The following is an 89,443-nucleotide window of genomic DNA, read 5'->3' on the forward strand; positions in this document are numbered from 1 at the left end:
CGCGCCTGCCTTGGCGACCTCCAGGGCGACGGCGGCGCCCGCCGGTGCGTCGCGGTCCGGGCGCGGCGGTGCGCTGCCGTCGAGCAGCCCGAAGCGGTCCATGACGGTGAGGATGCGGCGTACGGAACGGTCGACATGGCGCTCGGGCACGCTGCCGTTCTGCACGGCCGACTTGAGCGCCGTACCGAAGTGGGTGCCGTCGGGCATCTCCATGTCGAGGCCGGCGGTGATCGCCGCGACGGTGCTGTGCGCGGCGAACCAGTCGGTCATCACCCAGCCGTCGAAGCCCCACTGATCGCGCAGGATGTCCGTGAGCAGGGTCTTGTTCTCGCAGGAGAACGTGCCGTTGACCTTGTTGTAGGCGCCCATCACCGCGCCGACGCCGGCGCCGACGGCAGCCTCGAAGCCGCGGAGTTCGATCTCGTGCATGGTCTGCTCGTCGATCCGCACATCGATCGACATGCGGTCCTTCTCCTGGTTGTTCATCGCGTAGTGCTTGACGGTGGCGATGAGGCCCTCGCCCTGGATGCCCCCGATCTCGGCGGCGACCATGCCGGAGGCGAGCAGCGGGTCCTCGCTGAAGGTCTCGAAGTTGCGGCCCGCGTACGGGGTGCGGATGAGGTTGACCATCGGGGAGAGCAGGACGTCCTGGCCGAGGGCGCGGCCCTCGCGTCCGATGACCTGTCCGTAGCGGCGGGCCAGGTCCGGGTCGAAGGCGGAGGCCAGCAGGACGGGGGCGGGCAGGGCGGTGGCGTGCTTGGTGACGCGGACGCCGGCGGGGCCGTCGGCGAGGCGGAGCCGGGGGATGCCGAGGCGCTCGACGGCGGGGACATAGCCCGCCTGGCCGAGCGACTTCGCGTCGGTGGCGCCGTGCAGGAGGGAGATCTTCTCGTCGAGCATGAGCTTGCCGATGAGGCCTTCGACGCGGGAGCCGGCCCCCGCCTCGGGTCTGTCGAGTGCGTGTGCGGGGGGCGTGAGACCGCTGGTGGCCGCCGCGGCGACGGCGATCGCGCCGCCCAGCAGACGCAGTGCGGATCTCCGGGAGACAGTGTCGGTCATGGGCCGTCACTCCTTCGGTGTGCGGGCACGACGATGTGAACCGCAGTTGCGCCCGGCGGCCGGTCAGCGTTCGGTATCTGAACGCAGTGTGCTTCAGGACCGACCTGACGCCCCGTAGGGCACCGTGGGCGCGGCGAGAAACTATGACCGCCAGTGACTCGTGTCAATGAACCGAACAAGAAACGCTCGGATGCCGACAAGAACCGAAGGTGGGGCCACCCCGGCGGAGTGACCCCAGATGCCGCGTATATGCCTGTATGCGTATCCCTGTATGCGTATCCCTGTATGCGCCTCGATCAGCGCAGGGCGGACTCGAGCTTCGCGGCCCCGGCCGCCACGGAGTTGACCGTGCCCAGCACGTCGGCGGGGAGGGTGCGCACCTCGTCGACGGGTGCCGGCGGTCCGGAAGGCTCGGTTCGGTTGTCGACCTGGGCGAACCGCTCCTCGTACTGCCCGTCGTCCGGCCGGCTGTACGGCTCGCCCTCGGGGTGCCGCTCCGGGGCCCGGGCGCCGGGCGGCTTCGGCGCGCCGCTGGGCGGATCCTGGCCCGCGGGGCGACCGCTCTCCTGCGTTCCGCCCTGCTTCTCCGTGCGGCCCGTGCCGTCGAGGCCGACTTCGAGCGCCCACCGCTGCCCGGCGGAACCGTCCCGGGCGGTGACGACGACGTCCGCCCGCTTGCCCGGTGCGACGAGCAGTCCCTTGCCGCCGCGCAGCAGGAGCTCGCCGCGGACCGTGAGGTCGTAGCGCACCTCGCCCGCGTGCACCACGCAGTCGGCCAGGATCACCGAGTTGTTGCCGGCGTCGGAGTCGAGGCACAGGGTGGGGTCGGCGCCGCTGCGCAGCAGACCGTCGTCCTGGTACGACCACTGCTGCGACCCGGCGGCGGAGCAGACCGCCAGTTCGGCCGCGGCACCGGACCTGGCGCCGCCGCCCTCGATGTCGAGGCAGAGTCCGGTTTTGGGGTTGCGGAGCCTGCCGCGTCCGACCTCGACGGGCTGTCCCGCGGAGGCGGGCGAGGGGGAGCCGGCCGACGAGATGCCGTCCGCGGGGTGCGACGGGTGCAGGGTGCTGCTGCTGGGCGCTCCCCAGGTGGCGCCAGAGCCGGAGACAGCGTTGTCGTCGGACCAGCCCTTGCTGACGAGGACCGTGGCGAGCAGGGCGAGCGCCGTCAGACCGACACCCACGACGACGGCCTTGGTGTGCCGTCGCGGCGCGACGGGCCGGTGCCGCCCGCCGCCGGGACGCGCGCCGCGTCCGGGTGTGAACGCCCGGTCTCCGCCGCGGCCGGGGCGGGAGTCGAGATAGCGCCGGGCGCCCCAGCCGAGCACGGTCTCCGCGAGCAACACCTCCAGGCTGCCTTCGAAATGGCTGAGCTGTTCGGCGGCGTGACGGCAGTACCGGCACTCCATCAGGTGCTGCTGCACATCCGGGAGCAGGGCGCCGCCGCGGCGTATCGGAACGTCGAGGAGGCGGTTGTAGAAGCGGCATTCCTTGCCGGGCGCGAGTTCCCGGTGGGCGCGCACACAGCCCACCCGGAATTGCTCGCGTGCCTGCTCCAGCGCGGCCGAAGCGGTGGGTGTGTCCACCCCCAACAGACCAGCCGGTACGGTTATGGGTTCGGCCTCGACCTCCGAGTGCCACAGCAGGCATTGCGAGGCTCCCGGAAGGGCCTGGAATGCCCGCTCGGCGATTTGCCGCCTTTCGGGCGTCGCGGACCGTGCGGCACGCAGTCCGCGCCCGCCGGTCGGTTTGCGGAGTTCCGGCAGAAGAGCGGAAATACCGTCATCCGCGGCCCACTCCTTGACGGTGTCCCGTACGGCCGTGAGGAGTTGCGGTCGCAGGGCGCCGCCGGGCCGGCCGAGCACCCGGTGGAACGCGGCGGCCGCGGCCATGGATGCCGGGCTCTCCCCGGAGGCAAGGCAGATGACTGCGTAGTCGTACGTCGCGCGCCAGTGCCGGGCCAGCAGCAACGCGCCCGCACGGGCACCCGCGGCGCCCGGACCCAGCTGTGCGACAAGGTTGCGGTCGGATTCGGCGGGTCCCGATCCGGGACGCGGCGGGTACGGCGGGCGTGGGGGGTTGGGGGATTGCACTGAACCATTTCCTTCCAAGCCGCAGGACGGTAGGCGGATTCGCGTCCATCGGAAAGCAGGTGCCTGATTGGTGCATACCTATGCCGGGTCAGGTTCTGGGACCGCTATAGGGCCGTTCACTTTCGCACAATTGACGTACAGGAAACAAGGAGTTCGAGTGACTCAAGTTCAAAACGAGATAACTTCAGATAAGTTACCGCGGGTATCCGCACCGGCATTCGAAATAACTGTAGGGTGGTCGTCAAGTTGTGTGCACCGCAGGGCGGTTGGCACACGAAATCTCCACCCCGGGGGGACCCACAGCGGGCTCCGATGTTTCTCTTGGCGAGCTCTCATACCCGTGCGCCAGCATGGGCCGCATGATCGCCCCCCACTCTTCCCGCACCCCCGACCGCGCCGTCCGCAAGGCCGTCGTCCCGGCCGCCGGACTGGGCACGCGGTTCCTGCCCGCGACCAAGGCCACACCCAAGGAAATGCTGCCGGTCGTCGACAAGCCGGCCATCCAGTACGTCGTCGAGGAGGCCGCCGCGGCCGGACTCGACGACGTCCTCATGGTCACCGGACGCCACAAGCGCGCCATCGAGGACCACTTCGACAACGCCTACGAACTGGAACAGGCCCTCGCCGCCAAGGGCGACGCCGTGCGCCTGGACGCCGTGCGCGACCCCGCCCGCCTGGCCAACATCCACCACATCCGCCAGGGCGAGCCCCTCGGCCTCGGCCACGCGGTCCTGTGCGCCCGCCGCCACGTCGGCGACCAGCCCTTCGCCGTCCTGCTCGGCGACGACCTGATCGACCCCCGCGAAACCCTCCTCAGCCGCATGCTCGACGTCCGCGACCAGTACGCGGGCAGCGTCATCGCCCTCATGGAGGTCCCGCCGGAGCAGATCCACCTCTACGGCTGCGCCGCCGTGGAGGCGACCGGCGAGGACGACGTGGTCCGCGTCACCGGCCTGGTCGAGAAGCCGTCCCACCAGGACGCACCCAGCAACTACGCGGTCATCGGCCGCTACGTCCTCGACCCTGCCGTCTTCGACACCCTGGAGCGCACCCCACCCGGCCGCGGCGGCGAGATCCAGCTCACCGACGCCCTGCAGGAACTGGCCGCGGGCGGCACGGTGCACGGTGTCGTCTTCGACGGCCTGCGCTACGACACCGGCGACAAGGCCGACTATCTGCGCGCCGTGGTCCGCCTGGCCTGCGAGCGCGACGACCTCGGCCCCGAATTCACCGCCTGGCTCAAGGAGTTCGTGGCCGGACTCGACACCGGGACCAGCTCCGAGCGGCGGCGTCTCGCGGCCTGATACGGCACCATTCCGGGGGCAGTGACATCAGCGGCTTCGCCGCGGACCCCCGGCCCCCGGACCCCCAGCAGGAATGCAGGTCAGCAGGGGCCGCCGACGCGGACATCGCGAGGCGAAGCCGAGCAACACGCCGAGGGCCCGGGGACGACATACACCCCGGGCCCGGTACGCAAGCGGTGCTCAGCCGTTGGGACGCAGCGTCCACACAACGGTCATCTCGCCGGTGACGGCGCCGTCGCCGCGCCGGATCTCGATCGTCACCGGGAACTCGGGGCGCTCCCCGGCATCCAGTTCCGCGACGACGTCGGCGGCCGGGCGACCGAGCGTCGCCGTGGCGGTGACGGCCCCCATCGCGAGCTTCTTGTACGCGATCTCGGCACTCACGGCGAGCGGCACGGCCCGCGAGAGCTGATCTCCGAACGCGGCCAGCACGATCGTCCCGCTCGCAGTCTCCCCGAGGGTGAACATCGCGCCGGCGTGCGGCCCGCCGACGTGGTTGTGGAACTCGCCCTGGTCCGGGAGGGCCACCACGGCCTTCTCCGGCGTGGTCTCCAGGAACTCGAGGTTCAGGGTCCGGGCCATCGGCACGGTGGCGGCGAGCATCTCGCCGATGGACATCTGGTCTGCGCTCATGACGGGAATGTTACCCACGAGTAGTCGGGAGTGGCCAGATCTGTGCGGTGTACGCGGGATCACGTGCATGGCTCGGAAAGGGATTGGCGGGCAGCTGTCCCGCCAAGGACAGTCGGCTGGTGACCTCTCCTGCCGATGCCCAGCGCGCCGGACGGCTCAGCCGATGCCGAACGTCCCGTCGGGGGGCTCGGGTGACGGTACGGCGTCCTCGTCCCGTACCGGGCGCGCGCCGGCGATGAAGTCCCGGATTCCGGGCCCGTACTCGACGCGTGCGGGGAAGGCGTCGGCTGCCGTGAGCCGGGCCAGGGCGGCGGTGTCGACGGGGTGGTGGGCGGCGATGAGCACGGCGTTGCCGAAGCGGCGCCCGCGCAGGACGGCCGGTTCGGCGATCAGCGCCAGCTCCTCGAACTCCGTGGCGAAGGTGGCGAGTTGGGAGCGGAGGAAGGCGAAGGGCGCGGCGTCGGCGAGGTTGGCCAGATAGACGCCCCCGTCGCGCAGCACCCGGCCGGCCTCGCGGGCGTAGGCGACGGAGGTGAGGTGCGCCGGGACACGGGAGCCGCCGAAGACGTCGGCGACGAGCACGTCCGCCGAGTCGTCGGGCGCCGCCTCCAGCCAGGCGCGGGCATCTGCGGTGTGCAGGGTGATGGCGGCGCCGTGCGGGAGCGGCAGGTGCTCCACGACCAGTTCCAGCAGGGCGCGGTCCGCCTCGACGACGTCCTGTCGCGAGCCGGGCCGGGTCGCGGCCAGGTACCGGGGCAGGGTGAAGGCGCCCCCGCCGAGGTGCAGCACGTCCAGCGGGCTGCCCGGTTCGGCGACGGTGTCCAGGACGTGCCCGAGCCGCCGCGCGTACTCGAACTCCAGGTGCGCCGGCTCGTCCAGGTCCACGTACGACTGAGGCGCCCCGTCGACCGTCAGCAGCCAGGCCCGCTTCCGGTCGACGTCGGGCATCAGCTTGGCGGTGCCGTGATCGACGTCTCGGGTCACGGGTATCGGCTCGTCCACGGGTCCATTGTGCCGGGAGCAGGCGCGCGGGCGTGCGGTGCGGGCCCGTCGGTTCAGCCGCCCCAGACCTCCGCCACCTGCCCCGCGTGCTCCTTCGCCTGTTCGCGCCCCGCCCGTGCCGCAGCCGCCCGGACCGCAGGGTCCAATGCGTTGCGCCCGATCGCGTCCTTCGCGGTCGCCGAGGGTGACACGACGGCGACCCGGGCGCCCTGCTCGGCGAGCCGTCTGCCCTGGTCGGCGGCCGAGGCGAGGGGGCCGCCGCCCGAGGCGATGGGGGCCAGGACGACGACGCGTTCGTATCCGCTCGCCAGATGGGCGTTGGCCGGTGAGTACACACCGCCGTCCGTCCAGCGGCGGCCCCCGATGGGCCAGGTCGGCCACACGCCCGGCACCGCGCAGCTCGCGGCGACGGCGTCCGCCAGGGGCACGCCGCTGTCCTTGTCGAAGACACGGAGCGTTCCGGTGGCCGTGTCGACGGCGGTGATCCGGAGCGGACCGTCCGGCCACTGCGGGGAGACGAGCCGGCTTTCGATCGCCGCCCGCCGGGCCGCTTCGGAGGGTGTCCTGGCGGCGAGCGCCATCCGGCCGAGCTTGCGGCCGTACGCCTCAGGGGTGCGGGAGGTGAGTGCGGCCCAGACGAAGCGGGCGATCACGCCGGCGCCCAGGCGGGCGGGTATCTCGCCCTCGGGCTCGGCCAGTTGACGCTCGTACAGCTCCTGTGGTGCGCGCAACGCCAGAAGCTGGGCCGCCACCGCCGAACCCGCCGACGTACCGAACACCGCATCGGCGTCCCCGAGATCCACGCCCGCCTCGGACAGCCCGTACACCAGCCCGGCCAGCCATCCGATCCCGCCGACGCCCCCGCCGCCGAGTACCAACGCCCTGCCCGCCATCGTCTCCCCCGCCTCTCCACGACCCACGACTCCGTGCGCGATCAAGTCTTGCGCACGGCACTGACAATCGGGCCCGGACAGCGGGACGCGTGGCGCCCGCCACCGAAGAGGCGGGCGCCGCGCGTGTTCAGCCGACCGACGTCACCGTGCCCGCGCCGACCGTGCGGCCGCCCTCGCGGATCGCGAAGCCGAGCCCCGGCTCCAGGGGCACGTCGCGGCCGAGCTCGACCGTCATGGTCACGGTGTCGCCGGGCCCGGCGAGGGCCGTCTCGCCGAGGTCGACGTCGCCGACCACGTCCGCGGTGCGGATGTAGAACTGCGGCCGGTAGCCGGTCGACACCGGGGTCGTACGTCCGCCCTCGCGCGTCGACAGGACGTACACCCGCGCGGAGAAGCGGCGGCTCGGCGCCACGCTGCCGGGCGCCGCCACGACGTGTCCGCGCCGGACCGCGTCCCGCGGGACACCGCGCAGCAGCAGCGCCACGTTGTCGCCGGCCTGTGCCTCCTCCATGGGCTTGCCGAAGGTCTCCAGGCCGGTGACGACGGACTCGACACCGGCGCCGAGCACTTCGACCCGGTCGCCCACGCGGACGACACCGCGCTCGACCGCGCCCGTCACCACCGTCCCGCGGCCGGTGATGGTGAGGACGTTCTCGACGGGCATCAGGAACGGCGCGTCCAAGTACCGCTCGGGCATGGGCACATACGTGTCCACGGCGTCGAGCAGCGCCTCGATGGACGCCGTCCAGCGCGGGTCGCCCTCCAGGGCCTTCAGCCCCGAGACCCGCACGACGGGCACGGCGTCGCCGCCGTAGCCCTGCGCGGTGAGCAGTTCGCGGACCTCCAGCTCGACCAGGTCGGTGAGCTCCTCGTCGCCCGCGTCGGCCTTGTTGAGGGCGACGACGATGTGGTCGACGCCCACCTGCCGGGCGAGCAGGACGTGTTCGGCGGTCTGCGGCATGATCCCGTCGAGCGCGGAGACGACGAGGATCGCCCCGTCGAGCTGCGCGGCGCCGGTGACCATGTTCTTGACGTAGTCGGCGTGGCCCGGCATGTCCACGTGCGCGTAGTGGCGGGTGTCGGTCTCGTACTCGACGTGCGCGATGTTGATGGTGATGCCGCGGGCGGCCTCCTCCGGGGCGCGGTCGATGCGGTCGAACGGCACGAACGTGCCGGTGCCGCGCTCGGCCAGCACCTTGGTGATGGCGGCGGTCAGGGTGGTCTTGCCGTGGTCGACGTGGCCCATGGTGCCGATGTTCAGATGCGGTTTGGTGCGCACGTATGCCGTCTTGGGCATGGCGATACCTCGAAGCCTCTTCGTAGGAGAGATGGGGACCCCAAGGACTCGCCGACCCTCCCCCTGCGGGGTCCGCCGGACGATCCGGAGAGGGTCAGCTTCGGGCGCCGTCGACTGCGGCGACGAGAGTGGGAACGGCAGCCTTCGGGGCATCCGCGACCGCGGATGCTGCGAGGTGGAAGGCGTACCGGAACATGACGCCGATCATTGCCGACGCTTTGCCCGGCGTCGAATGGTTTTCCGCGCCACGCCCTTTTCGCGCTACGGCCCTCTCGCGCTACGGCGGTTCAGGCCCCGATGTTCTTCAGCGCCTCCCGGACCGACAGCGGCGCGAACCGCCCGCGCTCCCGTGCCAGGAACGTCCGTACGGCCTCCGGGTCGGTCTTGGCATACTCGCGCAGGCACCAGCCGATGGCCTTGCGGATGAAGAAGTCGGGGTGCCCGGACTGGCGCAGGCAGTAGGCGAAGAGGCGTTCGGTGTCGGTGCGTTCCTTGTAGCGCAGTTGGTGCAGCAGGGCGGTGCGGGCGATCCACAGGTCTTCGTCCGCGATCCAGAGGTCCATGTCCGCCGTCAGCTTCGGGTCGGCCGCGACCAGCGCACCCACGACATGCGCGGCGAGCGCGTCGACGGTGTCCCACCAGGAGACGGTGGCGACGAGGTGCCGGGCCACCGGCAGGAACCCGGAGGAGCACACGCGCGCGTGGCGGCGCAGATAGTCGCCGGCGAAGTACTGGTACTCGCGTTCTGGCAACTGCCAGCAGCGCAGGGCGATCGCCGTGCAGTCGTCCTCGTCGGGGCGGGGCAGCCCCTCGACGACGGTGCGGGACAGGGCCCGGCGCACGGGCGTGGTGAGGCCCAGGAAGGGGGCCACGTCCTTCATGTACGCGCGCATGGACACGGCGCGCTCCGGGTCGGCCGCGGCGGCGTACGTGGCGGTGAGCCGCTCCAGCACGGTGTCGGCGAGTGTGCTGAACGGCACATGCGTGGTGACCTCACCTGTGACGCTCATGGGACGAACCATACGGCGATCACACACATTTGTCGGTTAGTGTCACCGGATGCTCGATGCCACCACCCGCTCTGGGGGCACCGCCACGGCCTCTCCCCCGGCCGCCGCCACGGAGCTCGCCGTCGCCGTACCCGTACCGGCACAACCGGGCCTGGGCGCGCGCTTCGCGCGCGTGCTGCTCTCGCCGTGGTCACGGCTGTCCCTGCTCGTCGTCCTGCTCGCGGCCGCCGCGACTGCCGTGCTGCTCTTCCAGCCGCAGCGGCTGCTGGCGCACGGCTGGCCGCCGCAGCTCGGCGGGGCCGCGGCGGCCGTGGTGTTCGCGTCGGCGTACGGGCTGTGCTCCGTGGCGTTCGTGCCGCGGCCGCTGCTGAACCTGGCGGCGGGCGCGGTCTTCGGCTCCCAGCTCGGCACCGGCACGGCCCTGGCGGGCACGGTGCTCGGCGCCGGGATCGCCTTCGGACTGGGCCGGATGCTCGGTCAGGACGCGCTGCGCCCGCTGCTGCGGGGCCGGCTGCTGAAGGCGGCGGACGGGCAACTCAGCCGGCACGGGTTCCGTTCGATGATGGCGGCCCGGCTCTTCCCGGGCGTGCCGTTCTGGGTTGCGAACTACTGTGCCGCCGTCTCCCGCATGGGCTGGGTGCCCTTCGTGCTCGCGACGGCGCTCGGGTCGATCCCGAACACCGCCGCGTACGCCGTCGCCGGCGCCCGCGCCTCCGCGCCGACGTCCCCCGCCTTCCTGATCGCCATGGCCTGTATCGCCGTACCGGCTCTGGTGGCCGCGGTGGTGGCCTGGCGCAAGCGGCACCACCTGCGGGGGCATTGACCGCCGGCTAGACGCTTTCCAGGACCATCGCGTTGGCCAGTCCGCCCGCCTCGCACATCGTCTGCAGGGCGTAACGCGCTCCACGCGCGCGCATGGCATGCACGAGGGTGGTCGTCAGGCGGGTGCCGCTCGCGCCCAGCGGATGGCCAATGGCTATTGCGCCGCCGTGCACGTTGACCTTTGCGAGGTCGGTCCCGGTCTCCTGCTGCCAGGCCAGGACGACGCTGGAGAACGCCTCGTTGACCTCGAACAGGTCGATGTCGTCGAGGGTCAGGTGCGCGCTGCGCAGCACCTTCTCGGTCGCCGGTATGACGCCGGTGAGCATCAGGAGCGGGTCGGAGCCGGTGACGGCGAAGCTGTGCAGCCGGGCGAGCGGGCGCAGGCCGAGGCGGGCCGCGGTCTCGCTGGAGGTGATCAGCACGGCGGAGGCGCCGTCGTTGATGGGGCTCGCGTTGCCCGCGGTGACGTTCCACTCGATCTGCGGGAAGCGCTCGGCGAAGGCCGGGTCGTGGTAGGCGGGCCGGAGGCCGGCGAGGATCTCGGGGGTGCTTCCCGGCCGTATGCACTCGTCGCGCGTGACGCCGTCCAGGGGGGCGACCTCGGCGTCGAAGAGCCCTTTGTCCCAGGCGTCGGCGGCCTTGTGGTGCGAGGAGACCGCGAAGGCGTCCATCTGGTCGCGCGTGATCGACCACTTGGCGGCGATGAGTTCGGCGCTGATGCCCTGCGGGACCAGGCCCTCCGGGTAGCGCTCGGCGACGCCGGGGCCGAAGGGGTCCTTGCCGGGCGGCACGTTCGACCACATCGGCACCCGGCTCATCGACTCGACGCCGCAGGCGACGACGAGGTCGTAGGCGCCCGAGATGACGCCCTGGGCGGCGAAGTGCACGGCCTGCTGGGAGGAGCCGCACTGGCGGTCCACGGTCGTCGCCGGAACGGTCTCCGGGAAGCCGGCCGACAGGACGGCGTAGCGGGTGGTGTTCATGGCCTGCTCGCCGACCTGGTCGACGGTGCCGCCGATGACGTCGTCGATCAGCGCCGGGTCGACGCCGGAGCGGTCGACGAGGGTGCGCAGGGTGTGGGCGAGGAGCTCGACGGGGTGGATGTGCGCGAGGGAGCCGCCCGGCTTGCCCTTGCCGATCGGGGTGCGTACGGCTTCGACGATGACTGCGTCACGCATGTGCGGGCCTCCACGACGAATTGGCGGGGACTACCGGTGAGTAGGAAATCCAAACTCACCATAACTCGGAAGGTTGGAAAAACAAACCCTCCTCTAAACTGGGCGTCATGGCCGCCACCAAAGACCCGCGCCCCTGTTCCATCGCCGACGCCCTGACCCTCGTGGGCGAGAAGTACTCCCTGCTCGTCCTGCGGGAGGTATGCCTGGGCAACAGCCGCTTCGACCAGCTCGTGCGCAACATCGGCGCCCCGCGCGACGTCCTGGCCACCCGCCTGCGCCGCCTCGTGGACGCCGGGATCCTGACGAAGCGCGCCTACAGCGAGCGGCCGCAGCGCTTCGAGTACCGGCCCACCCAGGCGGGGCTCGAACTGGAGCCGGTCCTGATGACCCTCAAGGAGTGGGGCGACCGACATCTCCGCAATGGGGTCGACCTCCCCATGGTGGTCGAGCACATCTGCGGCAACGAACTGGTCCCGGTCGTCACCTGCCGGGCCTGCGGCGAGGAGGTGCGCCACGAGGACCTGACGGCCCACCCGCAGGCGGCAGGGTGGACGGTGGCGGGACCCACGGCGGCGTAGGCCCCACGGGCGACGTGCAGCTCAGGACGGGACGAGGGCCTCGTTCCACTCCTGGATGCGCCAGGACTTCACCACTCCGTGCAGCACGAACGGGTCGCCGGCGACAAAGTCCTCGGCCGCCGCGCGGGTGGTGAAGACGGCCATCGAACCCTCTTCCTGGGGGTTCGCGAACGGGCCGATCATCAGTAGCTCGCCGCGCTCGACGTACTCCTTGTAGCGGGCGGCGTGCGCGGCGAAGTGGGCGGGCGCCTTCGCGGCCAGGTCGTCGGCCGACTCGTAGAACACGACGTACTTCATCGGGCCTCCCGGTGCGCTGGGCCCAGCCGATGTCTCCAGGCTACCCGCCGTCGTGATCAGGGCGCCCCCGGTCAGGTCGCCCGGTAGACGTCCAGCCTGCCGCACATCCCGAACTTCCCGTATTCCGAAGGCAGTTCGGCCCGTACGGCGGCATCCGCGAGATGGCCGACGTCGCCCTTTTCGAGGCGGTCCAGCTGCTCCCCCGTCGCAGCTGCGGCCGCCTCCGCGCCCCGCCGCCAGCGCTCGCGCCAGTCGGCGAGCCGGGGGCGTACCAGTGCCGCGGCGGCGCGGTGGAAGGCGGCCAGCGGCTCGGGGCCGTCCGCGTCGCGCAGGGCCCGGTAGCCCTCCAGGGCGAGGTCCCGGCGGGTGCGGGCGAACCGCTCCTGCTCCTCCCGCGGCGCGTCCGTGGGGATCCTGGTCGCGGCGGCGTACGTCTCCGGGTCGGTCAGGTACTGCGGCGGCAGCGTCAGGACCGCGTCGCCCGCCTCCGGCAGGCCGCTGTTCTGCATCAGCACCGTGATGCGCAGGTCGTCCTCGTTGACCAGGCGGTGGATGGTGCCCGGTGTGAACCAGGCGACCGTGCCGGGTACGAGGGGCGTGACCTCGTACCCGGACGTCGTGAGGGTCTGCACCGCACCCCGGCCGCCGGTGACGACATACGCCTCCGAACAGGTCAGGTGCATATGGGGAGTTCCGCCGCAGACGCCGTCGGGGGCCGGCCAGTCGTAGACGGACAGGTGCGAGACGGCGACACCGCCCGGCAGTCCCGTGAACTCCCCTGTGCTCACCACGGATGCGCCTCCAGGTACTTCGCGATCTCCTCACGCTCCCACGACCCGTCGGCCACCACGATCCGGTAGCGGCGGGTGAGGGTGTCGCCGGGCGCGAGTTCCAGTTCGTCGTAGAACGCCCAGGAGGGGGCGACGGCGGCGAACGGCTCGTTGCGTACGAACCAGTGGGCGGGGTGGGTGCCCCGCGCGCCCAGGTGGTCGTTCTCGGGGGCGTGGGCGAAGACGAGCGTGGCGTGGCCGTCGGTGCCGTCGTGTTCGGCGGAGTAGGCGAGCCAGGGCGACTGCTCGCCCATCAGGCCGGGGCCCTCGGCGTCGGGGCCGATGATCCGGCCGTCGCGGAAGGCGCGCGGGCCGCGCCAGAACAGGCCGGTGTAGCCCGCCAGTTCGCGTCCCGCGGTGGTCGGGCTGCCGAAGGACAGCGGCTCGTCGCGGCGGTTGGTGACGGCACTGGACCAGGTCAGCGCCCAGGAGCCGGACTCCGGGTCGACGTCGTGGATCTCGATACGGCGCTCCTCGTCGGCCCACAGCTCCCCGCTGTACGGGTGCCAGGTCAGCCGTTCGGCGATGACCACGCGCTCGGCGTGTGCGGCGACCTCGTCGAAGGCGACGTGCGCCATCGAGCCGACGCGCTCCGGCAGTTCGAGGTAGCCCTCGCCGTGGACGTAGGAGTTGCCGCCCCACAGATTCGCACCCGACAGGTGCGAGGCCGTCAGCTGCAGGCCCTTGTGCCAGCGGTGGTCGTTGGGCCGGTAGTCGGTGACGACGTCGCCCGCCAGGGTGCGCAGGGGGTGGATGTACGGCTTGGGGGACTCCCAGGCCGCCTCCGGGGCGTAGACATAGCTCAACAGCTCGACGCCGGTGGCAGGTTCGGTGATGGTGATGCGGTCGCCGTGGGCGTGGACGAGGCGCAGGCCGGTCATGCGGACACCTCCACCGCAGCGGGTGCCCACCCGGGGGCTCCCCCGTGCATCGCCGTGTAGAAGGGGTCGCCGGGACCGATCTCGCCGGCCTTCACCGTGGTGTCCGTGAACGCCGCCTTGTAGATCGCGGCGATCAGCTCCAGGCTGGTGCGCCCGTCGGCGCCGCTGCTGCGCGGTCGCTCCCCCGCGCGCATGCTCGCGACCAGCTCCCGAAGCTGTTCCAGGTGCGAGCTGGGCACGTCCGCGCCGAAGTCCTGCCAGGTGGCGGCCTCGTCGCCGGACACATCGGGGGCCGGGGTGATGCGCCAGTTGGCGTTGCTGTGGCCGTAGAGGTGGGTGAGTTCGACGGTGGCGCGCTCGCAGTCGATGCGGATACGGCTGACCTCGTCGGGGCTCAGAACACTGTTGACGATGGTCGCCATGGCGCCGCTCTCGAAGCGCACCAGGGCGGTGGAGACGTCCTCGGTCTCCACGTCGTGCACCAGGCGCCCGGCCATGGCGCGCACCTCGCTCCACGGGCCGAGCAGGTCCAGCAGGAGGTCCATCTGGTGGATGCCGTGGCCCATGGCGGGGCCGCCGCCCTCGGTCGCCCAGCGGCCGCGCCAGGGCACGGCGTAGTAGGCGGTGTCGCGGTACCAAGTGGTCTGGCAGTGCGCGACCAGCGGCCGGCCCATGGCCTGCTCGGCGAGCAGCCGCCGTACGTGCCGGGAGCCGGAGCCGAAGCGGTGCTGGAAGACGATCGACGCGTACGGGCCGCCGTCCTTGCCCTCCTCGGCCTCCACCGCGTCGTAGTCGGCGAGCGTCGGCACCGGCGGCTTCTCGCACCACACCCACGCCCCGGCGCGCAGCGCGGCGATGGTCTGCTCGCGGTGCAGCGTCGGCGGGGTGCAGATGGTGACCAGGTCGGGCCGCTGCTCGCGGAGCATCCGGTCCAGATCGGTGTACGCGTGCGGGACCCCGCCCGCCCGGCAGAACTCCTCGACCGCCGTGGCATCGATGTCGACGGCGGCGACGACCTCCGTCTCGCCCTCCTCGGCGAGCCTGGCCAGCGCGGGCAGGTGCGAGCCCCGCCCGATGGCGCCGGTGCCGATGACAGCGGCCCTAATGCGCCGGCCGGCGAGCGGGGCGGCGGGGGGCCGGGACGTCCCGGGGTGGGTCTCGGGCGTGGACATGGACCTGATCAGCACTCCTCCGGGGTACGACGAGCCGACGAGGAGGAACACCGGCTCGAACACCAGCCTCTGCCGACCTCGGCCAGCAAGCGCTTTCTCCTCTGCTGAAACGTAAGCTCCGCCCCCGCACAAGGTCAACCATCGGGTTGCCATGCGGACGGCCGGATCCGCGGGCCGGCCTGCGAAACCCCCGAGGCGGGCCGGTCACCCCGGGGCGCTACGCTGCAACGCGATCACCACGTCCGGCGCAGTGCGCCCCGGCACGGTGTGTCCGGCGCCCCCTTCCGCGATCAGCACTTGGACTCCGTAACTTCATGTCTTGGTTTGAATCCCTCGTCCTCGGACTCGTCCAGGGGCTGACCGAGTTCCTCCCCGTCTCCTCCAGCGCGCACCTGCGGCTGACCGCCGCCTTCTCGGGCTGGAAGGACCCCGGCGCGGCCTTCACGGCGATCACGCAGATCGGCACGGAGGCCGCCGTGCTGATCTACTTCCGCAAGGACATCGGGCGGATCATCTCGGCCTGGGCGCGCTCGCTGGCGAACAAGGAGATGCGCCGGAACCACGACGCGCAGATGGGCTGGCTGGTGATCGTCGGCTCGATACCGATCGGCGTGCTCGGGCTGCTGTTCAAGGACCAGATCGAGGGGCCGTTCCGCGATCTGCGGATCACCGCGACGATGCTCATCGTCATCGGTGTGGTCATCGGCATCGCCGATCGGCTCGCGGCGCGCGACGAGACGGGCGGCCGGCACCGGGCGCCCAAGCAGCGCAAGACCCTCGAGAACCTGGGCGTGAAGGACGGCCTCGTCTACGGCCTGTGCCAGTCGGCAGCCCTCATCCCCGGCGTCTCGCGCTCCGGGGCCACCATCAGCGGCGGCCTGTTCATGGGCTACAAGCGCGAGGCCGCGGCCCGCTACTCCTTCCTCCTCGCCATCCCCGCCGTGCTGGCGTCCGGCCTGTTCGAGACCAAGGACGCGCTGGAGAGCGACCATGTCTCCTGGGGTCCGACGCTGTTCGCGACGGTGATCGCCTTCGCGTCCGGGTACGCCGTAATCGCGTGGTTCATGAAGTTCATTTCAACCAAGAGCTTCATGCCATTCGTCTGGTATCGCATCGCGCTGGGCATCGTCATCATCGCCCTGGTCACGGCGGGCACACTGAGCCCGCACGCAGCGGAGTCCGCGGGCTGACCAGCGCCTGACGCTCCGGCGGGACTACGCACCCTCAACACTCCGCCGCGATACGGAAGTTGCAGCTCCGTGCAGCCCGCGAAAATCCGTGACCAATCGCATATGGGATGGGTAGCCGTCCGGTAGCGCAGTGTCAGTGCTTGCCCCTAGGCTTGTGCGCATGTCCCCCGATTCCATGACCCCTGGTTCCGTGCGGTCTGCTGCCGAGGTGAACGAGCAGATCCGTGCGCTGTGGATGCGTGCGGGCGGTTCCCTGTCGGCGCAGGAGCGCGCGGAGTACGAGCTGTTGGTGGTCGAGTGGGCGGCCGCGATCCAGAGCAGCGTCATCGAGGCGGCCTGAAAGGCCTGTTGCTGCGCGCGCAGATGCAGACGCAGATGTCAGCCGACGTCATCCATGAAGTCCAGCATCCGGCGGTTGACCTCGTCCGCATGGTCGATCTGCGGGCCGTGACCGGTGCTTGAGACGATCTCGGCCCGGGCGCCCGGCACCAGGTCCGGAGGCGGCCGCCGAAGTCCTGCACCACCACCTGGACCGGATCTTCCAGGGCAGCACGGCTCGTTGACGACCGTGCGGCGGCAGTGTTCCTGCCTCACCCGGCCGCGGCTGCGTGCTGTTTGACGAGTTCGTACGACCGCAGGCGGTCGGCCAGCGCGTAGACGGGCGTCACCAGCATGAGTTCGTCCGCGCGGGTCATGTCCACCAGGGCCGCCAACTGCTTCGCGACGATGTCGGGCGAGCCGTGGGCCTGCGCGGCGCGGAAGCCGGTCAGAGCCCGCTCTTCGTCCGCGGTGAACGAGTGAGCGGCGGCCTGTTCGGGAGTGGGGAACGGGATGTCGCCCCGCCCCTTGAGGAGGCCGGCCTTGACCACGTCCATCGGGCCCGCGAGCCGGGCCGCCTCCTGCTGCGTCTCGGCACACACCGTTTCCACGCAGACCAGCACGCGGGGGCGCGCGCACCAGCGGGAGGGGGAGAAATGCTCGCGGTAGTGATCGAGTGCGGCGAGGGTGTTGTCCGGGCGAATGTGATGGGCGAAGGCGATCGGCAGTCCGAGTTCCGCGGCAAGCGCCGCACCGGCCGTACTCGACGCCAGCAGCCACGGCTCCGGGAGCGGGCCGAGCGCGACCTCATCCACCAGGAAGCGCAGGGTCGACGACACGTCGTCCCGGTACTCGTCGTCCGTCGTCGGCCCGGCCCCGCGCCGCAGGGCCCGGGCCGTCGGCTCGTCGAAGGTGCCCGGGCCACGGCCGATGCCCAGGTCGATCCGGCCCGAGTGCAGTGCGGCCAGCGTGCCGAACTGCTCCGCCAGCATGATCGGGGCGTGATTCGGGGCGAGAACGCCCCCGGACCCGAGGCGTATGGACGACGTCAGCGCGGCCGCGTGCGCCGTCAGGACAACGGGCGGGAACGCTCCGATGGCCGGGGAATGGTGGTGCTCGGCGTACCAGAGCCGCAGGTAACCGAGGTCTTCGATGCGACGGGCGAACTCGGTGGTGTCTCGCAACGTGTCTGCGGCGCGGGCGCCCGACTGGACCATGGCCACTTCGAGCGCGCTGACCGGAATCGTGATCATTTGGTCAGTATAGGAATTGCTCGACAGCGCCAACTACCGCTGGCTGCAAGGCAGATCGGCCGCTGTGCCAGCCATGGGGCGCTGCCCCGCTCCGGAGACCGGACCGGATCCGGACCGCATCTCAGCTGCCCTACAAGTACGTTCGGTTTCTCGCGACGGACGCCGCCTGCCTCCCCGTAGAGCAGTCGAAGACACTTCCGCACCGCCACGCACCACCGCCCTCCGTCCGATTCGCGAACACACGAGGTACCTGTGGCTCTCCTGTCTGCACTCCGCCTTCACCGCCACCCGCGATCGCAGGGACGTGTCGTCGTCGGGTTGCTGGCGCTCGTCGCCGGAACCCTGCCGAGTGCGCCGGCCGACGCCGCCACTCCGCCGTCCGGATCGGTCAGCGACACCGCGCCCACGACCACGTGGAGCGCCGGCCCCTTCGCCGTCCCGAACGTCTCCGGCACCACCGGGACGGTGAGCTGCACAAGTCCCCAGCTCTGCGACGACTACGCCCTGAAGGTGTCGGTGCCGGTCGGCTACGACGCCGGTCACAGCCTGCGCATAGCCGTCAAGTGGCCTGACTCCGCAGCCGACTTCGACCTGTACGTCCTCGGCCCGGACGGCCGTGAGGTGGCCGCCGCGGCCTCCACCAGCGACCCCGAGACCGTGCTGCTTCCGGCGGTGACGGCGTCGTACACCGTGCGCGTCGTGCCGTACGCCCCGCTCGGCGACAGCTTCACCGCGACCGCCAGCCTGGTCGACAACCCGGTGGATCCGCCGCCGAGTACCGCCGTGCCGCCGACGTACGCGAACTCCTCGGCACCCGACGGCATCCCGGACGCGCACAACGCCGGTGAGCCCTCCATAGGCGTCGACCGAGCGAGCGGCGCCGCGATGTTCCAGGCGTACACCTCGACGCTCAAGGTCACCTACGACAGCTCGGGGCTCGCCACCTGGCAGGACAGGAGCGCGAACGCAGCAAACGGCTGTCCCCAGGGCAGCACCACCAGCCTCGACCCGATCCTGTTCACCGACCCGGCCACGCACCGCACCTTCGAGTCACAGCTCGCCGGCAAGACCGCCCTGACCTGCTACACCGACGACGACGGCAAGACCTGGACGCCGACGGCCGGCTCCGGCATCAACTCCGGTGTCGACCATCAGACCATCGGCGGCGGCCCCTTCGCCGCAGGCGGGCCGGGAACCGTCACGTCGTACCCCGACGCCGTCTACTACTGCTCCCAGGACATCGCCGACGCCTCCTGCGCGGTCAGCCGGGACGGCGGCCTGACGTACGGGCCCGCGGTTCCGATGTACTCACTGCTGGACTGCGGCGGCCTGCACGGGCATGTGAAGGTCGCCCCGGACGGCACGGTGTACGTGCCCAACAAGGGTTGCGGCGGCCATCAGGCCGTGGCCGTCTCCGAGGACGACGGGCTGACGTGGACCGTCCGCGAGAACCCCTCCAGCACCCCCGGTGACTCCGACCCGAGCGTGGGGACCGGGGCCGGCGGAACCGTCTACATGGGCTACCAGAACAGCGACGGCGCGGCGCGTATCGCGGTCAGCCACGACAAGGGCAGGACGTGGCTGTACGACCAGAACGTCGGCTCGGCCCTCGGCATCAAGAACATCGTCTTCCCGGCCGTGACCGCGGGCGACGACAACCGCGCCGCCTTCGCCTTCCTGGGCACCACCACCGGCGGCAACTACCAGGACACGGACAGCTTCAAGGGCGTCTGGCACCTGTACGTGTCCACCACCTACGACGGCGGCCAGTCCTGGATCACCGTCGACGCCACCCCCACCGACCCGGTGCAGAAGGGATCGATCTGCACGGGCGGCACCACCTGCGGGAAGGACCGCAATCTCCTGGACTTCAACGACGTCACCATCGATTCCCGGGGCCGCGTGCTCGCCGCCTACGCCGACGGCTGCACCGGCAGCTGTGCCACCGGCGGGGCGCAGAACTACGACGCGCTCGCCTCCATCGCCCGCCAGTCCTCCGGCAACACGCTGTACGGCGCGTACGACGCCGTGGTCGGCGGCAAGCACAAGAAGTCCTGAGGAGGTCGGTTGATGAAACCCTTGTTCCGTCCAGCGATCCTGACCCTCGCCCTCCTGGGCCTTGCGGCCGGCACCGGATGTTCGGCGGCGGCGAAGCACGCCGGGCCCTCGGCCGCGGCCGCGGCACCGTCGGCGGTCGGCGTGTGTCCCACCGCCGCCTCAATGCCGCTCCCCAAGGACTTCCCCAAGACTCTTCCCGTCCCCGACGGCGCGGTCGTGACCTCGGTGGAGCACCGCACCGGCGGCCGGCTCGTCGTCGCCACGGTCGTGCGGGGCGGCTTCGAGACCGCCCTCGCGTTTCTGCAGAAGCAGCTCCCCGAAGCCGGATATGCCCTGGAGGAGGGCGAGGTGGAGGCGGACGACGCCGAGTCGAACTTCTCCTCCGGGACCGTCGAAGGCCGCTGGACCCTGCGGAAGATGCCCGCCTGCGAGGGAGGGGTGTACCTGACCTACCTGACGTCCGCCGTGTCCTGAACTCGGCGTCAGGCGGCGGGAGTTCGCAGGCGAGCCAGTGCATCCTCGTCCAGCGGATAGGCCCGCTCCTCGGGCAACCGCCGCGCCGCCCGCTCCAAGTCCCCCGCCCGCACCAGCGCATGGATCTCCGAGGCCAGTGGCGTCACGTCCTCGATGCCGACGATCCACTCGTCGGCATAGCGGGTCGCCGCCTCGCCCCCGAGCCCGAGCTGCAGGGAGCGGTGCGGCAGCGGGTTGAGGTGCAGGTCGCGCTCCGGGTCCCACTGGACGCGTGCGGGCGACTGCCTCAACTGCCGCTTCCAGGCTGCCTCGTCGGCGTGCAGGGCGGGGACGTAATGCGACAGGCAGGAGTTGCGCAGTGCCCAGTCGAAGCCCTCGCGGCTGATCTCCACGGCGAGGACGGTCTCCTGGCCCTCCTTGGTGCCCCAGCCGCAGCGGTACATCATCCACAGGAAGGACGGCTTGATCCATGTCAAGCCGTGCTCACAGACCTTTCCGACTGCTCCCGTCCTTGACGCCGCCGTACAACCCCCACTCGCTGAGGCCGGAGTAGAGCAACGCGGTGCGGCATTGGGGAGCCGACAGGCACTCGGCCTCGCCCGCGTACACGGCCACCATCGAGTCGCTTCCCCGCCACCAGGTGTCCGCCAGCCCTCTCACCTCTTTCACCGGCTCGAGCGTGTCCAGGGCGAGTGCGTCGAAGTCATCGCCGGTGACCCTGGTGATCTGCTTCGCCCACATCGATGCATGGTGAGCCAGCGCGAGGGACTCCACCCAACCTTCGACGGTCTGGTGCAGAGGCGTCCATCGATCGCCATGTATGCCGAACTCACCCCCGGGTCCGATCGTGAACGAGTAGGGAACCGCTGTCCGCTGGGGCCCGGCTTCGAACCACCACCCTTCAGTCGGTGAACCTTCCGGAACGTCGGTGTCCAGGTACTTGGGTCCTCCGTCGTAGTGGGGAGCGGGAGGCAGGACGAGACCGCCCCAAAGCTCCTGATACGCCGTCACCCGGTCGATCTCCGCGGTAGGAATCCCGAGCGCAAGCCATTGCTCCCTGAGCCGGCTCACCCGCGGGACGTCGACCTTGATGCCGTGAGCGAGGACAAAATATCGGGCCCGCTTTGTCAGCCCCTCGGGCGCATGATTGAGATGAAAGTCCACGCGAGCGACGCTACTTGGTGCCGATCAGCGCAGTCCCGCCGCGAAACGGCTCTCTCCGGCTGCTGCTGTACGTGCCCGTTCGGCCCACCGGACCGCATACGGCATCGTCAGTCCCGCCAGCACGAAGACGCCGCCCAGCGCCAGCCAGCCGGGAACACCCCAGGTGATGCAGAACAAGCCCAGAATTGACGGAGCCAGGGAGCTCGCCACGCCGGTTCCGGTGGCGTTCAGCCCGGAGTACTGGCCCTGGGCATGAGCGGGCGCCAGCCCGAAGCTGAGCTCGAATGAGGCCGCCGCGTGCCACAGCTCACCGATCGTGTGCACGACGACACCGGCGATGATCATTACGGTGGCGAGCCATCCTGGCACCCCCGCGGCGACCGATATTGCCGCCATGCCGAGCAGGAATGCCACCCCGGAACGGACCGCGACTCGCCCCGCCGAGGCGTTGTCGACGACCCCTCGGCTTGCCCGCACCTGGAACGCCACCACCATCAGCGTGTTGACCACCGCGCACGCCCCGACCAGCCAGTGGGGTGCTGCGCTGTGCCCGACGATCCACAGCGGCAGCGCGAATACCAGAACATGTCCCTGAAGCGACAGAATCGAGTCCAGCACAGTGACCACCAAGTAGGGGCGGTCCTTCAGCACATGCCAACGGCCCGGAGAGGACTCCCCCGAGGCGGAGTCGGAGGCGGAATCCCGCTCACGCACCGGTGGCAGATGCGGTAGCCGGGTCACCACGGCCGCGCAGAGCAGGAAGCTGAGGGCATTGGCCAGCACCAGAATCACGTACGCGCCTCGGGTGTCCATCTGCACCACCACGCCAGCCAAGACCCCGCCACACGCTCCGGCCAGATTGGCCACAGCCCGCAGATAGGACCGGTACTTCGTCGGATTCGTTCCCGCCAAGCCGCGCGTCAGCGGGCCCCGGGCTGCGGCACCGGCCGAGGACGCGAGCTGGGTGAAGGAAATGATCAGCACGAACATGCCGAACGAATGCACCAGCACCAGCGCCGCCATGGCCACGGCTTGCATGCACTGGACGGCCAGGTACGTCTCCCGCGGCCCCCGCAGGTCGGCCACCCGCCCCGCAGGTACACCTGCTGTCAGGCCCACCAGGGCCGCCACCCCCATGCCCAGACCGACCTGCGTCACCGACAGCCCGACCGAGCGGGTGAAGAACAATGCGGCGCCGATCATGAAGAGACCGCTGCCGATCATGTTGATGAACGTCGCCAGCGCCAGTGTCCGCCGCGGTCCGCGCTCGGGCAGTAGCCCACGCGTCACCAGCCCCGACTCCCGAGGTCGCCCCGGTGCTTGCGGCAAGTTGTCGTCCAGCGTGTGGTCGGACGTCCTGTCAGTTCTCAAGGTGCCGGATCCCCTTCCTGCGAGCCTCTTGACCGCCCGGGGACTATGCACCGGGTCCCGCCTGCCGCGAAAGGCCCGCTGACCTGGCGAAATGTCACATCTGAAAAGGGAACAAGCAGTCGCTCTCCGGACGTTGTGAAGAGTGTCGGATCACCGGTCCGCCCCGCTCACCCCGCCCCCGCGGGGCAATGGGGCCGAACGGGCGCGGCTGCCGGAGGGGCGGGTTTGTGCCTGCCACGTCAGGAAGCGGCCGACGGCGGCCACCTGTTGGCCTCGACGGAACGGGCCCCGGAAGGGGCTGTAAACGCTCCTTGATGACCCAGGTCATGCGGTCGCGCTTCCACGAGGACGGGAAACGGCCGGTACGGGCCGCGGGGCCGCCGATTCCGGGCCGGTAGGCCTGGTAGACGGTGACCGTCGACTCCGTATGGCGGGCGCGGACGCGGAACCTGGGTTCTTGCTGGACCGATTGATCGTTCACAGGGACAGGGTGGCGGGTGGCGGTGCCCACGGACCACCGAATATCACCGCACCCTCTTGGCCCGGCACGTCCCATGCCCAACACTGAGCCGATGACGCAGCGTGTGGAGCTCGCGACCGTGATGGACCGGCTGGCCGTCGACGAAGTGGTCACCGACTACGCGGCGGCCGTGGACGACGGTGACTGGAAGGCATACCGAGGGCTGTTCACGCCCGACGGGCGCGCGGACTACCGCTCGGCCGGCGGCATCGAAGGGGGTGCGGGGCAGGTCGCCGCCTGGCTTGCGGAGAGCATGCTGCTCTTTCCGATGCGGCAGCATCTGATCGTCAACCGCCGGGTGCGGTTCGGGATCCTGGAGCAGGACACCGGCGACACCGCACGCGTGCGGGCGGACTACGTCAATCCGATGCGTTTCGCGGCGGACGGCGGAGGATCAGCCGCTCCCGACTTCGTGTGCGGCGGCCGGTACGCCTTCGGGTTGCTGCGGACGCACGACGGCTGGCGGCTGCGCGAGGTCGTCGTGGAGGAGAAGTGGCGGCGCCTTCCCGAGCCGCAAGTGGCTCCCGCGGCCGAGTGATCCAGGGGCCCTCTGTCCACGATCTCCAAAACCACGCACACTGGAGGCACTCGCCGGGGAGGGAGGCGCCGGATGAAGACCTTCGGTCACTGGCTCGCCTCCCCGTGGCGGCGCTCGGTCATGGCCGCGCTGGCGGGCGCCCTGCCCGTGTTGGCGTTCCCCGCCCCGTCGCTGTGGTGGTTCGCCTACGTCGCCCTGGTCCCCTGGATCGTGTTGGTCCGCTCCGCGCCCACCGGTAAACGGGCGGCCTACGACGGCTGGTGCGGCGGGTTCGGCTACATGGTGGCCGTGCACCACTGGCTGCTGCCGAGCCTGCACGTGTTCATCTTCCTCATCGCCGCGCTGCTGGGCGCGCTGTGGGCACCGTGGGGCTGGCTGGTGCGGCGTTTCCTCGGCGGGGTGCCCGGGCCGGGGCGCGGCCTGGCCGCCCTCGTCGTGCTGCCGTCGGCCTGGCTGATGGTCGAGCTTGTCCGTTCCTGGCAGGGGCTGGGCGGCCCGTGGGGCATGCTCGGCTCCAGCCAGTGGCAGGTGGAGCCCGCGCTGCGGCTCGCCTCGGTCGGTGGGGTGTGGCTGCTCAGCTTCCTGGTGGTGGTCGTCAATGTCGCCGTCGCCGTGCTGGTGGTGCCTTGGGTCAGTGGTATGTCACATACCACTGCGGTCTGGGTTCCGGCCGTGGCGGGCCTGGTCGCGGCCGCCGCCGCGACCTCGGCGGCCTGGGTGTGGTCGCCGCGTCCCGACGTCGACGGCCGGGTGCGGATCGCCGTCGTGCAGCCGGGCGTCATCGACGGCGTCGGCAGCGCCGACAAGCGCTTCGACCGCGAGGAACAGCTCACCCGGCAGCTCGCCGGACAGCACCTGAACCTGATCGTGTGGGGCGAGAGCAGCGTCGGTTTCGACCTCGGCCAACGGCCCGACCTCGCGAAACGGATCGCGGCCCTCTCGCGCGAGACAGGGTCCGACATCCTGGTCAACGTGGATGCCCGACGCTCCGACAAGCCCGGCATCTACAAGAGCTCGGTGCTCGTCGGCCCCGCCGGGCTGACCGGCGACCGCTACGACAAGATGCGGCTCGTGCCCTTCGGCGAGTACGTCCCCTTCCGCTCGGTGCTGGGCTGGGCGACCTCCGTCGGCAAGGCGGCCGGCGAGGACCGCAGGCGCGGCTCGGAGCAGGTCGTGATGAACGTGGGGCACGGGCTGCGTGTCGGACCGATGGTCTGCTTCGAGTCGGCGTTCCCCGACATGAGCCGCCATCTCGTCCAGGACGGCGCCGAGGTGCTGATAGCGCAGTCGGCGACGTCGACGTTCCAGCAGAGCTGGGCGCCCGAGCAGCACGCCTCACTCGCCGCACTGCGCGCCGCGGAGACCGGACGGCCGATGGTGCACGCGACGCTGACGGGGGTGTCGGCCGTGTACGGGGCGAGCGGGCAGCGCCTGGGCTCCTGGCTCGGCACGGGCTCCAGCACCGCAGTGGTATATGACATACCACTGACCCACGGCACCACCCCGTACGTCCGCTACGGCGACTGGCCCGTACACGCCGCCCTGCTGATCCTCGCCGTGTGGTGCACCGCCGAGGGGATACGGGCGGTCCGGCTCAGGCGGCCCGGTCCTGAACCGCACGTACCACCCGCTCGCACAGTTCGTGAGTCGCCAGTGCGTCCCGGGCGCTGAGCACCTTGCCCGCGCGTACGGCGTCGAGGAAGGCGAGCACCGCCTGTTCGATGCCGCGCTGCCGGGCCACCGGCACCCAGTCGCCGCGCCGCCGCACGGTCGGCTGGCCCTTGTGGTCGATCACCTCGGCGAGGTTGAGCACCTGCCGCTTGGTGTCCTGCCCGGACACCTCGAGGATCTCCTCCGCAGAACCGCTGAGCCGGTTCATCACGCCCAGCGCGGTGAACCCGTCCCCGGCCAGCTGCAGCACGACATGGTGCAGCAAACCACCTTCCACGCGCGCGCGTACCGTCACGTCGTCGACGGGACCCGGCACCAGGAAGCGCAGCGTGTCCACGACATGGATGAAGTCGTCGAGGATCATCGAGCGGGGTTCCTCCGGCAGCCCGATGCGGTTCTTCTGCATGAGGATCAGCTCACGCGGGTGCTCGGCGCACTGCGTGTACCCGGGGGCGTAGCGCCGGTTGAAGCCGACCGCGAGCGAGACGTCGCGCTCCTCGGCGAGTGCCACCAGTCGCTCGGAGTCGGCGAGTTCGTAGGCGAGGGGCTTGTCGACGTAGGTCGGCACGTCCGCCTCCAGCAGCCGGGTCACGATCTCCGGGTGCGCGATGGTGGGTGCGTGCACGAAGGCGGCGTCGAGGTCCTGGGCGAGCAACGCGCCCAGGGTGGCGTGCCGGTGGTCCGCCGGGAGGTGGAGGCCGTCGCCGACCCGGTCGAGGGTCGCGGGCGTGCGCGTGTGCAGGTGCAGTTCGATCCCGGGGAGGCCACCGAGCACCGGAAGGTAGGCCTTCTGCGCGATGTCGCCGAGTCCGATGCAGCCGACCTTCACGGGGTGGTCTCCTCTAGCGGTTGCCTGCCGGGGTTCTGCCGGAAGCATACGGCTGCTGTGGCGGCCGCCGGCCGGATGCCGTCGGGGCCGGCGGAATCAAGGGACGGGGAAAACTCGTGGTCGGATCGGATCCGTTGGGAAAGGATGCGGCCATGACGACCGAGCGCCGTGAACCCGCGACCACCGCCGACGAACGCACGATGCTGGAGGGCTGGCTCGACTACCACCGGCAGACCCTGGCCTGGAAGTGCGAAGGCCTGACCGACGAGCAGCTCAGGACCGCCTCCGTGGAGCCGTCCGTGCTGTCCCTGATGGGGTTGGTGCGGCACATGGCCGAGGTGGAGCGGTCCTGGTACCGCCGGGTCCTCACGGACGAGGACGCGGGCCCGATCTACTACAGCGACGAGGACCCGGACGGCGAGTTCCATCTCACCGAGACGGACACCTGGGCGGAGGCGTACGCCACCTGGCAGGCCGAGATCGAGGCCGCGCGGCGCAACGCGGCCCGCTTCGCCCTGGACGACACCTCCGAGGGCAAGCACCGGCGCACCGGCGAGCACTTCAACCTGCGCTGGATCCACACCCACATGATCGAGGAGTACGCCCGCCACAACGGCCACGCCGACCTGATCCGCGAGCGTATCGACGGCGCCAGGGGCGACTGACGTCACCCGCAGCGCGCACGCGGCCTCCGTACGGGGCGGGAGATCACCCGTGCGGGGCATCCTTCGCTCATACGCTGCCCCCGGGGCCGCCGGACCCGACATCGTTGCGCGGGTGCATCGAACGACGACCACCGCAACGCTCCTGGTCACCGTGGCCGTCTCGGCCCTCTCCGGCTGTGTGACGGTCCAGCGCCCGCCCGCGTCCGGCCCGCCGCCGGCACCGTCCCGGCCGTCGGTGCCGCACGCGGACGACGAGGCGGATCCGCAGATCGTGCAGGCGCCGGCCCGTGAGGCGCTGCAGAGGGTCGGACCGTCCCGGCGGCCGGAGCCCAAGTCATCCGAGCGGCACGGTCCATCGGCTCAGGCGCCGGCCACGGCGCCGGCCGAGCAGCCGGCGGCGCATCCGGAGTCCGGGCACCATGGGCAGCCGCGCGCCAAGGTCCCGGACGTGCCCAAGCCGGTCCCGAAGAACACGAAGAACACAAAGACCGCGAAGACCGCGAAGAACACGGACATGTGCGCGCTCGGCAGAAAGTACGGTCGCTGGAGGGCGGACAGTCCGGAGGCGGTCATCTGCAAGCAGACGTACGGGAGTTGAGGCGCAGACAGCCGCTCCGGCTAGGGCCGCTGCCGCGGCGGCCCCCACCGTCCGTCGCCGTCCGGACTCCCCTCCCCCAGCCGTAGTTCCAGCCGCCCGATGGCTGCCCGCACGCCGTCGCCGTAGCTGTCGTCCGCCAGTGCCTCGGCCGCGCGACGGGCATGGCGCAGATGGGTGCGGGCGGCGCCGCTGCGGCGGAGTTTCAGATAGTCGGCCGCCAGGTTCAGATGCAGCGAGGGGTAGAGGGCGCGTACCGCGAGCGTTCCCTCGTGTTCGGCGAGGCGGTCGCCCGTGAGTTCCTCGGCTGCGGTCAACGCCCGCAGGTCCCATGCCAGTTCATCGGCGGGGTCGTCCTGGGCGTCGGCCATGTAGTGGGCCAGGGTGCAGCGGTGCAGCGGGTCGCCGTCCTCGCCGATCTCCGTCCACAGCTGGAGGAAGCGGTTGCGGGCCTCCTCGCGGTCGCCCGCGTGATGCAGCATGACGACCTGCCCGATCCGCGTCATCACGGCGTCCGGCGCCGTCTGCTCCTGTCCGCCTGCCACCGCGTCCTCCGCACACTCGCCGACCGGTCGGCTGTCCTGACCGACGCTAACCGGCGCCTGCGGCAATCCCGGTCAGGCGGCACCGGGCCGATTCGGTGCGGAACCGGCCGGCGGCGGTCAGCCCAGGTTCGGGAGGGTCCAGTCGATCGGCTGGTGGCCCTGGAGTGCGACCGCCTCGTTGATCTGCGTGAACGGGCGGGAGCCGAAGAACTTCTTCGCGGACAGCGGGGAGGGGTGGGCACCCTTGACGACCACGTGCCGGGTCTCGTCGATCAGCGGGAGCTTCTTCTGCGCGTAGTTGCCCCACAGGACGAAGACCGCCGGGTCGGGCCGGTCGGCCACCGCGCGGATCACCGCGTCGGTGAACTTCTCCCAGCCCCGGCCCTTGTGCGAGTTGGCCTCGCCGCCACGCACCGTGAGCACCGCGTTGAGCAGCAGCACGCCCTGCTGGGCCCACGGCATCAGATAGCCGTTGTCCGGGACCGGCAGGCCGAGCTCCTCCTTCATCTCCTTGTAGATGTTGCGGAGCGACGGCGGGGTCTTGACGCCCGGACGGACCGAGAAGCACAGGCCGTGTCCCTGTCCCTCGCCGTGGTACGGGTCCTGGCCGAGGACCAGGACCTTCACCTGGTCGTACGGTGTCGCGTCCAGCGCGGCGAAGACCTCCTCGCGCGGGGGGTACACGGGACCCTTCGCCCGCTCCTCCTCGACGAACTCCGTGAGCTCCTTGAAGTAGGGCTGCTGCAGTTCGTCGCCCAGGACCCCGCGCCAGGACTCGGGCAGCATGGCGGTGTCGGTCACGTCAACTTCCTTACGATGTGCGGTAAACCGGGTGCGGTCACTTCCAGGTCTCAGAACCTACAGGCGACCACTGACAACGGCCCTCCGCTCACCGAAGTGCACGGCCTACCAGCTGGTCTTGCGGGACAGCTCCCCCATCACCATGATCGTCGACGGGTCGAGCGCCTGCTCCGCCCCGGAGATGTCGTCGCTCGCGGCCACGTACTGCTTGCCCTGCCACAGCGGCAGCAGCCGTGCGTCGTTCACCAGGATCTGCTGGGCCTGCTCGAAGTCCGAGACCACGTTGGCGCGGTCGCTCTCGCTGCGGGAGCGGGGCAGCAGCTTCCCGGTGATCTCGGGCGCGGGATACGGCGTGCCGAGCGCGTTCTGGTTGCCGACGAACGGCGCGATGAAGTTGTCGGGGTCCGGGAAGTCGGGGAACCAGCCGCGTCCGAACACCGGGTACTCGCCGTCCTGGTAGCCCTTCACATACGTCTTCCAGGGGCGGCTCTTGAGGGTGATCGTGAACAGCCCGGAGTCCTCCAGCTGGCGCTTGATCTCCGCGAACTCCAGCTTGGTGGAGGAGCCGTAGCGGTCGGTGGTGTACCAGAGGGTGAGCGGGACGCGCTGGGTGATGCCGGCGTCGGTGAGGATCTTGCGGGCCTTGGAGGTGCTGGGGCTGCCGAAGTCGTCGAAGAAGTCGGTGGTGTGCCCGGTCAGGCCCTTGGGGACCATGGAGTACAGCGGCTCGACGGTGTCCTTGTAGACCTTGTGCGCGATCGCGCCGCGGTCGACGAGCTGGGCGATCGCCTTGCGGACGGCGGGCTTGGCGGCCCAGGAGTCCTTCGGGTTGAACACCAGGTAGTTGATCTCGATGCCGGAGCCCTCGATGAGCTGGAGGTTCCCGCTCGCGTTGTGCCGCTGGAGGTCGACGATGTCGTTCGCGTTGAGGCCGCGGAATGCGACGTCGACCTGCTTGTCCTTCAGCGCGGTGACCATGGTGGACGAGTCCTGGAAGTAGCGGATGGTCACCGCGTCGTTCTTGCGCTGGGCGTAGCCCTGGTAGTTGTCGTTCTTGACGAGTTCGGCCTTCTTGCCGTCCTCGTACGCCTGGAGTGTGTACGGTCCGGAGCCGTCGACCTTGTCGTCCTTGCGCAGGGATCTCGCCGGGTACTCCGCGGGGTCGACGATCGACATGGCGGGCGTCGCGAGTACGAACGGGAAGGTGGCGTCGGGCTTGTTGAGGTGGAAGACGATCTCCCGGTCGCCCAGCGCCTGCACCCGGTCGAGGCTGCCGAGCAGGCCGGCGGGCCCGCCGTTGACGTTGATCTTCCTGATCCGGTCGATGGAGTACTTGACGGCCTTGGCGTCGAGCGGGTGCCCGTCGGAGAACTTCAGGCCCTCGCGCAGCTCACACGTGTAGGTCGTGTTCGAACTGTCCGAGAAGCGGCAGCTGTCCGCCGCGTCCGGCTGCGGTGTGGTCGCTCCGGTGGGGTAGCCGAGCAGCGTCTGGTAAATGTTGCGAAACAGTTCCCAGGACTGGTCCCAGGAGGCGGCGGGATCCAGCGTGCTGGGGGCGCTGGTCGTCCCGACGACGATGGGTCCCTTGTCGTCGGAGGAGCCCGACGAGAGGACTCCGCACCCGGCCACCAGCGACGATATGGACGCGATGGCCGCCGCTTGCCGCAGGCCTCGGTTCCGGTTGAACACGCGCTCGCTCCTCGATCTGCCATGCCAAGGGTCGGCAGACCATACCGCAGTGCCACGAGGGTTGAACCCGGTTGGCACAGGGGTCTTGATCAGCTTGTTCATGACGACGTTGTCATTCCCCTGTGCCCGTCCTGTGCGACGACAAGGGCGCCGTTTCCGTCAAGGAAACGGCGCCCTTGTGCACCCGATCGTTACGGTCGCAACGGATCGCGTCAGGCCACGCCGGCGTTGAGGAAGATGCCGCCGTCGACGACGAGCGTCTGGCCGGTGACCCAGGCGGACTGCTCGGAGGTGAGGAACGCGGCGGCGCCGCCGATGTCGGAGGGCACCCCGAGTCGGGCCAGCGGGTAGGCGGCGGCCGCCTCCGCCTCCCGGCCCTCGTACAGGGCCTTGGCGAACTGGGTCTTGACGACGGCCGGGGCGATCGCGTTGACCCGCACCTTGGGCGCGAACTCGTGCGCCAGCTGCTGGGTCAGGTTGATCAGCGCGGCCTTGCTGACGCCGTACGCGGCGATGAAGGGCGAGGGCGCGAGGCCCGCGACGGAGGCGATGTTGACGATCGCGCCGCCGTTGTCCTTCTGCCAGGCGTGCCAGGTCTTCTGGGCGAAGCCGAGCGCGGAGATCACGTTGGTCTCGAAGACCTTGCGGGCGACGTTCAGGTCGAGGTCGGCGATGGGGCCGAACACCGGGTTGGTACCGGCGTTGTTGACCAGGTAGTCGACGCGGCCGAAGGCCTCCATGGTGCGCTCGACGGCCTCGGCCTGGTGCTCCAGGTCGTGCGCCTTGCCGGCGATGCCGATGACGCGCTCGGCGCCGAGCTTGTCGACGGCCTCCTTGAGCGCGTCCTCGTTGCGGCCGGTGATGGCGACGCGGTCGCCGCGGGCGACGAGCGCCTCGGCGACGCCGTAGCCGATGCCGCGGCTGGCGCCCGTGACGAGGGCGACCTTGCCGGAGAGTGCGGGCAGTTCAGTCATGAGTGGGTGATCTCCTAGTCGAGCGGTCCGCCGGCGACGTACAGCACCTGGCCGGAGACGAACCCGGCCGCCTCGCCCGTGAAGAAGGCGATGGCGTTGGCGATGTCGTCCGGCTCGCCGACGCGGGCGACGGGGATCTGGGTGGCGGCCGCGGCCTTGAAGTCCTCGAAGCCCATGCCCACGCGCGCGGCGGTGGCGGCGGTCATGTCGGTGGCGATGAAGCCGGGGGCGACGGCGTTGGCGGTGATGCCGAACTTGCCGAGCTCGATCGCGAGGGTCTTGGTGAAGCCCTGCAGACCGGCCTTGGCGGCCGAGTAGTTGGCCTGGCCGCGGTTGCCGAGCGCGGAGGACGAGGACAGGTTGACCACGCGGCCGAAGCCGGCGTCGACCATGTGCTTCTGGACGGCCTTCGTCATCAGGAAGGAGCCGCGCAGGTGCACGTTCAGGACGGTGTCCCAGTCCGAGACGCTCATCTTGAACAGCAGGTTGTCGCGGAGCACGCCTGCGTTGTTGACGAGGATCGTCGGCGCGCCGAGCTCGGCGACCACGCGCGCGACGGCCGCCTCGACCTGGGCCTCGTCGGAGACGTCCGCGCCGACCGCGATCGCCCGGCCGCCCGCCGCGGTGATCTTCTCCACGGTGTCCTTGCAGGCGGCCTCGTCGAGGTCGATCACGGCGACCGCGCGGCCCTCGGCGGCCAGTCGTACGGCGGTGGCGGCGCCGATGCCCCGCGCACCGCCCGTGACCACGGCGACCCGCTGCTCAGTGGTGGACATTGCTCGTTCTCCTCGCCCTTGAGAAACTGCGCCCGCTTAGGTGAGCGACCGCTTAGTACCTTCGGCAGACGTGACGCTAGAAGGCCTGGCACTCGGTGTCAACGGCACGCGGCGCGGGTGTGATCCATTACCTCACCAGCAGGTCGAGCAGGCGCTCCGTCTCGGCCGCCGGATCGGCGGTGAGCCCAGTGTGCACCGGCCCGGGCTGGACGACCGTGGAACGCGGCGCAATCAGCCACCTGAAGCGCCGTCCGGCGTCGTCGCCCGCGGCCTGCCCCGCCGCGTCCCCGCCGCCGCACACGCTCTCGACGGCCCCGAGAGCGGCCCGGATGCCGGCCACGTCCGCGTCCGGGTCGAGGGCCAGCAGCCGCGCCTCGTCGAGGTGGGTGAGGGCGCCGACGTAGCCCTTGGCGCGGCAGTAGACGAGGACGCCGGCGTTGATGCACTCGCCGCGCTCCACACGCGGTACGACGCGCAGCAGGGCGTACTCGAAGACGTCGCGGTCGCCGCCCTGTCCGCCGCGGATGATGTGCCGCTCGACCACGGAGCCGGCCATGTGGATGTGGCGCTCGCTCACTTGCCCTCCTCGATTCCGGTGACGCGCTCGTGGACGACGGCGGCCCGGGCCAGCAGCGGCCGCGCATAGGCCCGCCGCAGGTCGTCCGGGGTGTCGAAGCCGGGTTCGTCGGCCAGCCAGGCGTCCGGGATCTCGGCGGTGACCTCGGCGAGGAGCTCCTCGGTGACGCGGGGCGCCAACTCGGCGGCGGCGCCCGCGAGTTCGGGGCCGAAGCGGGCGAGGGCGTGGTCCGAGGCGTCGTAGGAACGGTTCGCCGAGGCTGCGGCGCCGGGCCAGTTGTGGTGCCAGATCATGGTGGCGCCGTGGTCGATGAGCCACAGCTCGCCGCGGTGCATCAGCAGGTTGGGGTTGCGCCAGGAGCGGTCGACGTTGTTGACCAGCGCGTCGAACCAGACGATCCGCCCGGCCTCCTCGGGGCTCACCGCGAAGGCGAGCGGTTCGAAGCCGAGGGCGCCGGAGAGGAAGTCCATGCCGAGGTTGGTGCCGCCGCTGGACCTCAGCAGGTCCTGCACCTGCTGCTCGGGTTCGCCGAGCCCCAGCACCGGGTCCAGGTCGATCGTCACGAGCCGGGGCACCCGCAAGCCCAGCCGGCGGGCGAGTTCACCGCAGACGACCTCGGCGACCAGTGTCTTGCGGCCCTGTCCCGCGCCGGTGAACTTCATGACGTACGTCCCGAAGTCGTCGGCCTCGACCAGTCCCGGCAGCGATCCGCCCTCCCGCAGGGGCGTGATGTAGCGGGTCGCAATGACTTCCTTGAGCATCGCCCCAGGTTACTGGCCGACAGCGAAACGACAGCTCTGGCTTACCTCCCCCTGATCCCGAACCCGTCAAGCTCTCGACGTCGTCTGAACAACGCATGCTCGGCGACCGTACCCCTGGACAGATCTTCGAAGCTTGCATGGAAGGGAACGTCAGCATGACCAGCGAACCGCTTCATCCCGTTCCGGCACCCGGCCGCCGTACTGTCGTGGCGGCGGTGGGCGCGACGGGGCTCGCCGTCGCGCTGACCGCGTGCGGATCGGACAACGGGTCCTCCGACTCCTCGTCCTCGAACACACAGGCCGGCGACAACGCGAGCGGCGGCTCCAGCGCGAGCAGCAGCACCTCGTCCGGTTCCGGCGGCACCGTCCTCGCCAAGACCTCCGACATCCCGGTGGGCGGCGGGAAGATCTTCAAGGACCATGGCGTGGTGGTCACCCAGCCGACGGCGGGCACCTACAAGGCGTTCTCGTCCAAGTGCACGCACCAGGGCTGCGCGGTGTCCGAGATCGCCAACGGCGCCATCATCTGTCCGTGCCACAAGAGCGAGTTCTCCGTGACCGACGGCAGCGTCAAGAAGAGTCCCGCGACCCAGCCCCTGCCCGCCGAGAAGATCACCGTCAGCGGGGACTCGATCACCCTGGCGTGACCCGTGTGCGCCGGGGCCGTTTGAAGCAGCCCAGCACCTCGTCCGTGGTCGCGACCGTGGCGACCAATGCGAGGGTGTGGCGGATCATCGCGGGGGTGTAGTCGGAAGGCACTCCCGCGATGGCGTCGGACGGCACTACGGCGGTGTAGCCGCGGTTCACGGCGTCGAAGACGGCGTTCGGGATCGCCACGTTCGCCGAGACCCCGGTCACGACCAGCGTGCGGCAGCCCAGGTTGCGCAGCAGCGCGTCGACGTCGGTGCCCTGGATCGGGGACAGTCCATGCAGTCGTCGTACGACGAAGTCCTCTTCGGTGACCTCGATCGGGGCGGCGACGCGCACCGCCGTCGTACCGGACAGCTGCTGCACGGGGAGGCGTTCGGCCGCGCGGAAGAGGCGGGCGTTGCGGTTGGCGCCGCGGCCGTCGGGGCGGCGCTCGGCGATCGCGTGGACGACCTGGATCCCGCTCTCGTGCGCGGCTGCCACCAGCCGGGCGACGTTGGCGAGGGCCCCCGAGGAGCGTGCCTCGCGGGCGAGTTCGGGCAGTGCGGAGTCCGGGCCTACGACCCCCTGCTGGCACTCGACGGTCAGCAGCACGGTGGTCGCCGGGTCGAGGAGCTCGCTGAGCTGTTCGTACGACGGCACGGTTCCCCCTTGTGGGCGGCGGTCCGGAGCGGGCGAGCGTAACGGCCATTGCATGTGGACGGAAGACGTCCCATCCTTTTCTGACGTGATGTCAGAGGATCACTGGAGCTCCTCTGACACGACGTGAGAGAAAGAGGGGGCCGCATGACCGTCACTCAGCGCAGAGGCCGGAAGATCATGATGACGCCGGGCGAGCTGGACGAGTTCCTCGCCACCCAGCGCACCTGTCGCGTCGCCACCGTCTCGGCAGGCGGTGCTCCGCATGTGAGCACCTTGTGGTTCGCCTGGGACGGCACCTCGATGTGGCTGTACTCCGTCGTGCGCAGCAAGCGCTGGACCGATCTGCGGCGCGATCCGCGGGTCGCGATCGTGGTCGACACCGGCGAGGAGTACGACGAACTGCGCGGCGTCGAGCTGTCCGGGTCGGTGGAGTTCGTGGGCGAGTTCCCCCGCACCGGGGAACTGTGCGCCGAACTCGACATCCCGGAGACCCTGTTCGCGCGGAAGAACTTCAACCTGGAGGAGATGCCGCACGACGGCCGGCACGCCTGGGTGCGGCTGACGCCGGAGAAGATCGTGTCCTGGGACTTCCGCAAGCTGGGCCCCGCGTAGCTCAGTTCACCTTGAGTGCCGCGTCCTGCAGCGCCTCCACCGCCGCCCGGATCGACGGGCGGCGGTCGGCGTCCGCGCGCCAGACGGCGTAGATCTGGCGCCGTACCGACTGCCGCACGGGCACGGCCCGCACCCCCTCCGGGAGCGGTCCGCGCCCCAGCCGCGGCGCCACGCACACCCCCAACCCCGCGCCGACCAGGGCGAGTTGGGTGGGGTGCTCCTCGGCGCGGTGGGCGACGCGCGGCTCGATGCCCTTGGACCGCAGCGTATGGATCAGCCACTCGTGGCAGAACTCGCTCTCGCCCCAGGTGATCCAGTCGTCCTCGGCGAAGTCCTCCAGGTCCACCTCGGCCCGCTCCGCGTACCGGTGCCCGGCGGGCATCGCCACATCCGCCGTGTCGTCGAGAATGACGGCCTTGACCAGCCCGTCGGGCATGGGCAGCGGCCTGTTGTACCAGTCCAGGACGACGGCGAGGTCGAAGTCGCCGCGTATCACGGCGAGGACGGCGGGCTCGGGCTCCGTCTCCCGCGAGGTGACGCGCAGACCCGGATGGAGCGAACGCAGCCGGGAGAGCGCGACCGGGAACAGACCCCGTGCAGCGGTCGGGAACGCTGCCAGCCGCAGCTCCCCCACCACCTCCCCGCGGTGCGCCTCCAGGTCGGACTGGGCGAGCTCGACCTGCGACAGGATGCGGGCCGCGTGCTCGGCGAGCAGCCGGCCCGCGTCCGTGAGCCGCACGCCCCGCCCGTTCTTGGCGAGCAGCTGCTGGCCGACCTCCCGCTCCAGCTTGGCCATCTGCTGGGAGACGGCCGACGTCGTGACGTGCAGTCCCTCGGCGGCGCCGCTGACGGAGCCGTGCCGGGCGAGGGCGTCGAGGGTGCGCAGACGCTCCAGATTCAACATGTAAGCAATACTACGAGATACCTGGCGTGAAATCTCGATTGTGCTACGAGGTTGTCGGCGTCCATTGTTGTGGCCATGAGCACCGTCACCACGACCCGGCCCGCCACCCGGACCCCCTTCCGCCGCCCCGCACTCGACTGGCGCCTCCGCTTCGGCGCCCTCTCCCTGATCTGGGGCTTCAGCTTTCTGCTCATCAAGGTGGGCACCGAGGGGTATGCGCCTTTCCAAGTCACGCTCGGGCGGCTGGTGTTCGGTACGGCGGTGCTGGCGGCGGCGATGGTGGTGAAGCGGGAACGGCTGCCTCGCGGGGCGCGGACGTGGGGGCATCTGGCGGTCGCCGCGTTTCTGCTGAACGCGCTGCCGTTCTCGCTGTTCGCCTACTCGGAGCTGACGATCCCGTCGACACTGGCGGGTATCTGCAACGCGACGTCGCCGCTGTGGGGCATGGCGCTGTCCGTGGTCGCACTGTCCGAGGACCGGCCGACGCGGGTTCGGGTCGCGGGTCTTGGGATCGGCTTCCTCGGGGTTCTGACGGTCCTGGGCGCGTGGCAGGGCTTCAGTGGGCTGGATGCCACGGGGACGGTGATGGCTCTGCTGGCGTCGCTGAGTTATCCCGTCGGGTGGATCTATGTCCGGCGGACCCTGGGCGGGTCCGGTAACTCTCATCTGTCCATGACAGGGGCGCAGTTGTTGCTGGCGACGGTGCAACTGGGGGTTGTGACGCCGCTGTTCACCTCGTTTCCTGCCCGGTTTTCCGCTGTGCCGTTGTTGGCGATCGCCGCGTTGGGGGCGCTCGGTACGGGGCTGGCTGTTCTTGTCCAGTACGGGGTGGTTGCCGAAGTCGGGCCGACCACGGCGCAGATGGTGACGTACTTCATTCCGGTTGTTGCCACGGCTGCGGGGGTTGCGATTCTTGGGGAATCGCTGACGTGGTCTACGCCGGTCGGGGCGGTTGTGGTGCTGGCGGGGGCGGCACTTACTCAGGTGCGGCGGGGCGCCTAATGGGGTGGGGGCGTGGGTTCATGGGCGTGTGCGGGTTCGTTGTGGCTTGTCGCGCAGTTCCCCGCGCCCCTAAGAGACCTGCCCTTGCCCCTTACACATAGGTCCTGTTCGGTGCCGGGCCCAATGCCTGAGCCACCGCCTCCGCCAAGGGGGCGACCTCTTCTGGCTTGAGGGTTGCGACCGTGATGCGGATGCCCGGTGGGGCGCTCATGCGGAACCGTGCCCCGGGGGCCACCGCCCATCCCGCGTGGAGGAGGCGGGAGACGGCGGCGGTTTCGTCGGGGACCGGGATCCAGACGTTCAGGCCGGTGCGGCCGTGGGCCTCGACGTCGCGTTGTGCGAGTGCGTCGATCAGGAGGTCGCGGCGGGTGCGGTAGGCCGCCGCGACGGCGCGTGTGTCCAGGGCGTCGTCGGCCCACAGCCGTACCACCGCGCGCTGGGTGAGACGGCTGACCCAGCCGGGGCCCAGGCGGTGCCGGCCGCTCACCCGGTCGACGGTGGTGGTGTCCCCGGTGAGGACGGCCAGGCGCAGGTCGGGGCCGTACGCCTTGGCGACCGAGCGCACGAAGGCCCAGTGCCGGGTGGTGCCGGCCAGGGGGTGCAGCGGGAGGTCGACGATGCCGTGGCCGTGGTCGTCCTCGATGAGGAGGATCTCCGGGTGCTCCCGCAGCACGGCGCGCAGGGCACGCGCGCGCGTGGCGGTCACGGCGGCGCCGGTCGGGTTCTGGGCCCGGTCCGTGACGACCAGGGCGCGGGCGCCGGCCGTCAGGGCCTGCTGTACGTCGTCGGGGAGCGGGCCCTCGTCGTCGACGCCCACCGGGGCCGTGCGCAGGCCGAGTGCAGGGACGAGGTCGAGCAGGCTGCCCCATCCGGGGTCCTCCACGGCGACGGTGTCTCCCGGCTTGAGGTGCGCCGCGAGCACGCGCTCGATGGCGTCCAGCGAGCCGGACGCGACCGTCAGCGGTCCGTGCGGCACTCCGTCGGCGTCGAGTTCCGCGCGCGCGATCCGCTCCAGCTCCGGTTCCACAAGGGCGTCTCCGTACAGCACGGGCTCCCGGTCGGCCTGCTCGCCCGCCGCCGCGAACGCCTTCGCCAGCGACGGCAGCAGCGCCGGGTCGGGGTTGCCGTTCGCCACGTCCCGCACCCCCGCCGGCACATCCATCCGGACGTAGTCGCGCCCCGTGGTGGCCGGCTTGGACCGCACCCGGCTGCCCCGGCGCCCGGATGTCTCGATGACTCCGCGCTCCCGCAGGATCCGGTACGCGGACGCGACCGTGTTCGGATTCACTCCCAGCTCGACCGCCAACTCCCTCATCGGCGGCAGCAGTTGACCGGGTTCCAGCCCTCCGGAACCCACCGCGCTCTCGACGCTCGCCGCAATCTCTGCTGCGCGTCGCCCTTCGATCCGATATCCTTCTAGCACAAAGAAGATTATGCACTAGCGCAATGGAGATCGCAATGCAGGGGACCCAGCAGCAGCCGACGTCGCAGCCCGCCGCGTACACGCCGACCGACCGCACCGTCCCCACCCGCTCCGCGGACCGGGCGTCGTACGACAAGGACCTGGTGCACGCGATACTCGACGAGGGTTATGTCTGTCATCTGGGCTTCGTACGGGACGGGGCGCCGGTGGTGCTGCCGACGTTGTACGGGCGGGTCGGCGACCGGCTGTACGTGCACGGTTCGACCGGCTCACGCCCTCTGCGGATGACCGGCCAGGCCGACCCCGGGCTGGCCGTGTGCCTGACCGTCACGCACGTCGACGCGCTGATCCTGGCCCGCTCTGCCTTCCACCACTCGATCAACTACCGGTCCGTGGTGGTGCACGGCATCGCCCACGACGTGACGGACCCCGAGGAGAAGCGGGCGGCCCTGGACGCGCTGGTCGACCACGTCGTAGCGGGCCGGGCGGCCGACTCCCGGCCCGCGAACAAGAAGGAGCTGGCCGCCACCGCCGTGATCCGCCTCGACCTGAACGAGGTCTCCGCCAAGCTCCGCACGGGCGGCGTGAACGACGAGCCCGAGGACCTGGCCCTGCCGCACTGGGCCGGCGTGGTCCCGCTGCGGAAGGGGTACGAAGTCCCGCTGCCCGACGCCGACCTGGCACCCGGCATCGCGCTTCCCGACTACCTGGCGGCGCCGTGATGCTGATCCACCCCTGGGACGCGCCCCGCGACGACGCCGAGTGGCAGCAGTGGCTCGGCAGGCACGACTTCGGGCAGCTCGCCGTCAACGGCCTGCCGGGCGAGCCGCCCCACGTCCAGCCGCTCCACTTCGCCTACGACCCCGGGCACGCCGAGGTCGTCACACACCTCGCCCGCCCCAACCCCCTGTGGCCCGCGCTGGAGGCGAACCCGGACGTACTGCTGAGCGTGGTCGACGACTACGTGTTCGTCCCCGGCCCCTGGCAGGCCCCGCCCACCGGCCCGTCCGAGCACGGCACTCCGACGAGTTTCTACGCGGCGGTCCAACTCCGCTGTACGGCCCATGTGGTGGACGATCCGGCCGAGAAGGCCGGCCTCCTCAATCGCCAGGTCGGCCACTTCCAGCCCGAGGGCGGTTCCGCGTCGGTGTCGGTGGGCGAGGCGCCGTACGGCAGGCTGCTCTCGGGCATCCGCGGGCTGCGGCTCGAAGTGGTCGACGTACGGGCGAAGTTCAAGTACGCCAGTCACAGGCCGGAGGAGGTCCAGGACCGGATCGTGGCGGGACTCGAGGCACGTGGCGGTGCCCGGGACGCGGCGGCCCGGGAGCACCAGCTGCGCCGGCGCGGGGTGTGGTCGGCGGTTCGGTGAGCCGTGGGACGGGTGCGGGGTCCGGTGGGCGGGCCCAGACCCCGGGCTCACACCGGCACCGGGTCCTCCGCCGCCGCGCCGCGCGCCTCCGACAGCGCCAGGCCCGCCACCGAGCCCAGCATCAGCAGCGTGCCCACCAGGGTGGCCGGAGTGAGCCGTTCGCCGAGCAGGGCGACTGCCAGGACCGTCGCGCCGACCGGTTCAAGGAGCATGATCACGGAAACGGTGGCCGACCGGACGACGGCAGCGCCCGCGAAGTAGAGGCCGTAGGCGAGGGCGGTGGGGACGGTGGCGAGGTAGGCCAGCAGCCACAGGGTCTGGGCGGGACGGGCCGTGTGCGGGACGATCCCCTCGGCCAGGGCGAACGGCAGCAGGCAGAGGCTGGTGACCGCGAACGCGCCCACCGACGTACTCGACGCGTCCACCGCACCGTTCAGGCCCCACCAGCGCGTCAGCAGGGTCATCACGCTGTACCCGGCCGCGGACAGCAGGGCGCACAGCACACCCGACGGGCGTACGGTCGCTCCGTCGTCACCGAGGACCAGCACTCCCAGGCCCGCCAGGGCCCCGGCGACAGCGGCCAGGCCGCCGCGGCCGAGCCGCTCCCCCATGGTCCGACGGGCGCCCAGCGCGATGAGCACGGGACCGGCGCCGAGCGTGACGACGGTGGCGACGGCAAGGCCGGTGGCGGACACGGCCGCGAAGTAGGCCGTCTGGAACACGGCGAGCCCGACGCCGGTGACACCGACCCGCAGCGCCCTGCGTCGGAGCGGCTCGCGTACGGCGGTCCGCACGCGCGGACGCAGCAGGCGGGCGGCGAGCAGCAGGACGAGGCCGGCCGCGCAGCGCCAGAAGGAGAGGGCCGCGCAGCCCATGTCACTGGACCGGTGGATCAGGGAGGCGGCCGCGCCCGCGGTGCCCCAGGCGGCACCGGCGACGATCAGACAGAACAGGCCTCGCCCGACGGGCAGGCCGATAGCAGCATTCGACACGTGTGGTCTCCGCAGAGTGCAGAAGCTCGGAGGGGCCCGGGGTCACCGGGGCCGTGGACCTCTTCTGCGGGCAGCACCGCGCCGCCCGGCACCAGGCCGGGCGTGGATTCCGGAGGGCCCGCCTCAGGCGGCCGGAGGCGGAAGAACGAGGGCGTTCGAATGCATGATCAGCAGCCTAGGCGGCGCTTTCGCGGGACGACAACTCCCTTTCCGGGCCGCCGCTCGCCACCGGCTCCGGGGAACCCTTTGCGGGTGCCGACGACTGGGCGATGAACGCTCCCACCAGGACGACGGCACCGCCGACGATCTGCGGCGCCGACAGGTGCTCGCCCAGCAGCACCCAGGCCAGCACCGTCGCCACGACCGCTTCGAGACAGGCCACGACGCCCGCGACCTGCGGCGAGAGCCGGCGCACCGACAGCACGCCGGTGACGTAGGCGAGGACGGTGGCGACGAGCACGATCCAGGCCAGCAGGGCGAAGGCGGCGACCGGGGTGCCGTTCATCCGGGCCGTGCCGGTCAGGACCGACCAGTCCAGGTTCCAGGGGCGGGCCACCGCGGTCAGGACGAGGGCGCCGATCAGCAGGCCGTAGGCGATGACGCCGAGCGGGTCGGGGGCGTCGTCGCCGGCGTCGCTGCCCTGGTCGGACAGGACGAAGTAGCCGACCTGGCAGCAGGCGGCGCCGAGTGCGAGCAGCAGGCCGACGGCGTCGAAGCTCAGCCCCGACCAGACCTCGACGACGCAGGCGAGCCCGCCGGCCGCAAGGACCACGCCGAGCGCTGCGGCGCGGGTCACCGGCCGCCGCTGCACGAACCGCACCCAGCCCAGGACCAGGGCGGGCGCGAGGTACTCGACGAGCAGCGCGACCCCGACGGGTATGCGGGAGATCGCGGCGAAGTAGCAGGCCTGCACACCGGCCACGGCGAGCAGGCCGAAGCCGACGAGCAGCGCCGGGCGGCGGCGCAGCAGCGCGCGGTGGCGCACGGCGACCGGCAGCATCACCAGGGCGGCGCCCGCGACGCGCAGCCACACCACGTGGAGCGGGTCGAGTCCCGCCTCGATCAGCGGCTTCGCCGCGACTCCGGATCCTCCGAAGGCGACCGCGGACCCGAGGGCGAGGCCGAGCCCGACGCTCTTGCCGCGGCCGCCCTGGCTGCTCTCAGACGTGTGCACGGGCACATGATGACAGGCGAGGACATGAGCGTCACCCCCGATGACACCTGTCTCAGCGGCTGGACCACCTCGAGCGCGCGAGCCGGTGCTCGATGCGCGTGAGCACGGCGCCCGTTTCGATGCCGGCCCGGTCCAGCACCTCGACGGCCCGGGCCTGCGGGTCGACGACGATCGCCGCGAGGAGGTCGATGCCGTGGGCCGGTTCGGTGCCGCGGGCGGCGGCGAGCCGGCAGGCGTGGCCCATCGCACCCGCGGCCAGCGGGGAGAAGCCCTCGGCCTGCGCCACCACGGGTACGGCGCCGGAGTCCTCGACGGAGCCCTGCCAGCGCAGGCCGTAGCCGATGCTGCGCTGCACCAGGTAGCCGAGCAGCCGGGCGATCTCGGGCCCGTCGTCGAAGACGGCCCGTACCTCGGGGTCGTGCTCCAGGAGCGAGTGCAGCAGATGGGCCGTGTCGATCTGCCGGTCCCCGTCGCGCACCGCCCGGCGGCGGGCAGCCGAGACCACCGCTGTCAGCTCGGCACTGAGCCTGGCATCGTTGTCCAAGCGGGGGCCGAGGGCCTGCTCGCCGGCCGACTGCCGGGGGATACGGGGTTGCACATCCCCTAGCCCATCAACCTCTTCGCCTCCGGTCATCCCCGAGGGGGAGCATCTTGGCGTCCCACGGGGAGTGGACTCGGCGGGCCGCAATCTCCTCCTTACGGATGAGATCTGGCCGTTCTGCCTGCAGGGGCGCGCGCCGTGTTGCCGTGCGCCTCGCGTGCAACCACAGCGCCCCGTGGCACGTCCAACACTTGCGTGGAAAGCAGGTGCTGGCTGGTGTCCCTGCCGGCAGTCGACGGCAGGCAGTACGTGTACCGGGTGTACGCCCCGGAGGACGCACTGCCCGCCGACCTGTTCTGGGACGCCTGGCACTGCCACGACGAGAGCGCCTTCCCGCGCGCATGGGATCTCTTCGACGCCGCGGTGATTCGCCGGGTCGGCTGAGCCGCCTCCACAATTCCTGACGGTTCATCAGTATTGAATGTTGCGACCCCTGAGGTTACTTTCCGCGACACCACAGCCCGATACGAAGAGGTGGTCGCATGCCCGAAATCAACGCGGAAGCACGGATCGAGGCGCCGGCCGAGAAGGTGTGGGCACAGCTCACGGACTGGCCCGCGTACGGCGAGTGGAACGCCACCCACACCAGCTTTCCGCAGGGCGGCCCGGCGGCGCTCGAAGTGGGCGGGACCTTCCAGGAGAACATGAAGCTGATGGGCTTCCCGGCCGAGGTCGAGTGGACGATCGCGGAACTGGAACCGGCCAGGCTCTTCGTCATCAAGGGCAAGGGCCCGATGGCCGTGAGCCTGGCCACGCGCTACACCCTGACCCCTGACGGCGATGCCACGAAGGTCCGCATCGACGGCGAGTTCACGGGCGCCGCGGTCACTCTGATGGCGGGCAAGCTGAAGGACTCGGGAACGGCCGCCCTGAACGAATCACTGCGAAAGCTCGCCGGGCTGGTGTCCTGAACGCCGGAAACAGGAAGGCGCCCCGCGGACCACTCCGCGGGGCGCCTTCGTCGCCGTAGGGCCGTCAGCCCTCGTCGGCGAGGATCAGGTACAGCTTCTTGCGGGCTTCGTTGATGACTGTCAGCGCCTTCTCGCGCTGCTCCTTGCTGCCGGTCTTCCAGACCTGGCCGAAGGCCTCCATCAGACCGAAGCCGGCCTGGCGGATCTCACCGAGCGCCTCGAAGTCGATGCCGCGGGAGGCTTCCTCCCAGGGCGCGTCCGGGCCCTCGTCGGCCGCGGTACGGCCGGACTCGGTGAGCGAGAAGAGCTTCTTGCCGCCCTCGCTCGCGCTGGTGATCAGGCCCTCGTCCTCCAGCAGCTGGAGGGTGGGGTACACCGAACCGGGGCTGGGCTTCCACGCCCCGCCACTGCGCTCGGCGATCTCCTGGATCATCTCGTAACCGTGCATGGGCCGGTCCTTCAGCAGGGCCAGGATCGACGCCCTTACGTCGCCTCGCCGTGCCCTGCCCCTCGGTCCGCCGCGCCCTCGCGGGCCCCAGGGGCCCGGGCCGAAGCCGGGTCCGCCGAAACCGAAGCCGGGGCCGGGACCGCCGCCGGGTCCACCCGGCCCGAAGGGGCCGAAGGCGCCGCGGCGACCCTCGAAACCACCCCGACCGCGGGGGCCGGGTCCACCGTGTCCACGTTCGAATCCATGGGAACGCATCGCAATCACTCCATTCCATCGTTGATCTGTCGCGATGCGTCAACGATATATCGGAACTGTTCGGGTGGCAAGGCCCGGCGGAAATTCGGGCAGGGACAGGTGTCCTGTGCCACCGAACCTTGAGCGATTGTCACCGAACTCTGGCCACTGGGCAGTTCGTGTCAGCGAAGTTTGACCGCCTGGGAAAAGCGCAGGTCGGGGCCCCATCCTCGGGGCTCGTGAAGGCGTGGACGCTCCCCGGCCAAGGTTCGGTGACACAGCTGTGCCGGTGCTCTCCGCACGCGACTGCATCCTTTGGCCTACTGCGTTTTCGGCCCTGTGGAGGACGATCTTGCGGCACCGCTGCGAGAAGGTTGATCCGTGCGAACAACCATCGGATACACCGCCGAAAGCATCGGTTACGTCGTAGGAGCCCAGGGGCTTGTCAGCTTCGTTTCGCAGACCTTCTTCGGTACAGAGTGGGGCTGGATGCACAAGGTCGTCGACCTTCCGTCCACCGCTTACCTCGGCATGGTCGCCGTGGGGCTGGCGCTCATCGTCGGCGGGGTGAAGGCACGGAAGACGCCCCAGCGCCAGAAGGTCGCCTGACCGGCGGGCCTTTCAGTCCGTGAGCTGTGTCACCGAACCTCGACCGATGTCATCGAAGTTTGACTGACCACGAAATCCCTGGTCAGAGGCGGTGCACTCCAGCCTGTCCAGAGGGAGACCCGCCGGACTCAGCTTCCCCGCGCTGCAGTACCAGGGAGCGTTCACGCCTTCATGAGCCCCGAGGATGGGGCCCTGACCTGTGCTTTCCCAGGCGGTCAAACTTCGGTGACATTCGCTCAAGGTTCGATGGCACAGGACAACAGGGCCCGGCCCCAGGTCAGAGCCGGGCCCGTGCGGGCTCAGTGGCCGCGGAAGGCCTCCTCCAGCCACCAGGAACCGTGCTCGCGGGTCACCTTGGCGTCGATGAGCAGGGGTGCCGAGCGCGGCCCGGCGACCCAGTCCTGCACCGCCTTGAGGTCGGCGGGCGTACGGACGGTCACCGCCTCGAAGCCGTAGCCGCGGGCCACGGCGGCGATGTCCGTCTCCGGGAAGGTGACAGTGTCGAGCGGGAAGCCGTCGGGGCCGAAGTGGTGCACCTCGGCCCCGTAGGCCTCGTCGTTGTAGACGACGACCACCATCGGCAGGCCGAGCCGGCGCACGGTGTCGAGTTCCACGGCGCTCATCAGCGCGCCGCCGTCGCCGAGGGCGGCCACCGGAAGCCGGTCGGGCCGGGCGAGGGCGGCGCCGATCGTGGTGGCGAGGCCCAGGCCGATCGACTGGAAGGCCTGGGTGAAGCAGAACCCGTTGTGGTCCGGTACGGAGAGATACGCGCTCGGGTAGCCCATGAAGTTGCCCGAGTCGACGCCGACGACCCGCTCGGCGGGGAGGATGTCGTCCAGCGCGATGCTCAGCGTCCGCGGGTCGATCCGCTCGCGGGTGCCCTCGTCCTCGTACGGCACGTCCCGCCACCGCGCCCGCGCGGCGAGGGCGGCGCCGACGTCGGACGTCCGGTAGCCCTCGCGGCCTTCGCCGGCAGCCTCCAGGGCCCTTCGTGCCGTGAGTTCCACGTCTCCGGTGACGCCGAGGTCGATCCGCCTGTGCGCGCCGAGCGCCTCGCGGTCGTCGTCGACCTGGACGACGCTCGCGTCCGCGCCGATCAGGCTGCCGTGCCGCATGGTCCACATGTTCAGTGCGCAGCCCCAGCCGACGATCAGGTCCGCGCCCTGGATCAGTTCGGCCGCCAGTGGGGAGGCGAAGCCGCCGGACACGTCGAGCGACCAGGGGTTTCCGTGGAACAGCCCGCGGGCGACGGCGGAGGTCGCGAGCAGGGCGCCATGGCGGTCGGCGAGCGCGGACAGGGCGTCGCGGGCGGCGGGGGTGCGGGCGCCGCGGCCGGCCACGAAGACCGGGCGCTCCGCGCGTTCCAGCACTCGTACCAGATCCGCCACCGCGGTCCGCGACGGCTCGGCCCGCTCCGGTTCGGGCAGCGGTACGGCTTTCAGGGACACACCGGCGGGCACGTCGAGGGCCTGCACCTCCAGGGGGAGGTTGAGGAGCACGGTGCGCCGTTCGTGCCGGGCCCGGCGCAGCGCGGCGAGGGCCTGTTCGACGGCGTCGTGCGCGGTGGTGACACGTGCGCTGACGGCGCCGACGGAGTGCGCCAACACCGCTTGGTCGATACGGAAGTTGGACCGCTGTGCGGTCGCCTCGGCGGCCAGTACGAGCAGCGGTGTACGGCTCTTGGCGGCCTCGGTGATGCCGGTCAGGGCGTTGGTCAGGCCGGGCCCCTGGTGGACGCTGAGTGCGGCCACCGCCCCGCTCGTGCGGGCGTACGCGTCGGCCATGGTCGCCGCGCCGCCCTCGTGCCGGGCGGCCACGAACCGTGCGCCCGCCGCCACCATGGCGTTGGTCAGATGGAAGTTGCCCGAGCCGACCACGCCGAAGACATGGTCGACCTCCGACGCGGCCAGTGCCCGCCCGACGGCTTCGGCGACCTTCACGACCGCTCCACCAGGGCGAGTACGCGTGCGGGGGCGCCGGAGCCCGAGACGATGGGCAGCGGTCCCGCGACGACGACGGCGCCGGTCGAGGGCAAAGACCCGAGGTTCTGCAGCTGGGTCAGCCCGTACTTGTCGGCGCCCAGGAGGTAGGAGTGGCAGGGGAAGGCCGGGTCGAAGGAGTGCGCCCGCCCCGCGTCCGTGCCCACCGTCTCCGTGCCCAGGCCGATCACCGGGGACTCCTCGGCCACCCAGCGGGCGCACTCCGCTGACAGGCCGGGCGTGTGCGGGCCGTTCTCGTCGGCGTTGAGGAACGCCTCCTGCGACTGCGAGCGGGCGTCCCAGCCGGTGCGCAGCAGCAGCCAACCCCCTTCGGGCAGGGGCCCGTTGTCGGCCTCCCAGGCCTTGATGTGCTCCACCTCCACCAGGAAGTCGGGATCCTTGGCGGCATGGTCGGAGAAGTCCAGTACGACCGCCGGGGCGATCAGACGCCCCGCCGGTACCGAGGCGACATCGGCGAGGTCCCTTCCGGTGACCCAGTGGACCGGGGCGTCGAAGTGGGTGCCGGTGTGCTCACCGCTGCGGAAGTTGTTCCAGTACCAGGCCGGCCCCCGGTCGTCGTACCGGCTGATCTCCTCCAGTTCGAAGACCTGGGTCTGGCCGAACTCGGGCGGCAGCTGGATCACCGGTGTGGTCGACGACAGCGGCGACGTGAGGTCGACGACTTCGATCGATCCACTCCGCAGCCCGGCGAGCAGGGCGGCGAGCACGGACGGCTGGGACATGACGGCCTCCTGGGCAAAGGCTGAACGGTCAACAACAGCGTGTCAGCCGAGGGCCGCTTCGCTAAGGCGCGCGGCCCGGAAATCGGTCCACCGTCCCCGAATTGGACTTGGTGGGAGGCTCCACCCCGCCCTAGCGTCGAAGCCATGCGAATCCGAATCGTCGACGCCTTCACCGACCGCCCCTTCGCCGGCAACCCCGCCGGTGTCCTGCTTCTCGACGCCTTCCCCGATGACGAGCGGCTGCAGAAGATCGCCCTGGAGGTCAACCACGCCGAGACGGCGTTCGCGCACCGGCTGCCCGAGGGCGCGGAGGCCGACTGGGCGCTGCGCTGGTTCACACCCGCGACCGAGGTCAACATGTGCGGGCACGCGACCCTTGCCACGGCCCACGTCCTGCACACGACCGGCGCCCACCAGGGCGCGGTGCGCTTCGCCACCCGCAGCGGCGTCCTGGTCGCCACACCCCAGGAGGACGGCTCGATCACCCTGGACTTCCCGACGGCGCCGCTCACCGAGGTCGAGGTCCCGGCCGGGGTCGCCGAGGCACTGGGCGCCGAGCCGCGCGCCGCCTTCGACACCGGGCCGAACGTGGGCGACCTGGTCCTCGAACTCGCCGACGAGAAGACGATCCACGCCCTCACCCCGGACCACAAGGCGCTCGCCGCCTACTCCGAGCGCGGGATCATCGCCACCGCCCGCGCCGAGGACCCGACGCGGGGCTACGACTTCGTCTCCCGCTGCTTCTTCCCGAACGTCGGCATCGACGAGGACCCGGTCACCGGCAGCGCCCACACGGCGCTCGCCCCCTTCTGGTCCGAGCGCCTCGGCCGCCCCGACCTCACCGGCCTGCAGGCCTCGCCCCGCTCCGGCCGCGTCCGCACGCAGCTGCGCGGCGACCGCACCCTGCTGAGCGGGCGCGCGGTCACGGTCATCGAGGGCGAGCTGCTCACCTAGAGAGCCAGGCTGCCGGCGGGCTACGCCGTCGGCAGCCAGCCCACCTTCCCGGCCAGCAGTGCGTACCCCACGAACGCCCCGATGTCGAGCAGGGAATGCGCCACCACCAGGGGCCCCACCCGACCCCAGCGCCGGTACAGGTACACGAACACCACACCCATCACCATGTTGCCGACGAAGCCGCCGATGCCCTGGTAGAGGTGGTACGAGCCGCGCAGTACGGAACTGGCCACCAGGGCGGTGCCCGGCGTCCAGCCCAACTGGCCCAGCCGGCGCAGCAGATAGCCGACGACGACGACCTCCTCGAGGATCGCGTTCTGCAGCGCCGAGAGGATCAGCACGGGGTACTTCCACCACACGTCGGGCAGCGCCTCCGGCACCACCGTGAGGTTGAAGCCCAGCCCGCGTGCGGCCAGGTAGAAGGCGATTCCGGTGCTGCCGATCACCGCCGCGATCCCGGCGCCACGGCCCAGGTCGAACCAGGGCCGGGTGCGGTCGAAGCCGATCGTGCGCAGGCTCCGCCCCTCCCGCAGCAGCAGGTGCGCGACCAGTGCGACGGGCACCAGCGCCGTCGCGATCCCGAACAGCTGCCAGGCGAGATCCAGCCAGGGGCGGCCCGGCGCGGCCGAGGCGTTGAGGGTGGCCGCCTGCTCCTTGAGCCCCCCTGGTTTCGTGACCGATCCGACAAAGCTGATCAGGGCGGACAGACCACTCGCACCGAGCGAAAGCCCCAGAACGAGCAGCGTCTCGTCACGGAGAATCCGTCGCGAGAGCCGCTCCGGCGGAAAAGAATCGGCCACCGGGCCCGCCTCTGCCTGCACACCTGCCTCCAGTTGAGTAATCCAGCCTCATCCCCACCGCCGCCCCGCTAGGGTCTCGAAAGCAATTACGAAAATCGTGCGCTTGGCCGTCAGGGGGGACGGACGCCGTACGGGGCGTACCTCCCCTTTGCATGCCATACGGCCGTCGTCCGGCACGAGGTTCAACAGGGAGGGGCACCACCGTCATGGGACGTCACAGCTTGCCCGATCAGTATGGGGCGGGCGGCAGCGACCCCCGTCCACGGGCGCGGCGCCGCACGGTGGCCGTTGCGACGGTGCTCGTCCTCACCGTCGCGGGCGGCACGGCGGGCGCGGTCAAGAGCGGGCTGCTGTCGTTCGGCTCCTCGTGCCAGGACGACCCGGTGCGCCTCGAACTCGCCGCCTCGCCGGATATCGCCCCGGCCCTCACGGACGCTGCAAAACAGGCCCGGCGCAGCAACATCACTTCCGACGGACGCTGTGTCGCGGTCACGGTGACCGCACGCGACTCGTACAAGGTCGCGGACGCTCTCGCCGCGGGCAAGAAGCCCGGCGTGCAGCTGTGGGTGCCGGACTCGGACCTGTGGATCGACCGGATCACGGCGGACAACGGCCCGATCGACGTGACTCCGGTGGGCGCGGTCGCCTCGACACCGATCGGCGTGGCCATGGTGCCCGCGGCCGCGAAGTCGCTGGGGTGGCCGAAGAAGACGTACAGCTGGATCGACCTGGTCGGCGCCACCATGCAGGACAAATCGGTCAGGCTCGGCGCGGCCGACCCCGCGCGCAGCGCCACCGGGCTGCTCGCCCTCACCCAACTCGGCGCCGCCGCCGCCACTCTCAGGGGCGGCGACACCCAGGCCGCGGCCATGATGAAGACGCTGTCGCAGCGCACCTCGGACACGGACAGCCAGGTCGTGGACACACTGCCCCGTGACTCCTCGGGCACCGAGCTGGGCAACCCGAAGCGGAACCAGGCGCTGGTCCTGTCCGAGCAGGCGGCGTACGCGTACAACTCCTCGGCCGACAGCGGCGCCGGCGTGGACATGTTCTACCCGAAGGACGGCTCGCCCCGGCTCGACTACCCGTTCGCGACGGTCGACGAGCTGACGACCGACGAGAGCCGGGCCGCGCTGCGGTTCATCAACTACCTGCGGCAGCCGGCGCAGCTCCGGCTGCTGCAGAAGTACGGCTTCCGCACCTCCGACGAAGAGGCGCCGCAGGCCTTGGTCGCCGAGGCGGGCGGCAGCAGCCCGCAGCCGTACGCCGAGCCCGCACCCCAGCCGGCCTCGGACGCCGCGCTCCAGGAGACCCTCGGCACCTGGACGATCACCGTGCAGAGCGCCCGCCTCACCACGATCGTGGACGCCTCGTCGTCCATGTCCCAGCCGGTGCCGGGGACCGGCCAGTCGCGCATGGACGTCACCAAGGGGTCCCTGCTGCAGGCCCTCGCCACCTTCACGCCCGAGGACGAGATCGGCCTGTGGGAGTTCTCCACGAAGCTGGACGGCGCCAAGGACTACCGCATCCTGGTGCCGACCGAGCGGCTCGGCGACCAGAAGGGCAGCGGCACCCAGCGCGACCGGCTCTCGGCGGCGTTCAGCGCCCTCGAGCCCGTCTCAGGCGGGGCCACCGGGCTGTACGACACCACACTCGCCGCATACAAGGCGGCGACCTCGTCGTACGTCAAGGGGAAGTTCAACGCGCTGGTCATCCTGACCGACGGCGTCAACCAGGACCCGGGCAGCATCTCCCGCTCCGAGCTCATCACCCAGCTGCAGAAACTCACCGACCCCGCGCGCCCGGTGCCGCTCATCATGATCGCCGTGGGCCCCGACGCCGACCGCCAGGAGGCCGACGAGATCGCCGAGGCAACCGGCGGTTCGGGCCAGTCGGTCAGCAACCCTTCACAGATCCAGTCGGTGATGTTGAAGGCAATAGTGGCGGCGGGGTCGAGGGGCGACGACTGAGCGGGGCGCGAAATCCCCCAGGGTTCGGCAGCGCCCCGCAAGGGGCGCGGGGCTGCATCGATATGCGGCTCCGCCGCGCGGGCGCGACCAGCCACGACGGCGCCGCAGACAAACGACGCCCCATCGCGGCCCATCCCGCGGAGCGCGTCTCACACCACCGGTACCGGCTCCGGCAGCCCCACCGGCCACGTGTGCACCGGCTCACCCAGGTGCATCAGCTCGCCGTACCTCCGGGTCGTGGCCGCCAGTGCGGCATCCCGTGAGAGCCCCGTCTCCAGGGCCCGGTGGAAGGTCGCCGCCTGCCAGGTCGCGCCGTTGACCCGGCGCCGGCAGCGCTCGTCGATGACGCCCAGGTAGAGGTCCCGGTCGGCGGGTTCGACGCCCCAAGCGTCCAGGCCCGCCTCGGCGAGCGGCAACAGTTCGTCGCGTACGAGGCTGACCGCGTCGACCTGCGTGGTGCCGCCGTAGCGTCCCCGCCGCGGCCACTCGAGGCGGGCGTCGATGCCGTGCTTGCAGGCGGCGTCGAAGTTGGCGGTGGCCGCTTCGAAGGACAGCCGGGTCCACACGGGCCGCGACTCCTCGGCGAGGGCGCGGACGAGGCCGTAGTAGAAGGCCGCGTTGGCGATGACGTCGGTGACGGTGGGCCCGGCGGGCAGGACGCGGTTCTCGACGCGCAGGTGCGGGACGCCGTCGGCGATGCCGTAGACCGGGCGGTTCCAGCGGTACACCGTGCCGTTGTGCAGGACGAGTTCGGCGAGTTTGGGGATGCCGCCCGCGTCGAGGACGTCGAGGGGGTCCTCCGCGTCGCAGATCGGAAGCAGGGCCGGGTAGTAGCGCAGGTTCTCCGCGAAGAGGTCGTGGGCGGAGGAGATCCAGCGCTCTCCGAACCAGGTGCGCGGGCGCACCCCCTGGGCCTGCAGCTCCGGCGGGCGGGTGTCGGTGGACTGCTGGAACAGCGGGGGCCTGGACTCGCGCCACAGCTCGCGGCCGAACAGGAAGGGCGAGTTGGCGCCCACGGCGATCTGGGCGGCGGCGACGGCCTGCGCGGCGTTCCAGACGTCGGCGAAGCGGCCCGGGGTGACCTGGAGGTGCAGTTGTACGGAGGTACAGGCGGCTTCCGGCGCTATGGACTTCGAGGTGCAGGTGAGGTGCTCCACTCCGTCGATGTCGAGGGCGAAGTCCTCGCCGCGGGCGGCCACGATCTGCTCGTTGAGCAGGGCGTAGCGGTCGACGTCGGAGAGGTTGGAGGAGACCAGGTCGTCCCGGTCGAGGGTCGGCAGAATGCCGATCATCACGATTCCCGCGTCGAGCTCCCCCGCTTTTCGGTGGGCATATGCCAGCGAGGTCCTCAGTTCCTCCGCGAGCCGGTCGAATACCCGCCCACCCAATCGATGTGGGGCTATGTTGACTTCCAGATTGAACATGGCGAGTTCTGTTTGGAAATCACGGCTAGCGATCCGCTCGAGGACCTGCGCATTGAGCATTTTCGGCATGCCGTCGCCACCGGCCAGATTCAGTTCGATCTCCAACCCCATGAGGTTCTTCGGGCGATCGAACCGCTTCTCGTCCAGGAGCCGCTCCAGTCCCGTCAGACACCTGCGGAGCTTGTCGCGGTAGTGCTGCCGATCGGACAGGTCGAACCGCCCTGCCACGACCTTCTCCCCCATCGAAGCGTCCCTCCTCGAATGAGCGGCCCGAAGATCCGGCCGCCCGGTGTCGGGGTCACGTGGGATGATGCCCAGCCGCGGCGATCGATAACGTCCCCGCGCGGGGACGTCGCCCGCTACTCTGGTGCACGTGACCGGTGGCACATTCACCGGGCATGGAGCACGGCGCAGTTTCGGGCCGTCGACGAACTCGTGAAAAACGCCGACGAGAATTGGCCGACCGCTTCCCGGATATTTTCCGAGGTCATCGGCGTAAGGCCGGACCGGAACCGGGATGATTCCCACGTATCGCCGACCGGATACGCCCTTGTCGAGTACACCGGAAACGACTAGACGAAACACCGTCTGAACACATGTCGTATAAACTCCGCGAACAAGACAGAGGGTTGGCGCCCGCGGTCATGGAACCTGCCGTCGAGGTGACGTGCGGCAGGCCTCACCCACACTCCTCGTTCCCAGGCCCCGGCCCCCGCCCCTCTGGCCCCGTGAGCAGACAGCGCCGTCCGCCCCCGCCCTCGCGCCACCGTGCCTGTCGAATGAGAGGCGACCCACCATGCCGCTGCATGTCCCCCCGGCTCCCGCGCCCGCCCTTCGCACCGTCCTGACCGCACTCGGTTCCCCCACCGCGGTCCGCGAGGCCCGAACTCCCTCCCTGCTGCGCTCCCAGGGCCCCGCCACACCCGAACTCCCGCTGCCCGTACACGTACTGGACCGGCTGACCCCCGCGGGCGCGTCCGCCACCCGGCTGGCCGGGTGGCGCTTCCTGATCCGCTGCGGCGAGCGCTCGGTGGCCGCCGCCGACACCATGCTGACCCCTGACGGCTGGGCCTTCTCGCACTTCTTCGAAGGCCCCTACATCGCCTCCACCGAGCGCGCCCTGCGCCAGGCCGAGACGATGAACCAGCCCTACCAGCCGCGCCTGCTCTCGGTGCCGAGCCTGTACATGCTCACGCTGTGGCTGCACGGCGACTGCACCGCGGACGGTGCCACCGGCCAGCCCGCCGCCACGGACCTGCTCGTCCCGCTGGCGCCGGCGCCGCCCGGTATCGCGGCCCACCGCCCGCACCGCGTCGCCGAGCTGCTCCCGGTCCTGACCCATCGGGTGACTCCCGTCCCACTGCTGGGCTCGCCCGCCTGATCACCGCCCGTCGCCACACCTTTCGTACCCCGCCCCGGAATTCCGGGTAGCGGGGTACGAGGCTTTTCCGCTCGACAATACGCTCGTACGAGCAGCCAATTGCTCGTACGAGCCGAAATAGGCGCCCGACCGGTAAGGACTAGCCCCATCCGGCCACCGAGAACCACCCGAAGTGACAGTACGGTTGGACTGAACCGTCCGTGCGGGGGATGCGTCCTCAACCTGTGAGAAGCGGTGCTGCGAAATCCCTGCGGATTGACGCCCGTGGGGCAACACTGGGACTGGACCGATTTATCACTACGGGGGGCGGCCATGAACGGAGCTTCAAGCCGCGGGACAGACAAGACAGCCATCTCACACATCACGACAGAGCGAAAGATCCCATCAATGTGCCAGCACCAGCCACCGTGTCCGACAGCCCACTCAGCCGACCGGGAATCCGCCCGACTTGTGGCGCACCACCCGGAGCAGGGATGGAGCCTGCTGTGCAACGGCGTTCTGCTCTTCGAGGACACCGGTGAGCTCCTGCCCGACGGCCAGATCATCGCGCCGCACCGCCCGCTGGGCGCCGGCCAGGTGATGACGGCCGCCTGAGCAGTGCCGGGCGGTGCGCCACACCGCCCGGAGACTTGAGGGGCCGGTCGCAAAGACACGCTGCGAACCGGCCCCGACGCATGTCCGGAGGCGATCACTGCGCGTAGTTCCGTGTGCGTAATGCGGTCATCGCTTTTCATCGGCCTTCATCGAATTTGATCTTCTTCCACAGACTTCCATCGACTTTCATCGACCTCCGTCGACGCGATCTCCGTTCCCATGGGCGCCCGCTTTCCGGAAGACTTCTGGAAGTTTCGAGGTACGCCTCGACGGAGGTGGGGGAATTGCCGGCAGACGACCTCGACAGCTCCTGGGCGGTGGAGATCATCCGCGGCGTCGAGGAGGTCGCGATGCGGTGGGGGGGCGGCACCCCCGGCGCCCTGACCGGGGGTACCGGACCCCGGCGGTGCTCCCCACTGCACCGCCGGGGCGTTCTCTACTTGCCGCCCAGCGCCTGCCTGATCGCGAAGTAGGCCGGCTTGGGCTGCAGTTGCTCGTCCCACGGGAGCGCGGCGCCCTCGCCCGGGAAGAACGCCGGGATCCATGAGTACTTGTCGGTGTAGTCCCACACCGTGATGCCGACACACCGCCGCACCGCGAGACATGCCTCGGTCAGGTCCCGGTACCACTGCGCCTGCGTCGCCGGCTTCTCCCCGTCCGCGGGAAGCAGCATCCGTACGTCGACCTCGGTGAGCGCGGTGTCGAGGCCGAGCCCGGAGAAGCGGCGCAGGTTGTCCTCCAGAGTGGTCGGATAGCCGTACTGGAGGGCCAGATGGGCCTGGAGGCCGATGCCGTCGAGCGGGACGTGCTGTGCCTTGAGGTCCTTGGCCAGCTGGTAGTAGGCGTCGCTCTTCGGGCCGACCGCCTCGATGTTGTAGTCGTTGAGATAGAGCTTGGCGTGCGGGTCTGCCTGGTGGGCCCAGCGCAGGGCGTCGGCGATGTAGCCCGGGCCGAGCGTCTTGTACCAGAGGGTCTCGCGGTAGGTGCCGTCCTCGTTGAACGCCTCGTTGACGACGTCCCAGGAGTAGACCTTGCCGCGATAGTGCCGTACCTCCGTCTGGATGTGATTCTTCAGTACGGCCCGCAGCTCGTCGGCCGTCCACGCGCGGCTGGTGAGCCAGCTCGGCAGTTGGCTGTGCCAGACGAGGGTGTGGGCGCGGACCCGCTGGTGGTTCTTGCGGGCCAGGTTCACGATCGCGTCGCCGTTCGTCCAGTCGAAGACGCCCTGTTGGGGCTCGGTGGCGTACCACTTCATGCCGTTGCCGGGCGTGATCATGTCGAACTCGCTGCCGAGCAGGGCCGTGTAGGCGGTGTCGGTGAGTTCGGGGTTGTCGGTGGCACTGCCGAAGTAGCGGCCGTGGCGCTGGGCGAGTTCCGCGAGCGTCGGCTGCTTCTGGTTCGCCTGGGCCGCGGGGCCGGTGGCGATGCCGGCGGCCACGAGGACCGCGGCGAGGGCGCCGGCGAGTCTGAGGCGGGTGCTGGTCCTGGGCATGGTGCGACTCCTCACTGTCGGACGCGTCGGATGCGTCGGATGCCGGGTGGGGTCGTACGTCCGCGGAGCGCGCGTCATCCCTTCGTCGCGCCGGCGGTGAGGCCGCCCACGAGCTGCCGCTCGGCGACCGAGTAGAAGGCGAGGGCGGGAACCATCGCGAGGACGAGATAGGCGAAGACGCGGGCGTAGTCCGCCGAGTACTGGCCCTGGAACTGCTGGACGCCGATCGGCAGGGTCCACCACGTGTTGTCGGTGAACACCAGCAGCGGCAGGAAGAAGTTGTTCCAGCTGGTGACCACGGCGAGTACCGAGACCGTGCCCAGCGCGGGCCGCGCCATCGGCAGCAGCACCCGCCAGAAGAACCCGAAGGAGCTGCAGCCGTCGAGGGTGGCCGCCTCCTCCAGCTCGCCGGGGATCTGCCGGAAGAAGCCGCGCAGGATGATGATCGTCATCGGCAGTCCGTAGGCGGCCTGCGGGAGGATCACGCCCAGCGGGTTGTCGAGCAGGTCGAGGTAGCGCAGCAGCAGGAACAGCGGCAGCGCGGCCACCGCGAAGGGGAACATCAGCCCTATCGTGAAGAAGGTGAACAGCAACTCCCGCCCGCGGAAGGCGAACCGGGCGAAGGAGAAGGCCGCGAGCGCGGACACGGCGACCACGAGCACGGTCGTCGCCACGGCGATCAGCGTGCTGTTGCCGACCAGCCGCCAGAAGTCCCCGGAGCCGAGGATGCCGGTGTAGTTGCCGGTCAGCCAGTGCTCGGGCAGCCCGAAGGGGTTTCGGGACAGCTCGTCGGTGGACTTGAAGCCGGAGAGTGCGGCGTACACCACGGGCACGACCATCACCGCGCCGACGGCCACGAGGACCACGTGCAGCGGCAGAGTGCGTACGGTCTTGCGGCTCACTTGCCGTCCCCCCTCATCGTCGTGGTGGCCCCTTCGAGGTCGCGGCGGAGCACGAACCGCTGGTAGGCGAGGGCGAAGACGAGGCAGATGCCGAACATGACCACGCTGATCGCGCTGGCGTAGCCGACCTGGTAGCGCTTGAAGCCGTACTGGAACATGGTCACGGCCATCGTCTCGGAGTGATGGTCGGGCCCGCCCTGGGTGACCACCCACACCAGGTCGAAGAGCTGGATCGACCCGATGACCGACAGGAAGATGCTGATGCGCAGGGTGGGCGCGAGCAGCGGCAGGGTGACATTGCGGAACCGCTGCCAGGGCCCGGCGCCGTCGATCAGCGCCGCCTCGGTCAACTCGGCCGGGATGGACTGGAGTCCGGCCAGGTAGAGCATCATGTGGAAGCCGAAGTACTTCCACATCATGACCAGGAACAGGGTCGCCATGACGTAGGACGGATCAGCGAACCACTCCCCGCCCAGGCCGTCGAGGCCAACGGCGCCCAGGATGTGGTCTGCGAGTCCGTCGTCCGGGGCGAAGACCATGCTGAACAGGACGCCGGTGATCGCCTCGGACAGGACGTACGGTGCGAAGAACAGCATCCGGTACACGGCCCGGCCGCGCAGCCGCTGGTTGAGCGCCACGGCCATGGCCAGGGCGAACGGCAGCTGCAGCGCGAGCGACAGCACGACCAGGAGCAGGCAGCGCCACAGGTCGCCCAGGAAGACGGGGTCCTGGAAGAGCCGGGTGAAGTTGTCGGTGCCGGCGTAGTCGGAGGGCATGCCGAAGCCGCCCCAGCGGAAGAAGGCCGCGTACAGCGCGAACAGCATGGGCAGCAGGACCAGCCCGATGAACAGCACCAGGGCGGGCACCTGGAAGCCGACCGCGGTGAGCCAGTTCAGCAGGCGCCGCCGGGCCCGCCCCCGCGCGAAGTCCGCGGCGGGAGGCGGGAGTTCGACGCCCGGGCCGCTCCGCTTGTCCGGAAGGAACGTGGAGGACGTGGAGGACGTGGAGGTCATCGCCGGTTACTGCTCTTCCTTCGCGATCTTCGTGATCGACTGCGTGACCTGCTCGGGGGACTTGGAGCCGGCGATGAGCGCGGCGACGCTGTCGTTGACCTCCTGGCCGACGGCGGGGGCGTACGCCTGGTCGAGGAAGAGCTGGAAGCCGGTGGCAGCCTTCAACTGGGCTTGTACGGCCTTGATGTTGGGGTCGGAGAGGGCGCTGTCCGCAGCCGGGACGACCGGGATGGTGCCGGTCTTCTTCACCAGTTCGACGTCGGTGGACTCGGAAGCGAAGAACTTCAGGAAGTCGACGGCCGCCTGCGGAGCACCCTTGCGCAGGGCGTGTCCGCCGCCACCGCCGAACACCTCGGTGATCGCGCCCTTCCCGCCCTCGACGGCGGGGAACGGGAAGAAGCCGAGGTTCTTGCCGAGTCCCTTGCCGGCGTCGGCCTCCACGCTCGGGGCCCACTGGCCCATCAGCTCCATGGCTGCCTTGCCGTTGCCGACGGTCGCGGCCTGTCCGGTGGGCGTGGAGTAGGCGGCGCCGAGGAACCCCTTCTGGAAGGGCTGGAGTTGGACCAGGTCCTTGAGGTGCTGTCCCGCCTGGACGAGCCCGGGGGCGGTGAAGTCCTTGTCGTCACTGGCCTTCTGGAGCGCGTCGATGCCGGCGGTGCGCATCGCGAGGTAGGCCCAGTAGTACATCCCGGGCCACTTCTCCTTGCCGGCCAGGGCGAGCGGGGTGATGCCCTTGGCCTTCAGCTTCTGCACGGCGTCGAGGAAGCCGCTCCAGGTGGTCGGAGGCGCGCTGATACCGGCCTGCTTGAAGAGCGCCTTGTTGTACCAGAAGCCGATCATGCCGATGTCGAACGGGATGGCGTACGTCTTGTCGTCGAGGATGTACGGCTTCTTCGCGACCGGCAGCAGGCCGTCGGCCCACGGCTTGGTCTTGTCGGTGAGGTCCTCGACGAGCCCGGCGTCGACCTGCTGCTTGAGGACGCCGCCGCCCCAGGTGTGGAAGATGTCGGGGAGCTTCCCGGAGGCGGTCAGCGCCGTCATCTTCGACTTGTAGGCGTCGTTCTCGAGCTGGACGATCTTTACCTTGACCTTGGGGTTCTGGGCCTCGAACTTCTTGGCCAGACCGGCCCAGACGGTCTTCGCAGGCTCGGTGGTGGAGATGTTCCACCACTCGATGGTGGTCGTCCCGTCCGACGACCCTCCGCCCGAGTCTCCGCCGCACCCGCTCAGTGCCGTCATGCCCAGACCGGCCGCGGCGGAGGCCGCCAGGAAGCCGCGGCGGGACAGTGCCCGGTCGCCCATTTTGCGCTCCTTGGGTAGGGACGGCGCGTCCACGACCGTCCGCTGGGACCGAAAGTTTCGGAGATGATCCTGAAAGCTGCGTTGTTGCCGCACCCTAGAGACAGCTCCCAAACGGTGGCAACCCCTTGTACGCAGTGAATCTGCGGGCAACTTCCACGGCACCCCCGGGCATTGACGCCCGCGCCACCCTCTGCCGAGGAGGCGATCGTGTCGGGGCCGAGGTCGCCCATTGCACACCGACAGGCTGCAGCACAGGTCACTCCCGCCTGCACAAGCGAAACATTCGGGCCTGCTGGCGAACATTACGGAGCTCGCGGAGCGCCGCGTTCACCCGCTGAACGGCTTGGTGATGTAGTCGTCGGCGCCCGCGTCGAGCGCGGCGACCTTCTCGTCCGAGGCCTGGCGTGCGGAGAGCACCAGCACCGGGACCCGGCTCCCGCCGCGCAGGGCCTTGAGGACGTCGACGCCGTCCATGTCGGGCAGCCCGAGGTCGAGTCCGATGTCCGGGCCGCCGAGCCTCCCTTGCGTGTTCTTCGTGTCGAATCCGGCCTCTTTGACCCGTCCTTGACGGGGGTGCGACCCGGGCAACGGACGGCTCTCGCTGCGGCGCCGTCAAGAAGGAACGCGGAGCCGTATGGGTCCCGTCAAGGTCCATTCCTCCCGCGACGTACGGTCTCTACCGTCTGGCGTATGGGACACCGCGACGACGCGCGCCGACACGGATCCAGGACCTCCGAATCCAGCACGTCCGCACCGGAATCCGGCCCCGTGGTCCACGATCGCCGCTGGGCGGGGGATCTGATCAGCGCGATGCGCTGCGCGGCCGTACTCCTGGGCCTGCTGTTCCTGATCGACTGGGGTGCGGACACCCTGTCCCCGCGGCGCGGTGCGCTGTGGTCCACGCTCGCCGTCCTGCTCTTCCTCCTGCTCTGCCCCGACCGGGTCCGCGCCGGCCAGGGCTGGCTGACCTCGCGCCGACTGCTGCGCACCCGGAGGATCCGCACCGACCTGCTGGTCTCGGTGCGCTGCCTCGACGGGATCACCCAGCGCCTGGTGCTCCGGGACGCCTTCGGCGAGCGCGTCGAACTCGACCCCCGGGTGCTCGTCCACAATCCCGACCTCTGGCACCGGTTGCACGAGGACGCCCGGAAGTCCCTGGCCCTGGGCACCCTGCTGTGCGGGACCACCGCGCTGGACCGGGTCTCGGAGCGGGTCGAGCGCGAGACGGCCGAGACGGTGTTCAGGGTCTCCGACCTGAAGTGACGCTCCCCGAGCCGCAGTTGGAGCCCTTTGTTCGCAGGCTGTCACTGCCGCCGGTCCGCCGGATGCGGCTGCACGCCCGTCATCAGGATGTCCAGGCCGCGCCGCGTCGTCGCGAGGACGACTCGGTCGCCCGCCCCCAGAACCCGGCCCTGCTCCGGACGCCAGTCGAAGCCCGTGCGGTCGGGGCGCGGTCCGGGGAGGCCGTCCGCGGCCGCCGACACGGGCAGCGGCCCGGTGGCGGTCCCTACGGCCAGCACCCGCCATTCGTTCTCCCGGAACGCCTCGTGCACGGAGCGCCCCTCCAGCTCGGGATGCCCGGCCACGTCCACGCAGGTGAACAGCAGCGAGCCCCGCTCCACCGGCATCACCCCCAGCACATGGCGGCCCATCATCGCGGCGGCGAACGAGGGCGCGGCCAGCGCGGAAACGCTTCTGCTCCGGGTCAGGGCGTCCGGGTAGGAGGCGCGCAGGGTGCGCTGGACGGTGGCCGCGAAGGCGTCGTCGTACAGCCGCGTCACCACCCGCAGGGCGGGGTTCGTCTCCCGGACCGCCATGACGATGTCGAGGTTCTGGCCGTCGTCGCGGGTCAGGACGAGCAGCGAGCCGCTCTGCCGGATGCGGGCCAGTTCGAGTACGCCCGGGGCCGTGGCGTCCTCCAGTATCAGCGGTACGCCGAGCTGGCGGGCGAGGGCGACGCCGCGGGCGTGCGGATCGCGCTCGATGGCCACCACCTGGTGGTCGGTGGCGCGCAGCCGGGCCAGCACCCGGGTGCCGACCATGCCCAGGCCGACCAGGACGATGTGGCCGCTGACGTCGTCCTCGGGCGGATGGCTCGCCGAGGCGGTGCGGAAGGCCTCCGTGGCGTTCATGGTCGCGGCGACGACGAGCGGGAGTACGGCCAACCCCACGAAACCGGCGAGGAGTTGGAGCACTCGGCGGGCCACCGACTCCTCGGTGGCCGGGTCGCCCATGGTGAAGATGTCCAGCATCGGCAGATAGAAGTTCTTCCACCACGGGTGCTCGTCCGCGAAGAGCGCGGTGGCGGTCGCGAGCGCGAGGACGACTGCCGTCAACGCACCGTAGACGGCGGCGAGTTGATGGGAGAGGAAGACCTTCCACGGCAGGTGGGCGAGGCGCGCCCGCAGCCACCGGCGAGGGTGGAAGCGACGGGCGCGGGCGGCTGTTTCGGAGGCGAGGTGGGTGACCTCCTCCAGCATCAGCCGGCCATGCGTGAACTGCCGGTGGCGGGCGGTCCGGTTGTCGGGCAGCAGCTGGGTGCCGTCCTCACCGGGCGTCTCGGCGCTGTCCTGGCTGGCCGGGTCGTCCTGGTGGGCACCGGACAGGACCGCCAGGGTGGCCAGGTCGGTGCCGTTCGACGGGGACCCCGCGGGCCTTACGGCGCCGCGGAACACCTTGCCCTCGACCTGGAGGGTGTGCCCGTGGCCCACGGCGGCCGCCGCGACGAGCTCCGGTACGGCGGTGTCGGCGTCGGAGAGCACCGTGGTGGAGGTGTCCTGGGCGAGGTCGTCGCACAGTCCCGCCGCCCGGTCCAGCAGCCGCTCCAGATGACGGCCGCGCTCGCGGTTGAACATCCGGACGACCAGCCGCACCGAGGGGTTGACGGTCCGGGCGAGCAGCGCCGCGGTCATGTTGACCTGGTCGTCCCGGTAGGTCAGGGCGAGCGCGGCGGCCCGCTCGACGCCCGCCGCCCGCAGGGCCCGCTCGTCGGGACGTGCGGAGATGTGCAGTTCGACCGGCGAGTCCGGGTCGTCGTGCAGCGCGGCGATCTCCGCGCCGCGCTCGTCGCTCGCGGACGGCAGCACGACTGTGACGATCTCGCCGCACACGGCGTCCAGTTCGACGGCGAGCCGGTGCGCGAGTGCGTCGTCGCCGCAGATCACCATGTGCTGCGATCTCTGGCCGGGCTCGGGGCAGGTGGGGAGAGTTGACGTCACAAGAGGCTGAACGGTGCGAGTGACAAGGGCTGTTCCGGCCGGGAGCCGTACATGATCCAAGAATTCGTCAAGAACATGCCAATAACGGTCACCACCTGTACCGCATCGGCCGGCGTCAGCCGTTCTGCCCGGCCCGCGTCAGTGCCTGTTCACAGGCTCCCAGCCCTTCCGCACCGGCCCCGCCCGAGGTAGTGGCCGTTGCCGTAGGCGCGCAGCTCGATCTCGCCCTCGGGCCGGCCGCTCGGGTCCACGTCCCAGGGCCGGGAGCCCACGGTCAGGCCACCGTCCGGCCGGAGGCGGGGCGGGCGGCCCAGGAGCGCCTCGGTCCTCGGCCGCCCGTGGCACTCGGCGAACGCCACCACCACATCGGCACCGCGTCCGGCCCGGCGGCGCCCCTCGTCGAGCATGCGGTACGTCTTGCCCGCCCCCGGGGCGGCCCCGAGGCAGACCTTCAGCCGTCCGCGCCGTACGTCATTCATCGCCCTCGAGCGAAGCGCTCCGCAGGCCCGTGGGCAGGCATCTTGACGCGTCCCTGGCGTCGCTCACGAGGACGTCGACACTGTCTTGACCGGCCATGGCCGGGATAGGCTGCAAATGGTGTGCCGGGAAGTCTGGTCGGCAGGGAGCCACAGTGGCTCCTTTCGAAGTCCAGGGGGACGGCATGCGCAGCGTCGGAACGGTTCTCGCACTCGTGGTACTGGCCACGGTGGTCGCGACGTTCGCACGCCGGTGGCGCATTCCCGCCCCCTCCCTCCTCGTCGTCGCCGGCCTCGCGGTGAGCCTGCTGCCCGGCACCCCGGAGATCGAGATCAGCCCCGAGATTATCGGCCTCGTCGTGCTTCCGCCGCTGCTGTACGCCAGCGCCGAGGAACTGTCCTGGCGTGAGCTGCGGATGGTGTGGCGGCCCGTCGGGGTGCTCGCGGTGGGCCTGGTGCTGGCCTCCGCGGCGGCCGTGGGCCTTGTGGCATCGCTGGTGACGCCGCTGTCGTGGCAGATGGCCCTCGTCCTGGGCGCGGTCCTGGCCAGCACCGACCCGGTGGCGGTCACCGCGCTCGGCAGACGGCTTGCGCTGCCGCCCAAGGTGCAGGTCCTGGTGCAGGCGGAGAGCCTGTTCAACGACGCGACCTCGCTGGTCCTCTTCCGGGTCGCGGTCGGCGTCGCGGTGGCCTCGGCGGCGGCCGACTGGGGAGCTGCGGGCGGCGAGTTCCTGCTGCTCGCGGGCGGCGGCACGCTCATCGGCGCGGCGGTCGCAGGCGTGGTCGCGCTGATCCGCCGGCGCACCGAGGACCCAGTCCTGGAGACGGTGATAGCCCTGGTCACACCGTATGCGGCCTATGTCCTGGCGGAGGCGGCCCACACCTCCGGCGTCACCTCCGTGGTGGTGGCCGGCGTGGTGCTGGGCGGCCGCGGCGACCGGCTCACCAACGCCCGTATCCGCCTCCAACTGCATGCGGTGTACGGCACGGTGGTGTTCCTGCTGGAGAGCGTGGTGTTCTCCCTCATCGGGCTGGCGCTGCCCGCGCAGGTACGGGCGCTGTCCGACGGCGACCAGGAATGGCCGCTGTACGCGCTGGCGGTGGCGGCCACTCTGATAGCCGTACGACTGCTGTGGCTGGCGCCGCTGTCTGCTGTGGTGCAGCGCAAGGGCGGTATCCAGCGGATGAACTGGCGGGTGCCCGTGGTGCTGACCTGGGCCGGCACCCGGGGCGTGGTGCCGCTGGCTGCCGCGCTGTCCATCCCGGTGGCCACCAAGAGCGGCGCCGCCCTCTCGGAGCGGCCCCTGGTGCTGGTGCTGACCACCTCGGTCGTGGTCGTCACCCTCGTCGTCCAGGGCTTCACCCTCGCGCCGGTCGTGCGCCGTTCCGGTATCGCCCTGGAGCCCGATCACACCGAGCGCGAGGAGGCCGCCGCCCGCTGCAGCCTGGCCGGTGCGGGCATCAAGCGGCTGGAGGAGCTGTCGGAGCTGGAGGCGGTACCGGACGTGGTCCTGGACCGGCTGCGCCGGGGCCTCAACGCCCGCCTCGACGCCGCCCGCGACCGGCTCGCCGACAGCAACGGCACCCATGCGCCGACCGAGTCCGCCGACCTGGTCTACCGCCACCTGCGCCGCGACCTGATAGCAGTGGAGGCGGCCGAACTGCAGCGCCTCTACGACGACCACGCCATCAGCGACACGACCCGCCGCCGCCTGCAGCGGTCCCTCGACCTGGAGGAGGCGCGGCTCGCGGACGCGTAGCGCTCCGCGGGCAGGCGGTTGCTCGTCTGCGGGTCAGCGGAACTCCGCCAATCGCGGCCGCAGCCCCAGTGCGGTGAGCGCCATCGCGGCGAGCAGCAGACCGACCGTCCACGGCAGCAGACCGCTCACCACCGAGCGACCGTCCCGCACCGAGGATGCGAAGTGGGCGCGGTTGATGTCGGTCACCCGGTCCAGGGCGCTCATCCAGGCCCCGAAGTGCTCGTTGGACATCCCCGGCTCCCAGCTGATGCAGAACGCGACGGCCTCGCGCTCCCGGCCGGACGCGATCAGCGTGCGGATCTTCCGGTCGTCGTTCTGGTAGACGGCGTACGCGTCGACCGTCTTCTCCGCGGCCGCCCGCTCCCCGGGGAAGGTGATGTTGTCCAGCTCCCGCCGGAACTCGCCGGTGAACCGCAGGTCGTGGCGGTCGGCCCGGTACGCCTGCCAGGTGGTGGCGAGTCGGGAGTCGTACGACGTCAGGGTCGCGCCCTCGATCCCGTACAGCTCCTGGGACTTGGCGAGGTACGACCGCGCGTACTGCTCGCGGCGCCGGGGGTCCAGGAGGTAGCGGCTCTCGTCGGCGTTTGCGTCGTAGGCGATGGCGCGGGCGCGGGAGAGGGCGACGACGGAGTCGAAGGCGTCGCGGCGGGCGCCGCGCAGGTGCCCGGACGTGGCGGAGAGCAGCTGCGAGCCGAGGATCACCGTGAGCAGCGTACAGACGGTGGCGGCGAGCACGCCGGGGTTGAGGATCCGCCGGAAGGTGCGCGCCAGGTACCACTGCAGAACGCCGAGCACGGCGAGCAGCAGCAGCCCGAGCGCGAGGACGGCGGCGAGCCGACCGGAGAGCATGGAGCGGGCAGCGCGGTACTCGCCGTTGAACGCTTCGTCGTTGGAGTCCACCAACTTCCGTGAATCCGGCAGGAGTTGACTCTTCAGCAGATCCGTCGCCCGGCGGTAGTCGGCAAGCGCGGCCGGCTTGCCGCCGACCCGGCCGTCGTTCTCCAGGGCGCGGCCGATGAGTTCCTGGTACTCCGCGAAGTTGTCGGTGAGGGACTCCACGGTCTTCTCGTCGGTGCGGTTCCCCTGGGCGGCGACGGAGAGGGTGCGCAGGTCGTGTCCGATCTCGCGCCGTGCGTCGCCGTAGAAGCCGGCCGCCTTCTCATACGGGGTCTGCAGGCGCCCTTTGCCCGCGTTTCCGCTGGACAGCAGGGTGTTGGCGGCCTGGGCGTCCATGTCGTTGAGGGCGAGGTCGAGGTCGGCGGCGCTGGTGGTGCGGGGCGCGTCGCGTCCGGCCACGCTGTCCCAGGTGCCGGTGGCGGCGAGGCCTGCGGCGAACAGCAGCGCGGCCAGGGCGGTGGCGAGCAGGACCGTGGCCGCGCGCAGGAGGCGCAGTCGCGCGGGCACGGTGGCCCAGTAGCGACGGCGCAGAGCAGCCCGCGCGGCCACGGCCCGTTTCCGGAGGCCCTGCCCCGGGGCACCCGTCCGCGACCCCCCTCGCGGCCGCGGACCGGGGCTGCCCCCGGGCGGGACGGCCGCCTGTTGCCGTGGCCGCGTTGCAGCCTCCGACTGAGGTCTCCGCGAAGTTCCGGCCGTGATCGCCACGGTCCCTCCCCTGCCACGCCACGGACGGTCACCCGTCCCCCGTGCCGCTCAGTCTGCGACCGGATCCGGCCACCCATGAGTGGCGTTGACGTTCTCCTGACGCCTTCTCGGGCGGGTTTGACGGGACCTTGACGGCGGTCGTGATGGGTCCGTATGAGAACCGCAAATTCCGCGCTGAGCAAGGCGGTTGGGACTCAGTTCACGTTGGATTTTCTGTCGGCCGCCGAAGCCGCCGGGGATGTCCGTGATCCGAGGGCACCGGAACACCCGTCCACCCGTTCCGGTCGGCGGCCTGGTTCCGGTCCGCCGACCGCAACCGGCGCACGGCGTCCCGTCCTCCCTGTCCCCGGCGCCTGTGCGCCACCGTGCGGTGCCCCCCGGCACCGCACGGCTCCCGGGGCCGACGCCCCGTCGTCTCGCAGAGGCCGCCCTGCGGCTGCTCGACCGGCGCGGGGCACCGACCTGCGCAGCGCCCGCACCGAGGCTGTCCCCGCCACTGCCCTGAAGCCACGCGAACGCGGCCCGATCGACGGCCGTCCTGGTCGCCCTGCTCGTCACCCTCAGAAGGCCCGCCGCAAGAAGAACGCCAACCACGACAGCAAGGCCGGCCGGCGCCAGACGCAGCGTTGTCACCGTCCGCATGCGCAGGGGGGCGGGCGACGGGGAACAACAAGTCTCCCGCTCGCCCACCCATCTGCCCTCCGCGAAGCATTGACGACCGAGGCCCTCATCCACAGGTGTGCCGACCGCAGGCCCGCCACGATCCCGCCCGTCCCCACCTCCCCACGGTGCGCACGGCCACGTCAGCGAGGTGACCGGCAGACGTCGTACGGCATGACGCCGGGTATCCGCCCCTGGCCACCGGCGTCCTCCCCCATACAGCGCAATCGACGTCAATCGGGAGCCGGCGCCCGATTGTCGATGTGCGGCCAACACCGACACGGCGCGTCTTAACGGAAGCTTGACGCGCACAGCCCCTTGATCCGTAGGCCCGCACGTCACTCTCCGCTTACGCTGGTGCCGCCGTCCGCGTGATGGCCGGAACCCACACGCTGAGCCGCACATCAGGAGCACGCCGATGGCCACGACCGAACACCCCCCACCCAGCCGACTGCGGTCCTGGATGCTGGAGGGCCTGTCCGACATGGGCAAGGGCGTCCAGAAGGCGCCGCAGGCCGAGCCGGAGCCCGCACACAAGGGGCAGCGCTGGTACCGCGTCATGTGCCTGACCGGCGTGGACTACTTCTCCACCCTCGGCTACCAGCCGGGCATCGCGGCCCTGGCCGCCGGCCTCCTGTCACCGGTGGCGACCGTCGTCCTCGTGATCGTGACGCTCGCGGGCGCGCTGCCGGTCTACCGGCGGGTGGCCGAGGAGAGCCCGCACGGCGAGGGCTCGATCGCGATGCTGGAGCGACTGCTGTCCTTCTGGAAGGGCAAGCTGTTCGTCCTGACCCTGCTGGGCTTCGCGGCCACCGACTTCCTGATCACCATCACCCTCTCGGCGGCCGACGCCTCGACCCACCTGGTCGAGAACCCGCACCTGAACAGCACCCTGCACGGCCAGCAGATGCTGATCACGCTCATCCTCGTCGCCCTGCTGGGCGCGGTGTTCCTCAAGGGCTTCCTGGAGGCGATCGGCGTCGCGGTCGCCCTGGTGGTGGTCTACCTCGGCCTCAACGTCGTCGTCGTTGTCGTGGGTATGTACCACGTGATCACCGCGGGCCACGTGGTCACCGACTGGACCAGCGCCCTGACCGCCGAGCACGGCAACGTGTTCGCCATGATCGGCGTCTCCCTCCTGGTCTTCCCCAAGCTCGCGCTCGGCCTCTCCGGCTTCGAGACCGGCGTCGCGGTCATGCCGCACGTCCAGGGCGACACGGACGACACGGAGGAGAGCCCGAAGGGCCGCATCCGCGACACGAAGAAGCTCCTCACGGCCGCCGCCCTGATCATGAGCGTGTTCCTGATCGCGACGAGCTTCATCACCACCGTGCTGATCCCAGCGAAGGAGTTCAAGTCCGGCGGCCAGGCCAACGGACGCGCCCTCGCCTATCTCTCGCACGAGTACCTGGGCAACGCCTTCGGCACGGTCTACGACATCTCGACCATCGCCATCCTGTGGTTCGCCGGCGCCTCCGCCATGGCAGGCCTGCTCAACCTGATGCCCCGCTATCTGCCCCGCTACGGCATGGCCCCGCACTGGGCCCGCGCCGTGCGCCCCATGGTGATCGTGTTCACCCTGGTCGGCTTCCTGGTCACCTGGATCTTCGACGCCGACGTCGACGCCCAGGGCGGCGCCTACGCCACCGGCGTCCTGGTCCTGATGTCCTCCGCGGCCATCGCGGTGACCATCGCAGCCCGTCGCGCCCAGCAGCGGAACTGGACCATCGGCTTCGCCGCCGTCTCGGCCGTCCTCCTCTACGTCACCGTCGCCAACGTCATCGAGCGCCCCGACGGCGTCAAGATCGGCGCCTGCTTCATCGCCGGCATCATCCTGGTCTCCCTGCTGTCCCGGCTGGCCCGCGCCTTCGAGCTGCGCGTCACACACGTCGAGCTGGACGACATGGCGGAACGTTTCATCCGGGACATGTCCAGCCGCAAGATCCGCTTCATCGCCAACGAGCCGGACCAGCGGGACAAGGCCGAGTACCGCGACAAGATCGAGCAGATCCGGAACGACAACGACATCCCCGGCGAGGACTTCGTCTTCGTCGAGGTCACGGTCGTCGACCCCTCCGAGTTCGAGGCGGGCCTGACGGTCCGCGGCGAGGTCCTCCACAACCGCTACCGGGTCCTCACCCTGGAGTCCTCCTCCATCCCGAACGCCCTGGCCGCCCTCCTCCTCCACGTCCGCGACTCCACCAAGTGCACCCCGCACATCTACTTCGAGTGGACCGAGGGCAACCCCTTCGCCAACTTCCTGCGCTTCTTCCTCTTCGGCCAGGGCGAGGTCGCCCCCGTCACCCGAGAGGTCCTACGCGAGGCAGAACCGGACCGGGCCCGCAGACCACGCGTCCACACGGGCTGAGCTTCGGCCGCGCCCTGGAGGGGGCGGAACTGTGTCGCTATGCGGCTGAGGCTCTTCGAGGGGAGCGGGACCGTATCGCCATCCGGCTCGGCAGCGCCCTGAAGGGGCGCGGGGCAGCATCGATCTGCGGCTCCGCCGCGTGGGCACGACCAGCCACGACGACGCCGCCGCAGGCGATCGTCGGCAGACACAGCCCCGCGTAAGGATCCCGTCAAGATCCGGCCCCCCGGCGTCAGAGCACCGTCAGCGACCGCGCCCGACCAGCCGCGGCGACCTACCTTCGCCTCATGCGACGGAGCAGACCGCCGAACCCGGCCGGAGACCGCCACTGGCGTGGCAGTGCCCGCCTGGCCGCGTGCTGCGCCCTCGTCTTCTCCGCCATGACGATGCTGGTCGACTGGGACGCGGAGACCCTGACCCCGCTGCGTGCCCTGCTGTGGATCACGCTGTCGGCGGCCGTCTTCGCCGTCCTGCTCCCGCCCCGGGTCACGGCGGGCCCGGGCTGGCTTGCGGTACGTGGTCCGACCCGCCGGCGCATGGTCCGTACGGACGCCCTGGTCGCCGTGGCCCAGTTCAGCGGCGCCTCCTCGCACCTCGTCCTGCGCGATGCCGACGGCCACCGCCTGGAACTCGACCCCCGCGTCCTGGTCGCCGACCCGCTGGTGTGGCACGAACTGGACACCGGCATGCGCCGCTCGCTGGAGCGCGGCACGCTGCGCCAGGGCACTGACCTACTGCGAGCGCTCGGCCACCGCATCGACGACGAGACCGCGCAGGCGGTGCTCAGGGCCTCGGGTCTTTCCTGACGAGCCCGCGCCGTTGCGGTCGTACGACCACCCGGCCGAAGCTCTTGCATCCGTCGAGCACCACACGCAGCATCACGGGCATGTCCTGGCCACCGGCCGGACGTGCCTTGATCTTGGCGTAGTTGGTCACCAGCGAGTCGGTGTCGACCACGACGCCCGGCCGCGTCACCAGCCGTAGCACTCCGCCGCGCATGTCGAGGTCGATGTGCAGGGTGTCGTGTGTGATCACCGCGTCGGTGAAGTCGAGCGTCACGTCGCCCCACTCGGACGCAACCTCCAGCCGCCGCGGCACCACCCACTGGTCACCGCGCCGGGCCGAACCGCCCCTCTGATCGATGCGGTCGACGTCCTTCACCTCGGCCGTGACCCCGTCGGCCACCGCCGGCAGGTCCGTCGTCAGTACGGCGAGCTCCCCCATCGTGCGGGCGGACAGGGCCGCCTCGAGGCGCTCGTCCAGCTCCTCCGCGGTCAGCCGGCCGTCCCCGGCCGCGATGCGCAGCACATCCACGACCCGGTCCCGGTCCGCATGTGAGGCCCTCAGGTCGAGCGACGCCCCGCCACTACGTGAAAGATCGGCCGACATACCCACACCCCGAATCCCCGTCACCCGACTAACGCTATATCGCGTTATACCCAACGCTCAACCCCACGTCCACCAGGGCCCGTTCCCGGCCCTATCGTGACCGCATGCAGAGCTACACAATCGGCCAGGCAGCGCGGCTGCTCGGCGTGAGCCCCGACACCGCACGCCGCTGGGCGGACGCCGGCCGGGTGGCGACCCATCGCGACGAGGGCGGACGGCGGCTCATCGAGGGCCGGGACCTGGCCGCCTTCTCCGTCGAACTCGCCAAGGCGGGCAGCGCCGAGGAGGAGACCTCCTACACGTCGGTCCGCAACGCCTTCCCCGGCATCGTCACCGCGATCAAACTCGGCGACGTGGCGGCCCAGGTCGAGATCCAGGCCGGCCCGCACCGCCTGGTCTCACTGCTGACCCGCGAGGCCGTCGAGGAGCTCGGCCTCGAGGTCGGCATGGAGGCCACCGCCCGCGTGAAGTCGACCAACGTACACATCGACCGCACCTGACCCACGCCGCCCCTCCCGTACGAACGCACATGCGGCCCCAGTCGCCCTTCACCCCAGCTCATGCGATGCGACAGGAGACTTACACCTCGCATATGCGCCAGTATGATCTGCGCATCGGAAGAGACCTGCGGCCTCTTCCCCGTAGAAGTCAGTCAGAGGGAGTGCACCGTGATGACCCGTTCCGCGCGCCGGACCCGCCGGACCCTGCAGGTGGCCGGTGCAGGAGCCGCAGCGCTGCTGGCCCTGAGCGCCTGTTCCTCCTCCGACGACTCCTCGTCCGCCAAGGCGGGCACTTCCGCGTCGGCGTCCTCGTCGCCGAAGCTGTCCGGCACCGTGACCGTGTTCGCCGCCGCCTCGCTCCAGGAGAGCTTCACGACCCTGGGCAAGGAGTTCGAGAAGGCCCACCCCGGCACGAAGGTCACCTTCAGCTTCGGCGGCAGTGACAGCCTCGCCGCCGGCATCACCGGCGGCGCCCCCGCCGACGTCTTCGCATCCGCCAGCCCGAAGACGATGAAGATCGTGACGGACAAGAAGGACAACGCCTCCGAACCGGCCACCTTCGTCCGCAACCAGCTGGAGATCGCGACCCTGCCGGGCAACCCCGACAAGGTCTCCTCCCTGAAGGACCTCACCAAGTCCTCGCTGAAGGTCGTCCTGTGCGACAAGACGGTGCCGTGCGGCGCCGCCGCCCAGAAGGCGCTGGACGCCAGCAAGCTGAAGCTCACCCCGGTCTCCTACGAGGAGGACGTCAAGTCCGCCCTGAACAAGGTGGTGCTGAAGGAGGCGGACGCCGCGGTCGTCTACAAGACGGATGTGAAGGCGGCGGGCAGCAAGGTGCAGGGCGTGGAGTTCCCCGAGTCCACCAGCGCCATCAACGCCTACCCGATCACCCTGCTCAAGAACGCGAAGAACCCCGAGGCCGCCAAGGCGTTCATCGCGCTCGTGCAGTCCGCCGAGGGCCAGAAGGTCCTGTCCGAGGCCGGGTTCCTCAAGCCGTGACCTCGACCGACACGTCCGACGCCGCGGCCGACACCCTCCAGGGCGGCCCGCGGCGCGGGCGTGTCCGCACGGGCGGCCGCGGAGTCCCGCTGCCCCTGCTGCTGCCCGCGCTGATCGGCCTGGCGTTCCTGCTGCTGCCGCTGATCGCCCTTCTCCTGCGGGCCCCCTGGAGCACCCTGCCCGACCAGCTGACCAGCGCCGAGGTGTGGCAGGCCCTCCGGCTGTCGTTGGTGTGCGCCACAGCGGCGACCGCGGTGAGCCTGGTGATCGGCGTCCCGCTGGCCTGGCTGCTGGCCCGCGCGGACTTCCCCGGACGCGGCTTCGTACGCGCCCTGGTGACCCTGCCGCTCGTGCTGCCCCCCGTGGTCGGCGGCGTGGCCCTGCTGCTCGCCCTCGGTCGCAACGGCGTGGTCGGCCAGTGGCTGGACTCCTGGTTCGGCATCACGCTCCCCTTCACCACCACCGGGGTCGTCGTCGCGGAGACCTTCGTCGCCATGCCGTTCCTCGTCATCAGCGTGGAGGGCACCCTGCGTGCCGCCGACCCACGCTACGAGGAGGCGGCCGCAACCCTGGGGGCCTCGCGCTTCACCGCGTTCCGCCGGGTCACCCTGCCCCTGATCGCACCGGGCGTCGCGGCCGGCGCCGTACTGGCCTGGGCACGGGCGCTCGGCGAGTTCGGCGCGACGATCACGTTCGCCGGCAACTTCCCGGGCCGCACCCAGACGATGCCGCTGGCCGTGTACCTGGCCCTGCAGAACAACCCGGAGGCGGCCATCGCCCTCAGCCTGGTCCTGCTGGCGGTGTCGATCGCGGTGCTGGCGGGGCTGCGGGACCGCTGGATGACGACGTCATGACGAGCCCGCGGCGGAGGCCGATCCGATGACGAACACACACCGCACAGCCGCCGACGGCGCCCAGCCCCCACAGGGGCCACTCGCACCCAACCACGAAAGTGGTACGGGCGGTGCGGGTGGGAACACAAACCCGGCCGAAGGCCGGGCGCCCACCACGCACCCGCACCGGAACGAATCCCGCACCGAAGGCCTCGACACCCGCCTGGTCGTGGAGCGCGGTACCTTCCGCCTGGACATCACCCTCACCGCCGCCCCCGGCGACGTAGTAGCCCTCCTGGGCCCCAACGGCGCCGGCAAGACAACCGCCCTGCGCGCCCTCGCCGGCCTCGTCCGACTCACCGCCGGCCACCTCCGCCTGGACGGCGCCGAGTTGGACCGTACGCCCCCCGAGTCCCGCCCCGTCGGCGTCGTCTTCCAGGACTACCTGCTCTTCCCCCACCTCACCGCCCTGGACAACGTGGCCTTCGGCCCCCGCTGCCAGGGCGCCACCAAGGCCGAGTCCCGAGCCGTGGCCGCCGAGTGGCTGCACCGCATGGGCCTCACCGAACACGCCACCGCCAAACCCCGCCGCCTCTCCGGCGGCCAGTCCCAGCGCGTCGCCCTGGCCCGCGCCCTGGCGACCAACCCCCGCCTCCTGCTCCTCGACGAACCGCTCGCCGCCCTCGACGCCCGTACCCGCCTCGACGTACGGGCCCAACTCAGCCGCCACCTGGCCGAGTTCGAGGCTGTCGCGGTCCTCGTCACGCACGACCCGCTGGACGCCATGGTGCTGGCCGACCGCCTGGTGGTCATCGAGGACGGCCGCGTCGTCCAGGACGGCACCCCCTCCGACATCGCCCGCCACCCCCGTACGGACTACATCGCCCAGCTGGTCGGCCTCAACCTCTACAAGGGCCGGGCCGACGGCCACACCGTCCGCCTCGACGCAGGCCCCGCCATCACCACCACGGAGATCCTCTCCGGCCCGGCCTTCGTGGCGTTCCCGCCGAGCGCGGTCACCCTCTTCCGCGACCCGCCCACCGGCTCCAGCGCCCGCAACCACTGGCGCTGCGAGGTGGCCGGCCTGGAGACCCACGGCGACCAGATCCGCGCCGACCTCACGGGCGAACTCCCCCTGGCCGCCGACCTCACCACGGTCGCCGCGGCCGAACTCGACCTGCACCCGGGCGCCACGGTCTGGGCAACGGTCAAGGCGACGCAGACGCACGCATACCCGGCATGAGACTCAAACAGCCGTAAGTTGATGCCCATGACGCTGAGCATTCGCAACCAGATCCCCGGCACGGTCACCGCCGTCACCCCCGGCGAGGTGATGGCCACCGTCAAGGTCCGCCTGACCGGCGGCCAGGACATCACCGCGGCGATCACCCTGGAGTCGGTCGAGGACCTCGGCCTCGCCTCGGGCACCGCCGTTCGCGCCCTGGTGAAGTCGACGGAGGTGTCCCTGGCCACCGCCCCGATCGAGGGCCTGTCCATCCGCAACCAGCTGCCCGGCACGGTCACCGACGTGGCCACCGGCGGCGCAATGGCCTCCGTGAAGGTCGCCGTCGACGGAGGCGAACTGACCTCCGCGATCACCAAGGACGCCGTCACGGACCTCGCCCTGACCGCCGGCACACCCGTCGTAGCCCTGATCAAATCGACGGAGATCTCACTCGCGACGGCGTAACGGGAAAGGGCCCCGCCGAAGCGGGGCCCTCATCCACAACTGCTGCCTCAGTCCCCTCAGTCCTCGTATGCGTCCATCGGCGGGCACGAGCAGACCAGGTTGCGGTCGCCGAAGGCCTGGTCGATCCGCCGCACCGGCGGCCAGTACTTGTCGGCGGCCGACACCCCGGCCGGGAACACGGCCTCCTCGCGCGAGTAAGCGTGCTCCCACTCAGCGCCCAGCGCGGCGGCGGTGTGCGGCGCCCCCCGCAGCGGATTGTCCTCCGCAGGCCACTCGCCCGCGCCGACCTTCTCGATCTCCGCACGGATGGCGATCATCGCCTCGCAGAAACGGTCCAGCTCGATCAGGTCCTCGGACTCGGTCGGCTCGATCATCAGCGTGCCGGCCACCGGGAACGACATCGTCGGCGCGTGGAAGCCGTAGTCGATCAGCCGCTTGGCGACGTCGTCGACGCTCACGCCGGTCGCCTTGGTCAGCGGCCGAAGATCGATGATGCACTCGTGCGCGACCAGCCCGCCCGGACCGGTGTAGAGCACGGGGTAGTGCGGCTCCAGCCGCTTGGCGATGTAGTTGGCGCTCAGCACAGCCACCTGCGTGGCCCGCTTCAGCCCCTCGCCACCCATGAGCCGGACGTACGCCCACGAGATCGGCAGGATGCCCGCGGAACCCCAGGGCGCGGCCGAGATCGGCCCGACACCGGTCTCCGGACCAGCGGCCGGCTGCATCGGGTGGTTCGGCAGATACGGCGCCAGGTGCGCGCGCACGCCGACCGGACCGACGCCCGGGCCACCGCCGCCGTGCGGGATGCAGAAGGTCTTGTGCAGGTTGAGGTGCGAGACGTCGCCGCCGAAGTGGCCCGGCTTGGCAAGCCCCACAAGGGCGTTGAGGTTGGCGCCGTCGAGGTACACCTGCCCGCCGGCCTCATGCACCTGCGCGCAGATGTCGGCGACATGCTCCTCGAACACACCGTGCGTCGAGGGGTACGTGATCATCAGCACCGCCAGCTCGTCGCGGTACTGCTCGATCTTCGCCCGCAGGTCCTCGACGTCGATCTCGCCGTCCTCGGCGGTCTTCACGACGACGACCTTCATCCCGGCCATCACGGCGCTCGCGGCGTTCGTACCGTGCGCGGACGACGGAATCAGACACACGGTCCGCTGCTCGTCCCCGTTCGCCCGGTGATATCCGCGTACGGCGAGCAGCCCGGCCAGCTCCCCCTGCGATCCGGCGTTGGGCTGCAGGGACACCTTGTCGTACCCGGTGACCTCGGCGAGCCGCTCCTCCAGCTCACGGATGAGCGTCAGATAGCCCTGCGCCTGCTCGGCGGGCGCGAAGGGGTGCAGCTGCCCGAACTCGGGCCAGGTGACCGGCTCCATCTCCGTGGTCGCGTTGAGCTTCATGGTGCAGGAGCCCAGCGGGATCATGCCCCGGTCGAGCGCGTAGTCGCGGTCGGCGAGCCTGCGCAGGTAGCGCAGCATCGCCGTCTCGGAGCGGTGCTGCCGGAAGACCGGGTGGGTCAGGTAGTCGTCGGAGCGCAGCAGACCGGCGGGAAGGGAGTCCTCGGTCGCCGCGTCCAGCGCCTCGATGTCGCCCTCGACCCCGAACGCGGTCCACACGGCGCCCAGTTGGGCCCGCGCGGTGGTCTCGTCGCAGGCGATCGACACATGGTCGGCGTCGACGAGGTGAAGGTTGACGCCGTTCTCACGCGCGGCGGCCACCACCTCGGCGGCGCGGCCCGGCACCCGCACGGTGACCGTGTCGAAGTAGGAGCCGTGCACGACCTCGACACCACCGGCCTCGAGCCCCGCGGCAAGGACGGTGGCATACCGGTGGGTGCGCTGCGCGATGCCCTTCAAGCCCTCCGGCCCGTGGTACACCGCGTACATCCCGGCCATGACGGCAAGCAGCACCTGCGCGGTGCAGATATTGCTGGTGGCCTTCTCCCGCCGGATGTGCTGCTCGCGCGTCTGCAGGGCGAGCCGGTACGCCTTGTGCCCGTCCGCATCCACGGACACACCCACGAGCCGCCCGGGCAGGCTGCGCGCGAACTTCTCCTGTACGGCCATGTAGCCCGCGTGCGGTCCGCCGAAGCCCATGGGCACACCGAACCGCTGGGTGGTCCCGACCGCGATGTCCGCACCGAGCTCCCCCGGCGACTTCAGCAGCGTCAGCGCGAGAAGGTCGGCGGCGACGGTGACGAGCGCACCGAGCTCGTGCGCCTGGTCGATGACCGGCTTGAGGTCGCGTACGACACCGGAGGCGCCGGGGTACTGGACGAGCACGCCGTTGATCTCACGCCCGGCGACGTCGGCCGGAATGCCGTCGCTCAGGTCGGCGACCACGACCTCCACACCCGTCGGCTCGGCACGGGTCTCTATCACGGCGATGGTCTGCGGCAGCACGTCCGCGTCGACCAGGAACAGGCCCTTCTTGTTCTTGCCCATGCGCCGGGACAGCGCCATCGCCTCGGCGGCGGCGGTGCCCTCGTCGAGCAGCGAGGCACCCGAGGTGGGCAGCCCGGTCAGGTCGGCGACCATGGTCTGGAAATTGAGCAGGGCCTCGAGCCGCCCCTGCGAGATCTCGGGCTGGTACGGCGTGTAGGCCGTGTACCAGGCGGGATTCTCCATCACATTGCGGAGGATGACGGGCGGAGTGAAGGTCCCGTAGTACCCGAGCCCGATCATGGAATCGAGCACCTGGTTGCGGTCGGCGAGCGACCGCAGCTCGGCCAGCACCTCGGCCTCCGTGCGCGCGCCCGGAAGCTCCAGCGCAGCTGCGTTCTTGATCACATCCGGCACCGCAGCGGCGGTGAGCTCGTCCAGCGAGCCGTATCCGACATGGGCGAGCATCTTGGCCCGCGCCTCGTGATCAGGCCCGATATGGCGCTGCTCGAACGGGATTCCCTGTTCGAGCTCGGAGAGCGGAATGCGATGGGCGGTCATTGCGGAGGCCTCCTGGTCTGACACGACCTTCGAGGGGCACCACGGCGCGGGTGCCCGGACGGCCTCCCCCTCTGTCATCTCAACCTGAGAGCTTCACCGGGTCACCCGAGGGTGCCCGGCTTTCACCGTCGGTGAGAGCGGAAGCCGTCGACACCCGCCCTGCTTTCCAGAGTGACCTCGTCCGCGCGGTACGTGGGCCTGAGAGATTCCGGGGAGGATTTGCTCCTTCGGCGCCTCCGATGATGTCTGGAGGACTCTCCCGCACGGGGTCAGCAGCCGCTGTCAGCCTACCAGCGAGCGCAACATCCGATCCTTCGAGTGGCCGCCATCTCCAATGTGCTCTTTTGTAGTGCTTACGGATGAGTTGCGACCAAGTGGAGGGCCCGTGCTGACCGACATCGATCCGCGCAACCTGATCGGCCGCAAGGCGTTCGACCGCAACGGCACCAAGCTCGGCACCATCGACGAGGTCTACCTCGACGACGCGACCGGCGTGCCCGAGTGGGCGGCCATACGCACCGGCCTGTTCTCCCGGGACGCCTTCGTCCCCCTGGAGCCCAGCGAACTGATCGAGGGCACCCTCCACGTCCCCTTCGACCGGTCCCTCATCAAGGACGCCCCCGACTTCGGCGTCGGCCGCCACCTCTCCCCCGAACAGGAGCTCCAGCTCTACCACCACTACGGCCTCGACATCGCCGCCCCTCCCCCCTTCCCGGATCGCGACTTCGGCAAGCTCGCGGGAACGGAGGACGCGGACGCCTAGCCCACCCATCACACCGCACCCAGCCCCCGTGCGGATCGGCGCCGTCCCCGGTCAGGCACCGATCCCGTCCACGGAAACCTCGGGTCTGCCCTCCACCAACGGCAACGGATCCGCCGGCTCGAGCTGAGGATCGTCAGTCCGAAACGTCCGCACCCGCCCCGGCTCCGACCCCGGCGTCTCGAACCGCACGGTCACCCGCCCGAGCCCACTCCCCTGCACCCACCCGTGCCCGAACTCGGCATGCCGCACATCGTGCCCCGCGGGCCACCGCCGCTCGATCACGACCTGCTGCTCCTCGACGGGCTCCTCGTCCGCCTCGTCCGCCGAATGTTCCGCCCCTTCCCCCGCAGCCTGCGCGAACAGATCCTCCTGCGTGTAGTCGGCCAGCCCGCTCACCCCGACCCCCAGCAGCCGCACACCCCCCGTCGTGTCCACCGAATCCAGCAGCCGGGCGGCAGCCTCCCGCACCACCGCCGGATCGTCCGTGGGCCCCCGCAGCGTCTCGGATCGAGTCAGCGTCGAGAAGTCGTAGCGCCGCACCTTCAGCACGATGGTCCGCCCCGACAGCCCCGCACCCCGCAGCCGCCGTACACACCGGTCGGCCAGCCGCTGCACTTCCAGGCCCACTCTCACCCGGTCATGAATGTCCACGTCGTACGTGTCCTCGACCGACACCGACTTGGCCTCCCGCTCGGCCACCACGGGCCGGTCGTCGTGCGCCAGCGCCATGGCGTACAACGCGTGCCCATGGGCCTTGCCCAGCAGCCGGACGAGCTCGTCCTCACCGGCCTCGGCGATCTCGTCGACCGTGGTGATCCCGGCCCGCCGCAGATGGTCCCCCGTCGCCGGTCCCACCCCCGGCAGCGTCCGCACCGACATCGGCCCGAGCAGCGCGCGCTCGGTCCCGGGCTCGATCAGCACCAGCCCGTCCGGCTTGGCCTCCTCCGAGGCGATCTTCGCGACCATCTTGGACGCGGCGAGACCCACGGACCCGGTGAGCCCCGTGCCGGCCCGTATGTCGGCGCGCAGTTTCTCTCCCACCAGCCGCGCCGATGCGGCGTCCCAGGCCGTGTCCGCGGCCTCCAGGTCCACGAAGGCTTCATCCAGGCTCAGCGGCTCCACCAGCGGCGACAGCGAGTGCAGCAGCTCCATGACCTGCTCGCTGATCGCCCGGTAGAACCCGAAGCGCGGCACCAGATACGCGGCGTTCGGTGCCAGCCGTCGCGCCTGCGCCATCGGCATCGCCGACCGCACCCCGAAGACCCGCGCCTCGTACGAAGCGGTGGCGACCACCCCGCGCGGCCCGAGCCCGCCCACGATCACGGCCTTCCCGCGCAGACTCGGCTTGGATGCCTGCTCCGCCGAGGCGTAGAAGGCATCCATGTCGAGATGCAGGATCGTGGGCGCGTTTCTCACATCTCCGATGCTGCCCTACGCCACTGACAATGCCCCCGTACGACCACCGACGACGGCGCGGGAGAAGCGATCAGACCGCCCGGTTCCGCCGCCGCGCCAGCTCGTCCGCCGGGTTGTGCCCGACCAGGGTCTCCCCGGTGTCGATCCGCTCGCCGTGCAGCTGCGAGAGGGCGCTGTCGACGTCCCGCCACACCACACCGACGGCGATCCCGAAGATCCCCTGGCCGCCCTGGAGCAGCGCGTGGACCTCGTCGGGCGACGTGCACTCGTAGACCGTGGCGCCGTCGCTCATCAGCGTCATGCGCTCCAGGTCCCGGAAGCCACGCTCACGCAGGTGCACCACCGCAGTGCGGATGTTCTGCAGCGACACACCGGTGTCCAGGAACCGCTTGACGATCTTCAGGACGACGACGTCCCGGAAGCTGTACAGACGCTGAGTGCCCGACCCATAGGCGGGCCGCACGCTCGGCTCCACGAGCCCGGTGCGGGCCCAGTAGTCCAGTTGCCGATAGGTGATGCCTGCGGCCGCGCAGGCCGTCGGGCCGCGGTAGCCGATCTGCTCGGACGCCATGGACGTCGCCCCTCCGCTGCTCGGCACGGCCGCCGGTCGCTGCGGAGCGTGATCGGCCGCGCTGCCGTGAAGCGGGTACGGACCGCTCTCCCCGAGACTGCGTCCGGGGGCACCCCCAGCCGTACCGTCGCCGCTGTTTCTCACGCCGACCTCCGTCCTTGACCTGCCTTCTCGACGGTAGGCAGTCACCAGGGGTGCGTCAACGATCGCCACACTCGGCACGCCGAGTGATAATCACCCTAAGAGTGGTTTCCCGCACCCAACCGCGGGGAAAGGCTAGCCGAATGCGCTCGGAGGGGGCCGCAGGACGCTCTCACTCGCCGTTGGCAATTGCCGGCATTTGAGCCGTGACCGGCCGCGTTCCGGCCCGCCGCGGAGCCTGACTCCACCGGGCCGGTCACGCCTCACTGACTGCTTGTCCCGAAGTCCTCCGGCGAGATCTGGTCGAGGAACTCGCGGAACTTCTCCACCTCGTCCTCCTGCTCATCCGGAATCGCGATGCCTGCGTCGTCGAGCACGCCGTCGCTGCCGTAGATCGGCGTTCCGGTGCGCAGGGCCAGCGCTATGGCGTCGGACGGACGGGCACTGACTTCGACTCCACTGGCGAAGACCAGCTCCGCGTAGAAGACGCCCTCACGCAGATCCGTGATGCGCACTTCGGTGAGCTCCTGACCGACGGCCTCCAGCACGTCCTTGAACAGGTCGTGGGTCAGCGGTCGTGCGGGGGCCATGCCCTGCTGGGCGAAGGCAATGGCAGTCGCCTCCCCCGGCCCGATCCAGATGGGGAGGTAACGGTCGCCTCCCACTTCACGCAGGAGCACGATCGGTTGGTTGGAGGGCATTTCGACCCGGACACCTACGACATCGAGCTCGTTCACACAGCAACCCTAGGACCTGCCCGGGACGTTTGGGTAGTCGAGCAGAGAACGGGAGGCCGATCCGGCCTCCGCGGACGCGCCGGACTCAGGGCAGCCGCACGCCGAGCGCGGTCTGCACGAGGGCGGCGTGCAGCTTCACCGTGAGCGCCGCCAGCTCCTTCGTACGCGCCTGGGCATGCGCCCTGGTCTGCGGATTGCGGTGGCGCTTCAACGGGGCCACCACCTGGTCCACGAGCCCGGCCTCACGGTCGGCGGCGGCCTTCATGGCCCTCAGGTGCCGCGGTTCGATCCCGAACCGCCCGAGCTCCACGACGAGCGACGCCACGGTCACCGTCTCCGCGTCGTACGCCCCGTCCGGCAGCGGCGCGACCAGGCCGTACGACTCCCACTCCTCGAGCTCCTGCTCACCGATCCCGGCGGCCGCAAGCAGCTCGGCCCGCCCGATCCGGGCCGCGGTGGGCCCCTCGGGCGCTTCCAGAAGTGCCTCGCCGTCCCGCTGACGCCCCACGACGGGCAGCGGGACTGCCTCACCGCGCTCCATGGCGTCCAGATGCTCGCGGATCACCTTGAGGGGCAGATAGTGGTCCCGCTGCATTCTCAGCACGTGGCCGAGGCGCTCGACGTCGTCCGCGCTGAACTTGCGATACCCCGAGGGGGTGCGCTGCGGCTCGATGAGCCCTTCCGACTCCAGGAAACGGATCTTGGAGATGGTGACTTCGGGGAACTCATCACGCAGCACGTTCAGCACCGTGCCGATGCTCATCAGACCGCTGTCCGTGGCGGCGGTGCCGTGCCCGGCACCGCCGCTCGGTGTTCGAAGCATGGACATTCCCTTGGCGTCCCCCCGGACGGGGTCTGGGGGAAGGGTCAGTAGCCCCGCTGGCTCGCGTAGAAGACCAGCCGGTACTTTCCGATCTGCACCTCGTCACCGTTGTTCAGAGCGACCTGGTCGATCCGCTCGCGGTTGACGTACGTGCCGTTCAGACTGCCCACGTCGGCCACCGTGAACGAGCCGTCCGCACCACGGCGGAACTCCACATGCCGGCGCGAGACCGTCACGTCGTCCAGGAAGATGTCACTCTGCGGATGACGTCCGGCCGTGGTCAGGTCGCCGTCCAGCAGGAAGCGGCTGCCCGAGTTCGGCCCGCGGCGCACGACCAGGAGCGCGGAGCCCAGCGGCAGCGCGTCGACGGCCGCCTGCGCCTCGGGAGAGAGCGCCGGCATCTGCGTCTGACCGGTGACCTCGGCGTCGTAGGCCTCGATGCCGGAAATCGAGATCGTGGACGTCGTCTCGGAAGGCCGCTCGGCCGCGCCGCCGGCCCGCAGCGGCGCGCCGCAGTTGGAGCAGAAGCGGCTGTTCTCCGCGTTGCGGTTACCGCACCTCGTACACACCAGGGCCGACATAGGGGAAAACCCTCCACCCGTACTTGAGGTTGACGGTTGCCCGAAACCTATGCCGCCGGACTGCGCAGGGTCAACAGACGGCGCGCCCTGACCTCCGGGAATGTCACCACCCGGACCAGGGACCTGGTCCCGGAACAGCGGGCGCTGGCCCTCTGCATCGGGCTGTGCGCGATGACGAGCGGTCGCGTTGTCGCTACCCTCTCGCGCGCTCTTGCCGAACAACTTCGCAAACAACTTCACGGGCGATTCCCCTTGACCGAAACAGACCCGCCCGTGGGGCAGGACGAACCCTGATTGCATACACCGGCCGACCCGGACATCCTCACAACGTCCGTATCCACCAGACAGTTTCCACCACGCACCACCCATTCGGTGCGCCGACCCCCCGCAACCTCATGCCCCCGCCGGACGTCCCCCATGCACCCCCGGTTCACTGGGAGGACGACCGAGCGTAGTCAGGCCGCTTCGCCGCTCGCAAGGCGTCCACGACGATCTTGTTCGACCGCTCGACGGTAACCGTGGCCTGCTCCTTCTCCAGAGTCTGCACCACGCCTCCAGGGATGTTGAGCGCCGGTTCGAGGTCCGCCGGCTTGCCGATGACCTTGAAACGAAAGGGAGCGTTGATCTTGTTCCCGTCGACGCTCACGCTCTTGCCGGAGTCGGTGAGGTAGGTGTTGGCAACGACGCGCACGTCGTTCACCTGGATCGCCTCCGCCCCGGCCGCACGCAGCTCCTGGATCGCGTCGAGCAGCATGTCCGCCTGGACCGTTCCCTTCGTGTCCTCGATCGTCATCGTGATGCCGGGCCCCTGCGCGGCCACCGTGCCCGCCAGAATGCCGAGTTGCTTCTCCTTCTCGACCGTCTGCTTGCGGGCCTCCTCGGCCTGGTCGGAGCTGTTCTCCAGCTCGTCGCGCTGCTTTTCCAGTCCCTGCTTCTCGTCCTCAAGACGCTGCGTACGGTCGTCGAGTTCATCCAGGATGCGAACGAGATCTTCCTGACGGGCGCCGCGCAGGGCGCTGTCGCTGTTGCTGTTCGAGGCGACCTGGACGGCCAGCCCGAAGCCGAGGCCGAACAGCAGGACGGCGACGATGAGTTGGGCGCGGGTGACACGAGGCGGCCAGAGGCCCTTCACCAGGCGCTGCCGCCCGGTCAGAGTGGGCTGCTTCTCCTCGGGAGCCTCCGTCACGTCGGGCTCCGTCGCGGGAACCTCCTCCGGAAGTTCCTTGCGCAGCCTGTTCTCCGGCGTCTCTTCCTTGTCGCTCATCGGCCTCACGCCCGGAACACATGCCGGCGAATGGCCGCGGCGTTGGAGAAGATACGGATTCCGAGCACCACGACCACACCGGTGGACAGCTGGGCACCCACACCCAACTTGTCGCCCAGGAACACGATCAGCGCCGCCACGACCACATTGGACAGGAACGACACCACGAAGACCTTGTCGTCGAAGATCCCGTCGAGCATGGCCCGCAGACCACCGAAGACGGCGTCGAGCGCCGCGACGACGGCGATCGGCAGATAAGGCTCGACGACCGCCGGAACCTCGGGTCGGACCAACAGGCCGGCCACGACTCCCACGACGAGGCCCAGTACGGCGATCACGATGTGCCCTTTCCAGTCTTCTCGGTCTTCGGCTGTGCTGTACGTACGATCACACTCGGTGCGGCCGGCAGCCGGAGGCCGCCTTCCACGGAGATGCTGGTGCGGATGCCGTAGGTCTGCTGCAGGGCGTGCAGATACAGCCCGTCGGCGCTGTTCTGGAACCTGGTGCTCAGCTGCTTGCCGTTCCCCACGGCCAGCACCGTATAGGGGGGAACCAGTGGCTTATTGTCGACCAGTATCGCGTCACCCGCGGCCCTGATCGCCGAAAGCGCCGTCAGCCGCTGGCCATTGATCGAAACAGCCTCGGCCCCCGACTCCCACAGCCCGTTGATCACGCGCTGCATGTCGCGGTCCCGCACTCGACCGGTGTCGGAGAAGTCCGAGGTCTCGCGGGGGTTGCCGTTTCCGCCGCTGGTGGCTTCCTTGGCATCGTTCACGACCAGTTTCACGCCGGGACCGTGCACTTCGACGGCGCCGGACAGAATCCCCACCAGCTCCGACTGATCTCCACTGCCGCTCTTCTTGAGGGCCTGGCGCTGGCGCGCGCTCACGTCGTCGCGCAGCTTGTCGACGGAACCCTCCAGCTTGTCCGCCGCCGTGGTCTCCCGGTCGATGCGGTCGATCAGTTCCTGCCGCTCCTTGGCGACCACGGGAGCCGCCACCCGCGCCTGTGCCGCTCCGACGGTCACCACGAGAGCCGCAAGCACCAGCCCGGCGGCCAGGCCCAGCTTGGCCTGGAGGGTCTTCGGCAGACCGCCGTCGCCCGCGGCCTTCTTCCTGGCGGCCGCCTCGGCGTAGCCGTCGTCGAGGCTGTGGTCCATGACGTTGGTGAGCAGCGACATGGAAGCGTCCGGGCGCGAGGGGCGCGTAGGTGTGCTCCGAACGGGGGGCTGCTGCGGCATGCCGCACATCGTCGCATGTCGCGACCACTACCTCCGAATGGCCCCACCGGCGTGCCGGACAGGCCCCCTTGGGGACACCTGTCCGACACGCGCGCGTGCTGCGCTTTTCAGCGGCCGGCGCTGTCCACGACCGCCGACCACTCGTCGAGCAGGGCCTGGGCGGAGGCGTCGTCCGGCCCCTCCGCCCACAGGTGGGTCACCGCCTCGGCCGGGTCGGGCAGCACCATCACCCAGCGCCCGTCGGTCTCCACCACGCGCACACCGTCCGTGGTGTCCACGAAGCGGTCTCCGGCCGCCTCGACCACTCGCCGCATCACAAGGCCCTTGACGGCCCAGGGAGTCGCAAGATCCCGCTTGAGGACGTGTGCCCGCGGAATCCGGGCGTCGATCTGGCTGAGCGTGAGCTGCGTCCGCGCCACCAGCCCGATCAACCGCACGAAGGCCGCCGTACCGTCGAAGACGCTGCTGAACTCCGGGATGATGAAGCCGCCCTTGCCGTCACCTCCGAAGATGGTCGAGTCGTCGCCTCCGACCCTCGTCAGGTCGTCGGGCGAGGTCGTCGTCCACTCCACCTGCGTCCCGTGGTAGGCCGCAACCTGCTCGGCAATCCTCGTCGTGGTCACCGGCAGCGCCACCCGCCCACTGCGCCGCTCCGCGGCCACCAGATCGAGCATGACCAGCAACGCCCGGTCGTCCTCGACGATCCGCCCCTTCTCGTCGACCAGCGACAACCGCTCGCCGACCGGGTCGAACCGCACTCCGAAGGCGGCCCGCGACGACGCCACGATCTCGCCGAGCCGCACCAGCCCCGACCGCCGCACATCGGCAGACTCGGTGGGCCGTGACTCGTCGAGCCCGGGATTGATGGTCAGCGAGTCCACACCGAGCTTGCCCAGCAGGCTGGGCAGGACAAGCCCGGCACTGCCGTTCGACGCGTCGACGACGACCTTCAGTCCGGACTCGGTGATCCCGGTCGTGTCGACGTTGCGCAACAACGACCCGGTGTACGAGTCGAAAACGCTGGCAGGAAAGTACAGGTCTCCGATCTCCCCGGGGAACGCACGCCGGTACTCCTGCCGCGCGAACACCCGGTCCAGCTTCCGCTGGCTGCCCTGCGACAGATCGGCACCGTTCCCGTCGAAGAACATGATGTCCACGGAGTCCGGCACCCCGGGCGTGGTCCGGATCATGATCCCGCCGGCACTGCCCCGCGCGGTCTGCTGCCGGGCAACGGGCAGCGGTACGTTCTCCAGGTCCCGTACGTCAATGGCGCTGGCCTGCAGAGCAGAAATGACCGCCCGCTTCAGCGCACGGGCGCCACGGGAGTGGTCGCGGGCCGTGGTGACGGTGGAGCCCTTCTTCAGAGTCGTCGCGTAGGCACCGGCCAGGCGCACGGCGAGCTCGGGCGTGATCTCCACGTTCAGGATGCCGGACACCCCACGAGCGCCGAACAGATGCGCCTGGCCCCTGGACTCCCAGATGACCGAGGTGTTGACGAAGGCACCGGCCTCGATGGTCTTGAACGGGTAGACCCGCACATTGCCCTGAACGATCGATTCTTCACCGATGAGACACTCGTCGCCGATGACCGCGCCGTCCTCGATCCGAGCGGCACGCATGATGTCGGTGTTCTTTCCGACGACGCAGCCACGCAGATTGCTGTGCTGCCCCACGTACACGTTGTCGTGCACAACGGCCTTGTGCAGAAACGCACCGCTCTTCACAACGACGTTCGAGCCAACGACGGTGTGCTCACGAATTTCGGCACCGGCTTCGACCTTGGCGTAGTCGCCGATGTACAGCGGGCCGCGCAGCACGGCGTCGGGATGCACCTCGGCACCCTCGGCCACCCACACACCCGGGGAAATCTCGAAGCCGTCGATCTCGACGTCAACCTTGCCCTCCAGGACGTCGGCCTGCGCCTTCACATAGCTCTCGTGTGTGCCGACGTCCTCCCAGTACCCTTCCGCGACATAGCCGTAGATCGGCTTGCCTTCCTTCATCAGCTGCGGGAAGACGTCCCCGGACCAGTCCACGGGCACATCGGGCTCGACATAGTCGAAGACTTCGGGCTCCATCACATAGATGCCCGTGTTCACGGTGTCGGAGAAGACCTGTCCCCAAGTGGGCTTCTCGAGGAAGCGCTCGACCTTTCCCTCTTCGTCGACGATCGTGATACCAAATTCCAGAGGATTCGGCACACGCGTCAGGCAAACAGTGACGAGCGCACCCTTTTCCTTGTGGAAATTGATCAGCTCGGTGAGGTCGAAGTCGGTCAGGGCATCACCGGAGATAACGAGGAAAGCATCGTCCTTCAACGCCTCTTCGGCGTTCTTGACGCTTCCGGCGGTACCGAGTGGCTTCTCCTCGTTGGCATAGGAGAGCTCCATTCCGAGCTCTTCGCCGTCACCGAAGTAGTTCTTGACCAATGAGGCCAGGAACTGGACAGTTACGACGGTCTCGTTCAGCCCATGCCTTTTGAGCAGCCGTAGCACATGCTCCATGATCGGGCGGTTCACCACGGGCAGGAGCGGCTTGGGCATGCTTGAGGTCATGGGACGAAGGCGTGTGCCTTCGCCTCCGGCCATCACGACGGCCTTCATGTCGGAAGCGTCCTCCTCAAAGAGACGACGGTCTAGCCGACTTCACCCGTCAGATTGTCCCGCACTTTTCCGCCGAGGGCCATCGAGCCGCTACGGCTGCAGCAATCGGCGAGTTCAATCGGCCATGGCGTCCGCACGGACCAGGCGGCGGACTTGTACCACGTAGAGGACTCCTGCCCACCAGTAGAGCGTTGTACCCCACCCAGCGAACGCCCATCCGAAAATAGCAGCGAGTGACGAGATCCATCCAGTTCCGTCACTGAGCAGGAGCAACGGGAAGGCGTACATCAGGTTGAAGGTGGCCGCCTTCCCCAGGAAGTTCACCTGTGGCGGCGGATAGCCGTGCCGGCGGAGGATGCCCACCATCACCAGCAGGACGAGCTCGCGCGCAAGAAGTACAGCGGTCAACCAGATTGGCAGAATCTCGCGCCAGGTGAGGCCGACCAAAGTCGAGAGAATGTAGAGCCGGTCGGCCGCGGGATCGAGCAGCCGGCCGAGGCTGCTGATCTGGTTCCAACGCCGCGCGAGCTTGCCGTCCAGGTAGTCACTGACCCCACTCAGAGCCAACACCAGCAGCGCCCACCCGTCACTCTTCGGGCCTCCGAACTCAGGCCTGAGGATCAACCACAGGAAGACCGGCACGCCGACGAGACGCGCCATGCTGAGGATGTTGGGGATGGTGAGGACCCGGTCCGTCTGGACGCGGGTCTCCTGGACCTCCACCCGGGAGCCTCCTGTGGGAAACGTGCCAACGATGCCCCCTGACCTTACCTCAACGCAAAAAAGCTCTGGCTCTTGGGCTGTTGCCCAAGAGCCAGAGCTCTAAAAGGAGTTCGGCGGCGTCCTACTCTCCCACAGGGTCCCCCCTGCAGTACCATCGGCGCTGTAAGGCTTAGCTTCCGGGTTCGGAATGTAACCGGGCGTTT

85 protein-coding genes, 1 rRNA gene, 5 pseudogenes and 1 riboswitch (1 of these 92 running past the window's edge) are annotated in these 89,443 nt (G+C 70.3%); of the genes and pseudogenes, 33 read left to right on the forward strand and 58 right to left on the reverse strand.

Going from position 1 to position 89,443, the window contains the following annotated elements:
• Together ACFY10_RS45615 and ACFY10_RS45620 are read right to left on the reverse strand one after the other, a co-directional pair.
• Positions 1 to 1,059, reverse strand: the 5' portion of a protein-coding gene (locus tag ACFY10_RS45615; RefSeq protein WP_390671281.1) for a beta-glucosidase. It extends 1,407 nt beyond the left edge of the window; 1,059 of the gene's 2,466 nt are visible here — the first part of the coding sequence; the start codon lies at positions 1,057 to 1,059; the stop codon falls past the left edge of the window.
• 296 nt (positions 1,060 to 1,355) lie between these two features.
• Positions 1,356 to 3,152 carry a ricin-type beta-trefoil lectin domain protein gene (locus ACFY10_RS45620; RefSeq protein WP_390671282.1) on the reverse strand — a complete coding sequence of 599 codons (1,797 nt, stop codon included), beginning with the start codon at positions 3,150 to 3,152 and terminating at the stop codon, positions 1,356 to 1,358.
• 359 nt (positions 3,153 to 3,511) lie between these two features.
• Here ACFY10_RS45620 and galU point away from each other — a divergent pair, with 359 nt between their 5' ends.
• Entirely contained in the window at positions 3,512 to 4,456 is a 945-nt protein-coding gene (gene galU / locus ACFY10_RS45625) for a UTP--glucose-1-phosphate uridylyltransferase GalU (RefSeq protein ID WP_390671283.1), read from the forward strand.
• Positions 4,457 to 4,636: 180 nt separating this feature from the next.
• Here galU and ACFY10_RS45630 read toward each other — a convergent pair whose 3' ends face one another.
• The 5 genes from ACFY10_RS45630 to ACFY10_RS45650 form a co-directional block, all read right to left on the reverse strand.
• A complete protein-coding gene (locus tag ACFY10_RS45630) occupies positions 4,637 to 5,074 on the reverse strand; it encodes a DUF4442 domain-containing protein (RefSeq protein WP_390671362.1) in 438 nt (145 codons plus the stop codon).
• Between the two features lie 171 nt (positions 5,075 to 5,245).
• Entirely contained in the window at positions 5,246 to 6,091 is an 846-nt protein-coding gene (locus ACFY10_RS45635; RefSeq protein ID WP_390671284.1) for a spermidine synthase, read from the reverse strand.
• Positions 6,092 to 6,144: 53 nt separating this feature from the next.
• Positions 6,145 to 6,984 carry a patatin-like phospholipase family protein gene (locus ACFY10_RS45640; RefSeq protein WP_390671363.1) on the reverse strand — a complete coding sequence of 280 codons (840 nt, stop codon included), beginning with the start codon at positions 6,982 to 6,984 and terminating at the stop codon, positions 6,145 to 6,147.
• A gap of 127 nt (positions 6,985 to 7,111) precedes the next feature.
• Positions 7,112 to 8,281, reverse strand: coding sequence for an elongation factor Tu (tuf, locus tag ACFY10_RS45645; RefSeq protein ID WP_390671285.1), 1,170 nt, complete (start codon positions 8,279 to 8,281; stop codon positions 7,112 to 7,114).
• Between the two features lie 287 nt (positions 8,282 to 8,568).
• Entirely contained in the window at positions 8,569 to 9,291 is a 723-nt protein-coding gene (locus tag ACFY10_RS45650; RefSeq protein ID WP_390671286.1) for a DNA alkylation repair protein, read from the reverse strand.
• A 49-nt stretch (positions 9,292 to 9,340) separates the two neighbouring features.
• Between ACFY10_RS45650 and ACFY10_RS45655 the strand changes: the two genes are divergently transcribed.
• The gene (locus tag ACFY10_RS45655; protein ID WP_390671287.1) at positions 9,341 to 10,114 is read left to right on the forward strand and encodes a TVP38/TMEM64 family protein; all 774 of its coding nucleotides are present in this window, start codon (positions 9,341 to 9,343) and stop codon (positions 10,112 to 10,114) included.
• A gap of 7 nt (positions 10,115 to 10,121) precedes the next feature.
• Here ACFY10_RS45655 and ACFY10_RS45660 read toward each other — a convergent pair whose 3' ends face one another.
• Positions 10,122 to 11,291, reverse strand: coding sequence for a thiolase family protein (locus tag ACFY10_RS45660; RefSeq protein ID WP_390671288.1), 1,170 nt, complete (start codon positions 11,289 to 11,291; stop codon positions 10,122 to 10,124).
• Positions 11,292 to 11,398: 107 nt separating this feature from the next.
• Between ACFY10_RS45660 and ACFY10_RS45665 the strand changes: the two genes are divergently transcribed.
• Positions 11,399 to 11,869: a winged helix-turn-helix transcriptional regulator gene (locus ACFY10_RS45665; RefSeq protein WP_390671289.1), complete on the forward strand. Its 471-nt coding sequence runs from the start codon at positions 11,399 to 11,401 to the stop codon at positions 11,867 to 11,869.
• Between the two features lie 21 nt (positions 11,870 to 11,890).
• Here ACFY10_RS45665 and ACFY10_RS45670 read toward each other — a convergent pair whose 3' ends face one another.
• From ACFY10_RS45670 to ACFY10_RS45685, 4 genes are all read right to left on the reverse strand, one after another.
• Positions 11,891 to 12,166 carry a YciI family protein gene (locus ACFY10_RS45670; protein ID WP_390671290.1) on the reverse strand — a complete coding sequence of 92 codons (276 nt, stop codon included), beginning with the start codon at positions 12,164 to 12,166 and terminating at the stop codon, positions 11,891 to 11,893.
• Positions 12,167 to 12,237: 71 nt separating this feature from the next.
• Positions 12,238 to 12,957 carry a cupin domain-containing protein gene (locus ACFY10_RS45675; protein WP_390671291.1) on the reverse strand — a complete coding sequence of 240 codons (720 nt, stop codon included), beginning with the start codon at positions 12,955 to 12,957 and terminating at the stop codon, positions 12,238 to 12,240.
• Positions 12,951 to 13,877, reverse strand: a complete 927-nt coding sequence (locus ACFY10_RS45680) for a PmoA family protein (protein ID WP_390671292.1) — start codon at positions 13,875 to 13,877, stop codon at positions 12,951 to 12,953. The genes ACFY10_RS45675 and ACFY10_RS45680 overlap by 7 nt, the downstream gene beginning before the upstream one ends.
• Positions 13,874 to 15,049, reverse strand: coding sequence for a Gfo/Idh/MocA family protein (locus ACFY10_RS45685; RefSeq protein WP_390671293.1), 1,176 nt, complete (start codon positions 15,047 to 15,049; stop codon positions 13,874 to 13,876). Before ACFY10_RS45685 ends, ACFY10_RS45680 begins: the two co-directional genes overlap by 4 nt.
• Positions 15,050 to 15,363: 314 nt before the next feature.
• On the opposite strand from ACFY10_RS45685, the gene ACFY10_RS45690 reads away from it, so the two are divergent.
• Both ACFY10_RS45690 and ACFY10_RS45695 read left to right on the forward strand, forming a co-directional pair.
• Positions 15,364 to 16,239 carry an undecaprenyl-diphosphate phosphatase gene (locus tag ACFY10_RS45690; RefSeq protein WP_390671294.1) on the forward strand — a complete coding sequence of 292 codons (876 nt, stop codon included), beginning with the start codon at positions 15,364 to 15,366 and terminating at the stop codon, positions 16,237 to 16,239.
• A gap of 160 nt (positions 16,240 to 16,399) precedes the next feature.
• Positions 16,400 to 16,579 carry a hypothetical protein gene (locus ACFY10_RS45695; RefSeq protein ID WP_390671295.1) on the forward strand — a complete coding sequence of 60 codons (180 nt, stop codon included), beginning with the start codon at positions 16,400 to 16,402 and terminating at the stop codon, positions 16,577 to 16,579.
• A gap of 38 nt (positions 16,580 to 16,617) precedes the next feature.
• Here ACFY10_RS45695 and ACFY10_RS45700 read toward each other — a convergent pair.
• Positions 16,618 to 16,737: pseudogene (locus tag ACFY10_RS45700) on the reverse strand (alpha/beta fold hydrolase); the annotation flags it as partial.
• A gap of 92 nt (positions 16,738 to 16,829) precedes the next feature.
• Complete coding sequence (locus tag ACFY10_RS45705) at positions 16,830 to 17,810, reverse strand: LLM class flavin-dependent oxidoreductase (RefSeq protein WP_390671296.1); 981 nt, start codon at positions 17,808 to 17,810, stop codon at positions 16,830 to 16,832.
• 318 nt (positions 17,811 to 18,128) lie between these two features.
• Here ACFY10_RS45705 and ACFY10_RS45710 point away from each other — a divergent pair, with 318 nt between their 5' ends.
• Both ACFY10_RS45710 and ACFY10_RS45715 read left to right on the forward strand, forming a co-directional pair.
• Entirely contained in the window at positions 18,129 to 19,868 is a 1,740-nt protein-coding gene (locus ACFY10_RS45710; protein WP_390671297.1) for a hypothetical protein, read from the forward strand.
• Between the two features lie 12 nt (positions 19,869 to 19,880).
• Positions 19,881 to 20,342 carry a hypothetical protein gene (locus ACFY10_RS45715; RefSeq protein WP_390671298.1) on the forward strand — a complete coding sequence of 154 codons (462 nt, stop codon included), beginning with the start codon at positions 19,881 to 19,883 and terminating at the stop codon, positions 20,340 to 20,342.
• Between the two features lie 8 nt (positions 20,343 to 20,350).
• Here the strand turns inward: ACFY10_RS45715 and ACFY10_RS45720 are convergent.
• The 4 genes and pseudogenes from ACFY10_RS45720 to ACFY10_RS45735 all read right to left on the reverse strand — a co-directional run.
• Positions 20,351 to 20,818, reverse strand: a pseudogene (locus ACFY10_RS45720) (DUF4291 domain-containing protein); the annotation flags it as partial.
• Between the two features lie 7 nt (positions 20,819 to 20,825).
• Entirely contained in the window at positions 20,826 to 21,506 is a 681-nt protein-coding gene (locus tag ACFY10_RS45725) for a hypothetical protein (protein WP_390671299.1), read from the reverse strand.
• Between the two features lie 24 nt (positions 21,507 to 21,530).
• Positions 21,531 to 22,796, reverse strand: a complete 1,266-nt coding sequence (locus ACFY10_RS45730; RefSeq protein WP_390671300.1) for an MFS transporter — start codon at positions 22,794 to 22,796, stop codon at positions 21,531 to 21,533.
• A 397-nt stretch (positions 22,797 to 23,193) separates the two neighbouring features.
• A pseudogene (locus tag ACFY10_RS45735) lies at positions 23,194 to 23,433 on the reverse strand (DUF4291 family protein); the annotation flags it as partial.
• A gap of 16 nt (positions 23,434 to 23,449) precedes the next feature.
• Between ACFY10_RS45735 and ACFY10_RS45740 the strand changes: the two are divergent.
• Both ACFY10_RS45740 and lnt read left to right on the forward strand, forming a co-directional pair.
• Positions 23,450 to 23,935, forward strand: a complete 486-nt coding sequence (locus ACFY10_RS45740; RefSeq protein WP_390671301.1) for a nuclear transport factor 2 family protein — start codon at positions 23,450 to 23,452, stop codon at positions 23,933 to 23,935.
• 72 nt (positions 23,936 to 24,007) lie between these two features.
• The gene (gene lnt / locus ACFY10_RS45745; RefSeq protein WP_390671302.1) at positions 24,008 to 25,606 is read left to right on the forward strand and encodes an apolipoprotein N-acyltransferase; all 1,599 of its coding nucleotides are present in this window, start codon (positions 24,008 to 24,010) and stop codon (positions 25,604 to 25,606) included.
• Here the strand turns inward: lnt and ACFY10_RS45750 are convergent.
• Positions 25,530 to 26,435, reverse strand: a complete 906-nt coding sequence (locus ACFY10_RS45750) for a Gfo/Idh/MocA family protein (RefSeq protein ID WP_390671303.1) — start codon at positions 26,433 to 26,435, stop codon at positions 25,530 to 25,532. The genes lnt and ACFY10_RS45750 overlap by 77 nt on opposite strands.
• 152 nt (positions 26,436 to 26,587) lie before the next feature.
• Here ACFY10_RS45750 and ACFY10_RS45755 point away from each other — a divergent pair, with 152 nt between their 5' ends.
• Positions 26,588 to 27,100 (forward strand): DinB family protein, encoded by a 513-nt coding sequence (locus tag ACFY10_RS45755; RefSeq protein WP_390671304.1) that lies wholly within the window; start codon positions 26,588 to 26,590, stop codon positions 27,098 to 27,100.
• 112 nt (positions 27,101 to 27,212) lie between these two features.
• On the forward strand, positions 27,213 to 27,698 hold the full coding sequence (locus ACFY10_RS45760; RefSeq protein WP_390671305.1) for a hypothetical protein: 486 nt from the start codon (positions 27,213 to 27,215) through the stop codon (positions 27,696 to 27,698).
• A 20-nt stretch (positions 27,699 to 27,718) separates the two neighbouring features.
• Here the strand turns inward: ACFY10_RS45760 and ACFY10_RS45765 are convergent, their stop codons facing one another.
• The 7 genes from ACFY10_RS45765 to ACFY10_RS45795 form a co-directional block, all read right to left on the reverse strand.
• Positions 27,719 to 28,240 (reverse strand): hypothetical protein, encoded by a 522-nt coding sequence (locus ACFY10_RS45765; protein WP_390671306.1) that lies wholly within the window; start codon positions 28,238 to 28,240, stop codon positions 27,719 to 27,721.
• Positions 28,241 to 28,357: 117 nt separating this feature from the next.
• A complete protein-coding gene (ung, locus tag ACFY10_RS45770) occupies positions 28,358 to 29,041 on the reverse strand; it encodes a uracil-DNA glycosylase (RefSeq protein ID WP_390671307.1) in 684 nt (227 codons plus the stop codon).
• 105 nt (positions 29,042 to 29,146) lie between these two features.
• Complete coding sequence (locus tag ACFY10_RS45775) at positions 29,147 to 30,730, reverse strand: ABC transporter substrate-binding protein (RefSeq protein ID WP_390671308.1); 1,584 nt, start codon at positions 30,728 to 30,730, stop codon at positions 29,147 to 29,149.
• Positions 30,731 to 30,942: 212 nt separating this feature from the next.
• Entirely contained in the window at positions 30,943 to 31,704 is a 762-nt protein-coding gene (locus ACFY10_RS45780) for an SDR family oxidoreductase (RefSeq protein ID WP_390671309.1), read from the reverse strand.
• 14 nt (positions 31,705 to 31,718) lie between these two features.
• Positions 31,719 to 32,480, reverse strand: a complete 762-nt coding sequence (gene fabG / locus ACFY10_RS45785; protein ID WP_390671310.1) for a 3-oxoacyl-ACP reductase FabG — start codon at positions 32,478 to 32,480, stop codon at positions 31,719 to 31,721.
• A 127-nt stretch (positions 32,481 to 32,607) separates the two neighbouring features.
• Positions 32,608 to 33,057 carry a DUF3037 domain-containing protein gene (locus ACFY10_RS45790; RefSeq protein ID WP_390671311.1) on the reverse strand — a complete coding sequence of 150 codons (450 nt, stop codon included), beginning with the start codon at positions 33,055 to 33,057 and terminating at the stop codon, positions 32,608 to 32,610.
• Positions 33,054 to 33,818 (reverse strand): HipA family kinase, encoded by a 765-nt coding sequence (locus tag ACFY10_RS45795; RefSeq protein WP_390671312.1) that lies wholly within the window; start codon positions 33,816 to 33,818, stop codon positions 33,054 to 33,056. Before ACFY10_RS45795 ends, ACFY10_RS45790 begins: the two co-directional genes overlap by 4 nt.
• A 155-nt stretch (positions 33,819 to 33,973) precedes the next feature.
• Here ACFY10_RS45795 and ACFY10_RS45800 point away from each other — a divergent pair, with 155 nt between their 5' ends.
• Positions 33,974 to 34,465, forward strand: coding sequence for a Rieske (2Fe-2S) protein (locus tag ACFY10_RS45800; protein ID WP_390671313.1), 492 nt, complete (start codon positions 33,974 to 33,976; stop codon positions 34,463 to 34,465).
• Here ACFY10_RS45800 and ACFY10_RS45805 read toward each other — a convergent pair.
• Complete coding sequence (locus ACFY10_RS45805) at positions 34,452 to 35,108, reverse strand: cysteine hydrolase (RefSeq protein ID WP_390671314.1); 657 nt, start codon at positions 35,106 to 35,108, stop codon at positions 34,452 to 34,454. The two genes, ACFY10_RS45800 and ACFY10_RS45805, sit on opposite strands and share 14 nt — an antisense overlap.
• A gap of 144 nt (positions 35,109 to 35,252) precedes the next feature.
• Here ACFY10_RS45805 and ACFY10_RS45810 point away from each other — a divergent pair, with 144 nt between their 5' ends.
• Complete coding sequence (locus tag ACFY10_RS45810) at positions 35,253 to 35,720, forward strand: pyridoxamine 5'-phosphate oxidase family protein (protein ID WP_390671315.1); 468 nt, start codon at positions 35,253 to 35,255, stop codon at positions 35,718 to 35,720.
• 1 nt (position 35,721) lies between these two features.
• On the opposite strand, the gene ACFY10_RS45815 is transcribed toward ACFY10_RS45810, so the two are convergent.
• On the reverse strand, positions 35,722 to 36,624 hold the full coding sequence (locus tag ACFY10_RS45815) for a LysR family transcriptional regulator (protein WP_390671316.1): 903 nt from the start codon (positions 36,622 to 36,624) through the stop codon (positions 35,722 to 35,724).
• A 75-nt stretch (positions 36,625 to 36,699) separates the two neighbouring features.
• Here ACFY10_RS45815 and ACFY10_RS45820 point away from each other — a divergent pair, with 75 nt between their 5' ends.
• Positions 36,700 to 37,626, forward strand: a complete 927-nt coding sequence (locus ACFY10_RS45820) for a DMT family transporter (protein WP_390671317.1) — start codon at positions 36,700 to 36,702, stop codon at positions 37,624 to 37,626.
• A 91-nt stretch (positions 37,627 to 37,717) separates the two neighbouring features.
• Here ACFY10_RS45820 and ACFY10_RS45825 read toward each other — a convergent pair whose 3' ends face one another.
• Complete coding sequence (locus ACFY10_RS45825) at positions 37,718 to 39,049, reverse strand: aminotransferase class I/II-fold pyridoxal phosphate-dependent enzyme (RefSeq protein ID WP_390671318.1); 1,332 nt, start codon at positions 39,047 to 39,049, stop codon at positions 37,718 to 37,720.
• A gap of 35 nt (positions 39,050 to 39,084) precedes the next feature.
• Between ACFY10_RS45825 and ACFY10_RS45830 the strand changes: the two genes are divergently transcribed.
• Both ACFY10_RS45830 and ACFY10_RS45835 read left to right on the forward strand, forming a co-directional pair.
• Positions 39,085 to 39,771: a pyridoxamine 5'-phosphate oxidase family protein gene (locus tag ACFY10_RS45830; RefSeq protein WP_390671364.1), complete on the forward strand. Its 687-nt coding sequence runs from the start codon at positions 39,085 to 39,087 to the stop codon at positions 39,769 to 39,771.
• On the forward strand, positions 39,771 to 40,418 hold the full coding sequence (locus ACFY10_RS45835; RefSeq protein ID WP_390671319.1) for an FMN-binding negative transcriptional regulator: 648 nt from the start codon (positions 39,771 to 39,773) through the stop codon (positions 40,416 to 40,418). The genes ACFY10_RS45830 and ACFY10_RS45835 overlap by 1 nt, the downstream gene beginning before the upstream one ends.
• Positions 40,419 to 40,465: 47 nt before the next feature.
• Here the strand turns inward: ACFY10_RS45835 and ACFY10_RS45840 are convergent, their stop codons facing one another.
• The 3 genes from ACFY10_RS45840 to ACFY10_RS45850 all read right to left on the reverse strand — a co-directional run bounded on the left by ACFY10_RS45840 (position 40,466) and on the right by ACFY10_RS45850 (position 43,182).
• Positions 40,466 to 41,410: a DMT family transporter gene (locus ACFY10_RS45840; protein ID WP_390671320.1), complete on the reverse strand. Its 945-nt coding sequence runs from the start codon at positions 41,408 to 41,410 to the stop codon at positions 40,466 to 40,468.
• Positions 41,411 to 41,585: 175 nt separating this feature from the next.
• The gene (locus ACFY10_RS45845; protein ID WP_390671321.1) at positions 41,586 to 42,590 is read right to left on the reverse strand and encodes a DMT family transporter; all 1,005 of its coding nucleotides are present in this window, start codon (positions 42,588 to 42,590) and stop codon (positions 41,586 to 41,588) included.
• Positions 42,591 to 42,636: 46 nt separating this feature from the next.
• The gene (locus tag ACFY10_RS45850) at positions 42,637 to 43,182 is read right to left on the reverse strand and encodes a Clp protease N-terminal domain-containing protein (RefSeq protein WP_390671322.1); all 546 of its coding nucleotides are present in this window, start codon (positions 43,180 to 43,182) and stop codon (positions 42,637 to 42,639) included.
• A gap of 219 nt (positions 43,183 to 43,401) precedes the next feature.
• Here ACFY10_RS45850 and ACFY10_RS45855 point away from each other — a divergent pair, with 219 nt between their 5' ends.
• Together ACFY10_RS45855 and ACFY10_RS45860 are read left to right on the forward strand one after the other, a co-directional pair.
• Entirely contained in the window at positions 43,402 to 43,569 is a 168-nt protein-coding gene (locus ACFY10_RS45855; protein ID WP_390671323.1) for a hypothetical protein, read from the forward strand.
• A 98-nt stretch (positions 43,570 to 43,667) separates the two neighbouring features.
• Positions 43,668 to 44,096 carry an SRPBCC family protein gene (locus ACFY10_RS45860; protein ID WP_390671324.1) on the forward strand — a complete coding sequence of 143 codons (429 nt, stop codon included), beginning with the start codon at positions 43,668 to 43,670 and terminating at the stop codon, positions 44,094 to 44,096.
• 64 nt (positions 44,097 to 44,160) lie between these two features.
• Here ACFY10_RS45860 and ACFY10_RS45865 read toward each other — a convergent pair whose 3' ends face one another.
• The gene (locus ACFY10_RS45865) at positions 44,161 to 44,799 is read right to left on the reverse strand and encodes a PadR family transcriptional regulator (RefSeq protein WP_390671325.1); all 639 of its coding nucleotides are present in this window, start codon (positions 44,797 to 44,799) and stop codon (positions 44,161 to 44,163) included.
• A 360-nt stretch (positions 44,800 to 45,159) separates the two neighbouring features.
• On the opposite strand from ACFY10_RS45865, the gene ACFY10_RS45870 reads away from it, so the two are divergent.
• On the forward strand, positions 45,160 to 45,387 hold the full coding sequence (locus ACFY10_RS45870) for a hypothetical protein (RefSeq protein WP_390671326.1): 228 nt from the start codon (positions 45,160 to 45,162) through the stop codon (positions 45,385 to 45,387).
• 299 nt (positions 45,388 to 45,686) lie between these two features.
• Here ACFY10_RS45870 and ACFY10_RS45875 read toward each other — a convergent pair whose 3' ends face one another.
• Together ACFY10_RS45875 and ACFY10_RS45880 are read right to left on the reverse strand one after the other, a co-directional pair.
• Positions 45,687 to 47,327, reverse strand: coding sequence for a thiamine pyrophosphate-binding protein (locus ACFY10_RS45875; RefSeq protein ID WP_390671327.1), 1,641 nt, complete (start codon positions 47,325 to 47,327; stop codon positions 45,687 to 45,689).
• A complete protein-coding gene (locus tag ACFY10_RS45880) occupies positions 47,324 to 48,109 on the reverse strand; it encodes a cyclase family protein (protein ID WP_390671328.1) in 786 nt (261 codons plus the stop codon). Before ACFY10_RS45880 ends, ACFY10_RS45875 begins: the two co-directional genes overlap by 4 nt.
• 144 nt (positions 48,110 to 48,253) lie before the next feature.
• Between ACFY10_RS45880 and ACFY10_RS45885 the strand changes: the two genes are divergently transcribed.
• Entirely contained in the window at positions 48,254 to 49,063 is an 810-nt protein-coding gene (locus ACFY10_RS45885; RefSeq protein WP_390671329.1) for a PhzF family phenazine biosynthesis protein, read from the forward strand.
• Positions 49,064 to 49,083: 20 nt separating this feature from the next.
• Here ACFY10_RS45885 and ACFY10_RS45890 read toward each other — a convergent pair whose 3' ends face one another.
• Positions 49,084 to 49,884 (reverse strand): CPBP family intramembrane glutamic endopeptidase, encoded by an 801-nt coding sequence (locus ACFY10_RS45890; protein ID WP_390671330.1) that lies wholly within the window; start codon positions 49,882 to 49,884, stop codon positions 49,084 to 49,086.
• A gap of 185 nt (positions 49,885 to 50,069) precedes the next feature.
• Between ACFY10_RS45890 and ACFY10_RS45895 the strand changes: the two genes are divergently transcribed.
• A complete protein-coding gene (locus ACFY10_RS45895) occupies positions 50,070 to 51,833 on the forward strand; it encodes a substrate-binding and VWA domain-containing protein (RefSeq protein WP_390671331.1) in 1,764 nt (587 codons plus the stop codon).
• 149 nt (positions 51,834 to 51,982) lie between these two features.
• Here ACFY10_RS45895 and ACFY10_RS45900 read toward each other — a convergent pair whose 3' ends face one another.
• Positions 51,983 to 53,500 (reverse strand): glutamate-cysteine ligase family protein, encoded by a 1,518-nt coding sequence (locus ACFY10_RS45900; protein WP_390671332.1) that lies wholly within the window; start codon positions 53,498 to 53,500, stop codon positions 51,983 to 51,985.
• A gap of 553 nt (positions 53,501 to 54,053) precedes the next feature.
• Between ACFY10_RS45900 and ACFY10_RS45905 the strand changes: the two genes are divergently transcribed.
• Positions 54,054 to 54,638 (forward strand): hypothetical protein, encoded by a 585-nt coding sequence (locus tag ACFY10_RS45905; RefSeq protein WP_390671333.1) that lies wholly within the window; start codon positions 54,054 to 54,056, stop codon positions 54,636 to 54,638.
• 387 nt (positions 54,639 to 55,025) lie between these two features.
• The gene (locus tag ACFY10_RS45910) at positions 55,026 to 55,232 is read left to right on the forward strand and encodes a DUF5999 family protein (RefSeq protein WP_115913979.1); all 207 of its coding nucleotides are present in this window, start codon (positions 55,026 to 55,028) and stop codon (positions 55,230 to 55,232) included.
• A gap of 436 nt (positions 55,233 to 55,668) precedes the next feature.
• Here the strand turns inward: ACFY10_RS45910 and ACFY10_RS45915 are convergent, their stop codons facing one another.
• The 5 genes and pseudogenes from ACFY10_RS45915 to ACFY10_RS45935 all read right to left on the reverse strand — a co-directional run.
• A complete protein-coding gene (locus ACFY10_RS45915; RefSeq protein WP_390671334.1) occupies positions 55,669 to 56,724 on the reverse strand; it encodes an endo-1,4-beta-xylanase in 1,056 nt (351 codons plus the stop codon).
• Between the two features lie 74 nt (positions 56,725 to 56,798).
• Complete coding sequence (locus ACFY10_RS45920) at positions 56,799 to 57,563, reverse strand: carbohydrate ABC transporter permease (protein ID WP_390671365.1); 765 nt, start codon at positions 57,561 to 57,563, stop codon at positions 56,799 to 56,801.
• A gap of 59 nt (positions 57,564 to 57,622) precedes the next feature.
• Positions 57,623 to 58,639 (reverse strand): carbohydrate ABC transporter permease, encoded by a 1,017-nt coding sequence (locus tag ACFY10_RS45925; RefSeq protein ID WP_390671335.1) that lies wholly within the window; start codon positions 58,637 to 58,639, stop codon positions 57,623 to 57,625.
• Positions 58,640 to 58,645: 6 nt separating this feature from the next.
• Positions 58,646 to 59,941: an extracellular solute-binding protein gene (locus tag ACFY10_RS45930; RefSeq protein ID WP_390671336.1), complete on the reverse strand. Its 1,296-nt coding sequence runs from the start codon at positions 59,939 to 59,941 to the stop codon at positions 58,646 to 58,648.
• 336 nt (positions 59,942 to 60,277) lie between these two features.
• Positions 60,278 to 60,448, reverse strand: a pseudogene (locus tag ACFY10_RS45935) (response regulator); the annotation flags it as partial.
• A gap of 183 nt (positions 60,449 to 60,631) precedes the next feature.
• Between ACFY10_RS45935 and ACFY10_RS45940 the strand changes: the two are divergent.
• Entirely contained in the window at positions 60,632 to 61,204 is a 573-nt protein-coding gene (locus tag ACFY10_RS45940) for a hypothetical protein (protein ID WP_390671337.1), read from the forward strand.
• 41 nt (positions 61,205 to 61,245) lie between these two features.
• On the opposite strand, the gene ACFY10_RS45945 is transcribed toward ACFY10_RS45940, so the two are convergent.
• Together ACFY10_RS45945 and ACFY10_RS45950 are read right to left on the reverse strand one after the other, a co-directional pair.
• On the reverse strand, positions 61,246 to 63,108 hold the full coding sequence (locus ACFY10_RS45945) for an NAD-binding protein (RefSeq protein WP_390671338.1): 1,863 nt from the start codon (positions 63,106 to 63,108) through the stop codon (positions 61,246 to 61,248).
• A gap of 362 nt (positions 63,109 to 63,470) precedes the next feature.
• Positions 63,471 to 63,638: pseudogene (locus tag ACFY10_RS45950) on the reverse strand (sensor histidine kinase KdpD); the annotation flags it as partial.
• A gap of 182 nt (positions 63,639 to 63,820) precedes the next feature.
• Here ACFY10_RS45950 and ACFY10_RS45955 point away from each other — a divergent pair.
• The gene (locus ACFY10_RS45955; protein WP_390671339.1) at positions 63,821 to 65,395 is read left to right on the forward strand and encodes a Na+/H+ antiporter; all 1,575 of its coding nucleotides are present in this window, start codon (positions 63,821 to 63,823) and stop codon (positions 65,393 to 65,395) included.
• Between the two features lie 33 nt (positions 65,396 to 65,428).
• Here ACFY10_RS45955 and ACFY10_RS45960 read toward each other — a convergent pair whose 3' ends face one another.
• The gene (locus tag ACFY10_RS45960; RefSeq protein ID WP_390671340.1) at positions 65,429 to 66,841 is read right to left on the reverse strand and encodes a hypothetical protein; all 1,413 of its coding nucleotides are present in this window, start codon (positions 66,839 to 66,841) and stop codon (positions 65,429 to 65,431) included.
• Positions 66,842 to 68,075: 1,234 nt separating this feature from the next.
• Here ACFY10_RS45960 and ACFY10_RS45965 point away from each other — a divergent pair.
• On the forward strand, positions 68,076 to 70,025 hold the full coding sequence (locus ACFY10_RS45965) for an amino acid transporter (protein WP_390671341.1): 1,950 nt from the start codon (positions 68,076 to 68,078) through the stop codon (positions 70,023 to 70,025).
• Positions 70,026 to 70,312: 287 nt separating this feature from the next.
• Positions 70,313 to 70,831 carry a hypothetical protein gene (locus ACFY10_RS45970; RefSeq protein WP_390671342.1) on the forward strand — a complete coding sequence of 173 codons (519 nt, stop codon included), beginning with the start codon at positions 70,313 to 70,315 and terminating at the stop codon, positions 70,829 to 70,831.
• Here ACFY10_RS45970 and ACFY10_RS45975 read toward each other — a convergent pair.
• Positions 70,809 to 71,438, reverse strand: a complete 630-nt coding sequence (locus ACFY10_RS45975; protein ID WP_390671343.1) for a DUF1707 domain-containing protein — start codon at positions 71,436 to 71,438, stop codon at positions 70,809 to 70,811. The two genes, ACFY10_RS45970 and ACFY10_RS45975, sit on opposite strands and share 23 nt — an antisense overlap.
• Positions 71,439 to 71,518: 80 nt before the next feature.
• On the opposite strand from ACFY10_RS45975, the gene ACFY10_RS45980 reads away from it, so the two are divergent.
• The 5 genes from ACFY10_RS45980 (at position 71,519) to ACFY10_RS46000 (ending at position 75,436) form a co-directional block, all read left to right on the forward strand.
• Entirely contained in the window at positions 71,519 to 71,914 is a 396-nt protein-coding gene (locus tag ACFY10_RS45980; protein ID WP_232655408.1) for a molybdopterin-binding protein, read from the forward strand.
• A gap of 171 nt (positions 71,915 to 72,085) precedes the next feature.
• Positions 72,086 to 72,913 carry a molybdate ABC transporter substrate-binding protein gene (modA, locus tag ACFY10_RS45985; protein WP_390671344.1) on the forward strand — a complete coding sequence of 276 codons (828 nt, stop codon included), beginning with the start codon at positions 72,086 to 72,088 and terminating at the stop codon, positions 72,911 to 72,913.
• Positions 72,910 to 73,767 carry a molybdate ABC transporter permease subunit gene (gene modB / locus ACFY10_RS45990; protein WP_390671345.1) on the forward strand — a complete coding sequence of 286 codons (858 nt, stop codon included), beginning with the start codon at positions 72,910 to 72,912 and terminating at the stop codon, positions 73,765 to 73,767. The genes modA and modB overlap by 4 nt, the downstream gene beginning before the upstream one ends.
• Before the next feature lie 25 nt (positions 73,768 to 73,792).
• Positions 73,793 to 74,989, forward strand: a complete 1,197-nt coding sequence (locus ACFY10_RS45995) for an ABC transporter ATP-binding protein (RefSeq protein WP_390671346.1) — start codon at positions 73,793 to 73,795, stop codon at positions 74,987 to 74,989.
• 27 nt (positions 74,990 to 75,016) lie between these two features.
• Positions 75,017 to 75,436: a molybdopterin-binding protein gene (locus ACFY10_RS46000; RefSeq protein WP_390671347.1), complete on the forward strand. Its 420-nt coding sequence runs from the start codon at positions 75,017 to 75,019 to the stop codon at positions 75,434 to 75,436.
• A gap of 56 nt (positions 75,437 to 75,492) precedes the next feature.
• On the opposite strand, the gene gcvP is transcribed toward ACFY10_RS46000, so the two are convergent.
• Positions 75,493 to 78,378 carry an aminomethyl-transferring glycine dehydrogenase gene (gene gcvP / locus ACFY10_RS46005; RefSeq protein ID WP_390671348.1) on the reverse strand — a complete coding sequence of 962 codons (2,886 nt, stop codon included), beginning with the start codon at positions 78,376 to 78,378 and terminating at the stop codon, positions 75,493 to 75,495.
• Positions 78,379 to 78,554: 176 nt separating this feature from the next.
• A riboswitch (glycine riboswitch) is annotated at positions 78,555 to 78,650 on the reverse strand.
• 113 nt (positions 78,651 to 78,763) lie between these two features.
• Between gcvP and ACFY10_RS46010 the strand changes: the two genes are divergently transcribed.
• On the forward strand, positions 78,764 to 79,141 hold the full coding sequence (locus ACFY10_RS46010; protein ID WP_390671349.1) for a PRC-barrel domain-containing protein: 378 nt from the start codon (positions 78,764 to 78,766) through the stop codon (positions 79,139 to 79,141).
• A 51-nt stretch (positions 79,142 to 79,192) separates the two neighbouring features.
• Here the strand turns inward: ACFY10_RS46010 and ACFY10_RS46015 are convergent, their stop codons facing one another.
• The 11 genes from ACFY10_RS46015 to rrf form a co-directional block, all read right to left on the reverse strand.
• Positions 79,193 to 80,557: a DNA polymerase IV gene (locus ACFY10_RS46015; protein WP_390671350.1), complete on the reverse strand. Its 1,365-nt coding sequence runs from the start codon at positions 80,555 to 80,557 to the stop codon at positions 79,193 to 79,195.
• A gap of 70 nt (positions 80,558 to 80,627) precedes the next feature.
• Positions 80,628 to 81,272 (reverse strand): MerR family transcriptional regulator, encoded by a 645-nt coding sequence (locus ACFY10_RS46020; protein WP_390671351.1) that lies wholly within the window; start codon positions 81,270 to 81,272, stop codon positions 80,628 to 80,630.
• A gap of 260 nt (positions 81,273 to 81,532) precedes the next feature.
• Complete coding sequence (locus tag ACFY10_RS46025) at positions 81,533 to 82,006, reverse strand: bifunctional nuclease family protein (RefSeq protein WP_004002801.1); 474 nt, start codon at positions 82,004 to 82,006, stop codon at positions 81,533 to 81,535.
• Between the two features lie 85 nt (positions 82,007 to 82,091).
• Positions 82,092 to 82,829, reverse strand: coding sequence for a MerR family transcriptional regulator (locus tag ACFY10_RS46030; RefSeq protein ID WP_390671352.1), 738 nt, complete (start codon positions 82,827 to 82,829; stop codon positions 82,092 to 82,094).
• A gap of 44 nt (positions 82,830 to 82,873) precedes the next feature.
• Positions 82,874 to 83,779 carry an FHA domain-containing protein gene (locus ACFY10_RS46035; RefSeq protein ID WP_123963781.1) on the reverse strand — a complete coding sequence of 302 codons (906 nt, stop codon included), beginning with the start codon at positions 83,777 to 83,779 and terminating at the stop codon, positions 82,874 to 82,876.
• A 61-nt stretch (positions 83,780 to 83,840) separates the two neighbouring features.
• The gene (locus ACFY10_RS46040; RefSeq protein WP_390671353.1) at positions 83,841 to 84,674 is read right to left on the reverse strand and encodes a DUF881 domain-containing protein; all 834 of its coding nucleotides are present in this window, start codon (positions 84,672 to 84,674) and stop codon (positions 83,841 to 83,843) included.
• A gap of 5 nt (positions 84,675 to 84,679) precedes the next feature.
• On the reverse strand, positions 84,680 to 85,012 hold the full coding sequence (locus ACFY10_RS46045; RefSeq protein ID WP_003988855.1) for a small basic family protein: 333 nt from the start codon (positions 85,010 to 85,012) through the stop codon (positions 84,680 to 84,682).
• Positions 85,009 to 85,914 (reverse strand): DUF881 domain-containing protein, encoded by a 906-nt coding sequence (locus ACFY10_RS46050; protein ID WP_390671354.1) that lies wholly within the window; start codon positions 85,912 to 85,914, stop codon positions 85,009 to 85,011. Before ACFY10_RS46050 ends, ACFY10_RS46045 begins: the two co-directional genes overlap by 4 nt.
• Before the next feature lie 107 nt (positions 85,915 to 86,021).
• The gene (locus ACFY10_RS46055; RefSeq protein ID WP_390671355.1) at positions 86,022 to 88,517 is read right to left on the reverse strand and encodes a sugar phosphate nucleotidyltransferase; all 2,496 of its coding nucleotides are present in this window, start codon (positions 88,515 to 88,517) and stop codon (positions 86,022 to 86,024) included.
• Positions 88,518 to 88,631: 114 nt separating this feature from the next.
• Entirely contained in the window at positions 88,632 to 89,240 is a 609-nt protein-coding gene (locus ACFY10_RS46060; protein WP_390671356.1) for a CDP-alcohol phosphatidyltransferase family protein, read from the reverse strand.
• Between the two features lie 108 nt (positions 89,241 to 89,348).
• Positions 89,349 to 89,443, reverse strand: a 5S ribosomal RNA gene (rrf, locus tag ACFY10_RS46065); the annotation flags it as partial.

The organism is Streptomyces sp. NPDC001401, from assembly GCF_042895385.1.
In the GTDB taxonomy this organism is placed as follows: domain Bacteria; phylum Actinomycetota; class Actinomycetes; order Streptomycetales; family Streptomycetaceae; genus Streptomyces.

Coding starts and splice junctions, on each gene's coding strand:
- galU (WP_390671283.1), top strand. CDS start 3,512: ATGATCGCCCCCCACTCTTCCCGCACCCCCGACCGCGCCGTCCGCAAG.
- ACFY10_RS45630 (WP_390671362.1), bottom strand. CDS start 5,074: ATGTCCATCGGCGAGATGCTCGCCGCCACCGTGCCGATGGCCCGGACC.
- ACFY10_RS45640 (WP_390671363.1), bottom strand. CDS start 6,984: ATGGCGGGCAGGGCGTTGGTACTCGGCGGCGGGGGCGTCGGCGGGATC.
- tuf (WP_390671285.1), bottom strand. CDS start 8,281: ATGCCCAAGACGGCATACGTGCGCACCAAACCGCATCTGAACATCGGC.
- ACFY10_RS45650 (WP_390671286.1), bottom strand. CDS start 9,291: ATGAGCGTCACAGGTGAGGTCACCACGCATGTGCCGTTCAGCACACTC.
- ACFY10_RS45655 (WP_390671287.1), top strand. CDS start 9,341: ATGCTCGATGCCACCACCCGCTCTGGGGGCACCGCCACGGCCTCTCCC.
- ACFY10_RS45660 (WP_390671288.1), bottom strand. CDS start 11,291: ATGCGTGACGCAGTCATCGTCGAAGCCGTACGCACCCCGATCGGCAAG.
- ACFY10_RS45665 (WP_390671289.1), top strand. CDS start 11,399: ATGGCCGCCACCAAAGACCCGCGCCCCTGTTCCATCGCCGACGCCCTG.
- ACFY10_RS45670 (WP_390671290.1), bottom strand. CDS start 12,166: ATGAAGTACGTCGTGTTCTACGAGTCGGCCGACGACCTGGCCGCGAAG.
- ACFY10_RS45680 (WP_390671292.1), bottom strand. CDS start 13,877: ATGACCGGCCTGCGCCTCGTCCACGCCCACGGCGACCGCATCACCATC.
- ACFY10_RS45685 (WP_390671293.1), bottom strand. CDS start 15,049: ATGTCCACGCCCGAGACCCACCCCGGGACGTCCCGGCCCCCCGCCGCC.
- ACFY10_RS45690 (WP_390671294.1), top strand. CDS start 15,364: ATGTCTTGGTTTGAATCCCTCGTCCTCGGACTCGTCCAGGGGCTGACC.
- ACFY10_RS45695 (WP_390671295.1), top strand. CDS start 16,400: ATGTCCCCCGATTCCATGACCCCTGGTTCCGTGCGGTCTGCTGCCGAG.
- ACFY10_RS45705 (WP_390671296.1), bottom strand. CDS start 17,810: ATGATCACGATTCCGGTCAGCGCGCTCGAAGTGGCCATGGTCCAGTCG.
- ACFY10_RS45715 (WP_390671298.1), top strand. CDS start 19,881: ATGAAACCCTTGTTCCGTCCAGCGATCCTGACCCTCGCCCTCCTGGGC.
- ACFY10_RS45740 (WP_390671301.1), top strand. CDS start 23,450: ATGACGCAGCGTGTGGAGCTCGCGACCGTGATGGACCGGCTGGCCGTC.
- lnt (WP_390671302.1), top strand. CDS start 24,008: ATGAAGACCTTCGGTCACTGGCTCGCCTCCCCGTGGCGGCGCTCGGTC.
- ACFY10_RS45755 (WP_390671304.1), top strand. CDS start 26,588: ATGACGACCGAGCGCCGTGAACCCGCGACCACCGCCGACGAACGCACG.
- ACFY10_RS45780 (WP_390671309.1), bottom strand. CDS start 31,704: ATGACTGAACTGCCCGCACTCTCCGGCAAGGTCGCCCTCGTCACGGGC.
- fabG (WP_390671310.1), bottom strand. CDS start 32,480: ATGTCCACCACTGAGCAGCGGGTCGCCGTGGTCACGGGCGGTGCGCGG.
- ACFY10_RS45795 (WP_390671312.1), bottom strand. CDS start 33,818: ATGCTCAAGGAAGTCATTGCGACCCGCTACATCACGCCCCTGCGGGAG.
- ACFY10_RS45800 (WP_390671313.1), top strand. CDS start 33,974: ATGACCAGCGAACCGCTTCATCCCGTTCCGGCACCCGGCCGCCGTACT.
- ACFY10_RS45810 (WP_390671315.1), top strand. CDS start 35,253: ATGACCGTCACTCAGCGCAGAGGCCGGAAGATCATGATGACGCCGGGC.
- ACFY10_RS45815 (WP_390671316.1), bottom strand. CDS start 36,624: ATGTTGAATCTGGAGCGTCTGCGCACCCTCGACGCCCTCGCCCGGCAC.
- ACFY10_RS45820 (WP_390671317.1), top strand. CDS start 36,700: ATGAGCACCGTCACCACGACCCGGCCCGCCACCCGGACCCCCTTCCGC.
- ACFY10_RS45830 (WP_390671364.1), top strand. CDS start 39,085: ATGCAGGGGACCCAGCAGCAGCCGACGTCGCAGCCCGCCGCGTACACG.
- ACFY10_RS45835 (WP_390671319.1), top strand. CDS start 39,771: ATGCTGATCCACCCCTGGGACGCGCCCCGCGACGACGCCGAGTGGCAG.
- ACFY10_RS45860 (WP_390671324.1), top strand. CDS start 43,668: ATGCCCGAAATCAACGCGGAAGCACGGATCGAGGCGCCGGCCGAGAAG.
- ACFY10_RS45865 (WP_390671325.1), bottom strand. CDS start 44,799: ATGCGTTCCCATGGATTCGAACGTGGACACGGTGGACCCGGCCCCCGC.
- ACFY10_RS45880 (WP_390671328.1), bottom strand. CDS start 48,109: ATGTCCCAGCCGTCCGTGCTCGCCGCCCTGCTCGCCGGGCTGCGGAGT.
- ACFY10_RS45885 (WP_390671329.1), top strand. CDS start 48,254: ATGCGAATCCGAATCGTCGACGCCTTCACCGACCGCCCCTTCGCCGGC.
- ACFY10_RS45895 (WP_390671331.1), top strand. CDS start 50,070: ATGGGACGTCACAGCTTGCCCGATCAGTATGGGGCGGGCGGCAGCGAC.
- ACFY10_RS45900 (WP_390671332.1), bottom strand. CDS start 53,500: ATGGGGGAGAAGGTCGTGGCAGGGCGGTTCGACCTGTCCGATCGGCAG.
- ACFY10_RS45905 (WP_390671333.1), top strand. CDS start 54,054: ATGCCGCTGCATGTCCCCCCGGCTCCCGCGCCCGCCCTTCGCACCGTC.
- ACFY10_RS45910 (WP_115913979.1), top strand. CDS start 55,026: ATGTGCCAGCACCAGCCACCGTGTCCGACAGCCCACTCAGCCGACCGG.
- ACFY10_RS45915 (WP_390671334.1), bottom strand. CDS start 56,724: ATGCCCAGGACCAGCACCCGCCTCAGACTCGCCGGCGCCCTCGCCGCG.
- ACFY10_RS45920 (WP_390671365.1), bottom strand. CDS start 57,563: ATGGTCGTGCCCGTGGTGTACGCCGCACTCTCCGGCTTCAAGTCCACC.
- ACFY10_RS45925 (WP_390671335.1), bottom strand. CDS start 58,639: ATGACCTCCACGTCCTCCACGTCCTCCACGTTCCTTCCGGACAAGCGG.
- ACFY10_RS45930 (WP_390671336.1), bottom strand. CDS start 59,941: ATGGGCGACCGGGCACTGTCCCGCCGCGGCTTCCTGGCGGCCTCCGCC.
- ACFY10_RS45940 (WP_390671337.1), top strand. CDS start 60,632: ATGGGACACCGCGACGACGCGCGCCGACACGGATCCAGGACCTCCGAA.
- ACFY10_RS45945 (WP_390671338.1), bottom strand. CDS start 63,108: ATGGTGATCTGCGGCGACGACGCACTCGCGCACCGGCTCGCCGTCGAA.
- ACFY10_RS45955 (WP_390671339.1), top strand. CDS start 63,821: ATGCGCAGCGTCGGAACGGTTCTCGCACTCGTGGTACTGGCCACGGTG.
- ACFY10_RS45965 (WP_390671341.1), top strand. CDS start 68,076: ATGGCCACGACCGAACACCCCCCACCCAGCCGACTGCGGTCCTGGATG.
- ACFY10_RS45970 (WP_390671342.1), top strand. CDS start 70,313: ATGCGACGGAGCAGACCGCCGAACCCGGCCGGAGACCGCCACTGGCGT.
- ACFY10_RS45980 (WP_232655408.1), top strand. CDS start 71,519: ATGCAGAGCTACACAATCGGCCAGGCAGCGCGGCTGCTCGGCGTGAGC.
- modA (WP_390671344.1), top strand. CDS start 72,086: ATGACCCGTTCCGCGCGCCGGACCCGCCGGACCCTGCAGGTGGCCGGT.
- ACFY10_RS45995 (WP_390671346.1), top strand. CDS start 73,793: ATGACGAACACACACCGCACAGCCGCCGACGGCGCCCAGCCCCCACAG.
- ACFY10_RS46000 (WP_390671347.1), top strand. CDS start 75,017: ATGACGCTGAGCATTCGCAACCAGATCCCCGGCACGGTCACCGCCGTC.
- gcvP (WP_390671348.1), bottom strand. CDS start 78,378: ATGACCGCCCATCGCATTCCGCTCTCCGAGCTCGAACAGGGAATCCCG.
- ACFY10_RS46030 (WP_390671352.1), bottom strand. CDS start 82,829: ATGCTTCGAACACCGAGCGGCGGTGCCGGGCACGGCACCGCCGCCACG.
- ACFY10_RS46035 (WP_123963781.1), bottom strand. CDS start 83,779: ATGGGTGGTGCGTGGTGGAAACTGTCTGGTGGATACGGACGTTGTGAG.
- ACFY10_RS46040 (WP_390671353.1), bottom strand. CDS start 84,674: ATGAGCGACAAGGAAGAGACGCCGGAGAACAGGCTGCGCAAGGAACTT.
- ACFY10_RS46050 (WP_390671354.1), bottom strand. CDS start 85,914: ATGCCGCAGCAGCCCCCCGTTCGGAGCACACCTACGCGCCCCTCGCGC.
- ACFY10_RS46055 (WP_390671355.1), bottom strand. CDS start 88,517: ATGAAGGCCGTCGTGATGGCCGGAGGCGAAGGCACACGCCTTCGTCCC.